Below are 115,343 nucleotides of genomic sequence, written 5' to 3'. Positions count from 1 at the left end.
CTCAAGGCCGATGAAACCGGTAAAGTGACCTTCCCGGTGGAGTGGGGCTCGTACCGTCTGGAGGTCAAAGCGCCGGACGACATGGTCAGCAGCGTGCGCTTCTGGGCCGGCTACAGCTGGCAGGATAATAGCGACGGCACCGGTGCCGCTCGCCCTGACCGTGTGACCATGAAACTGGACAAGCCTTCCTATCAGCCGGGAGATACCATCCAGCTGCATATCGCTGCTCCGGCGGCGGGTAAAGGCTATGCGATGATCGAGTCCAGCGAAGGGCCGCTGTGGTGGAAAGAGATCGACGTACCGGCCAACGGACTCGATCTCTCAATCCCGGTGGATAAGGCCTGGAAACGTCACGATCTCTATCTCAGCACGCTGGTGGTACGCCCTGGCGATAAATCCAAATCAGCGACGCCGAAACGTGCCGTCGGGTTACTGCATCTGCCGATGGGCGATGAGAATCGCCGCCTGAATGTCGCGCTGGAAAATCCGCAGAAAATGCGGCCAAACCAGACGCTGTCCGTGAAGGTGAAGGCCAGCGTCAAAGAAGGCGCCGTTCCGCAAAAAGTGAATGTGCTGATCTCGGCAGTGGACAGCGGCGTGTTGAACATCACCGATTACGTTACCCCGGATCCGTGGGAAGCGTTCTTCGGTCAGAAGCGCTACGGCGCGGATATCTACGATATTTACGGTCAGGTCATTGAAGGGCAGGGCCGCATGGCTGCGCTGCGCTTTGGTGGTGACGGCGATGAGCTTAAGCGCGGCGGTAAACCACCGGTGAACCACGTGACTATCATTGCCCAGCAGGCGCAGCCGGTCGAGCTCGATGCTAACGGTGAAGGGACCGTGACGCTGCCCATTGGAGACTTCAACGGCGAGCTGCGTCTGATGGCGCAGGCCTGGACGGAAGATGATTTCGGCAGCAGCGAAGGTAAAGTGATTGTCGCCGCCCCAATCATTACCGAACTGAACACGCCGCGCTTCCTGGCAAGTGGCGATACCTCACGCCTGACGCTGGATGTGACCAACCTGACGGACCAGCCGCAAACGCTGAACGTTGCCTTTACCGCTACCGGCAAGCTGTCGCTTGAGGGCGCACAGCCGCAGCCCGTGAAGTTACCGCCGGGCGCGCGCAGCACCCTGTTTATCCCGGTACGTGCACTGGATGGTTACGGTGACGGTGAAGTGACCGCTCAGGTGACCGGCCTGCAGCTGCCGGGCGAGACTTTCGCTGCACAACAGAAGAGCTGGAAAATCGGCGTTCGTCCGGCATTCCCGGCGCAGACCGTTAACACCGGTGCCATGCTGAATCCTGGTGAGTCGTGGAGTGCACCGGCGCAGCACCTTAATGGCTTCTCTCCTGCCACGCTACAGGGACAATTGCTGCTGAGCGGGAAACCGCCTCTGAATCTGGCGCGCTATATTCGTGAGCTGCAGGCATACCCGTATGGCTGTCTGGAGCAAACCACCAGTGGTCTGTTCCCGTCGCTCTACACCAACGCGGCGCAGTTGACCGCGCTTGGCATCAAAGGGGATACGGATGACAAGCGCCGTGCGGCCATTGATATCGGGATCTCCCGTCTGCTGCAGATGCAGCGTGATGACGGAGGTTTCGCGCTTTGGGATAAAAACGGTCCGGAGGAGTACTGGCTCACCGCCTATGTCACTGACTTCCTGGTTCGCGCAGGCGAGCAGGGCTACAGCGTGCCTGCTGAGGCGGTTAACAACGCCAACAGCCGCTTGCTGCGTTACCTGCAGGACCCGGGCATGATGTCCATCCGCTACAGCGATGATACCCAGGCCAGTAAATTTGCGGTGCAGGCCTATGCCGCGCTGGTGCTGGCTCGCCAGCAAAAAGCTCCGCTTGGTGCGTTGCGTGAAATCTGGGAACGTCACGGACAGGCCGCTTCCGGGCTGCCGCTGATGCAGCTGGGGATGGCGCTTAAATTGATGGGTGACGCACCGCGCAGCCAGCAGGCGCTGGGTCTGGCCATCAAAACGCCGCGTAACGACAGCAAAAACTGGATGGCCGATTATGGCAGTGCGCTTCGTGATAATGCGCTGATGCTCTCTCTGCTTGAGGAGTACAAGCTTCTGCCGGATGCGCAAAATACGCTGCTGAACGCCTTGTCGGAACAAGCTTTCAGCCAGCGCTGGCTCTCGACCCAGGAGAGTAACGCCCTGTTCCTGGCCGGACGCTCGCTGCAAACTTTGTCCGGCGCATGGCAGGCGCAAACGTCTCTGGCGAATACCGCATCAGGCGGTGATAAAGCCCAGGTACAGAACGTGAACGGCGACCAGCTTGGCGCGCTGCAGGTGACCAATACCGGTAGCACACCGCTGTGGGTACGACTTGATAGCACCGGTTATCCGGCATCTGCACCTCAGCCATCGTCTAACGTGCTGCAGATTGAGCGCCATATTCTGGCAACCGACGGCAGTACAAAGTCGCTCACGTCACTGAAGAGCGGCGAGCTGGTGCTGGTATGGCTTGAAGTGAAGGCCAGCCAGAACGTGCCGGATGCGCTGGTTGTCGATCTCCTCCCGGCGGGACTGGAACTGGAAAACCAGAACCTGGCGAGCAGCAGCGCCAGCCTGCAGGACAGCGGCAGCGAAGTGCAGAACCTGCTCAGTCAGATGCAGCAGGCGGATATTCAGCATATGGAATTCCGCGACGATCGCTTTGTGGCGGCGGTGCCGGTTAACGAAGGGCAGCCGGTCACGCTGGTTTATCTGGCGCGCGCCGTGACGCCGGGAACCTATGAGGTGCCGGTCCCGTTGGTGGAGTCCATGTATGTGCCGCAGTGGCGGGCAACAGGTGCGGCCAGTGGCCCGCTGATTGTTGTACCGTAATATGCGGCTTGTACGTCTGATACGCTCCCGCTGGCTGTGGCTGGCGGGAGCGCTTCTCGTTTTATGGGGGCTGATCCTGGCCGCTGATCGCCTGTGGCCGTTGCCTCTGAAAGAGGTCAACCCCGCACGGGTGGTGGTGGACGAAAAAGGCACACCGCTCTGGCGTTTTGCCGACAGCGAAGGGATCTGGCGCTATCCGGTCACTCTCGAAGAGGTTTCTCCCCGCTATCTTGAAGCCTTGATCCAGTATGAAGATCGCTGGTTCTGGGACCATCCAGGCGTGAATCCGTTCTCTGTGCTGCGCGCCGCCTGGCAGGATCTTACCTCCGGGAGGGTTGTCTCAGGCGGCAGCACGCTCACCATGCAGGTGGCGCGCCTGCTGGATCCGCATCCGCGTACTTTTGGTGGCAAAATTCGTCAGCTCTGGCGAGCCATGCAGCTTGAGTGGCACCTCTCTAAGCGCGACATCCTCACGCTTTATCTTAACCGCGCCCCGTTTGGCGGTACGCTGCAGGGGATTGGTGCGGCAAGCTGGACCTACCTCGGCAAACCACCTTCGCAGCTCAGCTATTCCGAAGCGGCGCTGCTCGCCGTATTGCCGCAGGCGCCAAGCCGGTTGCGTCCAGACCGCTGGCCGGAACGTGCAGAAGCGGCACGCAACAAAGTGCTCGATCGGATGGTGACGCAGGGCGTCTGGTCGGCAAGCCAGGTTAAGGAGTCCCGTGAAGAAGCGGTATGGCTGGCGCCCCGGCAAATGCCGCAGCTGGCACCGCTCTTTTCGCGCATGATGCTCAGCAAAAGTCGCGATACTAAAATTGTGACTACCCTGGATGCGTCGCTGCAGCGGCAGCTTGAAGAACTGGCGATGAACTGGAAATCCCGCCTGCCAGCACGCAGTTCGCTGGCAATGATCGTCGTCGATCATACGGATATGAAAGTGCGTGGCTGGGTGGGATCGGTCGACATTAACGATGACACCCGGTTTAGCCATGTGGATATGGTGAATGCGATCCGATCGCCGGGATCGGTGCTCAAGCCCTTTATCTACGGTATGGCGCTGGACGACGGTTTGATCCACCCGGCATCGCTGCTCCAGGATGTTCCAAGAAAAACGGGGGATTATCGCCCGGGTAATTTCGACAGTGGGTTTCATGGGCCGGTGAGTATGAGTGAAGCGCTGGTACGTTCCCTTAATCTGCCCGCCGTGCAGGTGCTCGAGGCATACGGACCAAAACGTTTTGCTGCGATGTTGAGTAATGCAGGTTTGCCGCTGATTTTACCTGCTGGCGCACAGCCGAATTTATCGCTGATCCTGGGCGGGGCAGGGGCGCGGCTGGCCGATATCACCGCAGCCTACAGCGCGTTCGCCCGACACGGTAAAGCGGGCCGGCTGCGCTTACAGCCAGGCGATCCCCTGTCAGAGCGGCCGTTGTTATCCCAGGGGTCGGCGTGGATCATTCGCCGTATTCTGGCCAATGAGGCGCAGCCGCTGCCGGACAATGCGCTGCCGCAGGTGGTACCTCTGGCATGGAAAACGGGAACCAGCTATGGCTACCGTGACGCATGGGCGGTAGGGCTGAATGCCCGTTACGTTATTGGGATCTGGACCGGACGACCGGACGGCACGCCTGTGGCGGGTCAGTTTGGGTTTGCGAGCGCGGTACCTCTGCTTAACCAGGTGAATAATGTTCTGCAGTCTGGTTCAACGCTCGATCAGGCGCGTCTGCCACGCGACCCGCGTCCTGACGGTGTGGGGCGCGGCGTCATCTGTTGGCCGGGCGGCCAGTCGCTGCCGGAAGGGAGCGAAAATTGCCGTCGTCGCCTGGCGACCTGGCTGCTGGACGGCAGCGAGCCGCCGACATTGCTCCTACCGGAACAGGAAGGTATTCGCGGGATCCGTTTCCCGGTCTGGCTGGATAAAGAGGGCAAACGCGTGGCGGCAGACTGCCCGGATGCGACCGAGAAGGACCTGGATGTCTGGCCGCTGCCGCTGGAACCCTGGCTGCCTGCAGCCGAGCGGCGCTCAGCACGGATCCCTTCGCCATCGGCTACCTGTCCGCCCTTGTCGCAGGACTCACCTGCACCGCTGATGTTGACTGGCGTGCGTGAAGGCGCGGTTATCAAGCGTCTGCCGGGGGAATCCCGCGTCTCGTTACCGCTACAGGCCACCGGCAATAGCGGTGAACGCTGGTGGTTTTTGAATGGCGAACCGCTGGCGGTGAAGAGCCGGGTTTACACCTTGCAGCTTGATAAATCAGGTGATTATCAGGTGCTGGTGATGGATGAAGCGGGGCAGGTGGCGACGGTGAATTTCACGCTGCAGTAGCGTTAAACGTCTCTTCTGCTGTGAGCTGTTGCTAATCTTCGTCTCATTTTAAAAAAATGTTACCTGAATCCATAGGCAATGGCGCTATTGCTCATTATAATCCGCGCCACACCATACTCAGGTATGAAAAACAACAGAACATTTACAGAGGTTATCATGGCTATTGAACGTACTTTTTCCATCATCAAACCAAACGCGGTGGCAAAAAACGTTATTGGCAGCATCTTTGCTCGCTTTGAATCAGCAGGGTTCAAAATCGTTGGCACCAAAATGCTGCACCTGACCGTTGAGCAGGCTCGCGGTTTCTACGCTGAGCACGAAGGTCGTCCATTCTTCGACGGCCTGGTTGAGTTCATGACTTCTGGCCCGATCGTTGTATCCGTACTGGAAGGCGAAAACGCAGTACAGCGTCACCGTGACCTGCTGGGTGCGACCAACCCGGATAACGCACTGGCTGGTACCCTGCGCGCTGACTATGCAGACAGCTTCACCGAGAACGGCACCCACGGTTCCGATTCTGTTGAATCTGCCGCTCGTGAAATCGCGTTCTTCTTCGCTGAAGGCGAAGTGTGTCCACGTACCCGTTAATTTAACGGTTTCGTTTACACATTATTTTCGTAAATGCCGCGTGCAGACGTGGCATCCCTGCGCCAGACTTTGTACAATGCAACGCCCCGGACGAGCAGACTGCTTTCCGGGGCGTTTCTTTTCAACCCTCCATGGGCCATAACGTGTAACAACGAGGCCGGAAAAAATTATGTCTGAATTAGTGAATACCTCCGAAGTCGCCATTCCTGCGGTTCCAAATAAAAATGGAAAAATTAACCTGCTGGATCTGAACCGTCAGCAGATGCGCGAGTTCTTTAAAGAGATGGGCGAGAAGCCGTTTCGTGCCGATCAGGTCATGAAATGGATGTACCACTATTGCAGCGACAACTTTGATGACATGACTGACATCAACAAAGTGCTGCGCAATAAGCTCAAAGAAGTGGCTGAAATCCGTGCACCAGAAGTGGTGGAGGAGCAGCGCTCTGCCGATGGCACCATCAAGTGGGCGATTGCCGTTGGCGATCAGCGCGTTGAAACCGTCTACATCCCGGAAGAAGACCGCGCCACGCTGTGCGTCTCCTCTCAGGTGGGCTGTGCGCTGGAGTGCAAGTTCTGCTCAACCGCTCAACAGGGATTCAACCGTAACCTGCGCGTGTCTGAAATTATCGGCCAGGTGTGGCGTGCGGCGAAAATCGTCGGTGCGGCGAAAGTGACCGGGACCCGTCCAATCACCAACGTAGTGATGATGGGCATGGGCGAGCCACTGCTGAACCTGACCAACGTCGTTCCGGCGATGGAAATCATGCTGGATGACTTCGGCTTTGGTCTGTCCAAGCGTCGCGTAACGCTGTCGACATCAGGCGTAGTGCCTGCACTGGACAAGCTGGGCGACATGATTGATGTTGCGCTGGCGATCTCCCTGCATGCACCGAACGACGAAATCCGTGACGAAATTGTACCCATCAACAAAAAGTACAATATCGAAACTTTCCTCGCCGCCGTGCGTCGCTACCTGGAGAAATCCAACGCGAACCAGGGCCGCGTGACGATCGAGTATGTCATGCTCGATCACGTAAACGACGGTACCGAGCATGCGCATCAGCTGGCTGAACTGCTGAAAGATACGCCGTGCAAAATCAACCTGATCCCATGGAACCCGTTCCCGGGCGCGCCTTATGGTCGTAGCTCGAACAGCCGTATCGACCGTTTCTCCAAGGTGCTGATGGAGTATGGTTTCACCACTATCGTGCGTAAAACCCGTGGTGATGATATCGATGCTGCATGCGGACAGCTGGCAGGTGATGTGATTGACCGTACCAAACGTACCCTGCGTAAACGTATGCAGGGCGAGACGATTGCGGTCAAAGCTGTTTGATTCTTATGCACTCACGGCGCATTATTTGCGCCGTGAAGCATAATCTTACTGAATAATCAGTCAGATTCGTGATGACTGATCAATAATTACGGTGCGTTTCATCCGACTTTCGGGCAGTATGTAACGACGTAACAACAGTTTATCCTGACGGGCAGGGCTGTGCTGTCATCTCCGGGCTGACAGTCTTATACTGTCTGTTCAAGGTTAACTGATCAGAACTTTCGCGGTGCGGGTGGCATTGTGACTTACCGGCACCTGAACCCTTTTTTTTCACGTACCAGTAGTTGTAGCGAATGAATACTGAAGCCACTCACGACCAACATGAAGCACTCTCCACTGGCGTTCGTCTTCGCAACGCCCGTGAACAACTCGGACTCAGCCAGCAAGCCGTTGCAGAACGCTTATGTCTGAAGGTTTCCACGGTTCGCGATATTGAAGAAGATAAGGCTCCGGCCGATCTGGCTTCAACATTTCTGCGTGGTTACATCCGCTCTTATGCAAAACTGGTGCATATCCCTGAAGAAGAATTACTGCCAATGATGGAGAAGCAGGCACCGGTCCGCGCAGCAAAAGTTGCGCCGATGCAGACCTTCTCCCTGGGAAAACGTCGTAAAAAACGTGATGGCTGGCTGATGAGCTTTACCTGGCTGGTGCTGTTTGTGGTGATCGGCCTGACGGGCGCATGGTGGTGGCAAAACCACAAGGCGCAGCAGGAAGAGATCACCACCATGGCCGATCAATCCTCCGCCGAGCTCAATCAGTCCGGCAATGACAACGCTCAGAGCGTGCCGCTGAATACCGAAGGTGCTGCCACCTCCAGCGAGCCGCAGACTGCCGCGACCGATGCGCCTGCAACCGATGCCGGGCAGGCACCCGCCGCAACGGCTAATACCCCTGCGCCTCAGGCTCAGGATCCAAACGCGGTGGTTGCCCCTTCTCAGGCAAATGTGGATACCGCGACCAACGCGCCAGCGGCCACTCAGCCTGCGGACAACGGTGCTGCGTCACTGCCAACCAACCCGGCCGGAACGGCTGCGCCGGCGGCGGACCCAAATGCGCTGGTGATGAACTTCTCTGCTGACTGCTGGCTGGAAGTGACCGATGCAACAGGTAAAAAACTGTTCAGCGGTCTGCAGCGTAAAGATGGCACGTTAAACCTAACCGGCCAGGCACCGTATAAACTTAAAATCGGCGCTCCGGCAGCAGTACAGATCCAGTATCAAGGAAAACCTGTCGACCTGAGCCGCTTTATCAGAACTAACCAGGTTGCGCGTCTTACCGTTAATGCCGAACAATCAGCAGCACAGTAACAGACGGGCAACGCGGGAGATTTTTCATGCATAACCAGGCTCCGATTCAACGTAGAAAATCGAAACGGATTTACGTTGGTAATGTGCCAATCGGCGATGGGGCTCCTATCGCCGTCCAGTCGATGACCAACACGCGTACCACAGACGTGGAAGCGACGGTCAATCAGATCAAAGCGTTAGAACGTGTAGGCGCGGACATTGTTCGCGTCTCCGTGCCGACAATGGATGCCGCAGAGGCGTTCAAACTGATCAAACAGCAGGTCAGCGTTCCGCTGGTTGCTGATATCCACTTCGATTACCGCATTGCGCTGAAAGTTGCTGAATATGGCGTCGACTGCCTGCGTATTAACCCGGGCAACATCGGTAACGAAGAGCGTATCCGCATGGTGGTGGATTGCGCCCGCGATAAAAATATTCCTATCCGTATCGGCGTCAACGCCGGTTCCCTGGAAAAAGATCTGCAGGAAAAATACGGTGAGCCAACGCCGCAGGCGCTGCTTGAATCCGCGATGCGTCACGTTGATCATCTTGATCGTCTGAACTTCGATCAGTTCAAAGTCAGCGTAAAAGCCTCAGATGTGTTCCTGGCAGTAGAGTCTTATCGCCTGCTGGCAAAACAGATCGATCAGCCTTTGCACCTCGGGATTACGGAAGCCGGTGGCCTTCGTAGCGGTTCCGTTAAATCGGCGATCGGCCTGGGGCTGCTGCTCTCGGAAGGGATCGGTGACACCCTGCGTGTTTCGCTGGCGGCCGATCCGGTAGAAGAGATCAAAGTCGGTTTCGATATCCTCAAATCACTGCGTATCCGCGCACGTGGGATCAACTTCATTGCCTGCCCAACCTGTTCACGTCAGGAATTTGACGTGATTGGCACGGTGAATGCGCTTGAGCAACGTCTGGAAGATATCATCACCCCGATGGACGTCTCCATCATCGGGTGCGTGGTGAACGGCCCGGGTGAAGCCCTGGTGTCAACGCTCGGCGTCACCGGCGGTAACAAGAAAAGTGGTCTCTATGAAGATGGCGTGCGTAAAGATCGTCTGGATAATAGTGATATGATCGACCAGCTTGAAGCCCGCATCCGTGCCAAAGCAACAATGATGGATGAAGCGCAGCGCATCAGCATTCAGCAGGTTGAAAAATAACGTGATGGGAAGCGTGGCGCTTCCCATGTATGATTGAACCCATTCTTTGGGTTCTTTTTTGTATATAGAAAGAGAATAAACGTGGCAAAAAACATTCAAGCCATCCGCGGCATGAACGATTATCTGCCTGGCGAAACCGCCATCTGGCAGCGCATTGAAGGCACACTCAAACAGGTGCTCGGCAGCTACGGTTACAGCGAAATCCGTTTGCCGATTGTAGAGCAGACCCCGTTATTCAAACGCGCGATCGGCGAAGTGACCGACGTGGTTGAAAAAGAGATGTACACCTTTGAGGACCGCAACGGCGACAGCCTGACACTGCGTCCGGAAGGTACGGCGGGCTGCGTACGCGCCGGCATCGAACATGGTCTCCTGTACAATCAGGAGCAGCGCCTGTGGTATATCGGCCCGATGTTCCGCCACGAACGTCCACAGAAAGGTCGTTATCGCCAGTTCAACCAACTGGGTGTGGAAGTCTTTGGCCTGCAGGGCCCGGACATTGACGCCGAACTGATTATGCTGACTGCCCGCTGGTGGCGTGCGCTCGGCATTGCTGAGCACGTCTCACTGGAACTGAACTCCATCGGTTCTCTGGAAGCACGTGCGAACTACCGTGACGCACTGGTTGCGTTCCTGGAGCAGCACAAAGAGAAGCTGGACGAAGACTGCAAACGTCGTATGTACAGCAACCCACTGCGTGTGCTGGATTCCAAAAACCCTGACGTACAGGCGCTGTTGAACGATGCACCTGCATTGGGCGACTACCTGGACGAAGCGTCACGTGAGCACTTTGCGGGTCTGTGCAAACTGCTGGAAGCCGCGGGCATTGCTTATACCGTGAACCAGCGTCTGGTGCGCGGTCTGGACTACTACAACCGCACCGTGTTCGAGTGGGTGACATCCAGCCTCGGTTCCCAGGGCACCGTGTGTGCCGGCGGTCGTTATGACGGTCTGGTTGAGCAGCTTGGTGGTCGTCCAGCCCCTGGCGTTGGCTTCGCCATGGGTCTTGAGCGACTTGTTTTGCTGGTTCAGGCAGTTAATCCGGAATTTAAAGCAGATTCCGTTGTCGATATATACCTGGTAGCCTCAGGCGCGGAAACGCAGCCTGCGGCAATGCAGCTTGCGGAACGTGTGCGTGATGCACTGCCGGACGTGAAGCTGATGACCAACCATGGCGGCGGCAACTTCAAAAAACAGTTTGCTCGTGCCGATAAATGGGGCGCAAGTATTGCACTGGTGCTGGGCGAGTCCGAAGTGGCTAACGGCGAAGTGGTTGTGAAAGACCTGCGCTCGGGTGAGCAGACAACGGTAACGCAGGACGGCGTTGCGGCGCACTTGCGCACTCTATTGGGCTAAGGAGAAGGACTGCGTGGAAATTTACGAGAACGAACACGATCAGGTCGACGCGATTAAACGCTTCTTTGTCGAAAACGGCAAGGCGCTGGTTGTTGGGGTTATTTTAGGTGTCGGTGCGCTGGTAGGCTGGCGTTACTGGAACAGTCATCAGGCGGACTCCGCGCGTGACGCGTCGCTGTCGTATGAAAATACCGTTAGCGCAATCCGTGCCGATCAGCCGCAAACGCTGACGGCGGCTGAGAAATTTGCCGCTGACAACAAAAACACCTACGGTGCGCTGGCCGCACTGGAAGTGGCGCAGCAGTACGTTGATAAGAACGAGCTGGATAAAGCCGCTAGCCTGCTGTCACAAGGGCTAACCGCCGCCAGTGATGAAAATCTGAAAGCGGTAATCAATCTGCGCCTGGCTCGTATTCAGGTTCAGCAGAAAAAAGCTGACGATGCGCTGAAAACGCTCGATACCATCAAAGGCGAAGGTTTTGCTGCCATTGTTGCCGATCTGCGCGGTGAAGCACTGCTGAGCAAAGGTGACAAAGCGGGCGCGCGTAAAGCGTGGCAAGCTGGCGTAGAGAGCAAAGCTTCACCTGCGCTGAGCGAAATGATGCAGATGAAAATAAATAATTTGTCCGTCTGAGAGGGACCCGATGCAATTGCGTAAATTACTTCTGCCAGGACTGCTTTCTGTTACGTTATTGAGTGGCTGTTCACTGTTCAGTGGCGAAGAAGACGTTGTGAAAATGTCCCCACTGCCGACTGTTGAAAACCAGTTTACCCCGTCCACCGCGTGGAGCACCTCCGTGGGCGATGGTATTGGTGATTTTTATTCCAACCTGCACCCGGCTTTTGCCGACAGCGTTATCTATGCGGCTGACCGCAAAGGTACCGTGAAGGCGGTTAATGCCGATGACGGGAAAGAAGTGTGGTCGGTTAACCTGGCGGAAAAAGACGGCTGGTTCTCTCGTAAACCGGCACTGCTTTCTGGCGGTCTGACCGTTGCCGGTGGGCATGTGTACGTGGGTAGCGAAAAAGCCCAGGTCTATGCTCTCAACACCAGCGATGGTTCTGTTGCATGGCAAACCTCCGTGGCCGGTGAGTCACTGTCTCGTCCGGTCGTGAGCGACGGCATGGTACTGATCCACACCAGCAACGGCCAGCTGCAGGCGCTGAACGAAGCCGATGGTCTGGTGAAATGGACCGTGAACCTGGATATGCCTTCCTTGTCCCTGCGCGGTGAATCTGCGCCGGCTACCGCCTTTGGTGCCGCCATTGTTGGCGGTGACAACGGTCGTGTAAGCGCGGTACTGATGCAGCAAGGCCAGATGATCTGGCAGCAGCGTATTTCTCAGGCGACAGGCTCAACGGAAATCGATCGTCTGAGCGATGTCGACACGACCCCGGTTATCGTTGACGGTGTGGTTTACGCACTGGCCTATAACGGTAACCTGACCGCGCTGGATCTGCGCAGCGGCCAGGTCATGTGGAAACGTGAACTGGGCTCGGTAAATGATTTCGTGGTTGATGGCAACCGTATCTATATGGTCGATCAGAACGACCGTCTGCTGGCGCTCAGCACCGAAGGTGGTGTTACGCTGTGGACGCAAAGCGATCTGCTGCACCGTCTGCTGACCGCACCAGCACTGTATAACGGTAGCTTGGTGGTGGGTGATAGCGAAGGGTATATGCACTGGATTGACCCGGACAACGGTCGTTTTGTTGCTCAGCAAAAAGTCGACAGCTCAGGTTTCCTGACGGAACCGGTCGTGGCTGACGGCAAACTGCTGATTCAGGCAAAAGACGGCACGCTGTACGCGATCACGCGTTAATTACCCAGCGGTTGTAGTATACTAAACGGCTCCTGTTCACTCAGGAGCCGTTTTGACATTTTTAAAAACGCCGCAAATGCGACGTTTATTTGAATTTTATGAGGCTTCAAACATGGTACCTGTGGTCGCGCTTGTCGGGCGCCCTAACGTTGGAAAATCCACTCTTTTTAACCGTTTAACACGCACCCGTGATGCGCTGGTTGCGGATTTCCCGGGGCTGACGCGTGACCGTAAGTACGGTCGTGCAGAAGTAGAAGGACGCGAGTTCATCTGTATTGATACCGGTGGTATTGACGGGACAGAAGATGGTGTTGAAACCCGTATGGCGGAACAGTCGCTGCTGGCGATTGAAGAAGCTGACGTGGTTCTGTTTATGGTGGACGCTCGCGCAGGCCTGATGCCGGCGGACTCCGCTATTGCGAAACATCTGCGCTCGCGTGAAAAACCCACTTTCCTGGTGGCGAACAAAACTGACGGTATTGATGCAGACCAGGCGGTTGCGGATTTCTGGTCCTTAGGTCTGGGCGAAATCTACCCGATCGCGGCATCTCATGGCCGTGGCGTGACCAGCCTGCTGGAAACTGTTCTGCTGCCGTGGGTTGATGAAGTTAACCCGCCGGAAGAGATCGATGAAGACGCCGAATATTGGGCGCAGTTCGAAGACGGCGAAGCGGGCGAGGAAGAGCCTGAAGACGACTTCAACCCGCAGGATCTGCCGATCAAACTGGCTATCGTGGGCCGTCCAAACGTAGGTAAGTCTACACTTACTAACCGTATCCTCGGCGAAGAGCGTGTGGTCGTTTACGACATGCCGGGCACCACCCGCGACAGTATTTATATCCCGATGCAGCGCGATGAGCGTGAGTATGTGCTCATTGACACCGCAGGCGTACGTAAGCGCGGGAAAATCACCGATGTGGTGGAAAAATTCTCCGTTATCAAGACCCTGCAGGCGATTGAAGATGCCAACGTGGTCATGCTGGTCATCGATGCGCGTGAAGGTATCTCCGATCAGGACCTTTCTCTGCTCGGCTTCATTCTGAATAGTGGGCGCTCACTCGTTATCGTGGTCAACAAATGGGATGGCCTGAGTAATGAGGTGAGAGAGCAGGTGAAAGAGACGCTCGACTTCCGTCTGGGCTTTATCGACTTTGCTCGCGTGCACTTTATCTCTGCGTTACACGGCAGCGGTGTAGGTAATCTGTTTGAGTCCGTGCGTGAAGCGTACGACAGCTCCACCCGTCGTCAGAGCACCGCCATGCTGACCCGTATCATGAACATGGCAGCAGAAGACCATCAGCCGCCGCTGGTGCGTGGTCGTCGCGTGAAGCTGAAATATGCTCACGCCGGGGGTTATAACCCACCAATCGTGGTGATTCACGGTAACCAGGTTAAAGACCTGCCGGATTCCTACAAGCGCTATCTGATGAACTACTTCCGTAAATCACTGGACGTCATGGGCACGCCAATCCGCATCCAGTTCAAGGAAGGGGAGAACCCGTTCGCCAACAAGCGCAATACCCTGACGCCAAACCAGATGCGTAAGCGTAAGCGTTTGATTAAGCACATTAAGAAAAGCAAATAAGCGTTGCCGTTCTTTCTGAAGCCCGCGTTGATCGCGGGCTTTTTTTCGCCCGCTCACACCGCCAGTCCTCTCTGTGTGATGTCAATCACTATTCACTTTTAACCAAGTTTAAATCTAAGAAAGTAGACAATCATCGAATTTTCATCTTAAAGTCCAGGGTCCGGTACTAGACAAAACTAGCGACTGGTTATCAAATGGTTAACTAACTTTTCGCCGCATGTAAAAAATCGGTCAGATACGTAACTGGCCGGCGTACATGCTGGTGTTTACAAGCACGACACATACCTTCCCGGGAGAATTATGCAATCCTCTGTTAATCAAAAAGAAAGCCGAACGTTCTTCGGCCACCCTTATCCGCTCGGTTCGCTGTTCTTTACCGAGATGTGGGAACGTTTCTCGTTTTACGGCATTCGCCCATTACTGATCCTGTTTATGGCCGCCACCGTGTATGACGGCGGGATGGGGCTGGCACGTGAAAACGCGTCGGCAATTGTGGGCATCTTTGCCGGCACCATGTACCTGGCCGCACTGCCGGGTGGCTGGCTGGCGGATAACTGGCTCGGCCAGCAGAAAGCCGTCTGGTACGGATCCCTCCTGATTGCGCTCGGCCACCTGTCGATTGCGCTCTCGGCCATCATGGGCGATAACCTGTTCTTTATCGGCCTGATGTTCATCGTGCTTGGTTCTGGTCTGTTTAAGACCTGTATCTCGGTCATGGTGGGGACGCTGTACAAAAAAGGCGATGCGCGTCGTGACGGTGGTTTCTCGCTGTTCTACATGGGCATCAACATGGGCTCGTTTATCGCGCCGTTGATTTCCGGCTGGCTGATTAAATCTCACGGCTGGCACTGGGGCTTCGGCATTGGTGGCATCGGGATGCTGGTTGCCCTGATCATCTTCCGCGTGTTTGCCGTTCCGGCAATGAAACGCTATGACAGCGAAGTGGGGCTGGACTCTACCTGGAATAGCCCGGTGGTGAAAAGAAACGGCGTGGGCGCATGGTTGCTGGCGCTGGCTGTGGGTGTGGCGGTTATCGTTACGCTGATCGCGCAGGGTGTGATTGTGATTAACCCGGTTGCGGTAGCCAGCGTGCTGGTTTACGTGATTGCGGCGTCCGTTGCCCTCTACTTTATCTACCTGTTCCTTTTTGCGGGCCTGAATCGTAAAGAGCGTGCCAGACTTCTGGTCTGTTTTATTCTGCTGGTCTCCGCTGCGTTCTTCTGGTCCGCCTTCGAGCAGAAGCCAACGTCATTCAACCTCTTTGCCAACGACTACACTAACCGCATGATCGGTGATTTCGAAATCCCGGCGGTATGGTTCCAGTCGATTAACGCCCTGTTCATCATCCTGCTGGCACCGGTATTCAGCTGGACCTGGCCGAAACTTGCCAGCATGAACATTCGTCCGAGCAGTATCACCAAGTTTGTTATTGGTATTTTGTGTGCCGCCGCAGGCTTTGGTCTGATGATGCTGGCTGCGCAGAACGTACTGAATAACGGTGGCGCGGGCGTGTCGCCATTCTGGCTGGTGGGCAGCATCCTGATGCTGACGCTGGGGGAACTGTGCCTGAGCCCGATTGGTCTGGCGACCATGACGCTGCTGGCACCGGAAAGAATGCGTGGGCAGATGATGGGCCTGTGGTTCTGCGCAAGTGCGCTGGGCAACCTGGCGGCAGGTCTGATTGGCGGTCACGTGAAGGCCGACCAGCTGGATATGTTGCCGGATCTCTTCGCACGTTGCTCCATCGCGCTGCTGATTTGTGCCGCGGTGCTGATCGTCCTCATTGTTCCGGTACGTCGCATGCTGGAAAATGCGCAGACTAAACCGGCCACTAACGCCTGATAACGCCTCGTTCGTCAATACCGGGGCAGGCGTTTGCCCCGGTAATTTACTCGACGAGGTAGAACATGCTGTTAGGGTTTGTTGGGCTTGGCGCGGTGGTGGAAACCGCTTATTTACCTGCATTACACAATCTGTATGGCGATTCACTGCACTGCCTGGGGTTTGATGTTCAGCCTGGCAGGCACCCTGAAGGCGTAACGCGCTGCGCCTCTCTCACCGAACTTCTCTCGCATCCTCTTGATACCCTGTTTATTACCACGGTTTCTCTGCAGCATCTTGAGGTGCTGGAGCACGCCCTGGCGTCTCCTGTGGCGCGGATCGTGGTTGAAAAACCCATCGTCGCCACGCTCTCGCAGCTCGAAAAACTGAACAGACTGCTGGCGTTGCCCGGTGCGGCGTCCCGTGTGCTCGCACTTGACCACTGGATGGCGCGCCTCGCAACGGTTCAGCTTGGGCTGATCGGGACTTTTGCTGATATCGCCAGAATTGACGGTTTTTTGCAGGAACCGAGCGGGTTTAACGCAAAAGGAGAACCTGTCGCGCTTAACTTCGCGACGGGTGAAGTGGACACCCGCACGCTTCGCCATCCTGACGGCGTTATCCTGGACATCGGCACGCATGTGCTGGCGATGCTGCGTGAAACGGTGCGTTATCTGGGGGGCGGGGATGATATGACGCTGCAGGTGGTGGCCGCTACTGACCGGCTTGGGCGTGAGATCAAACAGGGCGATCTCACCACGGCAGAGGGCAGCGCTCATCTTCGCGGGCAGCTTAGTGGCATTCCGGTGGAGATTTGGCTCAACAAATATGCGGGACCGTCAGGCGGGCAAAAAGGGTTACGGCTGTATCTGCATGACGGGCGCGTCATAAGCCACGATCGTCACGGAGCAGAAGATGTGCTCGTGCTGACGGACGGCGATCGGGTTCAGCGCTGGCATATTCCAGGCACGATTTATATGCACTGCCTGGCAGAGCGCATTCTGGGGCAGAAAAGTCTGTTCGAATGTGACCCGGAAGAAGTGAGCCGGACGACACGCCGTCGAATGGCGGAAGTAGAACTGCTGCTGACCTTACAGCAACAGCTGCGTGGCCCGCACTGAGTGCTGCGTGTTAATATCAACGTATTACAGAATGCCCAGCAAAGGAGTCATCATGTCGATTACCTGCCCGGATTGCCACGCAGAGCTTGAAGCGCAAAATGGCGTCGCCCACTGTGAGCACTGCGATAAGGATATCGCGCTCGAAGCCCGCTGCCCGGAGTGTCATCAGCCACTCCAGGTCTTAAAAGCCTGCGGTGCGGTGGATTATTTCTGCCAGAACGGCCACGGCCTGATTTCGAAAAAGCGCGTGGAGTTTGTCCCGGCTGAAGCTTAATCACACACGCAGCCTTCGCCTTTCTGCCACAGCTCGACCAGCGACTCAGGGGCTTCCTGCTCAGGCACCAGCACAATCATATCGGTGTACTGGGCCTGATTATGCTGAGTCCAGATTATCTGGATGCGAAAATAACGCTGATCGCCACTCCCCGGCGAGGTGGGTTCACCCGGCGGCTGGCCGCGTGGAAATGCCTGCTCCAGGATGTTTACCACGCGCTGACGCTGGGCCTCATTGAGTGACGAAAGCGTAATGGTGCGTTGGCCGCTTAGCTTAGGGATAAAAGCGACGCCGCCTTCCCGGGCCAGCTCAACGACGGCGTCATCTGTGAGTTCCGGAACCTGCATTTACAGCACTCCCACCTGTTCCCAGGCTTGTTTTATCGCAGCCGCCACGTCGCCACCGGACCGTTTCTCGCCGTGGGCAACCGTCAGTTTTGCGAAGGCCTCAAAATCGGCATCTTGCGCCAGGTGACGGTCGCAAACTGTGTCGTACCAGGCATATCCCGCTTTTTCCCAGGCATGACCCCCAATCGTCTTCGCGGCCAGATAAAACGCCCGGTTGGGAATACCTGAATTCAGGTGTACGCCGCCGTTGTCTTCGCGCGTTTTGATAAAGTCTTTCATGTGCCCAGGCTGCGGGTCTTTACCGAGCAGAGGATCGTCATAGGCGGTGCCGGGCGCTGACATGGAGCGTAGCCCTTTGCCGTTAATACCGTCTGCCAGCAGCCCCTCACCAATCAGCCAGTCGGCTTCATCGGCGGTCTGTTTGAGGTGGTACTGTTTGACCAGCGAGCCAAACACATCTGACAATGATTCATTCAGCGCGCCAGACTGCTCAAAATAGATAAGCCCGGCTTCGGTCTCGGTGACACCGTGGCTTAGCTCGTGGGCCACGACGTCAATGGCAATGGTAAAGCGGTTAAATATTTCGCCGTCGCCATCGCCAAAGACCATCTGCTGACCATTCCAGAAGGCGTTCTGATATTCCCGGCCATAGTGCACGGTACCGGTCAGGATCAGGCCTTTATTATCAAGCGAATCGCGCTGATACATTTTCCAGAAGAAATCATGGGTGACCCCCAAATAATTGTAGGCTTCATCAACCGCCACATCGCCATTTGACGGCTGGCCCTCATAACGCACCTGAGTACCCGGCAGCTCCTGCGTCTGTCTGGCATCGTAAATATCACGCTCCAGTTGACCGGCTTTATTGACGTGCGGCGCGGCGGGTTTGCCCGGCATATGCGCCATGAGCGTTTGCACATGCGTTAACGTCTGACGGGCGCAGCGCTGCTGCGGCTCAGAGCCACTTTCGATAATGCGACGAAGAATATAGGGGGGAATGACGCTGTGAAGATAAGACATGCTGCTCTCCTTAGTTCGGGCAAGGCCAGATAAAAGGGAATAGCAGCAGTATAGTTTGTAACCGACGAAGAATTATCCGGTTTTTCGCTGGCGCGTTTTTTTCACCGGTTTAATCTCTTTCACTTCGCTCTCCACCCAGCCGTCTGACAGACGGGTGGTGAGAACATCTCCGGCTTTCACCTGCTTCGTTTGCTTCAGCACTTTACCGTCGGTGGCGGTCGTTACGCTATAGCCTCGTGCCAGCGTCGAGAGCGGGCTGACCGCCTCGAGGTGGGTCACGGCGTTGCCAAAGCGTTCACGTGTGGTGCTAAGACGTGCACGGATAGTGTCTGCCAGTCGATATTCAAGCTGTTGGATACGCGTTTGCGCGCGATAAATCTTCGGCTGTGGGTTCTGCTGGTTCAGGCGCTGAGTAATACGCTGCTGGCGCGAGACCGCGCGCTTGAGCTGAATATCCAGCGCGACGTTCATTCGCTGACGCAGACGCTCCAGCACGGTTTGCTGACGGGCCAGCCGCAATTGCGGGTGCTGCTGTTGCAGGCGATGATGAAGCTGGGTAAACCGGCGCGTCCGGTTGGCCAGGAAATAGTCCATCGCCATTTCCAGACGCTGCTGACCATTCTGCAGCTGGCGCAGCAGCTCCAGCTGATTGCGGCTCACCACTTCCGCGGCTGCGGAGGGCGTTGGCGCGCGTAAATCCGCCACAAAATCAGCTATCGTTACGTCCGTTTCGTGGCCGACGGCGCTGACGACCGGGATCTGGCTTGCGAAAATGGCCCGTGCCACGCGTTCGTCGTTAAAGCTCCACAGGTCTTCCAGCGAACCGCCGCCACGCCCGACAATCAGCACGTCGCACTCCTGACGTGCGTTTGCAAGTTCAATGGCGCGGACAATCTGACCCGGTGCGTCATCACCCTGAACAGCGGTCGGGTAGATGATAACGGGCAGGGACGGGTCGCGGCGTTTGAGGACATGAAGAATGTCGTGCAGTGCCGCCCCGGTTTTTGACGTAATCACCCCAACGCAGTGGGCAGGTGAGGGGAGCGGTTTTTTGAACTGCTGATCGAACAGACCCTCTTGCGAGAGTTTGTCTTTTAGCTGCTCGTACTTCTGCTGCAACACACCTTCGCCCGCAGGCTGCATACTTTCGACGATAATTTGATAATCGCCGCGCGGCTCATACAGGGTGATATTGGCGCGAACCAGAACCTGCTGACCATGCTGAGGGCGAAACGTCACGCGGCGGTTGCTGTTGCGGAACATTGCACAGCGCACCTGAGCGGTGTCGTCTTTTAATGTGAAGTACCAGTGACCAGATGAAGGCTGCGTGAAGTTAGAAATTTCACCGCTGATCCAGACCTGCCCCATTTCCTGCTCAAGCAGCAAACGAACCGTCTGATTAAGGCGGCTGACAGTAAAAATTGAGGGGGATTGAGTGGATAACATGTGAGCGGGATCAAATTCTAAATCAGCAAGTTATTCAGTCGATAGTAACCTGCTGAGAGGGGAGTGCAAGGTTTTTTTATAAAAAAGTGTGGATGCAATCGGTTACGCTCTGTATAATGCCACGGCAATATTTAACCACCCACCAGGTCAGAGATATTGCCCATGCTACGTATCGCTAAAGAAGCACTGACGTTTGACGACGTCCTCCTCGTTCCCGCTCATTCCACCGTTCTGCCGAATACTGCCGATCTCAGCACGCAGTTGACGAAAACGATTCGCCTGAACATTCCTATGCTCTCTGCGGCAATGGACACCGTGACTGAAGCGCGCCTGGCTATCGCCCTGGCACAGGAAGGTGGCATCGGCTTTATTCATAAAAACATGTCTATCGAGCGTCAGGCTGAAGAAGTTCGCCGCGTGAAGAAACATGAATCCGGCATCGTGTCTGACCCACAGACCGTTCTGCCAACCACCACCCTGCACGAAGTGAAAGCCCTGACCGAACGTAACGGTTTCGCCGGTTACCCGGTTGTCACCGAAGATAACGAACTGGTGGGCATCATCACCGGCCGTGACGTGCGTTTCGTGACTGACCTGAACCAGCCTGTCAGCGTATACATGACCCCGAAAGAGCGTCTGGTAACCGTCCGTGAAGGCGAAACCCGTGACGTCGTGCTGGCTAAAATGCACGAGAAGCGCGTTGAGAAAGCACTGGTTGTGGACGCGAACTTCCACCTGCTGGGCATGATCACCGTTAAAGATTTCCAGAAAGCCGAACGTAAGCCTAACGCCTGTAAAGACGAGCATGGCCGTCTGCGCGTAGGTGCTGCCGTTGGCGCGGGTGCAGGTAACGAAGAGCGTGTTGACGCGCTGGTGGCTGCGGGCGTTGACGTACTGCTGATTGACTCCTCTCACGGTCATTCCGAAGGCGTTCTGCAACGTATTCGTGAAACCCGTGCGAAATACCCAGACCTGCAGATCATTGGCGGTAACGTTGCAACGGGCGCAGGCGCTCGCGCACTGGCTGAAGCAGGCTGCAGCGCGGTGAAAGTCGGTATCGGTCCTGGCTCTATTTGTACCACCCGTATCGTGACTGGCGTAGGCGTTCCGCAGATCACCGCGGTATCCGACGCGGTGGAAGCGCTGGAAGGCACCGGTATTCCGGTTATCGCTGACGGCGGTATCCGCTTCTCTGGCGACATCGCGAAAGCGATCGCTGCAGGTGCTGCAGCCGTCATGGTTGGCTCCATGCTGGCCGGTACTGAAGAATCCCCGGGCGAAATCGAACTCTACCAGGGCCGTTCTTACAAATCATACCGTGGTATGGGCTCCCTGGGGGCGATGTCCAAAGGCTCTTCCGACCGTTACTTCCAGAGCGATAACGCCGCTGACAAACTGGTACCGGAAGGTATCGAAGGCCGCGTTGCCTATAAAGGCCGCCTGAAAGAGATCATTCACCAGCAGATGGGCGGCCTGCGCTCCTGTATGGGTCTGACCGGCTGTGGTACCATCGACCTGCTGCGTACTAAAGCGGAATTCGTACGCATCAGCGGTGCGGGTATCCAGGAGAGCCACGTTCACGACGTGACGATCACCAAAGAGTCCCCGAACTACCGTCTGGGCTCCTGATAAATTTCCGCGCCCGGCTCATGCCGGGCGCTCTGTATTTGTTTCACTTGCCTCGGAATTAGCGTCAATGACGGAAAACATTCATAAACATCGCATTCTCATCCTGGACTTTGGTTCTCAGTACACTCAACTGGTGGCGCGTCGCGTACGTGAACTGGGCGTTTACTGTGAACTGTGGGCATGGGATGTCACGGAAGCACAGATTCGCGAATTCAATCCAAGCGGCATCATCCTGTCCGGCGGCCCGGAAAGCACCACCGAAGAGAACAGCCCACGCGCACCGCAGTACGTGTTTGAAGCGGGCGTGCCGGTATTCGGCGTTTGCTACGGTATGCAGACCATGGCCATGCAGCTGGGCGGCCACGTAGAAGGGTCTAACGAGCGTGAGTTTGGCTACGCGCAGGTTGAAGTCGTCACCGACAGCGCGCTGGTTCGCGGTATCGAAGACTCCCTGACCGCAGACGGCAAACCGCTGCTGGACGTGTGGATGAGCCACGGCGACAAAGTCACCGCCATCCCGTCTGACTTTGTGACCGTTGCCAGCACTGATAACTGCCCGTTTGCGATTATGGCGAACGAAGAAAAACGCTTCTACGGTGTGCAGTTCCACCCGGAAGTGACCCACACCCGTCAGGGTATGCGCATGCTGGAACGCTTCGTGCGTGATATCTGCCAGTGTGAAGCACTGTGGACGCCAGCAAAAATCATCGACGACGCCGTTGAGCGTATCCGCCAGCAGGTTGGCAATGACAAAGTGATCCTCGGCCTGTCCGGCGGTGTTGACTCCTCTGTCACCGCGATGCTGCTGCACCGCGCAATCGGCAAAAACCTGACCTGTGTATTCGTGGACAACGGTCTGCTGCGTCTGAACGAAGCGCAGCAGGTTATGGATATGTTCGGCGACCACTTCGGTCTGAACATCATTCACGTGGAAGGCGAGAAGCGCTTCCTCGACGCGCTGGCCGGCGAGAACGATCCGGAAGCGAAACGTAAAATCATCGGTCGCGTCTTCGTTGAAGTGTTCGATGAAGAAGCGCTGAAGCTGGAAGACGTTAAATGGCTGGCGCAGGGCACCATCTACCCTGACGTGATTGAATCCGCGGCTTCCGCAACCGGTAAAGCACACGTCATCAAATCTCACCACAACGTGGGCGGCCTGCCGAAAGAGATGAAGATGGGCCTGGTTGAACCGCTGCGTGAGCTGTTCAAAGATGAAGTACGTAAGATCGGCCTGGAACTGGGTCTGCCATACGACATGCTCTATCGTCACCCGTTCCCGGGGCCAGGTCTGGGCGTGCGTGTACTGGGCGAAGTGAAGAAAGAGTACTGCGACCTGCTGCGTCGCGCGGACGCTATCTTCATTGAAGAGCTGCACAAAGCTGACCTGTACAACAAAGTGAGCCAGGCGTTCACCGTGTTCCTGCCGGTGCGCTCTGTCGGCGTGATGGGCGATGGCCGTAAGTACGACTGGGTTGTTTCCCTGCGTGCGGTAGAAACCATCGACTTCATGACCGCGCACTGGGCGCACCTGCCGTACGACTTCCTGGGCCGCGTCTCTAACCGCATTATCAACGAAGTGAACGGTATCTCCCGCGTGGTGTATGACATCAGCGGTAAGCCACCGGCTACGATTGAGTGGGAATGATTTTCCCCTGATATCACCCCAAACCCTCTGCTTGCGCAGGGGGTTTTTTTATTCTCCGTTACTTCCCTTCGCCCAGCCGATATGCCAGCGCTACCACCAGCGACTGTACGAGGCACAGCGTCGCCGACTGCGAGCGAAACGCGTCAACCTGCGCCTCTTTCACCACAAAACAGAGATCGCTGAAGGTGGCCAGCGGGCTTATCTGGCTGTCGGTGATCACAATCTGCCGTGCGCCGACGCTGGCGGCGGTTTCGCTGACCATCACCGTCTCTTCCGCATACGGCGAGAAGCTGATCGATACCACGATGTCCTGCGCCTTGATGCGGTTGATCTGCTCACGCAGCATCCCCCCCATTCCGTCGAGCAGAATAGGGCGGCACTCCAGGTGGCTCAGGGCGTAGGTCAGATAGGCGGCGACGCTAAACGAGCGGCGTAACCCGGCGATATAGATTGTGTCGGCTTCGGCCAGCAACTGCACGGCGCGCTCCAGCATCTCCGGCTCGGCGCGGGCGGCCAGCTGCTGGAGGGCCTGCGCATTTGAACGGGCGAACTCCTGAAGGATATCGAGCGGGGTTTCCGGGACGGCCTGACTTTCCATTTCGCGAAACAGCCGGGCGCGGTCACTGTAGCTGGCGGTCTCTTCCACCAGGTTCATGCGAAACAGCTGTTTCATCTCGTTGAAACCGGTGAAGTCAAAAGCATTGGCAAAACGGATCAGCGTTGACGGCGGCACATCGGCACGCTCGGCAATGACGGCGACCGTATCAAAGGCCACGCTGTTGGTATTATCCAGCACATAGCGGGAGACCTGCTGCAGCCTCTTGCTCAGGCTATCGTAGCGATCGCGGATTTGCTGCTGCAGCTCATTCAGGCTGGTTGCTGTGGTCATTTTACCCCCTATGCATAGTTTTATGATTCTAAACGCAAAACCGCGTCTTTTAAATGCCGGCCGTCCATCTGGCCTCAAAAATGAAACAGAAGCTTCACGCTTTTCAACGCATGAAATGCCTTAATAGCGCAGGCTGCACCGGCGATGGTGGCTGTTAACATAAAAATCCATCCTTGATCACAATAATCATCATTTATTTTATTTCAACTTAAAATGGAATATTTGTTTCATATATAGTGTTCAGGTAACAGTCACGTATCAACAGCGAGAGGTTAAGGATGGAGACGGTAGCGAATTTTATTCACGGCGAGTGTGTCACCGGTTCAGGCCAGCGCGTTCAGGCAATCTTCAACCCGGCCACCGGAGAGCAGATCCGCCAGGTGGTGATGAGTACGGCACAGGAAACCGAACAGGCGATTGCCGCAGCACAGCAGGCTTTTTCTGGCTGGGCGCGTCATTCTCCACTTAAACGCGCACGCGTGATGTTCCGCTTCAAAGCGCTGCTGGAAGAGAACATGGAGCGCCTGGCCCGCATCATCAGCGAAGAGCATGGCAAAGTCTTCTCCGACGCGGTGGGCGAGCTGACCCGCGGCCTGGAAGTGGTGGAGTTTGCCTGTGGCATCCCGCATCTGCAAAAAGGTGAGCACTCCGCTAACGTCGGCACCGGTGTCGACAGCCACTCGTTGATGCAGCCGCTCGGCGTATGTGCCGGGATCACGCCGTTTAATTTCCCGGCAATGGTGCCGATGTGGATGTTCCCGATTGCGCTGGCCACCGGCAACACGTTCGTGCTGAAACCGTCGGAAAAAGATCCCTCTCTGGCGCTCGCGCTGGCAAAACTGCTGAAAGACGCCGGCCTGCCTGACGGCGTGTTTAACGTGGTGCAGGGTGATAAAGAGTCGGTTGACGTGCTGCTGACTGACCCACGCGTGCAGGCTGTGAGCTTTGTCGGTTCAACGCCGATCGCCCAATACATTTACGAGACCGCCTCCGCCCACGGTAAACGCTGTCAGGCACTGGGCGGGGCAAAAAACCACTGCATCTTAATGCCGGATGCCGATATGGATATGGCGACGAACGCGATTATGGGCGCTGCCTTCGGCGCGGCGGGAGAACGTTGCATGGCGCTGTCGGTGGTGCTGGCGGTGGGGGATAACACCGCTGATGAACTCTGTTCCCGGCTGGAAAAACAGATTGCCGCGCTGCGCGTCGGACCGGGTCTGGACCAGACGCCAGAGAATGAAATGGGGCCGCTTATCTCCTCGGCACACCGTAACAAAGTGCTGGGCTATATCGACAGCGGGGAAACTCAGGGAGCCCGCCTGCGCGTGGATGGCCGTGGGTTCAGCGTGAAAGGCCACGAGCAGGGCTATTTTGTCGGACCAACGCTGTTCGATAACGTCACGCCGGAGATGACCATCTATAAAGAAGAGATTTTCGGGCCGGTACTTTCTGTGGTGCGTGTTGCAGATTACAGCAGCGCGGTGGACCTGATTAACCGGCATGAATATGGTAATGGCTCGGCAATATTTACCCGTGACGGTGGCTGCGCGCGCCGCTTCTGCGAAGAGGTGCAGGCAGGGATGGTTGGGGTGAACGTGCCGATCCCGGTGCCGATGGCGTTCCACAGTTTTGGTGGCTGGAAGCGTTCGATCTTTGGTGCGCTGAATGTCCACGGCAACGACGGCGTGCGTTTCTACACCCGAATGAAAACCATCACCGCACGCTGGCCGGAAATGCAGCAGGAGACTGGCGCTGCGTTCTCCATGCCGACGCTGGGCTGACAGGAGGTTTTATGCAAACCGAACGTATGACCATGGCTCAGGCCCTGGTCAGATTCCTTAATCAACAGTATGTCTCCATTGATGGACACGAAACGCCCTTCGTGGAGGGCGTGGCGACCATTTTTGGTCACGGCAACGTGCTGGGTATCGGCCAGGCACTGGAGCAGGATCCTGGCCACCTGCAGGTGATGCAGGGGTGTAACGAACAGGGCATCGCCCATATGGCGACCGGATTCGCCAAACAGCATCGCCGTCGGCGCATTTTTGCCGTCACCTCATCCGTCGGGCCCGGCGCGGCGAATATGGTGACGGCCGCGGCGACCGCCACCGCGAACCGCATTCCGCTCCTGCTGTTACCGGGGGATATCTATGCCAGCCGCCAGCCCGATCCGGTTTTGCAGCAAATCGAGCAGTACCACGATCTCAGTATCAGCACCAACGACTGCTTCCGTCCCGTTTCACGCTACTGGGACCGCATTAACCGTCCGGAACAGTTAATGAGCGCGATGTTAAATGCGATGCGAACGCTTACTGACCCTGCAGCGACGGGAGCAGTGACCATTTGCCTGCCGCAGGACGTACAGGGCGAAGCCTGGGATTATCCCCTGAGCTTCTTTGCGCGTCGCGTGCATCACATTGAACGCCGTCCGCCTGACCCCCAGCGTCTGGCCCAGGCACAGGCGTTGATTGCCCGTAAACACCGTCCGCTGGTGGTGTGTGGCGGGGGCGTGCGTTATTCCGGCGCGCATGAGGCATTTCGGGAATTTGTCGAGACGCTGCAGCTGCCGTTTGCCGAAACCCAGGCCGGAAAGGGGGCGCTGGTAAGCGATCACCCCCTTAATCTGGGGGGGATCGGTGTGACGGGCGGAATGGCCGCTAACCAGCTTGCACCCAGGGCGGATTTGGTGATTGGCATCGGCACGCGCCTGACGGACTTTACCACCGGCTCCAAAGCGCTCTTTTCCCATCCGGACGTCGAGTTCCTGCTTTTGAACGTCGCCGAGTTTGATGCTCTGAAACTGGATGCCACGGCGCTGATTGCCGATGCGCAAACCGGGCTGCACGCTTTAACGCAGGCGCTCCCGGCGTACCGAAGCCACTGGGGAGAGGAGATCGCTGAGGCGAAATCTGCCTGGCATGCGGAGTGCCAGCGCTTATGGGGCCGTCAGTGGCATCCCGACGATGCGCCTGAAGTGGCAGGGCACCTTGATGCGCAGCTGGTGGAATACGGTGAGGCGCTCAACACCCGTCTGACCCAGACGCGGGTGCTGGGGCTTATCAATCAACATATCGAAGATAACGCCATCGTTGTGGGCGCGGCCGGATCGCTGCCCGGGGATTTACAGCGCCTCTGGCAGGTGAAGACGCCGGACAGTTATCACCTGGAGTACGGCTACTCCTGCATGGGGTATGAGATTGCGGCGGCGATAGGCGCGAAGCTTGCCAGCCCGCATCAGCCGGTTTACGCCATGGTGGGGGATGGCTCCTACATGATGCTGCACTCCGAGCTACAAACCGCGGTGCAGGAGGGGATCAACGTCACCGTTTTGCTGTTTGATAATGCCAGCTTCGGCTGCATTAATAACCTGCAGATGGGGCACGGGATGGGGAGCTTCGGTACGGAAAACCGTCATCGAAATCCAGATTCAGGCCGGCTTGACGGGCCGCTGGTGAAAGTCGATTTCGCCCAGAACGCGGAAAGCTACGGCTGTCGCGCGTGGCGGGTCCACGACGAGCAGAGTCTGCTGGCGGCGCTGGAGGCGTCGCGGGCGCATCTTGGCCCAACGCTGCTGGATATCAAAGTGCTGCCAAAAACCATGACCCATGATTACGCGTCATGGTGGCGAACCGGTGATGCGCAGGTCGCGGGATCGTCTGCGGTGCGCAAAGCCGCCGAGCAAACCCAGGCGCAGGTGAAAAAAGCACGCCAGTATTAAGTATTTCCCGCCATAACGAAATTTTCATTTCATTTTTCACTGCCTTCATTCTCACCCTCTCCCGCCACGGGAGAGGGCACACCTGTCGCCATTTTGTCTCCTGTGTTTCTGTGGCAAGTACATCGCGGCGCGGCTGCAATGTTGTGATATTGATAACAAAATTTATCTCAATCATCTCAAAAGTGTTAACCCACACTCAAAAATATAATTTTCACTATTTATAAAAATGAAATAAATGTTTTATTTAAGGGGTCGTTAGTTCACAGCATTCACCAACACCGGGAGCCGTTATGTTTAACATTGCTTTACTGGGCGCTGGCCGAATTGGCCAGGTACATGCAGCTAACATCGCCAGCCACAGTGAGACCACGCTCTGGTCTGTGGTCGACCCGAATCAGGAATTTGCCACCCGCCTCGCCACGCAATATCAGGCTCGTTTGCAGAGCCTGGAGGACGCGATGAGCGACCCAAACGTTCATGCCGTGCTGATCGCGTCTGCGACGGACACCCACGCGGATCTGATTGAGATGGCCGCCCGCCACGGCAAAGCGATCTTCTGTGAAAAGCCGGTACACCTGGATCTTGCCCGCGTGCGCGACTGCCTGAAAGTGGTTAACGAGTACAACGTACCGCTGTTTATCGGTTTTAACCGCCGCTTTGACCCGCAGTTTCGTCGGGTCAAAACCGAGGTGCAGGCCGGGCGGATCGGTAAGCCCGAATCGCTGCTGATTATCTCCCGCGACCCGTCCCCGCCACCGGCGCAATATGTGCGCGTTTCCGGCGGTATGTTCCGCGACATGACCATTCACGATTTTGATATGGCGCGCTTCATCATGGGCGAAGAGCCGGTTTCGGTATATGCCCAGGGCAGCAATCTGGTGGATCCGGCGATTGGCGAGGCGGGGGATATCGATACCGCGTTTATCGTACTGAAGTATGCCTCCGGCGCGATGGCGACCATCGTCAACAGCCGCCGCTCTTCTTACGGCTACGACCAGCGTCTGGAGCTGCACGGCTCAGAGGGCCTGCTGTGCGCGGGCAATATTCTTGAAAATCAGGTGCAGCACTACGGCAAACAGGGCTGCACCGGCGCGCTGCCGGAACACTTCTTCCTGCAGCGCTACAAATCCGCTTACGCCGCGGAATGGGAACACTTTGTTGCGGTGCTGCGCGGCGAAGCGACGCCTGACTGTAGCGGCAATGATGGTGAACGTGCGCTGTACCTGGCGGATAAAGCGCTGGAATCCCTGCGTAGCCAGCGTGAGATCGTCCTCTAAACACAACAACCCTACACAGAGAGACATAATAATGAAAAAACTGATCTTAGCCGCCCTCATCGCCATGACCGCCGGGGCAGCAATGGCCGAAAACGAGCAAATTGTTTTCAGTACACCAAACCTGGCGATGCCGTTTGAAGTTCACATGCAGCGTACCGCGGTAAAAGCCGCAAAAGAGATGGGCGTAAAGCTTCAGGTACTGGACGGGCAGGGCAGCTCGCCGAAACAGGTCGCTGACCTGGAAAACGCCATCACCCGTGGTGCGCAGGGGTTCATCGTCTCCCCGAATGACGTCAATGCCGTCTCCAGCGCGGTGGATGAAATTCAGGATGCGAATCTGCCCGTTGTGACGCTTGACCGCTCCGTCGACAGCCAGAAGAAGGTGCCGCATTTTGGTGCCAACAACTACAAAGGCGGTCAGGCGATTGGCGACTTCGTTAAAAGCAAATTCCCCAACGGGGCAGACATTATTCTGCTCACCGGCCAGCCAGGTTCCTCCTCCAACATTGAACGTACCAAAGGGATCCGCGACAGCCTGAAGGCGGGCGGGGACAAGTACAAGATCGTTGCCGATCAGACCGGCAACTGGATGCGCTCTGAAGGGATGCGCATTGTGGAAAGCGTTCTGCCGTCACTGCCGAAACGCCCACAGGTGATCCTCTCCGCCAATGACGACATGGCACTCGGCGCAATTGAAGCGCTGCAGGGCCAGGGCGTGAAGCCAGGTGAAATTCTGGTGACCGGATTTGACGCGGTCCCTGAGGCGCTGGCGCGCGTGCGCGACGGCTGGCTGGCGGTCACGGCGGATCAACGCCCGGGCTTCGCGGTACAAACGGCGATGAGCCAGCTGGTGGCCAACGTGCGTGAGAAGAAAGCCATCACCGGCGCGGACTACCCGCCAACGCTTATCACCAAAGAAAATCTGCAGCAGGCTGAGCGCATCAGTGAGGCCGGTAACTGATTTATCCGGAGCCGCCGCACAGGTGGCGGCTCACTATTAAGGAGGAGCAGACCGATGTCGCAACCCTTACTGAAAGTGACCGACCTGGCAAAAAGCTTTTCTGGTGTCTGGGCGCTGAGCAGCGCACAGCTCACCGTCGGTGCCGGGGAGATCCACGCGCTGCTGGGTGAGAACGGAGCGGGGAAATCCACGCTGCTGAAAGCCCTGGCGGGCGCACAGCCGCAAACGCGCGGGGATATCTGGTTCAACGGCGACACGCTGCCGGTGGACGATTCACCGGTTGAGCGGCAGAACAAGGGCATTATCACTATCTATCAGGAATTTAACCTGCTGCCCAATATGACCGTCGCGGAAAACATGTTTCTCGGGCGTGAGCCGCGTAAACGTAACCTGATTGTCGACGAAAAAGCGGTGAACCAGGAGGCGCAGGTGATCCTCGATTATCTGCAGCTGAACGTTGCGCCAACCACGCCTGTCGCCCGTCTGAGCGTAGCCCAGCAGCAGATGGTCGAGATTGCCCGGGCGCTAACGCTGAACGCCAGGCTGATCATCATGGATGAACCCTCCGCGGCGCTGAGCGACAGCGAGGTGGAAAGCCTGCACCGCGTGGTGCGCGAGCTGAAAAACCGGGGGGTGAGCATTATTTACGTTACCCACCGACTGCACGAAGTTTTCCAGCTTTGCGATCGCTTTACCGTTTTCCAGGACGGCCGTTTCACCGGCAGTGGCGCCGTGGCGCAAACCAATGTCGAGCAGCTGATCCGTCTGATGGTGGGGCGTGACGTGGCCTTTAATCGTCGTCCCGCCAGCGAAACCCATCATGAAAACAAGCCGGTTCGTCTGGCAGTAAAAGGGCTGAGCCGCGAAAAACCGCCGCTGGATCCGCACGGCATTGCCCTGCATGACATTAGCTTCCATGTCCACGCCGGAGAAGTACTGGGCATTGCCGGCCTGGTGGGGGCAGGGCGCACCGAAGTGGCGCGCTGCCTGTTCGGGGCGGATGCCTTTACCTCGGGCAGCTTTGAACTGGACGGCGTCCCGTATCAACCGAGCGACCCGATGTACGCCCTTGAGCAGGGCATCGCGCTGGTCCCGGAAGATCGCAAGAAAGAGGGGGCGGTGCTGGGGTTATCGATTCGCGACAACCTGTCGCTCTCCAGTCTCTCTTCTCTGATGCAGTGGCGCTGGTTTGTGAATACCCGCAAAGAGGACGATCTGATTGAGTCCTACCGCAAGGCGCTGCAGATCAAAATGGTCAACAGCGCGCAGGAGGTGCGCAAGCTCTCCGGCGGTAACCAGCAGAAAGTTATCCTGGCGCGCTGCATGGCGCTGAACCCTCGGGTGCTGATTGTCGATGAGCCGACGCGCGGTATCGACGTGGGCACCAAGTCGGAAGTGCACCAGGTGCTGTTTGATATGGCCAAACAGGGCGTGGCGGTGATCGTGATCTCCTCCGATCTGCCTGAAGTGATGGCGGTATCCGATCGGATCATCACGCTCAGTGAAGGCCGGGTGACCGGTGAGATCCACGGCGACGACGCTAACGAAGAGCGGCTGATGACGATGATGGCCATCAACCACAACGCCCTCAACGCGGCATAACGGAGTTTTCCATGACGCAGATGATTTCTAAAACGCAGGTTCCGGTGAAACGCAGCGGACGCCTCGATCCCATCGCCTTCTTCGAGCGCTTCGGGGTACTGATTTTCATGATCCTGCTGCTGATTTTCTTTCAGTCGCAGAACAGCAATTTTTTCTCTGAACGCAATATTTTCAACATCCTGACCGAGGTGTCCATCTACGGGATCATGGCCGTGGGGATGACCTTCGTCATTCTGACTGCCGGTATCGATCTTTCTGTCGGCTCCATTCTGGCGGTCTGCGCCATGACCGCTGCATACGTGATTAAGGGCGACAACTTCACCACCGTTGATCCGAACGCCTGGGGCGGCATGAGCTGGCTGATTGGGCTGGGGATTTGTCTGGCGATGGGCACGGCGATTGGCTTCCTGCACGGCCTGGGCGTAACCCGCCTGCGCCTGCCGCCGTTTATCGTCACGCTCGGCGGGATGACCATCTGGCGTGGCCTGACGCTGGTGATCAACGACGGCGCGCCCATTGCAGGTTTCGACCCGGGTTACCGCTGGTGGGGACGCGGGGAGCTGCTTGGCATCTCCATTCCAATCTGGATTTTCGCCATCGTGGCGCTTGGCGGGTATCTGGCGCTGCATAAAACCCGCTGGGGACGCTTCGTCTATGCCATCGGCGGTAACCCGGAGGCAGCGCGCCTGGCGGGGGTCAACGTGAAGCGCGTGCTGGTGAGTGTCTATGTGCTGATTGGCTGTCTGGCGGGACTGGCGGGCTTTATTCTCAGCGCTCGTCTTGGCAGTGCGGAAGCGGTCGCCGGGATCTCCTTTGAACTGCGCGTTATCGCCTCGGTGGTCATCGGCGGCACCTCGCTGATGGGCGGCTATGGACGCATCGGCGGCACCATCATCGGCTCCATCATTATGGGGATCCTGATTAACGGTCTGGTGCTGATGAACGTTTCGGCCTATTACCAGCAAATAATCACCGGATTAATTATCGTTCTGGCGGTGGCATTCGACACCTATGCCAAGAGCCGTCGCGGCGCATTGTGAGGATCAGGATGAAAGAGGTTCGTATTGGATTGATTGGCACCGGGTATATCGGCAAGGCGCATGCCATCGCCTATGCCCAGGCGCCGACGGTATTTACCCTGCGCGGCAAACTGGTGCGCGAGATGGTGGCGGAAGTGACGCCCGCGCTGGCGGCAGAGCGGGCGCAGGCCTTTGGCTTCAACCGCTCAACCGGCGACTGGCGGGCACTGGTGGCTGACCCGGCGATTGATGTCGTGGATATATGCTCGCCCAACCATCTGCATAAAGAGATGGCGCTGGAGGCCATTCGCCACGGTAAGCATGTCTACTCGGAAAAGCCGCTGGCGCTGAATGCCCATGACGCACGTGAAATGGTGGACGCCGCGAAGCGGGCAGGGGTGAAAACGCTGGTGGGTTTTAACTACATGAAAAACCCGACGGCACAGCTGGCGAAAGAGATCATCGCCCGCGGCGAGATTGGCGAGGTGATCCACTTCTACGGTACCCACAACGAAGATTATATGGCCGACCCGCTTTCTCCCATTCACTGGCACTGTTTTAAAGAGACCGCCGGGCTGGGTGCACTGGGGGACCTGGCGGCGCATATCGTCAACATGGCGCAGTATCTGGTCGGGGACATTCAGCAGGTCTGCGGTGATTTAAAAATTGTTGTGCCTGAGCGCCCGGCGCAGGCCGGTTCGTCGCAAAACGTTGCGGTTGAAAACGAAGATCAGGCACACGCGATGGTCCGTTTCGCCGGCGGAGCACAAGGGGTGATTGAAACGTCCCGCGTCGCCTGCGGGCGCAAGATGGGACTGTCATACGTGATAACCGGCACCAAAGGGGCCATCAGTTTTACCCAGGAGCGGATGGCGGAACTGAAGCTCTATCTGCATGACGACCCGGTAAACCGCCAGGGATTCCGCACGCTGCTTGTGGGTCCGTCACATCCGGACTATGGCGCGTTTTGCATGGGGGCGGGCCATGGTATCGGCTTTAACGATCAAAAAACGGTGGAAGTACGCGACCTGGTCGACGGTATTGCCGCTGATGTGCCGATGTGGCCGGACTTTGAAGAGGGCTGGAAGGTTTCGCGGGTGCTGGACGCCATCGCACTCTCGCACCAGGAAGGCCGCTGGCTGAACGTGAACGACATTGTCTGATGAGGTATCAACGTGGAAAAGCAGTTTGATGTGATATGCATGGGCCGCGTGGCGGTAGACCTCTACAGTCAGCAAATTGGTGCCCGTCTTGAAGATGTGTCGAGCTTCGCGAAATATCTCGGCGGCTCGTCTGGCAACGTAGCCTACGGGACGGCGCGTCAGGGGCTGCGCTCATCGATGCTGGCACGCGTCGGTGATGAACATATGGGACGCTTCCTGCGAGAAGAATTACACCAGGTGGGCTGCGATACCAGCCATCTGATCACCGACAAAGAACGCCTGACGGCGCTGGTGCTCCTCGGCATTAAAGACCGGGACACCTTTCCACTGATTTTTTATCGCGATAACTGCGCGGATATGGCCATCACGGCCAGCGATGTGGATGAACGCTACATTGCCTCCGCACGGTGCCTTGCCATCACCGGGACCCATCTCTCGCACCCTCAGACCCGTGACGCGGTGCTGACGGCGCTTAACTATGCCCGCCGTCACGGTGTTCGTACGGTGCTGGATATCGACTACCGGCCGGTACTGTGGGGGCTGACCTCATTAGGGGACGGGGAGACGCGCTTTATTGCCGCAGAAAACGTGACCCGTGAACTGCAGGAGGTGCTGCACCTTTTCGACGTCATTGTCGGCACCGAAGAAGAGTTCCACATTGCAGGTGGCAGTACCGATACCCTGCAGGCGCTGGGTCGCGTGCGCGCCGTGAGTAACGCTACGCTGGTTTGCAAGCGTGGAGCGCTTGGCTGTTCAGTGTACACCGACGCTATTCCGCCCCGGCTGGATGAGGGGCTGACGGTGACCGGCGTGCGCGTTGAGGTGCTGAACGTGCTCGGTGCGGGCGACGCGTTTATGTCCGGCCTGCTGCGCGGCTACCTTAACGACGAAGGCTGGGAGCAGGCCTGCCGCTATGCCAACGCGTGTGGCGCGCTGGTGGTTTCCCGCCACGGCTGTGCCCCGGCGATGCCGAGCAAGGCTGAGCTGGACGACTACCTGTCGCGTGCGGCGTCGGTGCCGCGTCCCGATCTTGACGCGCGCCTGAACCATCTGCACCGCGTCACCACCCGCCGCCGTGAGTGGCCGGAGCTGTGCGTGATGGCCTTCGATCATCGCAGCCAACTGGAAGAGATGGCGTTGCAGTGCGGGGCATCCCTGAAGCGCATCCCGGCGCTGAAGCAGCTTATTCTGCAGGCCAGCCGTGAGGCGGCCAGCAGCGCAGGGCTTGAGGGCAAAGCCGGTCTGCTGTGTGACGGTACTTTTGGTCAGGACGCCCTGAACGTGATTACCGGCGAAGGGTGGTGGATAGGCCGCCCTATTGAGCTGCCGGGCTCCCGGCCGCTGGAGATGGAGCACGGTAACATCGGCACGCAGCTCATCAGCTGGCCGCAGGAGCATGTGGTGAAATGCCTGGTCTTTTTCCATCCGGAAGATGCGCACGGCCTGCGTCTGGAGCAGGAGCAGAAAATCGCTGAGGTCTACCACGCCTGCTGCCAGTCCGGTCATGAACTGCTGCTGGAGGTGATCCTGCCTGCGAGCATGCCGCGCAGCGATGAGCTTTACCTGCGCGCCATCTCGCGTTTTTACAATCTCGGGATCTCTCCCGACTGGTGGAAACTGCCGCCGCTCTCTGCCGATGGCTGGACGGCGCTGAGCGAGATTATTGAACGTCGGGATCCACACTGTCGTGGCGTGGTGATCCTCGGGCTGGACGCCCCGGCTGAGCAGCTTCGCGCTGATTTTAAAGCCGCCTCGGGACACGCGCTGGTGAAGGGCTTTGCCGTAGGACGCACGCTGTTTGGCGATGCGTCCCGTGCATGGCTGAAACACGATATTGACGATGCGCAGCTGGTGGCTCGCATCCGGGACAATTACCTGCAGCTTATCGCCTGGTGGCGCGAGCGCGGACACGCATAATTCAGGAGACGACAATGAGTGTGCAATTAGGCATTAACCCGCTGACATGGACGAACGACGATCTGCCTTCACTCGGCGCGGAGACGCCGCTGGATACCTGTCTGAGCGAAGGGAAAGAGGCCGGTTTTGCCGGTTTCGAACTGGGCAATAAATTCCCGCGTGAGGCGCGCCTGCTTGGCCCCATTTTGCAGCGCCACGATCTGCAGCTGGTCTCCGGCTGGTATTCAGGGCGTCTGCTGGAGCGTAGCGTGGAGGAGGAGATTGCCGCCGTGCAGTCCCACCTGACGCTGCTGCGCGAACTGGGGGCAAAGGTGCTGGTATTCGCCGAAGTGAGCGGCTGTATTCACGGCGAGCAACAGACGCCGGTTCATCTTCGCCCGCGCTTCCCGCACGGGCGCTGGCAAGAGTACGGTGAGAAGCTGACCGCTTTTGCCCGCTACACGCAGCAGCAGGGGGTGCAGATTGCCTACCATCACCATATGGGAACGGTCATTGAGTCCGCTGAAGATGTCGATAACCTGATGACCCATACCGGTGAAGAGGTGGGCCTGCTGCTGGACACGGGCCATCTGACCTTTGCCGGGGCTGATCCGCTGGCGGTGGCCCAGCGCTGGGCATCGCGCATTAACCATGTTCACTGCAAAGACGTGCGCGCCGACGTGCTGGCGGACGTCAAAAACCGTAAAACCAGCTTCCTTGATGCGGTGCTGAGTGGGGTCTTCACCGTACCGGGTGACGGCTGCGTGGACTATCCGCCCATCATGCGGCTGCTGAAGGCGCAGGATTATCACGGCTGGCTGGTGGTGGAGGCGGAGCAGGATCCTGCTATCGCTCACCCGCTGACCTACGCCCGTCTGGGGTATAACAACCTGAGCCGTCTGGCGCGCGACGCCGGGCTTATCTGAGGAGGTGACATGTCACGTCTGTTATCACGCTGGCAACCGCCGAGTGCGGAGGGCCGCACCCAGTCCGTCACGCCGGAACGCGCGGGCTGGGGATACGTTGGCTTTGAAGCATATGAACTGCAGGAGGGGCAGACGCTGACGCTGCCCGCCGTCAGCGAAGAGCGCTGTCTGGTGCTGGTGGCCGGACGGGCCTCTATCAGCACACCTACCGCGCAGTTTACTGACATCGGCGAGCGGATGAGCCCGTTTGAGCGCATAAAGCCCTGGGCGGTCTACGTCACGCCGCAGGAGACGGTGCAGATTAAGGCGCTGACGACGCTGGAGCTGGCGGTCTGCGCCGCACCCGGCAAAGGGACCTTTCCGACACGGCTTATCGCTCCGCAGAATATCGACGCGCAGGCGCGTGGCAAAGGCCATAACCAGCGCTACGTGCACAACATTCTGCCGGAAGATCAACCCGCCGACAGCCTGCTGGTGGTTGAGGTCTGGACCCACGAAGGCTGCACCAGTTCATACCCGAGCCATAAGCACGATACGGATAATCCACCGCAGGAAACCTACCTGGAGGAGACCTACTATCATCGCCTCAACCCCGGGCAGGGGTTCTGCATGCAGCGGGTCTATACCGACGACAGGTCGCTGGATGAGTGTATGGCCGTTTATAACCGTGACGTGGTGATGGTGCCGAAGGGGTACCATCCGGTGGCGACGCTGGCTGGTTATGACAGCTACTATCTCAACGTGATGGCCGGTCCGGTGCGAAAATGGATGTTCACCTGGGAAGACGATCACGCGTGGATCAACCGCGACTATCCACGTTGACGTTGCAGAAGCCCGCACCCCGCGGGCTTTTTTTATCACCCTTATCCTGTCTTGCGCGTTACCCACCAGAACACCAGCGCCACCAGGCTCACCGCTGCGCCAGTCAGGCAGACGCCCTGCCAGCCCGCGATGGCATACGTCATCGTGGTGCTCAGCGCGCCCAGACCGCTGCCGACGGCATAAAACAGCATGTAAAGCCCGACCAGCCGGCTATGTGCCTCGGGGCGGGCGCGAAAGATCAGGCTCTGGTTGGTGACATGCAGCGCCTGCCCACCCAAATCGAGCAGCACGATGCCAATGAGCAAAATGCCGAGCGAACGATCCATCAGTGAAATCGGCCACCAGGCCAGGAGTAACAAGACCAGTGCAGCCGCGCTGGTGCGCCGGGCATATCCTCGATCGGCCCACTCTCCGGCCCGGGTTGCCGCTAACGCGCCTGCCATTCCGGCCAGGCCAAAAGCACCAATGGCGGTATGCGATAAGTTATAGGGTGGGGCACTTAACGGCAGCACCAGGGCGCTCCAGAAAATATTGAACGCAGCGAACATCAGTAAAGCCAGTACGCCGCGCACCTGCAGGACTTTTTCTTCCCGCAGCAGGGTCAGCATTGAGTGAATCAGGCGCGGGTAACTCATCGTTTCAGGCACCGCAGGCAAGCGGGGCAGCCTCCACCACAGCGGAAACGCAATAATGACCATCAGCCCGGCGGCAGAGAGATACACGCCACGCCAGCCCGCGATATCACTGATGCCTCCGGAGACGACGCGGGCCACTAACAGGCCCATAAATACCCCGCCTTGTGCCGCACCAATAACGCGGCCTTGCTCATGCGGCGACGCGGCGTTGGCGGCATAGGCGATAAGCCCTTGCGTCATGGCCGTTCCTGCCATGCCGGTGGCGAGCATACCCGCCAGCAGCATCGTTGACGTCTGCGCCATGCCGACCGCGACCAGAGCGGCGACCAGTACGACAAGCTGTAGAGCCATCAGGCGCCGGCGATCCACTTTATCCCCGAGAGGAACCACGAACAGCAGAGCCAGAGCACAGCCAATCTGCGTGGCGGTGACCACGCCGCCAATGGCACCATGGCTGATGCCAAAGTCTCTGGACAATGCGTCAAGCAACGGCTGTGCGTAATAGACGTTGGCCACGCTTAAGCCGCTGGCGAGGGCGAACAGCCACACCAGGCTACGCGGCATGTCGCCTGAGCGGACGTGCCCGGTTTTTCGATCTGACGGTAGTGGTGACGCGTGTGACATGTTCAAATCCTCGCCCTGGGTAAAGTGGTTTTAAAAAGAAACCAGTTGAAGGCTAGGCTATGCAGTTTTAAAATGCAACTATTTATTGTTGACTGACCTACCGGGGTAACGCTGTGCCGTCTCGTAAACCGATTGAACAGGAATTTTGTCCCGTTGCCCGCAGCGTCGATCTGATTGGCGATCGCTGGTCGCTTCTGATTGTGCGTAATGCTTTTGACGGCATGCGCCGTTTCGGGGATTTTCAGCGGGATCTCGGGGTTGCGCGTAACATTCTGGCTGACCGGCTGCGCAAGCTGGTCGACGCGGGCATTCTCGCGATGCAAGGGGCATCGGACGGTACGTCGTATCAGGAATACGTCCTGACGGACAAAGGCGAAAGCCTGTTTCCCATCGTCGTTGCGCTTCGCCAGTGGGGAGAGCAGCATCTGTTTGAGAGCGGGGAGCGCCACTCGCTGTTGATCGACAGGCGTACCGGCAAGCCGGTTCCCCTGATGGCGCCAGCAGCGCAGGATGGAACGGCGCTGAAGGCGCAAGATACTGACGTGCAGAAAGTGACGTAACCCGACGCTCTGCAAGCCCGCGCTACGCGGACTGTTGTGTCATTCTTAATGGTTTGTTATTGCCTGCTCAATCGTGCGGGCAATATCATCCGGCTGACTCACCATCGACACGTGGCTTGCTGCCACTTCCGTGGTTTTAGCGTGGATCGTTTTCGCCATCGCACGTTCAAGCTCCGGGTTAATCATCCGGTCATTTTTGCTGACCACAAACCAGCTTGGCTTTTCATGCCAGGCCGCATGACTCACTTTTTCCGCAAACGCGTCGGCCTTGATCGGCCCCTGAGTGGCCGCAATCGTCTGCTGTTCAACGGCGCCAGCATCCGGTGCGAAGTCTTTCATCACGGCTTCTGGCGGGAGATACAAATACCCGTCTGCCGTTTTTGCGATATCCGCGCTCCCCGCTGGCGGTGGGTAACTTCCCGCCAGGTCCGCCGTCGACTGGCCGGAATCAGGCGCAAAGGCCGCTACGTACACCAGGGATTTTACCCGTGCATCGTTGCCCGCTTCGCTGATCACCGTTCCGCCCCAGGAATGACCTACCAGCACCACATCGCCATGCGCCCGTGCAATGGCGCGCCGGGTGGCGGCAACGTCATCTTTAAGCGACGTGAGCGGCAGCTGGACGGCGATCACCTCGGTATGCTGTTTTTGCAGCCGGGTAATGACCTTGTTCCAGCTGCTGCCATCGGCAAACGCGCCATGGACCAGCACCACGCTGGTTTTGCTCTCAGCAAAGACGCTGGCTGAAAGCGCCAGCAGACCCGCCGTCAGTACAGAGCGTGCTTTCATCGTCTGGCTCCTTAAAAATGATGGACCGTTGCGTGAGGCGGTACGGTGAATTCAATGGTTTTATGGTCGATGGGTTTATGCGTGGGGTCGGCCAGAATTATGGTCACTTTATGCTTCCCGGCGGGTAACCCAACCAGAATGATTGGCTCTCCGCTGGTATCGGCCCAGTGCCAGGGGGCGTCATCCACCACGACATGGATATGGCCGATACGTGGTGTGACCTTCAGCGCATCGGGCCCGAATACCGGCTCGATGCGCAGGTTTTCAGCCCGGTATTGAATAAAGACCGCCCCCTTGCTCAGCGGGCCGGCAAGCGGTGGATCGACAATCAGCTTAGCGGCCGGCTGTGGACGTTCCAGCGGGGCAACCGCGGCAGGGCCGTTGACGTCGGCAGCGCTGAGGTTATCCAGCGGTGCGGCCCAGGAGCAGGTTGCTGACGCCATAACAAGTGCAGGGAGCAGTAAATAACGACGGATCATCTGAGTCTCTCCTCAATCGGTTTCAAATTCGGTTTCAAACAATGACAGACACAGAAAACCATTTTTATGTATCCGGGATGTTTGCGGGGAACGGCGTTTTGTACCGGCTTGTCAGCGTGGCGCTCCGGATACAGTGGGATACATTTCATCATTCCGCGCGGGGTCGGCACTGCGCACAATCGCTATCGCCAGCCCGGCAATCACCAGCGTCAGCGCGGTGGAAACCCACATTGCGCCGGCGATCCCCAGCGTTTTGTTTAGCCACGCATAGGCAAACGGCGATGCCGCGGCCATAAGCTGTGCGGGAATGAGCAGCATGCCGGTGCGGCGGGCATAGCTTTCGGCGCTGAAAAGCGTCAGCGGCAGGGTGGCTTTTACTATCGTCATCAGCCCGTTGATGGCGCCATAGCCCAGCACAAAACCGGCGGCACACCCGACAAACAGCGAGCTGCTTAACCCGATCACAAAGCAGAGCGGCATGGCGAGGGCGGTCAGGAGCGTGAGGTTGAGCGGGGTTAAGCGTGCACCCGCCAGCACCTCCGTGGCGCGTGCGCCCGTCTGGCCAACTCCCCACAGCATGCCGATGGCGACCGGCAGGCCAAAACTGGCAATAAACTCTGGCAGATGGGTGGACGTGCCGTTAGAGACAAAGGTCATGAGGGCAATAAACGTGGCATACCGCCAGCCGTTACGCCGTTCCTCGCGCACGGGCGGCGCGGTAACGTGCGGGGGGGCCGCCAGCCGCTGGTGGGGAAGCGTGCGAATCAGCACCGCACTCAGCAGGCCAAAGAGGGCGTAGATCTGCAATGCGTGTTGCCAGCTCATCACTTTCAGCAGCCCATCACCCAGCGGCCAAAAAACCGCTGAGGCCAGACCGCCAGCGAGCGTGATGCGCGAGATCGTTCTGCGTGCCTGCTGGCCGTACAGGTTCACCAGCGCGGCGAACAGCGCATCATACAGCGACAGCCGCATCCCGATACCGGCAACCAGCCAGGCACCGTACCAGCCGAACAGCGTCTGCGTATATGCCATGCCCGCGCAGCTTGCGGCAATCAGTAACGTTCCGCTCATCACCACGTTCTGCCCGCCAGCGTACGCCAACAGTCGGGCGACAAAAGGGGAGACCATCGCCATTACCAGCATCGCCAGCGTCAGGCCGAGGTAGAGCTGCGGTGATGACCACCCCCGGTCGGCCACAATCGCCTGGGCAAAGGTCCCGGGCATATAAAACGAGATCCCCCAGTTGATAAGCTGATGACAACCTGCCCGGAGGGCGAGGTGACGGGGAAGGACAGGTGTTTTCATTGTTTTTCATTCCGTTATGCAGTTGTCCTGAGCATAGCGAGCGCGCTATTGTGCTGGCAGGTCAGCCACCTTATGCGCTGTATAAGAGAAACTTTGAATGACAACGCTCAACCTGGGCTATCTCGCGACGTTCCGTCTGGTTATCCAGCGCGGCAGTTTTTCCGCGGCGGCGGACCTGCTGGGCATTTCCCAGCCGGCCGTCAGCCTGCAAATCCGCCAGCTGGAGCAGTTTCTGCAAACCCGGCTGGTAGAGCGTACCGGGCGGGGTATCAAACCCACGGCTGCCGGGCAGGCGTTGCTGGTGCACGGGGAGCGTATTCAGCAGGCGGTGGATGAAGCCATTCGGTCCGTGAGTGAGTTCAGCCACGACGTGAGTGGCACCATTACGCTTGGTACGGGCGCAACGGCCTGCATTCATCTTCTGCCGCCGCTGTTACAGCAGCTCGGACGTGACTATCCGCTTCTCAGAGTGGGCGTGACGACCGGCAATACGCTCGACATCGTCCGGGCAATTGAAGAAAACCGACTTGATATGGGGCTGGTGACGCTACCGGTGAGCGGAAGAGCGCTCGACGTTACGCCGGTGATGGACGAAGAGTTTGTTTTTATCGCGTCGCTGGACCAGCAGGACGGTTTTCAGTCGTTGACGCCGGCTGCGTTGCACGCGCAGCCATTCATTGCTTTTGAATCAGGCAGCGGCACCCGGGCGCTGATCGACGGCTGGTTTGCGGCCGAGGGGCGAATCCTCACGCCGGTGATGCAGCTGGGCAGCATCGAGGCGATCAAGCGGATGGTACGTGCGGGGCTTGGCTACAGTATCGTGCCGCGTATGGCCGTAGACCTGGCGGCTGACCGCGAAGGGCTATGCGTGATGTCGCTCACGCCCGTGCTGCAGCGACAGCTGGCTGTGGTGATGCGCCAGGATAAAATCCTGAGCAAAGGAATAGCAGGGATAATTCGGATATTACAAAATCCTTCGACGCGTTAGCGATCGGCTGAATCAACGGTCAGGCTGGATTGCTGTGACTGGGCCTTGTCCTGATGGTGATACCAGGCGCCAATAGAGGAGTAAACGAAGCGGCCGAAGAAAAACAGGAAGCTGATAAGCAGTATGATGCGGGTCATCCGGGTGTTGAACTGATGTCGTTTTCGCATACGCGTGGCCTGACTCACTGTGTTTTTCCTGGGCATGCCCTTTTGGGCGACAGGGATATTAAGGCACAGCGGGAAGAGAGGGTCAATTCGCAAATGTGTAAATAACCGTCAATAGTTACATTAATTAATGTTATTGAAATTAATAATTGCATTTACCATATTGATAATATGAAGAAAACTATTTCAAAAAAAATGTAAGAAAGGATCGTTTGAGTAAATTAGTTTGATTTAAGTCAACGGTTTCCCTGGCCTGGTATTTAAAATCCCACCTCCATACTGTTCGCCCCGCACGTTGTCGGGCGGCAGGTACGTCAGGTTGGATGCCTGTCTTCATTTCCCTCTGGAGCGAAAGGGGTTTAAACGGGCATCTATGAACATTATTTCTTTCCTGAAAAACAATAAAGACCGCTGGTGGGCTTTACCGCTTATTTTACCGGTGGGTTTACTGCCTGTATTAAGCGTTGCCAATACCTTTACCCGATTGGGCGATGGTCTGGTGGCACTCTATTATTTACCTCTCTCCTTTCTGCTTTCGGTGATGATGTTTTTTGGTCTGGAAGCGCTGCCCGGCATCGTATTGTCACTGTTCATCCGCTACTACCCGTCGGTTGGGTTGTTCGAAACCATCGCCGGCATTTTTCATTTTATTGTCCCTGTTGTGCTCAGCTGGGGGGGTTATCGGGTGTTTGCGCCCAGACGCAGCATGACGGCTTACGGGGATGTCAGACTGATGGCGCAGCGTATCTTCTGGCAGGCCTTTTGCCCCGCGACGCTGTTTCTGGTGCTGTTTCAGTTTGCCCTCTATCTGGGCGTGTATGAGAGTCGTCAGAGCCTGGAGGGGTTAACCCCGCTTAATATTCGCACGCTGATTAACTATCAGGCGCTGCTGGTCAGCGGGCTGACGGGCGTGCCGTTAAGCTATTTACTGATCCGTCTGATTCGCCATCCGCGGTATATCAGAAGTCTTGTCTCACAGGTGCGAATGCAGATAGACAAAAAGGTGACGGTCATTGAATTTCTGCTGTGGGCCATTGCGCTTGGCGGGCTGCTTACCCTCCTGCTGCTCCCGATGAATGAAAACAGCTCGATTTTCACCACCAACTACACCCTGTCGTTGCTGATGCCGGTGATGCTCTGGGGAGCGATGCGGTTTGGCTATAAGCTGATGTCGCTCATCTGGACCCCGGTGCTGCTGGTGTCCATCCACTATTTTTACCGTTATATCCCTCAACAGTCCGGATATGACATTCAGCTGGCAATTACCTCTTCCAGCTATCTGGTCTTTTCGTTTGTGGTGATTTACATGTCGATGCTGGCTACCTGCCAGCGCGCCGCGAATAAACGTTCCCGCAGGCTGGCGCTACTCGACCCGGTTGTCCATATGCCGAACCTGCGGGCCTTGTCGCGCGATCTTGCCAAAAACCCGTGGTCGGCGCTCTGTCTGCTGCGCATTCCGGAGCTGGAGGTGCTGGGCCGAAATTACGGAGTGTTGTTGCGGATCCTGTATAAACAGCAGCTGGCGCTGTGGGTCAATGGCACCTTGCAGCCCAGTGAGCGGGTCTATCACCTCACCGGCTGTGACCTGGCGGTTCGCCTTAACGCGGAATCGCACCAGCAACGCATCGAGGCGCTGGACGAGCATATTAAACAGTTCCGCTTTGTCTGGGATGGGATGCCGCTGCAGCCTCAGGTGGGCGTGAGCTACTGCTATGTGCGCTCACCGGTGACCCACCTCTATCTGGTCCTCGGTGAACTGGGGGTGATTGCCGATCTGTCGATTTCGACCAACCATCCGGAAAATCTGCAGCAGCGCGGTGCTGTCCATCTCCAGCGTAGCCTGAAGGACAAGGTTGCGATGATGAGCCGTCTGCAAAGTGCGCTCGACAGTAACGCGTTTACTCTGCTGGTCCAGCCGGTTTGCGGCGTGCGGGGCGATTGCTACCACGAAGTGTTGCTGCGGATGTCGGATGCAAACGGGGCGTTGCTCTCTCCCTTGCAATTCCTGCCCGTCGCCCAGGAGTTTGGCCTGTCGTCGCGGGTTGATTTGTGGGTTCTGGAGAACACGCTACGCTTCCTGGCAGAGCATCGGGTACATCTGCCCGGCCAGCGTTTTGCCATTAATCTGGGCCCTTCCACCGTGTGCCGTGCGCAGTTCCCGGCTGAGGTGAGTCGTCTGCTGGCGAAATACGCCGTGGAACCCTGGCAGCTGATATTTGAAGTGACCGAGTGCAGCACCTTCGGCAGTGGTGAGCAGGCGTTACATACCCTCAGGCAGTTGCAAAAAATGGGGGTACGCATTGCGATTGATGATTTCGGTACCGGCTATGCGAGCTACGCGCGGCTGAAAAGCGTGGACGCCGATATCCTTAAGATAGACGGAAGCTTTATCCGCAATATCGTCAACAACAGTCTGGACTATCAGATAGTGGCCTCGATTTGCCATCTGGCGCGAATGAAGAAAATGCTGGTGGTCGCGGAGTATGTCGAAACAGAAGAGATACGTAGCGCGGTTCACGCGCTAGGTATCGATTATGTGCAGGGTTATCTGATTGGCAGACCGGTGGCGCTTGAGTCACTGCTGGAAGCAGAGGCGTCGCCGGTCGAGACCTGAGCCGTTACGCCGCGACGTCTGAGCTCTCTTCTTCGATTTTGAGTAGCCAGCCGGTGACCGCTTCCCAGTACTGCTGCTCTTTTTCCAGATCCAGCAGCACCAGCGCATTCTGGCTAAACCAGTCTGGCGGGAAGCTCAGGGTCCAGTGGTTGTCATCCGTTTTGAGCTTCAGCGTGGGCGGGGTGGTCGTGGCCTGACGCTGGTTATTGAGCAGCACGCCGAGACGCAGCAGCTGGATAAGCGGCAGGAATTGCTTCTTCTTAAACAGCGTGAAGCGCGGCAGATCGTCAAGCTTGATGGCTTTACGATGGTAGCGCACCAGGGTCGCCATCATGGTTTGCTGCTCCTGGTTGAAGCCAGGCAGATCGCTGTTTTGCAGGATATAGGCTGAGTGGCGGTGCATTCCGCTGTGGTTAATATTCAGTCCCACTTCGTGCAGCATCGCTGCCCATTTCAGCAGGGCGGCAAGCTGCGGATGCGCCAGCTTAGGGTTCTGCTCCTGCCACTGGTCGTATATCTGAACGGTTGTTTCCAGCACGCGCTTCGCCTGTTCGCGGTCGATATTGTACTGGTTTGCCAGGCTTTGCGCGGTGCGGCTACGAATATCCTGATGGCGGAAACGGCCTTCCATTTCATACAGCACACCTTCACGCAGCGCGCCGTCGGAAAGACGCAGCTCTTTAATTGCCAGCGCATCAAATACGCCGCACAGGATGGCCAGCCCCGGTACGAATACCGCTTTGCGCTCGTCGGAAAGACCCGGCAGGCTTAAGGCGTCAAAGCTTTTATGTTTCAGCACCTCTTCGGTCAGCAAGGCCAGGCGCTCAGGGGTGATAAACCCATCTTTTTCACCCATCGCCAACAGCACTTCATGTGCCGCTTTGATGGTGCCCGATGCGCCCAGCGCTACGTTCCAGCCCTGAATACGGTACTGCCAGGCCAGGTTCTCGAGTTTCTGGATAGCGGCCATGCGCGCGCGCTGGAAGTTTTCGCGGCTGATTGCGCCACCCGGGAAATACATCTGCGCAAAGCTGACGCAGCCCATACGACGGCTTTCGACCAGACGCGGCTCAAAATCTTCGCCGATCACCAGTTCCGTAGAGCCGCCGCCGATGTCGATGACCAGCTTGCGTCCTTTTTCCGGCTGAGTGTGTTCAACACCCATGAAAATCAGACGGGCTTCCTCGTTACCGGAGATGATCTCAATGGGGTAGGGGATCACTTTTTCGGCCCGCTTGAGGAATTCAGGCGCGTTCAACGCCTGGCGCAACGTGTGGGTGCCCACAATGCATACGCTGGAAGGCGAGAAGCCCTGCAGGCGTTCAGCAAACAGCGACAGGCAATTTAAGCCTCGCTCCATTGCCTCTTCGCTGAGCATGCTGCGTTCATCAAGACCATCCGCCAGGTGTACACGCTGCTTCAGACGACCGATGATCTGCAACGCGCCATCCACCTCACGGGCGATGACCATGTGGAAACTGTTAGAACCAAGATCGACCGCGGCGAATTCCTGCGGGCGTGGGGTCTTATCATTTATCGGCATAGGTTAATCGGGTTGCTCGAGTGATTTGATATAGTCGTAAATCGCCAGTTGCGACCGCACTTTACGGCGATTGCCGCGCGGTACATAGCGGTTACTGAGTTCTTTGTCGATATAGCGTGCTTTCACCGTATCGCTGAACAGAATCTCGATGATATCGAGGATCTGCTGCTTCAGCCGCGGATCCAGGAGCGGTGTCGCGACTTCAATTCGGTAGTCAATATTGCGCGTCATCCAGTCTGCAGAAGAGAGATAGACCTGTTTATCACCCGCATTATCGAAAATATAGACCCGATCGTGTTCCAGGTAGCGGTCAACAATGCTGATCACGCGAATATTGTCGCTAATGCCTTCGAGTTCAGGGATCAGTGAGCACATACCGCGTATCAGCAGATTGACCGGAACGCCGGAGCTGGACGCCGCATACAGACGATCCACCAGCCCTTTGTCGACCAGGTTGTTGAGTTTCAGCGTAATGCCCGACGACAGCCCTTTCTGGGCATTGGCGATCTCTTTATCGATCATGTCGTACAGCAGGCGGCGTGAGTTCTGCGGCGAGACCAGCAGATAATCGAAGCTGACCGGGCGGTACGGGTTCTCAATAAAGTTGAACACCCGGCGAACCTCGTTAGTGATGCGCGCATCGGCAGTCAGCAGCGAGTAGTCGGTATAAATTCGCGCGGTTTTTTCGTTAAAGTTCCCGGTCCCGATGTGGGCATAACGCACCACGTCCTCCCCCTCTTTACGGGAGATGAGGAACAGCTTGGCGTGAATTTTCAGCCCGGGCGCTGAGAAGATAACGTGGACACCGGCTTCCGTCAGACGGCGCGCCCAGTGAATGTTTGCCTCTTCGTCGAAGCGCGCCTGCAGCTCAACCACCACGGTCACTTTTTTGCCATTGTGCGCCGCATGGATCATCGCGTCGATGATGCGGGAATCTTTTGCTACACGGTAGATGTTGATTTTGATCGCCAGTACGTTCGGGTCGAACGAAGCCTGACGCAGCAGTTCCAGCACGTGTTCAAACGTATGGTACGGATAGTAGAGCAGGACATCGCGCTCGCGAATGGCGTCGAAACCGTTGCGGAATTTATCGAACCAGAGATGGCGCAGTCGCGGCAGCGGTTTGTTCACCAGATTGGCCTTGCCGACGTTCGGGAAGCCAATAAAGTCTTTAAAGTTATGGTAACGACCGCCCGGCACGATGGAGTCATAGCGAGAAATGGTCAGCTTGTCGCGCAGCATTTCCACCATGGCATCTGGCATATCGCGCTGATAAACAAAGCGCACCGGCTCCGCGGTCAGGCGCTGTTTCAGGCTGGATGACATCAGCTCCATCAGGCTGGCTTCCATCTCGTGCACCAGATCGTATTCGGCGTCACGGGTCATCTTCATGGAGTAGGCGTTTAACGCGTCGTAATCGAAGAAGCCCTTGAAGATGTCGTCCAGGCAGTAACGCAGGATGTTATCGAGCAGGATCATTGGCTTGCGTCTGCGCGGGGTTTCCGGCGGCAGGTTCACAAAGCGCGGCACCTTATCGGACGGGATCTCAAGCAATGCGTAACGAATCGTGTCGCCACGAATAATTTCCACCGCGAGGTAGGTGTAGTCATCTTTCAGGAACTGTACCAGATCGGTTTCGCGGTTGATCAGAATAGGGGTAATGTGCTGGCGCAGGTAATGTTTGAAATAGTGGCGCAGCCAGGTTTGTTGGTTAACAGAAAGCTGACGTTCGTTAATCAGGAAGATTTGATTGCGTGCCATTTCCAGCAGCAGTTCGTTATACAGGCCGTCAAACTCCTGATCGGCTTTCAATACGCGCGACTGAATTTTGCCCAGCAGATGGCGCGAGTGAGAGTTTAAGCCCTGTTCTTCGCTGATGATGATTCGCCGTTTCAGTTCGGCAAAGCGAACCTTGTAGAACTCATCCAGGTTGTTGGAATAAATCCCCAGAAAACGCATACGCTCGATAAGCGGGTTACTTTTATCTGCCGCTTCCTGGAGTACACGTTCGTTGAATGCTAACCAGCTTAGCTCTTTCTCGATATATAACTTTTCCTGACCCATTACAGCTCACACTCCAGTTCAATCACAGGACGTGGTAAATCCGTCTCGTCCTTATTATGGCGAGCATTTCCACGATATGTCCAACAGTGCCAGAAAAGTATGACAGTTATTTTTTTTCTGGGAGATTTTAGAGGGTTGGGGGAAGGGCATGTCGGGAAGCGCGGTGCTCACCCGACAGTGAAGACCACAGGCCCGTGCAGGCGTCGCGCCGCCGGGCACATCAAACAAACTACTCGTCAGCGGCATAACCCTGTGCAGGGAGCCTGACGCCGTCCAGCCAGGCGGCACCGTCGCGCATCTGAAGACGCCCGTCAACAAACCAGCTTACCACCAGAGGATAAATGGCGTGTTCCTGCGTCTGCACGCGTTCGGTAACATCGTCTTCGCTGTCACCTTCAAAGACCGGCACTTTTGCCTGCAGGATCACCGGCCCGCCGTCCAGCTCGTCGGTAACGAAATGCACGGAGGTACCGTGCTCTTCATCGCCGTTTTCCAGAACCTGACGATGGGTGTGCAGGCCGGGATACTTCGGCAGGAGAGAAGGGTGGATATTCAGCAGACGACCAGCGTAGTGCCCGACAAAGGCCGGGCTCAGGATACGCATATACCCCGCCAGCACGACAACGTCAGGCGCGTAGGCATCAATCTCCTGAACCAGTTCCCGGTCAAACGCTTCACGTCCGGAGAACTGGCTGGCTTCCAGCGCGTGCGCGGGAATGTTCTCTTCCCGGGCACGTTCAAGGCCGAACGCGTCGGCCTTATTGCTGAATACTGCCCGAATGGTGCCGTTGATTTTCTTCTGTTTGCAGGCGTCAATTATTGCCTGCAAATTGCTTCCGTTACCGGAAATGAGCACCACAATGTTTTTCATTCAATGACCACACGCTGTTCGGAATCGGATGCTTTGATAATACCGATTTTCCACGCGTTTTCACCTTTGTCGGTCAGCAGCGTAATCGCCTTATCCGCTTCGCTTGCTGGCAGCGCGATAACCATGCCCACGCCACAGTTAAAGGTGCGGTACATCTCGTGTGAACTCACGTTGCCTGCAGTTTGCAGCCAGTTAAAGACGGACGGCCACTGCCAGGACGATTCGTCAATCACCGCCTGGGTGTTGTCCGGCAGGACGCGCGGAATGTTTTCCCAGAAGCCGCCACCGGTCAGGTGGGCAATGGCGTGAACGTCAACCTTCTCAATCAGCTCCAGCACGTTTTTCACGTAGATGCGGGTCGGCGCCAGCAGATGGTCAGCCAGTGGCTTGCCATCAAGCTCGGTGGTCAGTGGATCGCTGCCGCTCACGTCGAGGATTTTACGCACCAGAGAGTAGCCGTTCGAGTGCGGGCCGCTGGAGGCCAACGCGATCAGCACATCACCATCAGCTACTTTACTGCCGTCGATAATTTCTGATTTTTCTACTACGCCAACGCAGAAGCCTGCGACGTCATAATCTTCGCCGTGATACATACCGGGCATTTCGGCGGTTTCACCACCGACCAGCGCACAGCCAGACTGCAGACACCCTTCGGCAATGCCATTAATGACGCTTGCTGCGGTATCCACGTCCAGTTTTCCGGTCGCGTAGTAATCCAGGAAGAACAGCGGCTCTGCGCCCTGAACCACCAGGTCATTAACACACATCGCGACCAGATCGATACCGATCGTGTCGTGACGTTTTAAATCCATCGCCAGGCGCAGTTTCGTCCCTACACCATCAGTACCCGAGACCAGAACAGGTTCACGATATTTTTGCGGCAGTGCGCACAGTGCGCCGAATCCACCCAGACCACCCATCACTTCCGGGCGGCGGGTTTTTTTCACCACACCTTTGATTCGGTCAACCAGCGCATTACCTGCGTCAATATCAACACCGGCATCTTTGTAGCTGAGAGAAGTTTTGTTGGTCACGGCTCAAGTCCCCACGCGATTGCATAGCTAGTAAGAAAAATCGGCGCAATTCTAACAGTCCAGGCAAACGTTTGCGAGCCTATTCTCGGCGAGAGGATTTTTTTTTCAGCAGGCCCTGCGAATGCGTCTAAAGTTGAGTCTGTTCACGAAAATGAAACCGGTTTCGGTTTTCTCCTTGCAACAGAAAGCCCCTTTGCACATCATCAGAATGAAACCGGTTTCTGTAATTGTTTTTGCAGAAAATAACGCAGAATGAGGGAAAGTGTATGTCTGGATTCAAAGCAGATTTTCTGTGGGGCGGTGCGGTCGCAGCGCATCAGCTGGAAGGGGGCTGGAATGAGGGCGGTAAGGGGATCAGCGTTGCCGATGTGATGACGGCCGGCGCGCACGGCGTGCCGCGTGAAATCACCAACGGCGTGCTGCCAGGGAAAAATTACCCTAACCATGAAGCCATCGATTTCTACCATCGCTATAAAGAGGACATCAAACTCTTTGCCGAGATGGGCTTCAAATGCTTCCGTACCTCCATCGCCTGGACGCGTATCTTCCCGAAAGGGGACGAGCTGGAGCCTAACGAAGCTGGCCTGAAATTCTATGACGACCTGTTTGACGAGTGTCTGAAGTATGGCATCGAGCCGGTTATTACCCTTTCCCATTTCGAGATGCCGTTCCACCTTGTCACCGAATACGGTGGCTGGCGTAACCGTAAGCTGATCGACTTCTTTGTTCGCTTTGCGGAGGTTGTGTTCAGACGTTACCAGCATAAAGTGAAGTACTGGATGACCTTTAACGAGATCAATAACCAGGCCAACTTCCACGAAGACTTTGCACCGTTTACCAACTCCGGTCTGAAGTACGAGCCGGGCGAAGACCGCGAACCGGTAATGTTCCAGGCGGCACACTATGAGCTGGTGGCCAGCGCCCTGGCGGTGAAGGCCGGGCGCGACATTAACCCGTCGCTGCGGATCGGCTGCATGATTGCCATGTGTCCAATCTATCCGCTGACCTGTGCCCCGGACGATATGATGATGGCGATGAATGCCATGCACCGTCGCTACTGGTTCACCGATGTCCACGTGCGCGGCAAGTACCCACAGCATCTGCTTAACTACTTTGCTCGTCGCGGTTTCACGCTGGATATCACAGAAGAAGATAACGCGGCGCTGATGCAGGGGTGTGTCGATTACATTGGCTTTAGCTATTACATGTCTTTCGCCACCAAAGCGACGGCGGATAACCCGGAGCTGGATTACGACGAAAGCAAGAGCCTGGTCTCCAACCCGTACGTGCAGAAATCTGACTGGGGCTGGCAGATTGATCCGGTGGGCCTGCGTTACTCCCTGAACTGGTTCTGGGATCACTATCAGTTGCCCCTGTTCATCGTGGAGAATGGCTTTGGCGCCATCGACGTGCAGGAGAGCGACGGTTCGGTGAATGACCAGTACCGTATTGATTACCTTGCCGCGCACATCCGCGAAATGAAAAAAGCGGTGGTCGAAGATGGCGTTGATCTGATGGGGTATACCCCGTGGGGCTGTATCGACCTGGTGTCTGCCGGAACGGGTGAAATGAAAAAACGCTACGGCTTTATCTTTGTCGACAAAGACAATGAAGGTAACGGCACCCTGAACCGCAGTAAGAAGAAGTCGTTTGACTGGTATAAGCAGGTGATAGCCAGCAACGGCGACACTCTTTAATTCCAGCAGAGTAAAAACGCAAAAAGCCGGAGCTTGCCCTCCGGCTTTTTTGCCTCTAAAACACTTTGCTTGATGTACGTCAAGCAAGTTGGGTATGGTGCAATCCGAAAAAAGCGGTATAATCCCGCGATTTTTTTGCGGTTGCCCCCTCAGAGGAGAAAGAGAATGAAGATTGTGGAAGTGAAGCACCCACTCGTTAAACACAAGCTGGGCCTGATGCGTGAGCATGACATCAGCACGAAGCGTTTTCGCGAACTGGCTTCTGAAGTCGGCAGCCTGCTGACCTATGAAGCGACCTCTGACCTGGAAACGGAAAAAGTGACCATCGAGGGCTGGAACGGCCCGGTTCAGGTTGAGCAGATCAAAGGTAAGAAAATTACCGTTGTGCCCATCCTGCGTGCCGGCCTCGGCATGATGGAAGGCGTGCTGGAGCACGTGCCAAGCGCGCGCATCAGCGTGGTCGGGGTCTACCGCGACGAAGAGACCCTGGAGCCGGTACCGTACTTCCAGAAGCTGGTGTCTAACATCGACGAGCGTATGGCCCTGGTGGTTGACCCGATGCTGGCGACCGGCGGTTCAATGATTGCCACCATCGACCTGCTGAAAAAAGCCGGTTGCAGCAGCATCAAAGTGCTGGTGCTGGTTGCCGCACCAGAAGGTATCGCGGCGCTGGAAAAAGCGCACCCGGACATCGAACTCTATACCGCGTCTATCGACCAGGGGCTGAATGAGCACGGGTACATCATCCCGGGGCTTGGCGATGCCGGCGATAAGATTTTTGGTACTAAATAATCGAATAACGATAATGAAGCCGACTTTGATAGTCGGCTTTTTTTTGAATAAAACGCCAACAACAATACTACTCAGAGGAAAACACTATGACGCGCCGTGCTATCGGGGTGAGTGAAAGACCGCCGCTTTTACAGACAATCCCGCTTAGTCTGCAGCACCTGTTCGCCATGTTTGGCGCAACCGTGCTGGTGCCAATCCTGTTTCACATTAACCCGGCTACCGTGCTGTTGTTCAACGGTGTGGGTACGCTGCTTTACCTCTTTATCTGTAAAGGCAAAATCCCTGCCTATCTCGGCTCAAGCTTCGCCTTTATTTCACCGGTTCTGCTGTTGCTGCCGCTGGGGTATGAAGTGGCGCTGGGCGGCTTCATTATGTGTGGCGTCCTCTTCTGCCTGGTCTCTTTCATTGTGAAGAAGGCAGGTACCGGCTGGCTGGACGTTATGTTCCCGCCTGCCGCAATGGGGGCCATTGTCGCCGTCATCGGTCTGGAGCTGGCGGGCGTAGCGGCCAATATGGCCGGCCTGCTGCCTGCTGACGGGCAGTCACCGGATTCCAAAACCATCATCATCTCGATGGTGACACTGGGCGTAACGGTGTTTGGTTCCGTGCTGTTCCGCGGTTTTATGGCGATTATCCCGATCCTGATCGGTGTGCTGGCGGGGTACGCGCTCTCCTTCGTGATGGGCGTTGTTGATACCACGCCCATTGCTGAAGCGCACTGGTTCGCACTGCCAACCTTCTATACCCCGCGCTTTGAATGGTTTGCCATTTTCACGATCCTGCCCGCGGCGCTGGTGGTTATCGCTGAGCACGTAGGTCACCTGGTGGTGACGGCAAACATCGTTAAACGTGACCTGATCCGCGACCCGGGTCTGCACCGCTCGATGTTTGCCAACGGCCTCTCTACCATTATCTCCGGTTTCTTTGGTTCTACGCCTAACACCACCTACGGTGAGAACATCGGCGTGATGGCGATTACCCGTGTCTACAGTACCTGGGTCATTGGCGGCGCGGCAATCATCGCCATCCTGCTCTCCTGCGTGGGCAAACTGGCGGCGGCTATCCAGATCATTCCGGTACCGGTAATGGGAGGCGTCTCTCTGCTGCTGTACGGTGTGATCGGCGCGTCCGGTATTCGCGTGCTGATTGAATCGAAAGTGGACTACAGCAAAGCGCAAAACCTGATCCTCACCTCCGTGATCCTGATCATCGGCGTGAGCGGCGCGAAGGTGCACATCGGTGCGGCTGAACTGAAAGGCATGGCGCTGGCGACCATCGTGGGTGTGGGCCTGAGCCTGATCTTCAAACTGATCTCTGTCCTGCGCCCGGAAGAAGTGGTGCTGGATGCTGAAGACAGCGAAAAAGCGTCACATTGATCGTAAAACCGGGCGGACGATCCGCCCGGTTCTCTCCTTGCACGTTCCGTGCTAAACTCACCGCCGATTTTATGTAAGATCTGGTTGAGGTACTTCTGAACGGACCGGCACAGCTCTCTCTGCCACTCTATCTCCCTGACGACGAAACTTTTGCGAGTTTCTGGCCGGGTGATAACCCCTCTTTACTGGCTGCACTGCAAAACGTGCTGCGTCAGGAACACAGCGGATACATCTATATCTGGTCACGCGAAGGCGCGGGGCGCAGCCACCTGTTGCATGCCGCCTGTGCGGAGCTTTCCGCGCGGGGTGATGCGGTAGGCTATGTGCCGCTGGATAAACGTACCTGGTTTGTGCCTGAAGTCATGGAGGGAATGGAACATCTCTCACTGGTCTGCATCGATAATATCGAATGTGTGGCGGGGGATGAGCCATGGGAAATGGCGATCTTTAACCTCTATAACCGCATTCTGGAGTCGGGGAAAACCCGGCTGCTGATCACCGGCGATCGTCCGCCGCGCCAGTTGAATCTGGGGCTGCCGGATCTGGCTTCCCGTCTGGACTGGGGGCAAATCTACAAGCTGCAGCCGCTGTCGGATGAAGACAAACTTCAGGCGTTACAGCTGCGCGCAAGATTGCGCGGCTTTGAACTCCCGGAAGACGTGGGGCGTTTCCTGCTCAAGCGCCTGGACCGGGAAATGCGCACGCTCTTTGATACGCTCGATCAGCTCGATCGCGCTTCGATTACCGCGCAGCGCAAGCTGACCATTCCTTTTGTAAAAGATATTCTGAAGCTGTGATGCGCTTTTCTCCCTCTGCCTGACGCAGAGGGAGAACCAGCGCCACCGGCTAAAAATCACCTGTCTTCCAGCAAATGCTCAACCAGAAGTGGAATGGGTCTGCCCGAGGCCACGCTTTTTCCATTCTCACGCCACAGCGCCGTGCCGCTAATATCCAGATGGGCCCAAGGAATGGTCGGCGGGCAAAAATGGTGTAACAGCCAGGCCGCCGATGCGCTGATCGCCGCATTATTGGGTGGGGTATTGCACAGGTCGGCGATGGCGCTGTCGGTCTGTTTTTTTAACCGTGCATCCAGCGGCAGGGACCACACCTCATCACCGCTCCGTTTCCCCGCGCGGGTGAGCGCCTGACGCAGCGCTTCGTCCTGCGTCATTAACCCACTCAGCTCGTACCCCAGCGCTTTCACGACGGCACCGGTTAAGGTCGCCATATCAATAATATAGCGAGCCTGCGGATGACGCTGGCTGGCCCAGGCGATCGCATCCGCCAGTACCAGCCGGCCTTCGGCATCGGTATTGTTGATTTCAACCGTGATACCGTTGCAGGCGTTGGCCACCGTGCCCGGCTGCATTGCATCCGGTCCTATGGCGTTTTCCGCCAGCGCCAGTACGCCCATAATACGAACCGGCAGGCCGAGTTCTGCCACGCTCAGCATTAACCCGAGCACGTTCGCTGCCCCGCACATGTCATATTTCATGGTGTACATGCCCGCGCCTTCCTTCAGCCACAGGCCACCGGTATCAAACGTTATGCCTTTGCCCACGTAACAGCATACCGGGCCATCAGCGATGCCGTTATAGTGAATGGCCAGCAGCCGCGGTGGACAGGTCGCGCCTTTACCGACGGCATGCAGAAGCCCCAGTCCCTGTTCAATAATTTGCTTCTCATCAAGCACTTCACACCGCAGGGCGGGGAAGGCGGCGCACAGCTTTTGCGCTTCGTCGACGACATACTGCGGCGTACAGCGATCGGACGGCATATCCGCCAGACGTCGCGCGGCGACCATTCCTCGGGCAATGGCCTGCTGTTGCTGGAAGAGAGCGTCCAGCCTTTCACGCTGTTGCGGATGACACAGGGCGGTGACATGGCGAAGGCGAACGCTTTTGCAATCGGTTTTCTTAAGCTGCAGATCGCGAAGGTCATACGCCTGGTTAAAGAGAAAACGCAGAACCTGCGTCAGCACCACCTCGTCAATATCCGTGACATCCAGTACCACATCGGCGCTGACCGGGGCTGCCAGCAGTGGACGGAGGGCGGCGAGTAACCCTTCTGTCAGACTGTCCTGCCAGAGCGCATCCGGCAGCAGCGTGATTCTGGCAAACGGAGCACAGCCAAAGCGGGTATCCGCGACGGCGTTTTGTTCACGCATTTCAGCGATGAGTGCGGTGTCCGGCAGTAACGCGCAGGCAGCCCGGGCAATAAGATGACTCTGGGGCTTTGCGTCTGCAAGGGCGGTGATAAGCGTAAAGGTAATCATTGTGACTCCTCAACTGGCGCGCGGATCCGCGCGGCATAGGCCTGCATCCATTCCTCATCCACGGGCTGATAGTGCGTTTTTTCCCGCAGGCGCTCGGCGCGAAATACGGTGAGAGGCTGGCGGGCCGTTGCCACCACAAATGAGAAGGTTTTGATGTTGGTTGCGGCGCCGAATTCGCCTTTATTATTCATGCACACCACCGAGAGATCGCCCGCGCGGCCAAAGCGCGACATCAGTTTGTCTTCCAGTTCGAAGACCACCGAGTCCGCCGCCTGCTGCGGTGACATGCCCTGTGCCATGCGGCGAACAATTTCGTAGCTGGTGCAGCCTTTCATCAGGTCTTCCCCCACGCCGGTGGCGGTGGCGGCACCGGTTTCACTGTCGCAGTAAAAGCCGGAGCCGATAATCGGCGAGTCGCCAATACGGCCGCGCTTTTTCATAAACAGACCGCTGGTGGAGGTCGCCACGCTCATCGACCCCCTTTTGTCGAGGCCAATAATCCCGACGGTGTCATGCCCATCGTACGGGCTTAAGCCTTTGTCCAGCGTCTCCCGGCAGCGCTTACGATAATGCTGCATCGCGCGGTCGGTAAGCATGGTTTTGTCGGCAAACCCCTGACTCAGCGCCCATTCGCGCGCGCCCTGGCCGACCAGCAGGCTGTTATAGCGCTGGCGGCTTAGCGCATGGGCGACACGCACCGGGTTCGCAATATCAACCAGATCTCCCACGGCCCCAAACGCAAGCGTATCGCCATCCATATACGCCGCGTCCAGTTCGACTTCGCCATTTTCGGTTGGCAGCCCGCCGTAGCCGACGGATTTATACAACGGGAAGTCCTCGACGGCAGCAACGGCATCGACCACCGCTTCTGCTACCGGTTTCCCCGCAGCCAGCGCAGACGCAGACTCCGTGACCCCTTCAAGCGCCATTCGCCAGGTTGCGATAATTCCCCACATGCTTTACTCCTGTTTTGCAAGGGTTGGGTCGGTTTGCGTCACGGTGGCAATCTCCGCGGCGCGGTATTGTTTATCCACGATACGCATGAAAGGCAGATACAGCATGGCGCCAATCAGCAGGTTGATAAGCTGCATCACGCTGCCGCTGAGATGCCCCGTGACGATAAACCCGCTGATCACCGGCGGTAACGTCCAGGGGATAAACACCCCGGTGGTCACAGCGACGGCACCCATTTTCATCGCGGCATATTGCACGGTAACCAGGACCAGCGGCACCAGATTGAACGGGATCAGCATGATGGGGTTCATGATGACCGGCAGGCCAAACAGAATCGGCTCGTTGATGTTAAACACCGAGGCCCCCGCGCCGAGACGCGCCACCTCGCGCATGTTTTTGCTGCGGGCAAAAATCAGCATCGCAATCACCTGCGAGAGCGTTGCCCCTGCGCCACCCATCCAGATCATGTCAAAAAACTGTTCGGTGATAATGTGCGGCGGCGTCGTACCCGCCTGAATGGCGGCGATGTTATCGGTCTGGTTCTCCATCCACAGCGGGCGAATGATGCCGTTGATCATTGAGCCGGAGTTAATGCCCACAGACCACAGAATAGTGATGCTGAACACCGTCATCAGCGCGCCGAAATAAGAGGTCCCGTAGTGGCGAACCGGCGTGGCGACCACTTCGTAAATAAACTGGTGAATGGTGTTGTAGTGGGTGTTTTCGAAAATGATGCGGATAATAAGCACCAGAATCATTACCAGCAGGGCCGGGATCAGCGCGGCGAACGACTCCTGCACCGCCGGCGGCACGCCATCAGGCATTCTGATGACCAGCTTTTTGCGCTTCAGCCAGCAGAACAGCTCCGTCCACAGCAGAGAGCCAATCATCGCCACGAACAGCCCTTTGCTGCCAATCCACTCCACCGGCATGACCGTGATACCGCCGTTTTCGGCCACTTTGATAAAAGGTGTCAGGATTAAAAAGGCGACCAGAGCCAGAATGCCGCAGGAGATGCGATCTTCGCCGTAGTGTTCAGCCAGGCGAAACGCCACCAGGAAGCTGATAAACAGCGACATGGTTGAGAACACCGCGTTGAACGGAATTTCAATGATGGCACTCCAGCTTTCACCAAATGCCTGAGACATAAACTGCTGATAGGTTTGGTTCGGAAAAGAGGAGATGACCAGCAGAATCGAGCCGACGATGATAAACGGCATGAAGGAAACATAGGCCCCGCGTATGGCGCCCAGATGCCGCTGTTGCGCAGTTTTGGCCGCCAGCGGCATCAGTTTTGCTTCAAGAAATCCCAGAACATTGTTCATTGTGAACTCCGTACAAGATTGAGTGGTGTTGTTATGTTATGTCTGTGGATTATCAGTGAAGCGCGGTGGCTGAAAGGTGAAACAGGTCACAAAGCACTCGCTAAGATATTATAAATCTTATGAGATTGGTTATGGAGTTACAGCGATGGAAATCAAATTGCACGCCAATGCCACCACCACGCCGCGGATTCGTCGCTATCTGCAACAATCCAATAAAAGCGACAGAGAACTGGCTACGGAGCTGGGTATTTCCGTGACGACCGTGCGGCGATGGCGCAATCGCGATCGGGTTTCTGACAATCATACGACCCCAAAAGTGATACACAAAGCGCTGAGACAAGAGCAGGTTGACCTCGTTAATGCGCTGCGTGATATCACGGGCGCACCGCTGGATGAACTGCTGCTGCTGGTTAACGAGGTGCTGGGGATTTCCGTTTCGCGGGCGACACTGAACCGTTATCTCCGTCCCGCTTCTGCGAAACGCAAGGGCGTTGAACTTCAGGGGAAAAAAGCGCTAAAGGCAGGCGTTTTACCCACAAAACTGCTGGTGCATCACCAGCCTTTATCGCTGCATATGGATGATGGCGGGGAGCAGCATCTGCTGTGGGGGCGCGAACCGGTGAGCGGCTGGTGTTATGCCCGGCTCTATGCGGGAATTTCATCACAGCTGCTGAACAACTGGATGTGTGAGTTGCTGAACGCCTGTCCGGCTGATATCCAATCTGTTGAGACTTTCGGTTTTGAACCCGACTTACCCGCGGGTGAACCTGCCGTAAAAGTACAGCCGACCAGGCACAAGGCCGTGCAGGTTGCGGTACCGCTCGGCGACATCATTCCACGAGTGAATGCTGTTCCGTTAGGGCAGGTGTTGATCGAGATGTGCGAGTTTTACAATCGGGGCAAAGCGCAGAAAAAGCTGGGAGAGAGCACGCCGCAGGCCTTTCTGGAAGCGCTGCGGCGTAAGGATTAGAGTATCTCGAGCACCTCTTCCGGCGGGCGTCCAATACGCGCCTGACCGTTTGCGACCACAATGGGGCGCTCAATCAGTTTCGGATTTTCAACCATCGCCTGAATCAGCTCAGCCTCGGTTAGACGACTGTCATTCAGATTGAGCGACGTATACAGGTCCTCTTTCTGGCGCATTAGCTCTCTGGCACTGCCCATTCCCAGCATGTGCAGCAGCTGACGAAGCGTCTGTGCATCTGGCGGTGTCTCCAGATACAGCACCACTTCCGGGTCAATGCCGTTCGACTTCAGCAGGCTAAGGGTGTCGCGGCTCTTCGAGCAGCGTGGGTTGTGGTAGATTTTTACCGCGTCTGTCATGACCTGAATTCTCCTTTATTACATCTTCTCGTACGGCTTAAAGCGCTGCTGCAGACCGCGAAGCTGATCGATACGCGCATCGTAACGGGCCTGCTGCAGACTGCCGAGCTTAACCTGTGAACTGGCACTGCTCAGGAGGGAAATCGCCTGGTCAAGACGTCCCACCAGGGCAAAGCCTTCGGCGCGTGCCGCAAGCTCCTGATCGCGGTTGCCCAGCTGCGCTTCTGCCTGGGCAAGCAGATCCCAGCCGTTCTGATCGTCTTTATTGTTAAAGGTGTAGCGGTTCAGAATGTTCGCCGCTTCAGCAGGCTGACCACCCTGTAAGTAAGCATTCGCCAGGTTAAGCTGAAGCACCGGGTTAGTCCGCACCTCTTTTGCCCCTTTCAGGCGATTAATCGCATCGGTGGCTTTTTTCTGCCCCAGATCGATATCCGTGGCGAGATCGAGATACCACGGGTTATTCGGATCGGCGGCGAGAAGTGGCTGCAGCGTTTTACGCGCTTCGTCATATTTGCTCGCTTCCATCGCCTGTAACGCCTGGCCATACTGAGCCGCGTTTTTCTCACGCACGTTGCCTTTCGCCAGCGCATCCAGCAGGTCGCTGGTCAGCTGGTTACGCCCGGAATTGTACATTCCAAGCGTTCGCACTTTTGCCATGTAGAAATCCTGCGACGACTGAACTACGACCGGGCGCATCTGGTTGGCACGGTTACGCGCATCCGACAGACGGCTTTCCGGTAAGGGGTGCGTCAGCAAAATTTCCGGCGGACGGGAGGAGTAGCGCGCCTGGTCGAGCAGTTTTTCGAGGAAGCTCGGCATGGCCTGCGGGTCAAAGCCCGAACGTTGCAGCACCTGAATGCCAATACGATCCGCTTCCTGTTCGTTTTGCTGGGTGAAACTGATCATTCCCTGACGTGTTCCCGCCAGCGTACCGGTTAACGCCGCCATCCCGGCCTGCGGGCTGGCCATTGCCAGCAGAATGGAACCCAATGCGCCAACCCAGGTCAGCGGAGCGTTACGCTTCTGGTCTTCCATTGCCCGGGCAAGGTGGCGCTGGGTGACGTGAGAGATTTCGTGCGCCATGACCGAGGCCAGCTGACTTTCGTTATCAGAGTAGCGGAATAACGCCGAATGCAGCACCACGTTGCCGCCAAAGAAGGCGAAGGCGTTGATTTCGTCATTATTGATTAAATAGAAGTGGAAGGGGGTTTTTACCGAGTTGGCGTGCGCGACCAGGCGCATGCCCAGCCCGTTAATGTACTGAACCAGCAACGGGTCGTTAATCAGCGGCGCGCTGCCACGCAGCTGACGAACGTAATAATCCCCCATCTGCATTTCCTGCCCAATGGAGAGCGTGCTTCCTGCTGTAGTGCCCATGTCCGGCAATGAATCGGACGAGTCAGCGAAAGCTGGCAACACCTGACCGACCGTCAGTGCGGCAATCAGTGTCGCAACCAGTGTTTTTCTCAACTGCCTGAACATAACCACTGTCCTGTATTTGGGATGTGCTAATTTGACCGATGAACCGGCATATCGTTCATCTCCACTGCCCTGCGAGTGTAGCCGTGTTGAGGCATGAAGAAAATCCCATTCATCAGGGTTTTGCGGATCGTGGCAGGGAGACAAAAAGCGAAAGTCTTTTTTGTGACAGTTAGATACAATTCACGTTCTCACTCCCGCCATCCGATTCAGGGAAGGGTTGTATGCTCGAAATGTTAATGCAGTGGTACCGCCGTCGGTTTAGCGACCCGGAAGCCATTGCTTTGTTGGTTATTCTCGTCGCCGGATTCGGCATTCTGTTCTTCTTCAGCGGTCTTCTCGCCCCCCTGCTGGTCGCGATTGTGCTGGCGTACCTGCTGGAGTGGCCAACGGCGCGTCTGGAAAATATAGGCTGTTCCCGTCGCTGGGCGACCAGTATCGTCCTGGTGCTGTTTGTCGGCATTCTGCTGTTAATGTCGTTTGTCGTTATGCCTGTCGCCTGGCAACAGGGGATTTACCTTATCCGCGATATGCCCGGCATGCTGAATAAGCTTTCTGATTTTGCCGCCACGTTGCCGCGCCGATATCCCGCCCTGATGGATGCCGGGATCATTGATGCGATGGCCGAAAACATGCGCGCCCGCATCATGACAATGGGCGATTCCGTGGTGAAATATTCCCTGGCGTCGCTGGTAGGGTTGCTCACGCTGGCCGTCTACCTTGTCCTCGTTCCGTTAATGGTTTTCTTCCTCGTCAAAGATAAAGAGCAGATGCTGAACGCGGTGCGGCGCATTCTGCCGCGTAATCGCGGGCTGGCCGGGCAGGTGTGGGAAGAGATGAACCAGCAGATCACCAACTACATTCGCGGCAAAGTGCTGGAGATGATTGTGGTGGGTGTGGCTACCTGGATTGGTTTTTTAATTTTCGGGCTTAACTACTCGCTGCTGCTGGCGGTGCTGGTGGGGCTGTCGGTGCTCATTCCCTACATCGGTGCCTTTGTGGTGACCATTCCGGTTGTCGGCGTTGCGCTGTTCCAGTTTGGTCTGGGGACCGAGTTCTGGAGCTGCTTCGCGGTGTACCTGATCATTCAGGGACTGGATGGCAACCTGCTGGTGCCGGTGCTGTTCTCAGAAGCGGTGAACCTGCATCCGCTGGTGATTATCTTATCCGTGGTGATTTTCGGCGGGCTGTGGGGATTCTGGGGCGTGTTCTTTGCCATTCCGCTGGCAACGTTGATCAAAGCAGTGGTTCACGCGTGGCCGGATGTGCCTGCGGTTGAGGATAAGTAGATAGTTGTGCGGCCTGATACCCTCTCCCGTGGGGAGAGGGGCAAATATCAAAAACGGTAACCTGCGTTACCGTATTGCATTTACCGCGTAGGTCGGGTCAGGCGAAGCCGCGGCCCAACGATCAGGCGCTTTGTTTGAGCCAGTTCAGCACCACGTCGTGGTGGTTGCTGGTTTTGAAGTCATCAAACACATGTTCAACTTTACCGTCAGCGTCAATCAGGAAGCTGATACGGTGAATGCCGTCGTAGGTTTTGCCCATAAAGGTCTTCTCGCCCCAGACGCCAAACTGCTCGCATACCTGGTGGTCTTCGTCAGAAAGCAGCGTGAAGTTAAGCAGCTCCTTTTCAGCAAATCGTGACAGCTTTTCTGGCTTATCGGTGCTGATACCCAGCACTTCCACGCCGACTTTTTTCAACTCGTCCATGTTGTCGCGTAAGCCGCAGGCCTGTACGGTGCAGCCCGGGGTCATGGCTTTCGGGTAAAAATAGACCAGAACACGCTGTCCCTGGAAGTCGGTCAAATTTACTTGCTCACCATCCTGGTCAGGTAAGCTAAATTTCGGTGCGATGTCACCGGCTTTCAGTGGGTTCATTACTCAACTCCATCCTGTTCATGCTGCGAATAATTGACGACGCTTATACTGCCTTGCGCGTTTAATTCTGTACAGAGGGCTTTGAACGCTTGCTCGATATTTGACGCATCCTGCGAGGCAGGGCTGTGCGCGGTGATCTGAATAAAAAGGGTGGGAATGGCGCTGCCGTCACCCGGCTGCGTTCGGGAAACGAGTTCGGCAATATTCATCTGATGGCTGTCAAATAACGCGGTGAAGCGCTCAATCAGATGGGGGGAATCGGGGACTTCAACCTGCACCCAGACGGTCGCGGGCAGGGCCGGACGTGGGCGAGCAGTGGTGCGTTTCATCACGATCAGCAAATCCAGCTCCGCACCTTTGAGCGGCAGGGTCGATTCGATAAGGGTAATGGCATTCCATGTCCCGGACAGCAGCATAATAAACGTGAACTCTTCGCCCAGCATAGCCAGACGACTGTCCTCGATATTACAGCCGCAGCTGCTCACATGGCGGGTGATGGTGTTCACGATACCCGGCCTGTCAGCACCCAGCGCAGTGATAACCAGGTAATGTTGTGATGAGGTTGTCAAACCTGTTCTTCCTTTGCATGGTTAAGTCTTCCTAAGGAAAGCATAAAAAAAACATGCATACAACCGCCTGAGGGCCTCAGGTCGCTTGCTTTTATTACAGTTCCAAACGTACCATTGAGGCTCTTGTTCGCACAGAGGATGGCTCATGTTCACGGGAAGTATTGTCGCGCTTGTTACACCGATGGATGAAAAAGGTAATGTCTGCCGGTCAAGCATGAAGAAGCTGATTGATTACCATGTCGCCAATGGAACCTCGGCGATCGTTTCGGTAGGGACTACCGGTGAATCTGCAACGCTAAGCCACGAAGAGCACGGCGATGTGGTGATGCTGACCCTGGAACTGGCTGACGGGCGTATCCCGGTCATCGCAGGGACAGGCGCTAACGCCACGGCAGAAGCTATCAGTTTGACCAAACGTTTTAACGACAGCGGCATCGTGGGCTGTCTGACGGTGACCCCTTATTACAACCGTCCTACTCAGGAAGGTCTGTTCCAGCATTTCAAAGCCATCGCAGAACATACTGACTTGCCACAAATTCTGTATAATGTGCCGTCCCGTACTGGCTGCGATATGCTGCCGGAAACCGTTGGTCGTCTCTCGAAAGTAAAAAATATTATCGGGATTAAAGAGGCGACAGGGAACTTAAGCCGCGTTCATCAGATCAAAGAGCTGGTTTCAGACGACTTTATCCTGTTGAGCGGCGATGATGCGACCGCACTGGACTTTATGCAGCTCGGTGGCCATGGCGTGATCTCCGTAACGGCGAACGTTGCGGCCCGCGATATGGCTGAAATGTGCAAACTGGCGGCTGCCGGTCACTTTGATGAAGCTCGCGTGATTAATCAGCGTCTGATGCCGTTGCATAATAAATTATTTGTCGAACCCAATCCGATCCCCGTGAAATGGGCGTGTAAGGAGTTGGGACTTGTAGCAACCGATACGCTGCGTCTGCCAATGACACCGATTACCGACCACGGTCGTGAAATTGTCACGGCAGCGCTGAAGCATGCCGGTTTGCTGTAGAGTTTAGGGAGATTTGATGGCTTATTCAGTACAGAAGTCGCGCCTGGCGAAGGTTGCGAGTGTTTCGCTTGTTATGCTGCTCGCTGCCTGTAGTTCAGACTCGCGCTACAAGCGCCAGGTGAGCGGTGATGAATCCTATCTGGATGCGACCCCGCTTGCTGAACTTCACGCACCGGCTGGTATGATCCTGCCGATTCAGAACGGCGATTACAATATTCCCGTGACCAACGGCAGCGGCCTGGTCGGTAAAGCGCTCGATATTCGTCCGCCAGCACAGCCTTTGGCGCTGGTGAGCGGGGCGCGTACCCAGTTCACCGGTGATACGGCGTCGCTGCTGGTTGAAAGCGCCCGCGGTACCACCCTGTGGCCGCAGGTTGTGAGCGTCATTCAGGCGAAGAACTACACCATCGATAAACGCGATGATGCCAGCCAGACCTTGACCACCGACTGGATCGAGTGGAACCGTCTGGACGAAGATCAGCAGTACCGTGGGCGTTATCAAGTCTCCGTTAAACCTCAGGGTTATCAGCAGGCGGTTACCGTTAAGCTGTTGAACCTGGAGCAGGCGGGTAAACCGGTTGCGGATGCCGCATCAATGCAGCGTTACAGCACTGAAATGCTGAACGTGATTGCCGCGGGTCTGGATAAGAACGCCAGCGACGCCGCTAACGCAGCGCAGAGCCGCAACGGCGCGACGTTTGACGTTCAGAGCGGTGCGGATGACACCGGTCTGCCAATGCTGGTTGTGCGTGCACCGTTTAACCAGACCTGGCAGCGCCTGCCAGCGACGCTGGAAAAAGTGGGCATGAAAGTGACCGACAGCACCCGTTCAACCGGTAGCATGACGGCAACCTATAAGCCGCTGTCTGACAGTGCATGGCAGGAACTGGGCGCCACCGATCCACAGCTGGCTTCCGGCGACTACAAGATTCAGGTAGGTGACCTCGATAACCGCAGCAGTCTGCAGTTTATCGATCCGAAAGGCCACACGCTGACCCAGTCGCAGAACGATGCGCTGGTGGCCGTCTTCCAGGCTGCATTCAGCAAATAAATACGAGGGCTGGTTAATCCAGCCCTTTTTATTTTCGTGCTACGCAAACGTGTGCGTGGCATAATATCCCCAGTTTTGAACACCAATCATCACACCAGGAGTAATGAAGATGCAGAAGCAAGCTGAGTTGTATCGTGGCAAAGCGAAGACCGTATACAGCACGGAAAACCCGGATCTGTTGGTGCTCGAGTTCCGCAATGATACGTCAGCAGGGGATGGCGCACGCATTGAGCAGTTCGATCGTAAAGGCATGGTGAACAACAAGTTCAACCACTTCATTATGACCAAACTGGCCGAAGCGGGTATCCCGACCCAGATGGAAGCGCTGTTGTCCGATACGGAATGTCTGGTGAAAAAACTGGATATGGTTCCGGTTGAGTGCGTCATTCGTAACCGCGCAGCAGGCTCCCTGGTGAAGCGTCTTGGTATTGAAGAAGGTATTGAGCTGAATCCACCGCTTTTTGACCTGTTCCTGAAAAACGATGCCATGCACGATCCGATGGTCAATGACTCTTACTGCGAAACCTTCGGCTGGGTGAATAAAGAGAACCTGGCGCGCATGAAAGAGCTGACCTACAAAGCCAACGACGTGCTGAAAAAACTGTTTGATGACGCGGGTCTGATCCTCGTGGACTTCAAACTGGAGTTCGGCCTGTTCAAAGGCGAAGTGGTTCTGGGTGATGAGTTCTCTCCGGACGGCAGCCGTCTGTGGGATAAAGAAACGCTGGATAAAATGGACAAAGACCGTTTCCGTCAGAGCCTGGGTGGCCTGATTGAAGCGTATGAAGCGGTTGCTCACCGTTTAGGCGTTAAGCTCGACTAACTCCCTCATCGCCAAAGGATATGTATATCCTTTGGCGTCTTACCCTTGTTTCCTATGGTAATCTTGCCGTTAACCGCCTACGATCATAGCTATTATTAATGGAATAGTTCGAGGTGGTTATGCGCTGGCAAGGGCGTCGTGAAAGTGACAATGTAGAAGACAGGCGCAGCGATAGCGGCGGCGGTCCTTCAATGGGTGGGCCTGGCTTCCGGTTACCCAGCGGAAAGGGCGGTATTATTCTGCTGATTGTGGTGCTGGTCGCGGGGTACTACGGTGTCGATCTGACCGGTTTAATGACCGGCCAGCCTCTGCAGCAACAGCAGCATTCTGAGCGCTCAATCAGCCCGAACGAGGATGAAGCGGCCAAATTTACCTCCGTTATTCTCGCCACCACAGAAGAAACCTGGGGTCAGCTGTTCGAGAAAATGGGGCGTACCTATCAGCAACCCAAGCTGGTGATGTACCGTGGCGCAACCCGTACCGGATGCGGCACCGGACAGTCGGTGATGGGGCCGTTCTACTGTCCGGCAGACAGCACCGTCTATATCGATCTCTCTTTCTATGATGACATGAAACGCAAGCTTGGCGCTGACGGCGATTTTGCCCAGGGCTACGTCATTGCGCATGAAGTCGGGCACCATGTGCAAAAACTGCTGGGGATAGAACCCAAAGTACGCCAGCTTCAGCAAAACGCCTCTCAGGCTGAGGTAAACCGTCTTTCCGTACGCATGGAACTGCAGGCGGACTGCTTCGCGGGCGTCTGGGGGCACAACATGCAGCAGCAGGGCGTACTGGAATCCGGTGACCTGGAAGAGGCGCTCAATGCCGCGCAGGCTATCGGTGACGATCGTCTTCAGCAGCAGAGCCAGGGCCGCGTCGTGCCGGACAGCTTTACTCACGGCACGTCACAACAACGATACAGCTGGTTCAAACGCGGTTTCGACAGCGGTGACCCGGCGCAGTGTAATACCTTCGGCAAAGCCATGTAATGGTGGCGTTTGAACATCTGATTCGCGAGCTTGAGCACAAAGGTCATCGTCGGCTGGTGGTGCTCAGCGGCGATGAGCAGTGGACATTCACGCAGGCATCAGCCCTGCGTGATGCCTTGCCCGGAGACTGGTTGTGGCTGGCGGATAACGCGTCCAGAGCCATCAGCGGGCTGCTGGGACGCGAGTTCCGGCACGCAATTTTTGATGCCCGCGCCGGGTTTGACGTCTCAGCCTTTGCGGCCCTGAGCGGGACGCTGCGTGCCGGTAGCCTTCTGGTGCTGCTGGTACCGCCCCCTGACGTGTGGGCGGAACAACCTGACAGCGATTCCCTGCGCTGGAGTGACAGCGCCGAACCCATCGCCACGCCAAATTTTATTCACCACTTTTGCCGGACGATTGCCGAGGATCCTGAGGCGATAGTCTGGCTTCAGCACCAGCCTTTATCGCTCCCTGCACGATCCGACGCCCCTGACTGGCAGCCTGCCAGCGGTGCGCCGCAGCGCGAGCAGGCTGAGATCCTGGCAGCACTCATGGCCATGAAACGCGGCGTTGTGGCCGTTACGGCCCCGCGCGGACGCGGAAAGTCTGCGCTGGCGGGCATGCTGCTGAGCCACACGCAGGGCAGTGCCATTGTCACCGCGCCATCAAAGGGGGCGACGGAGGTTATCGCCCGTTTTGCCGGCGAACGTTTTCACTTTATGGCCCCGGACGCGCTGTTGGCCTCTGAAGAGCAGGCCGACTGGCTGATTGTCGACGAAGCCGCTGCCATCCCCGGACCGCTGCTTGAAAAGCTGGTCGACCGTTTCCCGCGCGTCCTGCTGACCACAACGGTGCAGGGTTACGAAGGAACAGGAAGAGGCTTTCTGCTTAAATTCTGTAGCCGGTTCAGCGGGTTGCAGCGGTATACCTTATCAACCCCGGTACGCTGGGCTGCAGGATGTCCTCTTGAGCGGGTCGTTGCCAGCGCACTGCTGTTTGACGATACGCTTATCGATCGCAGCCCAACAGGCGCCATACAGTTGACCTCTCTGGCCCCGGAAGCCTGGACGAGCAACCCGGCGCTGGCGGCGAGTGTGTATGAGCTGCTTTGTGCAGCACATTACCGCACCTCACCGCTTGATTTACGCCGCATGATGGACGCGCCCGGCCAGCACTTCGCCGTCGCCCAAACGGACTCGGTCATTGCCGGGGCGCTCTGGCTGGTGGAAGAGGGGGGATTAACGGCGCAGCTCAGCCGTGCCGTCTGGGCGGGGTTCCGCCGTCCTCGCGGGAACCTGGTGGCGCAATCCCTTGCCGCGCATGGCGGCTCCCCGCTGGCGGCAACGCTCAAAGGCCGACGGGTGACCCGAATAGCGGTACATCCTCGTCGTCAACGGGAAGGCATCGGACAGGCGCTGATCCGCAGCGCAAGCGGCGAGGATTACCTGTCGGTGAGCTTTGGCTATACCGAAGAACTGTGGCGTTTCTGGCAGCGATGCGGCTTTGTGCTGGTGCGCATGGGCAGCCATCGCGAAGCCAGCAGCGGCTGTTATACCGCAATGGCCTTGCTGCCGCTCAGCGACGCGGGGCGACAGCTGTGTGAGCAGGCGCATCAGCGACTGCGCCGCGATGCGCGCGTGTTATCGGCCCTGAACGGTGAAAAGATCCCGGTGGACGATGGCTGGGAGGCTACCCTTAATAGTGACGACTGGCTGGAGCTGGCGGGCTTTGCCTTTGCCCATCGCGCATTTTCTACCTCCGTCGCGGCGTTAACGCGGTTGCTGCTAAGCGTGGACATGCCGCTGCCCGCCCTGCGCGGGAAAGTGGAGGCGAGAAGTGATGACGCCCGGCTTAGCGCTGAACTGCTTCTTTCGGGGCGAAAAGCGTTACTGGCCAGGCTTCGCAGTGAAACGGCGCAAGCGCTTGAAAGCCTTGAACCTGCACGCTGTCAGCAGCTGAAAGACGACATTTTGCAATGGCAATTTTTTCAATGACTTCTTCAGTAAAGTGGCATGGTCATTCCTCCTGAGAGGCGTAGAATCCAGGCCATCAAATAAGGAGACCGCCATGAAACACGATCATTTTGTTGTTCAAAGCCCTGATAAACCGGCTAAACAGTTACTGCTTCTGTTTCATGGTGTTGGCGATAATGCCGTCAATATGGGCCAGATTGGCAGCTGGTTTGCCCCGGTATTTCCGCAGGCGCTGATTGTCAGTATTGGCGGGGTGGAGCCGTGTGGTCCGAACGGACGGCAGTGGTTCTCCGTTCAGGGCGTTACGGAAGAGAACCGTCAGGCACGTATTGACGCCGTCATGCCTGTCTTTATCGACACCGTGCGTTACTGGCAGCAGCAGAGCGGCGTTGGTGCCGATGCGACCGCGCTGATTGGCTTTTCGCAGGGGTCTATCATGTCCCTGGAGAGCGTAAAAGCGCAGCCAGGCCTGGTGTCGCGTGTGATTGCTTTTAACGGTCGCCTTGCGACGTTACCGCAACGCGCGACGACGCAGACCACGATCCATCTGATCCACGGTGGTGAAGACCGCGTGATTGAACTTTCGCATGCGGTTGCCGCGCAGGAAGCGCTGATCCGCGAAGGCGGGGATGTGACGCTGGATATTGTAGACGATCTGGGGCACGCGATTGATGACCGCAGCATGCAGTTTGCGCTCGATCATCTGCGTTATACCGTACCGAAGCACTACTTTGATGAAGCGCTCAGCGGTGGCAAGCCAAATGACGATGATATCGTCGAGTTTATGTGATGTAGGCCCCTCTCCCACAGGAGAGGGGACAGAGAATCACTTCTTCTGGTCTTTCTTCGGCCAGTCGTCATCATCGTCCCACTTATCGTTAAAATCACGATGCGGTGGAAGATCCGGTTTGTTGGCGAGAAACTTTTTGTGATCAACGCGCTTAAGATCTTTAATGACGTTAAGTAACACGCCGACCAGAAACACTAACACCAGAATCCACCAGTACTTTGAAAGCCAGTCCATTCGCTATTCCTCTCAGAGCGTTCGTCAGGCGACGAGTTGCTCCATAATTCGTTGATACATACGGGCCAGCAGCTGCAAATCAGCAGCATTCACACATTCATTGATTTTATGAATGGTTGCGTTCACCGGCCCCAGTTCGACAACCTGGGCCCCCATCCGGGCAATAAAACGTCCGTCTGAGGTGCCACCTGTCGTCAGCAGTTGTGGCTTAATTTCATTATAGTGCTCGATGGCGTTCACTACCGCATCCACCAGTTTGCCGCGCTGGGTCAGGAACGGCTGGCCGGAAAGCCACCAGTCCACGGTGTAACGCAGATTATATTTTTCCAGCAGCGCGATAACGCGCGCTTTGATCATCTCATCGGTCAGTTCAGTGCTGAAGCGGAAGTTAAACTGGACAAAGAAATCACCCGGGATCACGTTGTTGCTGCCGGTACCGGCCTTCAGGTTTGCAATCTGCATGCTGGTCGGTGGGAAGAACTCATTGCCTTTATCCCACTCGATGGTCACCAGTTCGTTCAGCATCGGTGCCGCGCGATGGACCGGGTTATCGGCCAGGTGTGGATAGGCAACGTGCCCCTGAACGCCATGAAGGGTCAAATTGCAGGTCAGCGAACCACGGCGACCATTTTTGACGACGTCTCCCACCACTTCCGTACTGGACGGCTCGCCGACCAGGCAGTAGTCGAGACGCTCATTGCGGGCCATCAGCGCCTCAACGACCTTCACGGTGCCGTTGTGGGCGCTGGCTTCTTCGTCAGAGGTGATCAGAAACGCGAGGCGGTTTCTGTGGTTCGGATGTTGGGCAACGAAGCGCTCTGCCGCCACGACCATCGCCGCCAGCGAGCCTTTCATGTCTGCCGCACCGCGCCCGAACAACATGCCATCGCGGATGGTCGGTTCAAACGGCGGGTTGATCCAGCGATCCGCATCACCTGCGGGAACGACGTCGGTATGTCCGGCAAAGGCCAGCGTTTCGCCCTGACCGCGCCACGCCCAGAAGTTCTGGGTGTCGCCAACGTCCATGCGTTCAACGGTGAAACCGATGGCACGCAGGCGCTCAATCATTAATGCCTGACAACCTGCGTCGTCCGGGCTAAGGGAGGGACGGCGAATAAGCTGCTGAGTCAGCTCAATGACCGGGCATGACATAAACTACACCTCAACGAAAAAAGTCGGAATAAAGGGTTTCACTGAAACCCAGCAGCATAGGCTGCCCGGGCGCGCAGAGCAATGGGCGTTTGATGATTGCCGGCATTTCGAGCATCAGTTTGGCGGCACTGTCGGCGTCGTTGATGCCAGCCCGGACGGCTTCATCCAGTTTACGCCAGGTGGTACCACGGGTATTCAGCAGCGCCTCCCAACCCAGTTCCTTGATAGCGGTATGCAGAAATTCTGCATCAAGCCCGTCAACGCGATAGTCATGGAAACGGTACTCCACCTTGTTCGCTTCCAGCCAGCGGCGTGCTTTTTTGATGGTGTCGCAATTTTTAATGCCGTACATCACAACCATGGTGAATCCTTTTGTTCTTATGATGATTAAATGTTCAGTAATTTCGAAGATATATCCTTAAGTGGAATATAACACATTCAGGAATTGTCTTGATTTACACTTCTTCTTAATTCAACTCACAACTGTAAGCTGAATATTCTTTCATCATTTAAGCATAGATGTCCATAAGACCGAAAATGCTAATGAACTCAGGCGGTAATTTAAATCTCACCTGCCTGTATGGTTATTTCAAAATATTGCTGAGCGTCACACAAAATTTAAGGCCCTGCGTTCATATTTATCATAAATCCCTGACAGTAGCGGGGTACAATCACAGCGATAGGTTAGACGGTCTTCACAATGATGATACGTTTTCGTAGAATGCGCATAATAATAAGAGAGGTAGTTATGATTGAACGTGAACTGGGGAACTGGAAAGATTTTATCGAAGGCATGCTTCGTAAATGACATTCAGTAAGAATTGCAAGAGCACTTAAATAAGTAAAATAACCATAGTGTGAATTAATCACACACCCTAAAAGGCGGCCCTGAGAGCCGCCTTTTTTATTACGCACTGTTATTCAGGACGTTCCTTCAGCGGGAAGCGGCGACGCACCAGCACAAAGAACAGGGGCACAAAATAAATGGCCAGGACGGTTGCCGAAATCATGCCCCCCATCACCCCTGTACCTACCGCATGCTGGCTGCTGGAGCCCGCACCGGTGCTGGTTGCCATCGGTAATACCCCAAAGACAAATGCCAGCGACGTCATCAGGATCGGACGCAAGCGCTGACGGCAGGCGTGCAGTGTGGCCGCCATCAGCTCGTGGCCTTTGGCATTCATCTCGTTGGCAAACTCAACAATCAGGATCGCGTTTTTCGCCGACAGGCCGATCACGGTGAGCAGCCCTACCTGGAAGTACACATCATTCTCCAGACCGCGCATCCAGGTCGCCAGCAGCGCACCGATGACGCCAAGCGGCACCACCAGCATGACCGAGAACGGAACGGACCAGCTTTCATACAGCGCGGCAAGACAGAGGAAGACCACCAGCAGGGAAAGCGCGTAAAGCGCAGGCGCCTGTGCCCCGGAGAGCCGCTCCTGATAAGACATCGCCGTCCACTCCAGCCCAAACCCGGCAGGCAGCTGTTGCACCAGTTTCTCCATGGTGTCCATGGCGGTACCGGTACTGACGCCCGGCGCAGCTTCACCGACGATTTCAACCGCCGAATAGCCGTTATAGCGTTCCAGACGCGGCGAACCACTCTCCCAGTGCGACGAGGCGAACGCCGAGAACGGCACCATCCCGCCTGCGTTATTACGAACAAACCAGCGGTTAATATCATTCGGCAACATACGGAACGGCGCGGCGGACTGGACATACACTTTTTTCACACGCCCACGATCCATAAAGTCATTCACATAGCTTGAGCCCCAGGCCGTCTGCAGGGTGTCGTTAATGTCGTCGATGGAAACACCCAGAGCCTGCGCCTTACGCTGATCAATATCCACCTGCAGCTGCGGGCTGTCATCCAGGCCGTTATGACGAACGCGTGTCAGGTCAGCGTCTTTGCCCGCCAGCGCTAACAGCTTATCGCGCGCCGCCATCAGCGCCGTGTGACCTGCACCGGCGTGATCCTGCAGCTCCATGTCAAACCCGGCAGAACTGCCCAGCCCGCTAATGGCCGGTGGGCTGCTGGCAAAGACGCGCGCTTCGTTGATCTGCGTAAACGCGTGGGTTGCGCGTTCAATGATGGCCGACGCGGTCCCCGTTTTTGTGTCGCGCTCGTCCCAGTCCTTCAGGCGTACAAACATACGGGCGACGTTCTGCCCGTTACCGCCCGGGCCAGAGCCCACGGTGGAGAAGACCGACACCACATTATCTTTCTCCTGGGTGAAGAAGTACTGTTCGACTTTTTCGACCACTTTCAGCGTCTGCTGCTGCGTCGCGCCGCTCGGAAGTTGCACGGAGGTGGTGAACATTCCCCGGTCCTCCATTGGCAGGAACGAGGTAGGCAGATGCAGGAACAGCCAGACCATTCCGCCCAGCAGCACTACGTAAATCAGCATCCAGCGCAGGCTGCGGTGCAGCACTTTTCCGACGGCGGATTCATAACGCGCGGCATTGCGGTTAAACATGCGGTTAAACCAGCCGAAGAACCCTTTCTGACCATGCTGCTCGCCTTTGTGCAAAGGCTTAAGAAGGGTAGAGCAGAGCGCAGGGGTCAGGATCAGCGCCACCAGTACCGAAAGCACCATTGCCGAGACGATGGTTATCGAGAACTGGCGGTAAATGGCGCCGGTTGTGCCGCCAAAGAAGGCCATCGGGATAAAGACCGCCGAAAGCACCATGGCGATGCCGACTAACGCGCCCTGTATTTGCCCCATCGATTTACGCGTGGCCTGGCGCGGGGAAAGGCCTTCCTCGCTCATGATGCGCTCGACGTTTTCAACCACCACGATGGCGTCATCCACCAGAAGGCCAATTGCCAGCACCATTGCAAACATCGTCAGCGTGTTGATGCTGTAGCCAAACGCGTAAAGCACCGCGAAGGTGCCCAGCAGGACCACGGGGACGGCTATGGTCGGGATCAGCGTCGCCCGGAAGTTTTGCAGGAACAGGTACATGACCAGGAAGACCAGCGCGATGGCTTCCAGCAGGGTCTTCACCACATCCTCAATCGACGCTTTAACGAAGGAGGTGGTTTCGTAGGCGACTTTGTATTCAAGGCCGTGAGGGAAATAGTTCGACAGCTCGTCCAGGCGGTCTAACACCAGTTTCGCCGTCGCCATTTCATTTGCGCCGGAGGCCAGTTTAATCCCCAGGCCGGAGGCGGGGTTACCGTTAAAGCGGCTCAGGTAGTCGTACTTTTCCGCACCCATTTCCACCGTGGCGACATCGCCCAGCCGCACTTCTGAACCGTCCTGATTCACGCGCAGGGTGATGTTGCGGAACTGCTCCGGAGTCTGAAGCAGCGATTGCGAGTTAATGGTGGCATTCAGGGCTTGTTTTTCGACGGAAGGCGTTCCTCCCAACTGCCCTACGGCAATCTGGGCGTTCTGCGACTTGATGGCGTCCGTCACGTCAGTCGCCGTCATCTGGAAGCTGTTCAGCTTGTCAGGATCGAGCCAGATGCGCATTGAATATTGTGACCCGTAGGCGTCGATATCCCCTACGCCGTTAATACGGCTGAGCGGGTCCTGAATGTTACTGGCAACGTAGTCCGCAATATCCTGCTTATCCATGGAACCATCGGTGGAGACAAACGCGATGGTCAAAATATTGGTATCCCCCGTTTTACGTACGGTAACGCCCTGATTTTGCACTGCCTGCGGCAGTTTTCGCATGGCTGACTGCAGCTGGTTTTGTACCTGCTGCACCGCTTTGTCCGGGTCAGTCCCGGCCGTAAAGCTCAGGGTCACCGTGGCCTGGCCCGTGGCGCTGCTTTGTGAGGACATGTACATCAGGTTATCCAGACCCGTCATGTTCTGCTCGATAACCTGCGTCACGGTATTTTCCAGCGTCTGTGCCGAGGCGCCGGGGTAGTTTGCTGTGACACGCACGTTAGGAGGTGCCAGATCGGGGTATTGCTCAACGGGAAGTGAAGTAATGGCCAGGACACCTGTCAGACACAACAGAATGGCAAGTACCCAGGCAAAAATGGGGCGATCGATGAAAAAATTCGCCATGAAAAATTGACCTCGTTTTGCTGCACGTCATTATTGTTTATTGCCCGCACCACTTTAGCGGCAAGACGAAGACCAAACGTGGAGAAATAAAGGAGATAATGTAAATTATCATGCGCGTTTCTCTGCGCTGCCCCCTTTACGGTTATTTACCTGTTAACGCCAGCGACGAAGGGAATGTCACGCTCACCTGTGTTCCCCCATTTTGTGGCTGCGAAAAGTGCAGGGTACCGCCGAGCCGTTCCGCGCGTTCACGCATAATATTCAGCCCGTAATGCCCCGGCGGCTCGCTGGCTTCGCCAATCCCGATGCCATTGTCGCGAATGCTCACGCTGTGCGTGCCGTCCACGGCGGTGATACAGCTTACGGTGATCTCGCTGGCCTGCGCGTGCTTGATTGCGTTCAACACCGCTTCACGCACGATCTGCAGCAGATGCACCTGCTTTTGTGCGTCAAGGGCCAGCGAGGAGAGGCGACAGTCAAGATGCAGCTTTGCCTGCGTCTGGCTCTGCAGGCCGTCGAGTGACTCCTGAAGGGCCGCCGGCAGGTTAGCGTGGTTGAGCGTCAGGCGGAAGGTGGTGAGCAGCTCGCGAAGCTGATGCCAGGCATTGTTAAGCTCGCGGGAGAAGTCGGTGAGGATGGTCTGCGCCGGGGTATTCTCTTGCGGTACGGCACGCTTAAGCAGCGTAAGCTGGATCCGCAGATACGACAACACCTGCGCGAGGGAATCATGCAGTTCGCGGGCAATCGTCGCGCGCTCTTCCATCAGCAGCAACTGCTGGTAATGCTTTTGCGCCTGGTTGAAGTAAAGCCCGCGCCCGAGCATTGTCGCCACGCTTCTCATCAGCGGAAGCGGGACGCTGTCCGTCTCGTTCTGCCAGCGCAGCTCGCCGTAGAGCGTGTCCTGCATCAGCACCGGCAGGTTTTGCAGCGGCATGTCGGCTGCCTCACTCCCTTCACACAGACGCCAGTCGTCGCTGGTCCGTAACTCCAGATAATTCATCCGGGTGTATTCATGGACGATTTGCAATATATGGCGGAAACAGTGGCTGTCTATCTGTCCGGTGTTGAGCGCCTGCGAACATTTGAACAGCATTTCGAGCTGCTGATGCGCCTCGTTCAGGTGCCGGGTCTTTTCCGCAACCGAATCTTCAAGCGAGCGATAGAGGGTGTGTAACTCCGCCGACATATGGTTAAAGGCGCGGGACAGCTGACCGAGTTCATTCGGCAAAGCGGTATCCGGTGCCGGGGTATCAAATTGTCCCCGTTCAACGCGTTCGCTTGCGGCGACCAGATTGTTGAGCGGCAAGACCACCTGACGACGGATGCCTCGCAGGGTAAACACCGTCAGCAGCAGGATCCCCAGCGCACCGGCCAGCGAGAGCAGGGTCACCGTCTGAATTTTATGTTCGGTATAGTGCTGAAGGGCGAGCACAAAGGCATCAATACGGCCAACAAAATCTTCGATATGGGTTTGATACCACGCGAGATCGCCGCGGGCGATGTGCGTATCCATCTCCTGCCAGGCCAGATGCAGCTGCTGGTAGCGCTGTTTGACATCGTCCGGCACGTACCAGCGGTTCAGCTTTTGTAGTGCAGGTGCGCTCAGGGTGTGTTGCCAGTGTTGGCGATGCTGTGTCAGGGAAGGGCTATTGCGCTGCATCTCATAGCCCAGCCGGTAACTCTGCATACGCAGTGAACCCGCAATATTGATGGCTTCGGCGTCACGCTGGCTGCTGGCAAGCGTCAGCAGCGCGACGGTGCTGGTCAGAACGGATAACACAATCATCGAAAAGAAAGCCCAGGCCAGGCTTGCGGAAACAGGGCGTTTAACGGTCACAGAACGGCTTCCTGAATAAAATTGATCTGCCACAGGTTCACTGGAAATAGTTTGGCATTCCGGGCAATTGAACATTGCCTGACGACGCTGTGATGAGTAAATACCATATTCATACAAAGAATAAGGTTATTGAACCAAAAACAGGTGTCGTTATGAATCGTTTTATTATGGCTAATAGCCAGCAATGTATTGGGTGCCACGCCTGCGAAGTTGCCTGCGTAATGGCGCATAATGATGAGCAACATGTCCTGAGCAAGCGCCATTTCCATCCCCGTATTACGGTCCTTAACTCTGGCGCGCAGAACAGCCCCGTCACCTGTCACCACTGTGAAAATGCCCCGTGTGCACTCAGTTGCCCGAACGGCGCCATCAGCAAACGCGATGACAGCGTACAGGTGAATCAACAAAAATGCATCGGTTGTAAAGCCTGCGTGGTTGCCTGTCCCTTCGGCACGATGGAGATTATCGTTACGCCACTCGACAGCGGCAGTGCAAAAGCCTCGGCGTATAAATGCGATCTCTGCCTGACCCGCCCGCAGGGCCCGGCCTGTATTGAAAATTGCCCGGCAGATGTGCTGACGCTGGCGACGCCTGACGTGCTGGATAACCTGGCAAAATCGCGCCGTCAGCGCACCGCCAGGCTGGAGGCGCAGCCCTGGCACAGTGAGGCAGTCAGCGAGGAGACGGCACCCACCAAACTGCAGCAGATGCAAAACACACCGCCACGCGGCGAGCCCGACAAACTGGCTGCCGAAGAGCGGGTTGGCCATTTCAATGAAATATACCTGCCGTTTCGGACCGAACAGGCCAGACGCGAGGCATCGCGCTGCCTGAAATGCGGGGAACACAGCATATGTGAATGGACCTGCCCGCTGCACAACCACATTCCGCAGTGGATTGAACGGATTAACGCCGGTGACATCCTCGGCGCGGTCGAACTTTCTCATCAGACCAACTGTTTACCTGAAATTACCGGCCGGGTCTGCCCGCAGGACAGGTTATGTGAAGGTGCCTGCACCGTGCGCGATGCGTCAGGGTCGGTGACCATTGGCAACCTCGAGCGCTACATCTCTGACCAGGCGCTGGCGCTGGGCTGGCGACCGGATATGTCTGGCGTTTCTTCGGTGGGAAAACGCGTCGCGATTATCGGCGCGGGGCCTGCCGGGCTGGCATGCGCGGATGTGCTGGTGCGCAGCGGGGTGAGCGTGACGGTCTATGACAGGCATCCCGAAATCGGCGGCTTGCTGACCTTCGGCATTCCGGCCTTTAAGCTGGATAAATCCCTGCTCGCACGACGCAGAGAGATTTTTACTGCGATGGGGGTTCACTTCGAGCTGAACTGCGATGTGGGCAGCGATGTGTCGTTGTCTCAGTTGCAAACAGATTACGACGCCCTGTTTATTGGCGTGGGAACCTATCGTTCGATGAAAGCGGGCATCCCCCATGAGGATGCGCCGGGTGTCTACGATGCGCTGCCGTTCCTGGTGGGGAACACGCGCCACGTCATGGGGCTGGACGCGACGGCCAACGAACCGTTTATCGACACCCGTGGACTCAATGTGGTGGTGCTGGGCGGGGGCGATACCGCAATGGACTGCGTGCGCACCGCGTTACGTCACGGCGCGGCAAAAGTCACCTGCGCCTATCGCCGGGATGAAGCCAATATGCCGGGCTCGAAAAAAGAGGTGAAGAATGCGAAAGAAGAGGGAGCCGCATTTGAATTTAACGTCCAGCCCGTTGAATTGACCCTTGCTGCTGACGGCAAGGTTAACGGCATCCGGATGCTGCGCACCCGGATGGGAGAGCCGGATGCGCAGGGACGTCGTCGACCCGTCCCGGTGGAGGGCAGCGAGTTTGTCATGCCGGCCGATGCGGTGATTATGGCTTTTGGTTTTAACCCACATGCCATGCCCTGGCTGGAGAGTCAGGGCGTCAACACCGATGACTGGGGGCGAATCATTGCCTCGGTGGAAAGTCGCTATCGTTACCAGACGTCTAACCCGCAAATTTTCGCCGGCGGTGATGCGGTGCGCGGTGCTGATCTGGTGGTGACGGCGATGGCGGAAGGGCGTCATGCGGGGCGGGGGATCCTCGACTGGCTTGAGGTCAGTGTGCCGAAAACGCACTAAACCAGGCGGGCGACAAAGCGGGTTTCACGGCGTACTATAGGAAGACTCATTGTGTCGTGGAGCCCGTATGACCCTGAAAATTGACGTTATCAAAGACAAAATCCTTTCTGAAAACTACTTTGTCCTGCGTAACATCACTTACGATTTAACCCGTAATAACGGTGAAGTGATCCGCCATAAACGCGAGGTCTATGACCGCGGCAATGGCGCCACCATTTTGCTCTATAACCGTGAAAAGCAGAGTGTGGTGCTGATCCGTCAGTTCAGGGTAGCAACATGGGTCAATGGCAACCCTGACGGAAGGTTGATTGAAACCTGTGCGGGCCTGCTTGATGACGACGAGCCGGAAGTGTGCATCCGCAAAGAGGCCGTCGAAGAGACTGGCTTTGAAGTGGGAGAGGTCAAAAAGGTCTTCGAGCTGTTTATGTCTCCTGGCGGCGTGACGGAAATCGTCCACTTCTTCATCGCGGAATACAGCGATGCGCAGCGTACTCACCGCGGCGGTGGCGTGGAAGATGAAGATATTGAAGTGCTGGAGTTGCCGTTTTCCCGGGCGCTGGAGATGATGCATGCCGGGGAAATCAGGGATGGTAAAGCTGTGATATTACTACAGTATCTTCAAACGACCGGGCTGATGAACGCCTCTTTCGAACGGTGATAGATTGTATTTCGGATAAATCTATCCGATAAATCCGATTGAGCAACCCGGGCGGGAACACGAAGATACAGCCCAGTTAAGCGTTTTCGTTCCGGGATTGTGCCATTCATGCGCTATTGCGTCTCTCTTCTCTGCCTGTTTTGCGTGCTCACCTCCTCGCAGGTGTGGGCTGCGCCTGCCCAGCAATTATTTTCTGACTGGCAGGTGACCTGCAATAACCAGAATTTTTGCCTCGCACGCAATACCGGTGAACACCGGGGGCTGGTCATGACGCTCAGCCGCAGTGCCGGCGCGAAAACCGACGCTACGCTGCGTATCGATCTCGGCGGCCTTGCTGACCCTGCCGTGAAAGAAGCGGATATTGCGCCGCGGTTGTTGCTGGATAAGGTTCCTCTCAAGCTGGATCGGCAGCACTGGCAGTTAACCCCGTGGCATCTGAAAAGTGATGATGCCACCACCATCACGGCGTTTCTGAAAAATATCCAGGAAGGAAAAGCCCTGACCTTGCGCGGCGGTGACCAGGTTATCTCTCTGAACGGCCTGAAAGCCGCACTGTTGTTTATTGACGCGCAGCAGAAACGTGTCGGGAGTGAAACGGCCTGGATTAAAAAAGGTGACGATCCGCCGTTAAGCGTGCCGCCTGCACCCGCCTTAAAAAAGGTGGCGGTAGTCAATCCGACGCCGACGCCGCTCTCCCACGCCGAATTGAACGACCTGCTGGATTATGGCACCTGGCGGATGAACAACAGCCAGTGCTCGCTCGATCCTAACCGCCGTGAAGTGCGCGTCACCGCGTTAACCGATGAAAAAGCATTGCTGATTATTAGCTGTGAGGCGGGGGCGTATAACACGGTCGATCTGGCCTGGCTGGTATCGCGCAAAAAGCCGTTTTCTTCCCGCAGCGTAAGGCTGCGTCTGCCTTTCACCCCTGCAGACGATAGCAGTGAAATCGAATTGATGAATGCCCGCTTTGATGAGAAAACGCGCGAGCTGACTACGCTCGCGCTGGGGCGCGGTATTGGCGATTGTGGGGTCCAGACGCGCTGGCGTTTTGACGGCCAGCGTTTCCGCCTGGTGCGTTATGCAGAAGAGCCCAGCTGCGATAACTGGAATGGGCCAGATGCCTGGCCCACGTTGTGGATCACGCGCTAAATTACGCTCAGCGCCTTCTCAACCACATTCTCAACGGTAAAGCCAAAATACGGGAACAGCTTGTCGGCAGGCGCCGACTCGCCGTACCCACGCATCCCGACGATGGCACCCTTGAGCCCGACATATTTGTACCAGTAGTCGGCGATACCCGCCTCGACGGCCACACGGGCTGCGACGTTAGAGGGCAGGACCGATTCACGGTAGGCCTCATCCTGAGCATCAAAAATGTCGGTGGACGGCAGGGATACCACGCGTACCGCATGACCTTCGGCGGTCAGTTTTTCCGCGGCCTTCACGGTAATTTCCACCTCAGAACCGGTAGCAATCAGGATGACATCCGGTTTGCCGCCGCTGTCTTTCAGGATGTACCCGCCGCGGGCGATATTTTTTACCTGCTCCGGCGTGCGTTCAATCTGGGCCAGGTTTTGCCGCGACAGAATTAATGCCGTTGGCCCCGTGTGGCGCTCAACCGCCAGCTTCCAGCCAACCGCCGCTTCGACCTGATCGCACGGACGCCAGGTGCTGAAGTTTGGCGTTAAACGCAGGCTCGCCAGCTGCTCAACGGCCTGGTGCGTGGGACCGTCTTCACCCAGACCAATCGAATCGTGGGTGTAGACCATGATCTGCCGCGCTTTCATTAATGCCGCCATACGCGCCGCGTTACGGGCATACTCAACGAACATCAGGAAGGTAGCAGTGTAGGGCACAAACCCGCCGTGATGGGCGATGCCATTGGCAATGGCGGTCATCCCGAACTCACGCACCCCGTAGTGGATATAGTTTCCGGCAATATCCTCTTTCAGCGATTTTGAGCCAGACCAGATGGTCAGGTTACTTGGAGCCAGATCCGCGGAGCCGCCCAGCAGTTCGGGCAGGAGGGGGCCGATGGCGTTCAGGGTGTTTTGCGAGGCCTTACGGGTGGCAATTTTCGCCGGGTTAGACTGCAGATTTTCAATCAGCGCCTGGGTTTTCGCTTCCCAGTCCTCCGGCAGGCCACCGCTCATGCGGCGCGAGAATTCAGCGGCCAGTTCCGGGTGGGCTTTTTGATAGGCGGCAAATTTTCCATTCCACGCGTGCTGGGCTTTTTCACCCTCTTCGCGGGCGTCCCACTCGCGGTAGATCTCTTTCGGGATCTCAAACGGCGGGTATTTCCAGCCCAGTTTCTGCCGGGTCAGCGCCACTTCTTCTTCACCCAGCGCCGCGCCGTGGGCTTCCTCTTTACCCGCTTTGTTCGGTGAGCCGAAACCGATGGTGGTGCGACAGATGATCAGGGACGGTTTGTCCTTCACGCTTTGCGCTTCCTGAATCGCTTTTTTCACCGCTTCTGGGTCGTGGCCGTCAATTTCATGCACTACGTGCCAGTGGTAGGCCTCAAATCGTTTTGCCGTGTCGTCGGTAAACCAGCCTTTGGTCTCCCCGTCGATGGAGATACCGTTGTGATCGTAAAATCCGATCAGCTTGCCCAGCCCCAGCGTGCCCGCCAGCGAACAGACTTCGTGAGAAATCCCCTCCATCAGACAGCCGTCGCCCATAAACACATAAGTGTAGTGATCGACAATCTCGTGGTCTGGCTGGTTAAACTGCGCCGCCAGCGTGCGTTCGGCAATCGCCAGCCCGACCGCGTTGGCTAACCCCTGGCCGAGCGGCCCGGTGGTGGTCTCCACACCCGGCGTATAGCCTATCTCCGGGTGGCCCGGCGTTTTTGAGTGCAGCTGGCGGAAGTTTTTTAACTCGGATAGCGGCAGGTCGTAGCCGGAAAGGTGCAGCAGGCTGTAGAGCAGCATGGAGGCGTGGCCGTTAGAGAGAATAAAACGGTCGCGATCGTACCAACTGGGGTCGTTCGGGTTGTGCTTCAGGAAATCATTCCACAGCACTTCGGCAATGTCAGCCATGCCCATGGGGGCGCCAGGGTGGCCGGAATTTGCTTTCTGCACGGCATCCATGCTGAGGGCGCGAATGGCATTGGCTAGCTCTTTACGGGACATAATTCACTCCATGGCAAGGTTAAAGTTTGGCGGCAAGAAGATCTTCAAGTTTGCGCTGGTCGACGGCGAACAGGCGGATGCCTTCCGCCAGTTTTTCGACGGCCATTGCGTCCTGATTGTGCTCCCAGCGGAATTCCGCTTCGGTCATGGCTTTAGGTTTGGGGAGAACGGTTGATGTGGGCACCAGTTTGCGGATAACCGTCTCCTCTTTGTCCTGCAGCTCTTTAAGCAGGTTAGGGGAGATGGTCAGGCGGTCACAGCCTGCCAGGGCGAGGATCTGCTCGGTACGGCGGAAGCTGGCGCCCATCACGATGGTTTCGTAGCGGTGCTGTTTGTAATAGTCGTAGATATTACGCACCGATTTCACGCCCGGGTCCTCATCCACCACGTACGGATCCATCGGCTGTTTAGCCTGATACCAGTCATAGATTCGCCCGACGAACGGAGACACCAGGAAGACGCCGGCTTCGGCACAGGCGCGCGCCTGCGCAAAGGAGAACAGCAGCGTCAGGTTGCAATGGATCCCCTCTTTTTCCAGAACTTCCGCCGCACGGATCCCTTCCCAGGTTGAGGCCAGCTTAATCAGAATGCGCGATTTATCGATGCCCTGCTCCTGGTAGAGCTCAACCAGGCGGCGGGCTTTCGTGATGCTCTTCTCCTGGTCGAAGGAGAGACGGGCGTCAACTTCGGTAGAGACGCGTCCCGGGATACTTTTCAGAATTTCCGCACCGAAATTAACGGCCAGCTTGTCGCTCGCTTCGGCGACCTGCTGCTCCTGTGTTTTACCGCGCTGTTTACCGTAGTCGATAGCGTCATCAATCAGATGACTAAAATGAGCAAGACCGGCCGCTTTGAGCAGCAGCGAAGGGTTAGTGGTCGCATCTTCGGGCTGATAGTGGCGAATCGACTCGATATCACCGCTGTCGGCGACCACGGTAGTGAATTGTTTGATGCCGTCTAGTTGGTTCATAAATAATTACTCCTTGGAAATAAAAGAGTTACTCGAGTGCGTTAGTTCACACTTCTGCAAAAATCATGATGGACTTAACAAAAAAGCATAGCAGACGGGGGAGGCATTGCTTTCTGAGACGGGTAACATGGCTGTTATAAATTGATAACAATTTTTATTCTGCAATGGTGAGAGTTTGGCAGCCTTCAAAGTTTATGTGGCTGCCTGCGGCGATACTAGGCGGCACACCAGGGTGTGCTTCAGGATCGCAAACGTCACCCTTTTGACCGATACGAGAAAGGAAAAATAAGATGGATGATCAGTTAAAACAGAGTGCTCTCGATTTCCACGAGTTCCCTGTCCCAGGTAAAATTCAGGTCTCCCCGACAAAACCGCTGGCGACTCAGCGCGATCTGGCGCTGGCCTACTCGCCCGGCGTCGCGGCGCCGTGCCTCGAAATCGAAAAAGATCCGCTGGCAGCCTATAAATACACCGCGCGTGGCAACCTGGTCGCCGTGATCTCTAACGGGACGGCGGTGCTGGGATTAGGCAATATTGGTGCGCTGGCCGGTAAGCCCGTGATGGAAGGCAAGGGCGTTCTGTTCAAGAAATTTGCCGGTATTGACGTGTTCGATATCGAAGTGGATGAGCTCGATCCTGATAAATTCATCAACGTGGTTGCCGCGCTGGAACCGACCTTCGGTGGGATCAACCTCGAAGACATCAAAGCGCCGGAATGTTTCTATATCGAGCAGAAACTGCGCGAGCGTATGAACATTCCCGTGTTCCATGATGACCAGCACGGTACCGCGATTATCAGCACTGCGGCTATTCTGAACGGTCTGCGTGTGGTCGAGAAAAATCTCTCTGACGTCCGTATGGTGGTCTCCGGCGCAGGCGCGGCGGCAATCGCCTGTATGAACCTGCTGGTGGCGCTGGGTATGCAGAAGCACAACATTGTGGTCTGCGACTCCAAAGGCGTTATTTACAAGGACCGTGAGCCGAACATGGCGGAAACCAAAGCGGCCTACGCGGTAGAAGATGACGGTAAACGCACGCTGGAGGACGTGATTGACGGCGCGGATATCTTCCTTGGCTGTTCAGGCCCGAAAGTGCTGACCCAGGAGATGGTGAAGAAAATGGCGCGTGCGCCAATGATTCTGGCGCTGGCAAACCCGGAACCGGAAATTCTGCCGCCGCTGGCAAAAGCCGTGCGTGAAGATGCCATTATCTGTACCGGTCGTTCCGATTACCCGAACCAGGTGAACAACGTTCTCTGCTTCCCGTTCATCTTCCGCGGGGCGCTGGACGTGGGCGCGACGGCGATCAACGAAGAGATGAAGCTCGCGGCCGTTCATGCCATTGCGGAACTGGCGCACGCCGAGCAGAGCGAAGTGGTCGCCTCGGCGTATGGTGACCAGGATCTGAGCTTTGGCCCGGACTACATCATTCCAAAACCATTCGACCCGCGTCTGATTGTCAAAATCGCCCCGGCGGTTGCTAAGGCGGCAATGGACTCCGGCGTGGCGACGCGCCCCATCAAAGATTTCGATGCTTACGTCGATAAGCTCACCGAGTTTGTCTACAAAACCAACCTGTTTATGAAGCCCATTTTCTCCCAGGCGCGTGCCGACGCGAAACGCGTGGTGCTGGCGGAAGGGGAAGAGGCGCGCGTTCTGCATGCCACGCAGGAGCTGATCACCTTAGGTCTGGCGAAGCCAATCCTGATCGGTCGTCCGAGCGTTATCGAGATGCGTATTCAGAAGCTGGGGCTGCAGATCAAAGCGGGTGTGGATTTTGAGATCGTTAATAACGAATCCGATCCGCGCTTTAAAGAGTACTGGAACGAATACTACGCGATCATGAAACGTCGCGGGATCACCCAGGAGCAGGCGCAAAAGGCCGTGATCAGCAACACCACGGTGATCGGGGCGATCATGGTCCACCGCGGTGAAGCGGATGCGTTGATCTGCGGCACGATCGGTGATTACCACGAGCACTTCAGCGTGGTGCAGGAGATCTTCGGCTATCGCGAAGGGGTCCACACCGCCGGGGCGATGAACGCGCTGCTGCTGCCAAGCGGCAACACCTTTATTGCCGACACCTACGTTAACGACGATCCGAGCCCGGAAGAGCTGGCGGAGATCACCGTGATGGCGGCAGAAACCGTGCGTCGCTTTGGTATTGAACCGAAGGTAGCGCTGCTGTCGCACTCCAACTTCGGTTCGTCGAAATCAGCGGCGGCGTGCAAAATGCGCCAGACGCTGGAGCTGGTTCGCCAGCGTGCGCCGGAACTGATGATTGACGGCGAGATGCACGGTGATGCTGCGCTGGTGGAGAGCATTCGTAACGAACGCATGCCGGACAGCCCGCTGAAAGGTTCTGCAAACGTGCTGATTATGCCGAACGTGGAAGCGGCCCGCATCAGCTACAACCTGCTGCGTGTCTCCAGCTCTGAAGGGGTCACCGTAGGACCGGTACTGATGGGCGTGGCGAAGCCAGTGCACGTGTTGACGCCGATTGCTTCGGTGCGTCGTATCGTGAATATGGTGGCACTGGCGGTGGTTGAAGCGCAGACGCAGCCGCTGTAAGCGCTGCGCCTGCCGGTATTACACCCAGTCCCGAATCGTAATAAAGTCTTTCAGGGCAGCCTCCGGGCTGCCTTCTTTTGGTTCGTAGCTGTACTCCCAGCGAACCAGCGGCGGCATCGACATCAAAATGGACTCCGTGCGCCCGCCGGTCTGCAGGCCAAACAGCGTACCGCGATCCCATACCAGGTTGAACTCTACGTAGCGCCCACGGCGGTAAAGCTGGAACTCGCGCTCGCGCACGCCGTAGTCGGTATCTTTACGCCGCGCCACGATCGGCAGATAGGCCCCGGTATACCCTTCACCTACCGCCCGCATAAAGCTGAATGCGGTATCAAAATCTGGCGTGTTGAGATCGTCAAAGAACAGCCCGCCAATGCCGCGCTGCTCATCACGGTGCTTCAGATAAAAATAGTCATCGCACCATTTTTTAAATTTCGGGTAGATGTCGTCCCCAAACGGCTGACAGAGATCGCGTGCGGTGGTGTGCCAGTGCACGGCATCTTCTTCAAACCCGTAGTAGGGCGTTAAGTCAAAACCGCCGCCAAACCACCAGACCGGATCGGCCCCGGGTTTTTCAGCAATGAAAAAGCGCACGTTGGCATGGCTGGTCGGCACATACGGGTTGTGCGGATGAACCACCAGCGATACGCCCATTGCTTCGAAGCTGCGGCCTGCCAGTTCTGGTCGATGAGCCGTGGCGGAAGCGGGCATCGCGTCTCCGTGGACGTGGGAAAAATTGACGCCAGCCTGCTCAAAGATGCCGCCGTTACGCAGCACGCGGCTGCGTCCGCCGCCACCGGCTTCGCGCTGCCAGCTATCTTCCTGAAATTCACCGCCATCTGCGGCGGCCAGTTTCTGGCAAATCTCATCCTGCAGCTGCAGCAGGAATGTTTTTACCAGCTGTGCATTGGGTTTCATCAACGTTTCCTGGAGTGCGCTTTCTGGTTATCGAACCAGTTGAAGTAACTGATTATGCCTGAGGCGATGGCGTTGGCGATCTTCTGGCGAAACGCGGTGGTGCCGAGCAGGCGTTCCTCCTCCGGGTTGGTGATGAACGACGTCTCCACCAGCACGGACGGAATTGACGGCGACTTAAGCACCACGAACGCCGCCTGTTCGGTGCTCCTGCTGTGCAGGCGATGCACCGGTTTAATCTTCTTCAGAATATGCGAGCCGAGCGTCAGGCTGTTTTTAATGGTGTCCGTCTGAACGAGGTCAAACAGCACCTGCTGTAACAGATGATCTTTGTCGGTGGCTTTTTTCCCCGCAACCTCATCCGCCCGGTTTTCACGATCGGAGAGATATTTCGCCATGGCGCTACTCGCCCCACGGTTGGAGAGGGCGAACACCGAAGCCCCCGCCGCCGACGGGTTGGTAAAACCGTCCGCGTGAATCGACATAAACAGATCGGCACCGTGCTGGTGGGCGATCTCTACGCGGTCGTACAGCGGAATAAACGTGTCGCCAGAACGCGTCAGGCGGGCGTCAATGCCATTGCTGCGTAAAATTGCGCGCACATTTTTTGCAATCGCTAACACGACATGCTTTTCTTTCGCACCGTTTTTACCAATAGCGCCGGTATCAATTCCGCCGTGACCGGGGTCCAGCATGACCAGACGCTTCGCGCCCGGCTTTTTCGATTTCGGTTTACTGTGTCCGTTACTGGTTTTGAGCGTGCTCTCTTCTTTTGCCTGAGCCTGCTGTGCGATGCCCGTTAACGTTAAGGCCGCCAGCCCCGCTTTGAGAACCTGACGACGCGATGTGAGTGCTTTTAATGGTTTGAATGTGCTCATGCGGCCTGAATTGTAAAAATTGGGGTCCTGGTGTTATATCGTATCGTGATTAGCGTTACGACAGTCCTTATTGAGAATTGTTTTACTTTTCATTTCAATACGTGACAAAGTGACATTATGCCAAATTTTGGCGAGTTTTTCCCCGGTTATTGGCTAAACGCGATGTTCACGCCATAATCACTGTTTTTAAACCCGAAAAGGCGGTTAATACCATGGAGATACGCGTTTTTCGCCAGGAAGATTTCGAAGAGGTGATCACCCTTTGGGAGCGCTGCGATCTGCTGCGTCCGTGGAACGATCCGGAAATGGATATTGAACGTAAGTTGAATCACGACGTCAGTCTGTTTCTGGTGGCAGAAGTCAACGGCGAGGTGGTGGGAACAGTGATGGGCGGGTACGACGGCCATCGCGGCTCGGCCTATTATCTGGGTGTGCACCCGGAATTTCGTGCGCGCGGCATCGCCAATGCGCTGCTCAATCGGCTGGAAAAGAAACTCATTGCCCGCGGCTGCCCGAAGATTCAGATCATGGTGCGGGAAGATAACGACGTGGTGCTGGGCATGTATGAACGCCTGGGTTATGAACACGCGGACGTACTGAGCTTAGGTAAGCGCCTGATAGAAGATGAAGAGTACTGAGATCCATCCGGCAGATTATGATGCGCAAGGGCGTGTCAGGCTGCCCTTTTTGTTCTGGTGCGTTCTGCTGCTGCAGGCCCGTACCTGGGTGCTGTTTGTGATGGCCGCCGCGTCGCGCGGGCAGGGCGATACGCTTCTGACGTTCTTTTATCCCGATCACGATGCCTTCTGGCTCGGCTTGCTGCCGGGCGTGCCGGCAGTGATGGCGTTTTTATGCAGCGGGCGACGGCATACGATCCCGCGCCTGTGGGGTGCGCTTCGCTGGCTGCTGATCCTCGCTCAGCTTGCGCTGCTCGTCTGGCAACCGGTGCTCTGGTGGAGCGGTGAACCGCTTACGGGGATCGGTATTGCGCTGGTCGTAGCGGATATCGTGGCGCTGCTGTGGCTGCTGACGAATCCCCGCCTTCGCGCCTGTTTTACGCATCAGGAAGATTAACCTGGCACTTTTTGCCGATACCGCACTCCAACAAGCGTTGATTTAACATGTAAGGACGTTTCAATGAAATCGCTGCGTTTACTTTTATGCGCTCTCCCGCTGGCGTTAACCGGCTGTTCAACGCTCTCATCAATTAACTGGTCTGCGGCCTATCCGTGGAACTGGTTTGGCTCTTCAACGGAAGTGACCGAGCAGGGCGTGGGTAAAATTACCGCCGCGACGGCGCTGGATCAGGACGCCCTTCAGGATGCACTGGGTGGCGGTTATCGCCTGCGCAGCGGCATGAAAACAGAAAACGGCAATATCGTGCGTTATTTCGAAGCGCTGAAGGGTGACACGCTGGCGCTGGTGATTAACGGTGATAAAGGCACGGTAAACCGCATTGCTGTGATGGACGACGACATCCCAACCGAAAGCGGTGTGAAAGTGGGAACCCCGTTTAGCGAACTCTATAAACAGGCCTTCGGCAACTGCACCAGTGCCCCGTCTGACGACGGCGTGGCGGTGGAATGTAAAGCGCAGGGCAGCCAGCACATCAGCTATCTCTTCACCGGTACCTGGAGTGGTCCGGAAGGTTTAATGCCGTCTGACGACACGCTGAAGAGCTGGAAAGTGAGCAAAATTATCTGGAAGCAGTAATTTGCGCCTGAACAAACCGTCTCGCTGAAATACGGGTATAATAGCCGCCATCAATGCCACGCTGACGTGGCATCTTTATTTCAGGAGGAGCGATGTCTCAGGTTCAGAGTGGCATTTTGCCAGAACATTGCCGCGCGGCGATTTGGATTGAAGCCAATGTTAAAGGGGATGTGGATGCCCTGCGTGCGGCCAGTAAAGCGTTCGTTGATAAGCTGGCCACCTTCCAGGCCAAATTCCCGGACGCCCATCTGGGCGCGGTCGTTGCCTTTGGTCATAACGTCTGGCGTCAACTGAGCGGCGGCGAAGGCGCCGAAGAGCTGAAGGATTTTATCCCTTACGGTAAAGGCCTGGCACCCGCAACGCAGTTCGACGTGCTGATCCACATTCTCTCGCTGCGTCATGATGTGAACTTCTCCGTTGCCCAGGCGGCGGTTGCGGCTTTTGGTGACAGCATTGACGTTCAGGAAGAGATCCACGGTTTCCGTTGGGTGGAAGAACGCGACCTGAGCGGCTTCGTTGACGGAACTGAAAACCCGGCGGGTGAAGAGACGCGTCGTGAAGTGGCGGTGATCAAAGACGGTGTCGACGCGGGCGGCAGCTATGTGTTCGTCCAGCGCTGGGAGCACAACCTCAAGCAGCTGAACCGCATGAGCGTGCATGACCAGGAGATGATGATTGGCCGTACGAAAGAGGCCAACGAAGAGATCGACGGCGATGCCCGTCCTGTCACCTCTCACCTGAGCCGCGTTGACCTCAAGGAAGACGGGAAAGGTCTGAAGATTGTTCGCCAGAGCCTGCCATACGGCACAGCAAGCGGTACCCACGGTCTTTACTTCTGTGCGTACTGCGCGCGCCTGCATAACATCGAACAGCAGTTGCTGAGCATGTTTGGCGATACCGACGGCAAGCGTGACGCCATGCTGCGCTTCACCAAACCGGTGACCGGCGGCTACTACTTCGCCCCGTCCGTCGAGCGTCTGCTGGCGCTGTAAGTGTTTTCCACCCTCTCCCGCACGGAGAGGGCTGGGGTGCGGACCACGACGGGCTGCACCCTTATTCTCTTTTCTGCTTGTAAATCACCAAACGGTATATAAAACCGTTACTCCTTTCGTCCTCGTTATAAATATTATGACTATAAGATAGTCATCACATTTATAAGGGTGCGCAATGGCCGTTACTGTACTGAAAAAAGGATCGCTGGCACTGGCAGGTTTGCTGCTGGTGGCACAGGCGCAGGCTACTGAGCTGCTGAACAGTTCGTATGATGTTTCCCGCGAGCTGTTTGCCGCCCTTAACCCACCGTTTGAACAGCAGTGGGCGAAAGACAACAACGGCGACAAGCTGACCATTAAACAGTCACACGCAGGGTCGTCCAAGCAGGCGCTGGCCATTCTCCAGGGGCTGAAAGCGGATGTGGTGACCTATAACCAGGTCACTGACGTGCAGATCCTGCACGACAAAGGCAAGCTGATCGCCGCTGACTGGCAGAGTCGTTTGCCGAACAACAGCTCACCGTTCTACTCCACCATGGGTTTCCTGGTGCGTAAGGGCAACCCGAAAAATATCCACGACTGGAATGACCTGGTGCGTTCCGACGTGAAGCTGATTTTCCCGAATCCAAAAACCTCCGGTAACGCGCGCTATACCTATCTGGCAGCGTGGGGCGCGGCGGACAAAGCTGACGGTAACGATAAAGCGAAAACCGAGCAGTTCATGACCCAGTTCCTGAAAAACGTCGAGGTGTTTGATACCGGCGGTCGCGGCGCGACCACGACCTTTGCAGAGCGCGGCCTGGGCGATGTGCTGATCAGCTTTGAGTCGGAAGTGAATAATATCCGCAAACAGTACGAGGCGCAGGGTTTCGAGGTCGTTATCCCGAAAACCAATATCCTCGCCGAGTTCCCGGTAGCGTGGGTAGATAAAAACGTGCAGTCCAACGGCACAGAGAAAGCGGCAAAAGCTTACCTCAACTACCTGTACAGCCCACAGGCGCAGACGATCATTACCGATTACTACTACCGCGTGAATAACCCGGATGTGATGAACAAACTGAAGGATAAATTCCCGCAGACCGAGCTGTTCCGCGTGGAAGACCATTTCGGCTCCTGGCCTGATGTCATGAAAACGCATTTTGCCAGCGGCGGTGAGTTAGACAAATTGCTGGCGGCGGGGCGTAAGTAATGTTTGCAGTCTCTACCAGACGCGTGCTGCCGGGCTTTACCTTAAGCCTCGGGACCAGCCTGCTGTTCGTCTGCCTGATCTTATTGTTACCGCTCAGCGCGCTGGTGATGCAGCTTGCGCAAATGAGCTGGGCGCAGTACTGGGAAGTGATAACCAACCCGCAGGTCGTCGCAGCCTATAAGGTGACGCTGCTGTCGGCGTTTGTGGCGTCCATTTTTAACGGGGCCTTTGGCCTGCTGATGGCGTGGATCTTAACCCGCTACCGTTTCCCGGGCCGTACGCTGCTCGACGCGTTAATGGACCTGCCGTTTGCGCTGCCGACGGCAGTGGCGGGGTTAACCCTCGCCTCGCTCTTTTCCGTGAACGGGTTTTACGGTGAGTGGCTGGCGAAGCTTGATATCAAAGTGACCTATACCTGGCTCGGTATCGCGGTCGCGATGGCGTTTACCAGCATTCCTTTTGTTGTACGCACCGTGCAGCCAGTGCTCGAAGAATTAGGCCCTGAATACGAAGAAGCGGCGGAAACGCTGGGTGCCACGCGCTGGCAGAGCTTCCGCAAGGTCGTCCTGCCTGAGCTTTCTCCAGCGCTGCTGGCCGGTATCGCGCTGTCGTTTACCCGTAGCCTCGGTGAGTTCGGCGCGGTTATTTTCATTGCCGGGAACATTGCGTGGAAAACCGAAGTCACCTCGCTGATGATTTTTATCCGCTTGCAGGAGTTTGATTACCCGGCGGCGAGCGCGATTGCCTCGGTCATTCTTGCCGCATCGCTGCTGCTGCTCTACTCAATTAACACTCTGCAAAGTCGCTTTGGTCGACGCGTGGTAGGTCACTGATGGCGGAAGTTACTCAATTGAAGCGATACGATGCTCCCCGTATCAACTGGGGAAAATGGTTTCTGATTGGTACGGGCGTGCTGGTGTCCGCCTTCATTCTCGTCGTGCCGACGATTTATATTTTTGTTCAGGCGTTCAGCAAGGGGTTGATGCCCGCGCTGGAAAACCTGGCGAACCCGGATATGCTGCACGCCATCTGGCTGACCGTCCTGATTGCGCTTATCACGGTGCCGGTCAACCTGGTGTTCGGTACGCTGCTGGCCTGGCTGGTAACGCGCTTTAACTTCCCGGGACGTCAGCTGCTGCTGACCCTGCTGGATATCCCGTTTGCCGTGTCGCCGGTAGTGGCCGGTCTGGTTTATCTGCTCTTCTACGGCTCTAACGGCCCGCTGGGCGGCTGGCTGGATGAGCATAACCTGCAGGTCATGTTTGCCTGGCCGGGCATGGTGCTGGTCACGGTGTTTGTAACCTGTCCATTTGTGGTGCGCGAACTGGTCCCGGTGATGTTAAGCCAGGGCAGCAACGAAGACGAAGCGGCAATTCTGCTGGGCGCATCCGGCTGGCAGATGTTCCGCCGCGTGACGCTGCCGAATATTCGCTGGGCGCTGCTCTACGGCGTCGTGCTGACCAATGCCCGCGCCATTGGCGAGTTCGGTGCAGTTTCGGTCGTCTCGGGCTCCATCCGCGGCGAAACGCTGTCGTTACCGTTACAGATTGAATTACTGGAACAGGACTACAACACCGTCGGTTCCTTTACTGCCGCAGCGTTACTGACGCTGATGGCGATTTTGACCCTGTTTTTGAAGAGTGTGGTGCAGTGGCGTTTAGAGAACCAGGAAAAACGTCAGCACCAGGAGGGAAATCATGAGCATTGAGATTGCCAATATTAAGAAGTCTTTTGGTCGCACCCAGGTGCTGAATGATATCTCGCTGGATATCCCTTCCGGACAAATGGTGGCACTGCTCGGGCCGTCTGGCTCGGGTAAAACCACGCTGCTGCGCATTATCGCCGGGCTTGAGCATCAGACCAGCGGACATATTCGTTTTCACGGTACCGACGTAAGCCGTTTGCACGCCCGCGACCGAAAAGTGGGCTTTGTGTTCCAGCATTACGCGCTGTTCCGCCATATGACCGTGTTCGATAACATCGCTTTCGGTCTGACCGTGCTGCCTCGCCGCGAGCGTCCGGATGCGGCCACCATCAAAGCGAAAGTGACCAAACTGCTGGAGATGGTACAGCTTGCGCATCTGGCTGACCGCTTCCCGGCGCAGCTTTCCGGCGGCCAGAAGCAGCGCGTCGCGCTGGCGCGGGCCCTGGCCGTTGAGCCGCAAATTCTGCTGCTGGATGAGCCGTTTGGCGCGCTGGATGCGCAGGTGCGTAAAGAGTTACGCCGCTGGCTGCGTCAGCTGCATGAAGAGCTGAAGTTCACCAGCGTCTTCGTCACCCACGATCAGGAAGAGGCGATGGAAGTCGCAGACCGCGTGGTGGTGATGAGCCAGGGGAACATCGAGCAGGTTGATGAACCAGAGCAGCTCTGGCGTGAACCGGCGACCCGATTTGTCCTCGAGTTTATGGGCGAAGTTAACCGGCTGCAGGGCACCATCCGCGGTGGGCAATTCCACGTGGGTGCACACCGCTGGCCGCTGGGATACACCTCCGCACATCAGGGGCCGGTCGATCTGTTCCTGCGTCCCTGGGAAGTGGACGTGAGCCGCCGGACGAGTCTGGATTCACCGCTGCCGGTGCAGGTGCTGGAAGCTAGCCCTAAAGGGCACTACACCCAATTGGTGGTACAACCGCTGGGCTGGTATACCGAGCCGCTGACGGTGGTGATGCGTGATGACGAGCCGCCGTACCGGGGCGAACGCCTGTTTGTTGGGCTGCAGCATGCCCGTATTTATCATGGCAATGAGCGCATAGAGACGCGCGAGGATATTGCTCTGGCGGAGTCAGCCTGATAGGTTAATGACACGTAGTTTGACCGGAGGCGCTGCGCTTAGCCGGTCTGGAATATGATCTCCGTATGCCCGGAGCGCTGCGCGCCACCGGGCTTTTTATTGGACAGCGATCTTGAACACATTAGAACACACCATCGGCAACACCCCTCTGGTCAAACTTCAGCGCATGGGGCCGGACAACGGCAGCGAAATCTGGGTCAAACTCGAAGGCAATAACCCTGCCGGTTCGGTGAAGGACCGGGCTGCATTGTCCATGATTGTGCAGGCCGAGAAACGCGGTGAAATTCAGCCCGGCGACGTGCTGATTGAAGCCACCAGCGGTAACACCGGTATTGCGCTGGCAATGATTGCCGCGCTGAAAGGCTATCGCATGACGTTGCTGATGCCCGATAACATGAGCCAGGAGCGCCGTGCGGCGATGCGCGCCTATGGTGCTGAACTGATTCTGGTCTCTAAAGAAGAGGGGATGGAAGGGGCGCGCGACCTGGCGCTAGCCATGGCCGAACGCGGTGAAGGCAAACTGCTCGATCAGTTTAATAACCCGGATAACCCGTACGCTCACTACACCACTACCGGTCCGGAAATCTGGCAGCAGACCAACGGGCGCATCACTCACTTCGTCTCCAGCATGGGCACGACAGGGACCATTACCGGCGTATCCCGTTTTCTGCGCGAGCAGGAAAAGGCGGTAACGATTGTGGGTCTGCAGCCGGAAGAGGGGAGCAGCATACCGGGTATTCGCCGCTGGCCGGCGGAATACATGCCGGGTATTTATAACGCCCAGTTGGTGGATCAGGTGCTGGATATTCATCAACGCGAGGCGGAGAATACGATGCGTGAACTGGCCGTGCGTGAAGGTATCTTCTGCGGGGTCAGCTCGGGTGGCGCGGTAGCGGGAGCATTGCGTGTTGCGCAGGCACATCCCGGGGCTGTCGTGGTGGCGATTATCTGCGACCGCGGCGATCGCTATCTTTCTACCGGCGTCTTTGGTGAAGAGAGTTATACGCAGGGGGCGGGGATTTAAGCGTCATGGAGATGATTTTATTCCGGGATAACACCCGGGCGCAGCAAACCGATATTGTCGCGGTACAGTCGCAGGTGGTTTACGGCAGCGTGGGGAACAGCATTGCGGTGCCGAACATTCGTACCCACCGGCTGACCGTCACCGCCGTGCCGACCGTGCTGTTCAGCAACACGCCGCACTACGATACCTTTTACGGCGGCGTGATCCCCGATGAATGGTTCAGCGGGTATCTTAAGGCGCTGGAAGAGCGCGAAATCCTGCGCGAGCTTAAAGCTGTTACCACGGGCTACATGGGCAGCGCCAGCCAGATAAAATGCCTGGCGCAGTGGCTCACCACGATCAAAGCGCAGCATCCTGACCTGCTGGTGTTGGTTGACCCCGTTATTGGCGATATTGACAGTGGGATGTATGTGAAACCTGATATCCCTGAGGCGTATCGGGAGTACCTGCTGCCACTGGCGCAGGGGATCACGCCTAACGTCTTTGAGCTGGAAGTGTTAAGCGGTAAACCGTGTCGTACGCCTGAAAGTGCTATAGCGGCAGCGCAGGGGTTACTTTCCGACACGCTGAAATGGGTGGCCATCACCAGTGCGCCGGTGGCGGACTATCCGGAGAATATTCACGTGGTGCTGGTTACCCGAGACGGTGTGACCGTCAGTGCGCATCCGCGTGTTGAAACGGACCTGAAAGGCACGGGCGACCTCTTCTGTTCAGAGCTGGTGAGCGGGATCGTTGAGGGCAAAACCGTTGCCGATGCGATTCGCATGGCAGGAGACCGCGTCACAGATGTGATGATTTATACGCAGTCGAAAGGCTACGACGAGCTTATCCTGCCCGCATAAACAAAAATGGCGCCCGAAGGCGCCATTTTTCTGTGCGGCAAGAATTACTTCTTGATGCGGATAACCGGGGTTTCACCCACGGTGACGCTGCCAGACAGTTTGATCAGTTCTTTGATTTCGTCCATGTTGGAGATAACAACCGGCGTCAGGGTAGACTTGGCTTTTTCTTCCAGCAGTGGCAGATCGAATTCAATGACCGGGTCGCCAACTTTAACACGCTGGCCTTCTTCCGCGATACGTTTGAAGCCTTCGCCTTTCAGTTCAACGGTGTCGATACCGAAGTGAACGAACAGTTCTATACCGCTATCAGATTCGATAGAGAACGCATGGTTGGTTTCAAAAATTTTACCGATGGTGCCGTCAACTGGAGCAACCATTTTGTTGCCAGTTGGTTTGATAGCAATGCCATCACCAACGATTTTCTCAGCAAACACTACATCCGGCACGTCTTCGATGTTGACGATCTCGCCGGAGAGCGGAGCAACAATCTCAATAGTTCCGGAGTCTTTCTTATCATCAGAAACCAGAGATTTCAGTTTATCGAACAAACCCATGATCTTCTCCTAAGCAGTAATTTGGGCCGCATCTCGTGGATTAGCAGATTGTTTTTTCTTCAATGAACTTGTTAACCAGCGTCATTAACTCGTCCGTTGTCGGTTGAGCAAGAGCCTGCTCTGCTAACACCTTCGCATCTTCGAAGTTCGTGTTACGGATAATCTTCTTAATGCGCGGGATGGAAATGGCGCTCATAGAGAATTCGTCCAGACCCATACCCAGCAACAGAAGTGTAGCACGTTCGTCGCCTGCAAGCTCACCACACATGCCAGTCCATTTACCTTCTGCATGAGAAGCATCAATAACTTGCTTGATCAAGTTCAGTACGGACGGTGACATTGGCTGGTAGAGATGTGAAATCATATCATTACCACGGTCAACTGCCAGGGTGTACTGCGTTAAATCATTGGTACCGATACTAAAGAAATCAACTTCTTTGGCTAAATGACGCGCAATGGTCGCCGCCGCAGGTGTTTCCACCATCACGCCGATCTCAATTGACTCGTCTAATGCTTTACCTTCGTCGCGCAGTTCCTGTTTGTAGATTTCGATCTCTTTCTTCAGTGCACGCACTTCTTCAACAGAGATGATCATCGGGAACATGATGCGCAGTTTACCGAAAGCAGACGCACGCAGGATAGCGCGAACCTGATCGCGCAGGATCTCTTTACGATCCATCGCGATACGAATCGCACGCCAGCCCAGGAACGGGTTCTCTTCTTTCGGGAAGTTCATGTACGGCAGCTCTTTGTCGCCACCGATATCCATGGTACGGACGATAACCGCCTGAGAGCCACACGCTTCAGCCACAGCTTTGTACGCAGCAAACTGTTCTTCTTCAGTTGGCAGCGCGTCACGGTCCATGAACAGGAATTCAGTACGATAGAGACCCACACCTTCCGCGCCGTTGCGCTCAGCGCCATCGACGTCACGTACGGTACCGATGTTTGCGCACACTTCAACCTGATGACCGTCCAGAGTGATGGCTGGCAGGTCTTTCAGCTTAGCGAGTTCCGCTTTCTCAGTCGCAACCTGCTCCTGAACCGCGCGCAGTTTTTCGATCTCTTCGTTAGTTGGGTTGACGTAAACCACGTTGTTTACGGCATCCAGAATCAGATAATCGTCGTTTTTAACCTGAGAGGTGACGCTACCGGTACCCACAATGGCAGGCAGTTCCAGAGAACGCGCCATGATAGAGGTGTGGGAGGTACGGCCGCCCGCGTCAGTGATGAAACCGAGGACCTTTTTCAGGTTCAACTGTGCGGTTTCAGACGGGGTCAGATCGGCGGCAACCAGGATGACTTCATCCTGAATAGCGCTCAGGTCGATAATGGCCAGACCCAGGATGTTGCGCAGCAGGCGCTTACCGATGTCACGTACGTCAGCCGCACGCTCTTTCAGGTATTCATCATCCAGTTCTTCCAGGGCAGTTGCCTGACCTTCGATAACTTCATGCGCAGCAGCGTCTGCCGTCATGCTTTTATCTTTAATCAGGGCTATGATTTCCTGCTCCAGCTCCTCATCTTCGAGCAGCATGATGTGCCCTTCGAAGATGGCTTCTTTTTCTTCACCGAAAGTTTCGCCAGCTTTAGTCTTGATTGCTTCCAGTTGCGCAGATGCCTTGGCACGACCGCTCAGAAAACGTTCAACTTCCTGATCAACCTTGTCGGCAGAAATTTTTTTCCGGTCGATGACGATCTCGTCTTCTTTCAGCAGCAGTGCTTTGCCGAAAGCGATACCCGGGGATGCTAAAATGCCTGAAATCATAACCCTACCTTACTTGTGACTGATATTTAAAAGAACCCGGAAACTTACTCGAGCTCAGCCATCAGTTTTACCAGATGCTCAACTGCTTTCTGCTCGTCTTCACCTTCAGCAGAGATGGTGACAACGGTACCCTGAGTCAGACCCAGAGTCTGCAGTTTGAACAGGCTTTTTGCGCTGGCGCTTTTGCCGTTGGAAGTCACAGTGATTTCAGAAGTGAAGCCTTTCGCTTCTTTAACAAACTGAGCAGCAGGGCGGGTGTGCAGACCGTTCGGAGCGGTAATGGTAACTTCTTGCTGGAACATTGTATTTCCCCAACTTATAGGTTTAGTGTTGTGGAACTAAAGTCTAGCCTGGCGACTTAACTTTAGCCTGTATTGTTAGCGCTGACGTTTCGATCGTCATTAAACATTATGCAGCGAAAGCAAGACTTGAACCAAATCATAAAATCGATTCAGCAAGGCTATTTCGTTCACTGATTAATTTCACGCATCAAAATAATTGCTGGTTTAAATACCAGACCCAACGGGGTGAATCAATGCCAGGAGGGGTAAAACTTTGAAGCAGGCCACAAAAAAGCACCCAAAAAGGTGCTTTTTTACGCGTTATTAACATGCTGGCATTACTGTTGCAGTTCTTTTTCAGTGAACAGATCGGCAAACAGTGCGGTGCTCAAGTAACGCTCACCCGATGAAGGCAGGATAACCACAATATTCTTATTGGTAAAGGCCTCATCTTCCTGAAGTTTGAGCGCTGCCGCAACAGCAGCACCGGAAGAGATGCCCGCCAGAATACCTTCCTCGTCCATCAGACGACGTGCGGTAGAGATAGCTTCTTCGTTGGTGATGGTCACCACTTTATCAATATGCTTCAGATCCAGGTTGCCCGGAATGAAGCCGGCACCGATACCCTGAATTTTATGTGGGCCGGGTTTAATCTCTTCGCCCGCCAGCGCCTGGGTGATCACCGGCGAGTCGGTTGGTTCCACGGCAACGGTAATCAGGTCTTTTTTACCTTTTGTGCCTTTTATATAGCGCGACACGCCAGTCAGGGTTCCGCCGGTGCCTACACCGGAGATAAATACATCAACCTGACCGTCGGTATCTTCCCAAATTTCCGGGCCGGTGGTCTTTTCGTGAATTTCCGGGTTCGCCGGGTTGCTGAACTGCTGCAGCAGCAGATATTTCGCCGGATCGCTGGCAACAATCTCTTCTGCTTTCTGAATCGCACCCTTCATGCCTTTGGCACCTTCGGTCAGCACCAGATTCGCGCCCAGCGCTTTCAGCAGTTTGCGACGTTCGATGCTCATGGTTTCAGGCATGGTCAGCGTCAGTTTATAACCGCGCGCCGCCGCAACATAGGCCAGTGCGATACCGGTGTTACCGCTGGTCGGTTCAACCAGCTCAACGCCTGGCTTCAGCACGCCACGTTTTTCAGCATCCCAAATCATATTTGCACCGATACGGCACTTTACGCTGAAGCTCGGGTTACGTGATTCGACCTTCGCCAGAATGCGTCCATTACCGATACGGTTCAGTCGAACCAGGGGCGTATGACCGATAGTCAGCGAGTTGTCTTCATAAATCTTACTCATGGCCTGTCCTTAACTGTATGAAATTGGGATACCGTCCCAGCATACCTGTTGAACAGGTATGGGGAAGTAAGGAATTCGCATATCTATATACTGCAAGGAAATAATGGGGATCAGTATGGAATAAGGGGCGGCATAAGCCACCCCCTTTTTACACATTTTTGCATTACTTCCATAACGCGTGCTTAGCACGGTAGCAGTCAACCCACATCGCCGTTGCGCCGCAAACGGCGACCGGCATGATGAACAGGTTGAGCACCGGGATCATGGTGAACAGACTGGTCAGCGCCCCGAACTGCATATTCGCGACTTTTTGCGTGCGCAGGGCGCTGCGCATCGTTTTGAACGGCACCTTGTGGTTATCGAACGGATAATCGCAGTACTGGATTGCCAGCATCCAGGCGCTGAACAGGAACCACAGCACCGGGGCCACCGTCTGACCGACGCCAGGGACAAAATAAAGGATAAGCAGCACAATGGCGCGGGGAAGATACCAGGCAAACTTCTGCCATTCGCGCTTCATGATGCGTGGGATATCTTTCATGATCCCCAGCATACCCGTATCCGGCGGCGTTGCGCCGGTAAGACGTGCTTCCAGCTGTTCTGCCAGCAGGCCGTTAAACGGCGCAGCTATCCAGTTTGCAATCGTCGAGAAGAAGTAGCCGAACACCAGCAGCACGGAGATAACCGCTACCGGCCAGAGCAGGTAGTTCAGCCACTGCAGCCAGTCCGGCACATGGCTCATCAGCGAAGGGATCCAGCTCTCCAGTCTGGTGAACAGCCACCAGAACGCGCCGCCCATCAGGATAATGTTAATCAGCAACGGCAGAATGACGTAGCGACGAATCCCCGGCAGTGAGACCAGTTTCCAGCCCTGAGAAAAATACCAGACGCCGCTGCGCGGGGGAGAAGATGATGTTGAAACCATAACCAGGCTGTACTCCTTTTTTCACAACCAGTGGAATTGCCCGCCTATATTATCCACTTACGGACCAATGACCAGTTCGGAAATGTTCGAAAAAACAGCAAAAAGCACGATTTAGTTCATCTTTATGCTGTGAATGCTCTGCACACACTTGCACTTGACGTAAACGGCAAATACTCTTAGTGAGTAAATGTTTGCCGTGGTGGCAAGGTGTTAGAACAACAGAGAATATAATGATGCAGGATTTGCGTCTGATATTAATCATTGTTGGCGCGATCGCCATAATCGCTTTACTGGTACATGGTTTCTGGACCAGCCGTAAAGAGCGTTCCTCTATGTTTCGCGATCGCCCACTGAAGCGCATGAAGTCCAGTCGTGATGACGATGACAGTGAAAATGACATCGACGGAAGCGACGACGACGGCGTGGGTGAAGTTCGTGTTCATCGGGTCAATACTGCGCCCGGCGCGGCTCATGGGGAGCATGAAGCCCCTCGTCAGCCTCCGCAGCACCAGTATCAACCGCCGTATGCTTCTGCACAGCCGCGCCAGCAGGCGCCGCAGCCTGGAGAAGAGCCGGTGCGTCAGCCGCCGCAACAGCCTGTCCATCAGCAGCCTGCTGCGCCACAGCCGGTTCAGCAACAGCCTGTGCAGCAACCCGCGCCACAACAGCCTGCGCAGCCGGTACACCAACCGCAGCAGCCTGTTCACGTGCAGCCTGCACCTCAGCCTGCGCCGGCCCCGCTCGTTGAACCAGAGCCCGTGGTTGAGCCAGAACCGGTTGTTGAAAAACCGCAGCGTAAAGAAGCGGTCATCATCATGAACGTGGCTGCGCATCATGGCACCCACCTGAATGGCGATGTCCTGCTTAACAGCATTCAACAGGCAGGTTTCAAGTTTGGCGACATGAATATTTTCCATCGTCACCTGAGTCCTGACGGTAGCGGTCCGGCGTTGTTTAGCCTGGCCAATATGGTTAACCCTGGCACCTTTGACCCGGAAATGACCGGTGATTTCGTGACGCCGGGTGTCACTATCTTCATGCAGGTGCCGTCCTACGGTGATGAACTGCAAAACTTTAAGCTGATGCTGCAGTCCGCACAGCACATTGCTGACGAAGTCGGTGGTGTGGTGCTCGACGATCAGCGTCGTATGATGACGCCGCAGAAACTGCGCGAGTATCAGGACCGCATCCGCGAAGTTAAGGAAGCCAACGCGTAATCATCGCGTTTACATCGACTCCTCCTCAACCCCCGCATGTCGGGGGTTTTTTCTCATTGATGGTGTGATATGGACTCAATCGAACAACAACTCACTGAACTGCGAACCACGCTTCGCCATCATGAATACCTCTATCATGTTATGGACGCGCCGGAAGTGCCGGATGCGGAGTATGACCGTCTGATGCGCGAGCTGCGCGAGCTAGAGGCGCAGCACCCGGAATTGATTACGCCCGACTCACCCACGCAGCGCGTGGGCGCGGAGCCGCTGGGTGCTTTCAGTCAGGTACGTCATGAAGTCCCAATGTTGTCTCTGGATAACGTCTTTGATGAAGAGAGCTTCCTCGCGTTTAACAAGCGCGTGCAGGATCGCCTCAAAAGCAGCGACTCCCTGACCTGGTGCTGCGAGTTGAAGCTGGATGGTCTGGCGGTCAGCCTTCTCTATGAAAACGGTGTGCTGGTGCGTGCCGCGACGCGGGGTGATGGTACGACGGGTGAAGACATTACCACCAACGTACGCACCATCCGTGCGATCCCGCTGAAGCTGCAAGGGGATAATATTCCAGCCCGTCTGGAAGTGCGCGGTGAAGTATTCCTCCCGCAGGCGGGCTTCGAGAAAATCAACGAAGAGGCGCGCCGTACCGGCGGGAAAGTGTTTGCTAACCCGCGTAATGCGGCGGCAGGCTCCCTGCGCCAGCTTGATCCCCGTATCACCGCGAAGCGACCGCTTACTTTCTTCTGCTATGGTGTCGGGATTCTGGAAGGCGGTGAACTGCCGGATACCCATCTCGGACGTTTATTGCAGTTTAAAGCGTGGGGCCTGCCGGTGAGTAACCGTGTTCAGCTGTGCGACTCCCCGGAAGCCGTGCTGGCGTTCTACCGCAAAGTGGAAGAAGACCGCCCGACGCTTGGTTTTGATATTGATGGCGTGGTTATCAAGGTTAACTCACTTGCGCTGCAGGAGCAGTTAGGCTTTGTGGCGCGCGCGCCACGCTGGGCAGTGGCGTTTAAATTCCCGGCGCAGGAGCAGATGACCTTTGTCCGTGACGTGGAGTTCCAGGTGGGCCGTACGGGCGCGATTACCCCGGTTGCCCGTCTGGAGCCGGTGCAGGTTGCTGGCGTGCTGGTGAGTAACGCCACGCTGCATAACGCCGATGAAATTGAACGTCTCGGCCTGCGCATTGGTGACAAAGTGGTGATTCGTCGCGCGGGCGATGTTATCCCGCAGGTGGTGAACGTGGTTGAGTCAGAGCGTCCTGACGATACGCGCGCCATCGTGTTCCCGACGCATTGCCCGGTATGTGGATCTGACGTTGAGCGCGTTGAAGGTGAAGCGGTGGCTCGCTGTACGGGCGGCTTAATCTGCGGGGCACAACGTAAAGAGTCACTGAAGCACTTCGTTTCCCGTCGGGCGATGGACGTCGACGGAATGGGTGACAAAATTATCGATCAGCTGGTAGAGAAAGAATATGTTCATACGCCTGCAGATCTCTTCAAACTGACCGCGGGTAAACTCACGGGTCTTGATCGCATGGGACCGAAGTCGGCCCAGAATGTGGTTAATGCCCTGGATGCTGCCAAAGAGACAACCTTTGCCCGATTCCTTTATGCGCTCGGTATTCGCGAAGTGGGCGAAGCCACGGCGGCGGGGCTGGCGGCGTATTTCGGTACGCTGGAAGCTCTGGAAAAAGCGAGTATTGACGAGCTGCAGAGAGTCCCGGACGTGGGGATTGTCGTCGCGACGCATGTCTTTAACTTCTTTGCCGAAGAGAGCAACCGCGAGGTGATCGGCAAGCTGCTGGAAGAGGGCATCAGATGGCCGGCTCCGGTCGTGGTCAACGCTGACGAGATCGACAGCCCGTTTGCCGGCAAAACGGTCGTTCTGACCGGCAGCCTGAGCCAGCTTTCACGTGATGATGCTAAAGCGCGACTGGTTGCGCTGGGGGCAAAAGTGGCAGGCAGCGTGTCGAAGAAAACCGACCTGGTTATTGCCGGGGAAGCCGCCGGTTCGAAGCTTGCTAAAGCTCAGGAGCTGGGCATTGAGGTTATCGACGAAGCGGAAATGATGCGCCTGTTAGGAGAGTAACGTGGAGAAAGAGCAGCTCGTTGAGATCGCCAACACGGAGATGCCATTCGGTAAATATAAGGGCCGTAGGCTGATTGATTTACCGGAAGATTATTTGCTGTGGTTTGCCCGCAAAGATGGGTTCCCGGCCGGACGACTGGGTGAGCTGATGGCTATCACGTTACTGATTAAAACCGAGGGGCTGACGCAGTTGGTTCAGCCCCTGAAACGTCCTTAAGCTTTCGCGGCGCGGGTCTCTTCCTGCGCCTGTTTTTCCGTCTGGCGTTTGTAACGACGCGCCAGCACCGCGCAGACCATCAGCTGGATCTGATGGAAAATCATCAGTGGCAGTACCATCATCCCTATCATTGAGGTCGGGAAGAGAATGTTTGCCATAGGAATGCCGTTCGCCAGGCTCTTCTTCGAGCCACAGAAGACAATGGTAATTTCATCGGCTTTGTTGAAGCCGCACTTGCGGGCCACAAAGACGTTTACGCCAATCACAATCGCCAGCAGAACAAGGCTGACCACCACGATAAACAGCAGCGAGCCTGCGCCCACCTTATGCCAGATGCCATTCACAACCGCTTCACTGAAGGCTGAATAGACCACCAGCAGAATCGATGACTGGTCGGTTTTTGAGATCCATTTTTTGTGCTTTGCAACAAACGCGCCCGTCCACGGACGAGAGAGATGACCCAGCACAAACGGCAACAGCAGCTGCAGACAGATTTTACCTACCTGTTCCAGGTTACCTTCCGCGCCGTGCATGTTCATCAGCAGACCCACCAGCAGCGGCGAAACGAAAATCCCTAACAGGCTGGATGCCGACGCTGAACAGACTGCGGCTGCGACGTTACCGCCCGCCAGAGAGGTAAACGCGATAGCGGACTGCACGGTGGCCGGCAGAATGCACAGATACAGGAAGCCGGTATAAAGGGCCGGGTCGACATTCACCGGCGCCCACCATGCGAACAGTACGCCGAGTACAGGGAAGAGGATGAACGTGCTGCACATCACCCACAGGTGCAGTCGCCAGTGGCTCCCCCCCGCAATAATGGCTTCGCGTGAGAGCTTTGCGCCGTGCATAAAGAACAACAGCGCGATGGCCGCGGTCGTCAGTCCTTCAAAAAAAGGAACGAACCCGCCCCGCGCAGGGAAGAAGGAGGCCAGTAATACCGTGACAACCAGAGTAAGCGTAAACGGATCAAGAATACGAAATAGTTTCATAATGACTCCTGAAAACAGATATCGCTATTGTGCTTTTTTCTGTTTGAGAAATAAAATTGATTTATTGCATCCATTCATGAATTAAACAGATGAATTATTCCTTACGCCAGCTTCGCATCTTTGTCACCGTAGCCCATGCCCGCAGCTTCAGTCGGGCAGGGGAGATCATCGGCCTGAGCCAGTCCGCGGTAAGCCACAGCGTGAAAGAGCTGGAGAGCCAGACGGGTGTCCGGCTGCTTGATCGCACCACGCGTGAAGTCGTGCTCACGGAAGCCGGACAGCAGCTGGCTCAGCGCCTTGAACGGCTGCTGGACGAACTCAATAGTACGCTCAGAGATGTAGGTCGACTGGGACAGCAGCTGTCGGGTACCGTGCGGGTTGCGGCCAGCCAGACGATATCCGCGCACCTTATCCCGCAGTGTATTGCAGAGGGTAATCATCGCTATCCGGATATCGATTTTGTTTTGCATGACAGGCCGCAGCAGTGGGTGCTGGAGAGCATCCGTCAGGGCGATGTGGATTTTGGTATTGTTATCGATCCTGGTCAGGTGAGTGACCTGGAGTGTGAAATTGTGCTTTCTGAGCCGTTTCTGTTGCTTTGCCGGGACGACGATCCGCTAGCCGCGCAGCCGTCTGTTCTCTGGCAGGCGTTGCAGGGAGCGAACCTGGTATTACAGGATTATGCCTCAGGCAGCCGTCCGCTGATTGATTCTGCGCTGGTGACGCAGGGCGTTAAGGCGACCATTGTGCAGGAGATTGGACATCCGGCAACGCTGTTTCCCATGGTGGAGGCCGGCATAGGGATCAGTGTATTACCCGCCCTGGCGCTCCCTTTGCCGCAGGGAAGCCGTCTGGTCGTGAAGCGACTGACGCCTGCTATTGAGCGAAAACTGATGCTGGTACGGCGAAAAAACCGTTCGCTCTCCGGGGCTGCGCAGGCTATCTGGGAAGTGGTGCGTATCCAGGCGCAACGATTAACCGAGGCCCGTATACGCGATCCACTGTTTAACTCAACAGAGCGTTAGACGTAGATGTCTATTTGATGATTGTCTGATGCGTTTTTCGGACCTTCCACGTTGACCAGACTTTGCTCTTGTTTCTTCTGGGCTTCTTCCGCCTGCTGGCGCTGCAGCTGCGCGAGCTGTGCCTGCAGCACTTTGATTTGCACCTGGATAAGCTCCTGCTGTTTCTTCTTCTCTTCCGCACTGCCGGAACCGTTCGCAACCTCTTTTAGCTGTTGAGTCAGCTTGGTTATCTTGTCAGTGATGCGGCTGATCTGGGCAGCGATATCGTTGCCGCCGGAAGAACGACTCCCGCCACCGCTGGTTTGAATGGGCTGGGTTGTAGCCTGAATGGTCGTCATACTTTTTCCTCTCGCTGTAAAACAGAGGTATCGGCGCCAACGCAATTAGCTTGAGCAAAACTGCCATATCTGGCAGGGAAAGGTATTGATACCAAATCAGTATTGATGGTGCCGAGAAAGTGTATTGGAGGTAACCCGCAGGCTCCAGATATAAGACTAAGGTCATGCGATCGGTGATATCGCGATCTTAATTCTCAAGGAGCTTTTATGACCCTCTCGAATAATCCCTGGTTCTCTGCCGACATCATTCGTGCCGCTAAACCTGATTTCACTCCGCGGGTTGCGTTTATTCTCGGCTCAGGTCTTGGCGCGCTCGCCGAGCAGATTGTTGACGCTGTGGTACTGAGCTATGAAAAACTGCCGGGCTTCCCGGTGAGCACCGTTCACGGTCACGCCGGTGAGCTGGTGTTGGGGCATCTTGCCGGTGTTCCGGTCGCCTGTATGAAAGGGCGCGGTCACTTCTATGAGGGCCGCGGCATCGCCGTCATGACCGATGCAATCCGCACCTTCAAACTGCTGGGCTGCGAACTGCTGTTCAGTACCAATGCCGCCGGTTCGTTACGTCCGGAGGTTGAACCGGGAAGCCTGGTTGCCCTCTGCGACCACATCAACACCCTGCCGGGTACTCCGATGGTCGGGCTGAACGATGACCGTTTTGGCGACCGTTTTTTCTCGCTGGCCAATGCTTATGATGCAGATTGCCGTGCCCTGCTGCAGACCGTGGCGAGCGAGAAGGGCTTTCCATTGCATGAAGGGGTGTTTGTCTCTTATCCAGGCCCTAACTTCGAAACCGCGGCTGAGATCCGCATGATGCAGATCATCGGCGGAGATGTGGTGGGAATGTCAGTGGTGCCGGAAGTGATCTCGGCGCGCCACTGTGGCCTGAAGGTGGTCGCCGTTTCGGCCATAACCAACCTTGCTGAAGGTCTGAGCGATGTAAAACTGTCGCATGAACAAACGCTTGCTGCCGCCGAACTCTCTCGCCAGAACTTCATCGATCTTATCTGCGGTTTTCTGCGCCAGCTTGCCTGAGCGAAACAACATCGTGGCCCGTGAGGGTCACTCTGCTATAAGGAATCGGGTATGAACATCACGACGCGCTTAAAGATGATGTCCTTTATGCAATATTTTATCTGGGGAAGCTGGCTCGTTACTCTCGGCGCTTACATGATTAACACCCTGGGTTTTTCCGGCTCTGACGTGGGTATGGTCTACAGCTCGAAGGGGCTTGCCGCGATCGTGATGCCCTCGCTGGTGGGCATTATTGCCGATAAGTGGCTGCGGGCAGATCGTGCATACGTGATTTGCCATCTCGTCTGTGCTGTTGCGCTTTGCTATGCCGCGCAGGTCAATGAACCGGGGCTGATGTTCTGGGTCATGCTGGTTAATGCCATGGCCTTTATGCCGACCATTGCGCTATCGAATACCATTTCCTACTCCTGTCTTGAGCAGGCAGGGCTGGACACGGTGACCCATTTTCCAACGGTGCGGGTCTATGGCACGGTAGGCTTCATTGTGGCGATGTGGGCCATAAGCCTGATGGGGGCAGAGTTAACCAACATTCAACTCTACATTGCTGCTGCCGCGTCGCTGGTTCTGGCGCTCTATTCACTGACGTTACCGGCCATTCCGGTGGCGAAGAATAAAACCTCATCGTCGCTGACAAGCAAACTTGGCCTGAATGCGTTCGTCCTGTTTAAACAACCCCGAATGGCGGTGTTCTTTTTGTTTGCGATGCTGCTGGGCGCCGTGCTGCAAATCACCAATACTTTCGGTAGCCCCTTTCTGCATGATTTTGCGCGTAATCCGGCGTATGCGGAAAGCTTTATCGTTAAATATCCTTCTATTTTGCTCTCCGTCTCGCAGATGTCAGAGGTGCTGTTCATCCTGACCATTCCTTTCTTCCTCCGACGTTTTGGCATAAAAACCGTGATGCTGATGAGTATGGTGGCCTGGATGCTGCGGTTTGGACTCTTTGCATATGGCGATCCTTCCGCGACAGGCGTCGGGCTGTTGATGCTGTCAATGCTGGTCTACGGTTGCGCGTTCGACTTCTTCAACATCTCCGGCTCGGTGTTTGTCGAACAGGAGGTAAGCGCTGATATCCGCGCCAGCGCGCAAGGGCTGTTTATGACGACTGTTAACGGTATCGGTGCTTATTTCGGATCGGTATTGAGCGGCGCGGCGGTAGATTATTTCTCCGTGGATGGGGTGAAAGACTGGCAGACCATCTGGCTGGTATTTGCGGCGTATGCGTTGGTGCTCGCCGTGGTGTTTTATTTCAGCTTTAACTATCGCCACACCAGTAAAAACAGCGAGTTGCGCACAGTTGCGCATTAAAGTTTTCCCGGCTGGCGGTGAAAGGCTTTAAGGTGGGAGCATAAGTGTTATCGCCAGGATATGTGTTGATGGAACGCGTCTACCGAACCGACCTTAAGCTGCTGCGCTATTTTCTGGCCGTCGCTGAGGAACTTCATTTTGGACGGGCTGCGGCCCGTCTCAATATGTCGCAGCCGCCGTTGAGCCTGCATATAAAAGAGCTGGAGAGTCAGCTCGGTACCTTACTGTTTATTCGCCACTCACGAAGCGTCGCCTTGACCCATGCGGGTAAAGTATTGATGGAAGAGTCCCGTCGACTGCTTGCCAGCGCAAACCAGGCACTGGCGCGGGTCGAACAAATTGGACGGGGTGAGGCGGGGCGGATTGCGCTGGGCATTGTCGGTACCGCCATGTGGAGCGAAGTGCGCACGGTCATGCGCACATTTTTGAAAGAGCATCCGAACGTTGATGTTGTCTTTCGCGAAAAGTCGCCGGTAATGCAAATGGCGCTGCTGGAGCGTCGGGAGCTGGATGTCGGGATCTGGCGAATGGCAACCGAGCCCACCGCAGGATTTACCAGTATCCGCTTACGGGATGCGGCATTTCTGGTTGCGCTGCCGGAGGATCACCGGCTGGTGGGGGAAAGCGCAATTGCGCTCACCGAACTGCAGAATGAGTACTTTGTAACTATGCCGTCTGCGCATTCTGACTGGTCGTTCTTACAGCGAGTGTGTCAGCAGGCCGGTTTTTCACCGATGATAGTGCGTGAAGCCGATGAACCGCAGACGGTGCTGGCAATGATCAGCATGGGAATGGGGATTACGTTAGCTGCTGACAGCTATGCGCAAATGCAGTGGCCCGGTGTGGTATTTCGTCCATTACAGGTACGTATACCGGTAGATTTGTATGTGGTGTATGACGAGAAGCAGGCGACACCGGCGATTAAGTCGTTGATAGCAACGTTGACGGAAGGGTGATGTTATACCGCAGATAGCAAAAAAGCGCCTTTAGGGCGCTTTTTTACATTGGTGGGTCGTGCAGGATGACTCGCTTCGCTCGCCCTTCGGGCCGTCGCCGTAAACGGCTCTGTTGCCTCACTGCGTTCGGCTCGGACCTGCTGCAGGTTCGAATCATCCATACCGCAGATAGCAAAAAAGCGCCTTTAGGGCGCTTTTTAACATTGGTGGGTCGTGCAGGATTCGAACCTGCGACCAATTGATTAAAAGTCAACTGCTCTACCAACTGAGCTAACGACCCGAAATGGTGGGCGATGACGGGCTCGAACCGCCGACCCCCTCCGTGTAAAGGAGATGCTCTACCAACTGAGCTAATCGCCCATTTCGGAACTGCTGCGATAAGGTGAGAATGGTGGGCGATGACGGGCTCGAACCGCCGACCCCCTCCGTGTAAAGGAGATGCTCTACCAACTGAGCTAATCGCCCAATCTCAATACTTATCTACACTGCGAGTCTACTTAAGTAGATGGTGGGTGATGACGGGCTCGAACCGCCGACCCCCTCCGTGTAAAGGAGATGCTCTACCAACTGAGCTAATCACCCCCGCTGTGTGGAGTCGCATTATAGGGAGAGTTGAAAATGAGTCAACGCATTTTCTAAAGTTTTTATTCGTTCGTCGTAAAATTAAACAAAACGATCGCGAAACGGGCGATGACGCATGATTTCTAAACAAAAATCGCAAACTCCCTCACGATAAAGGGATCAACATTGAGGAATCCCCCCACAGTGATAGAATATTGCCCATTGTTTTTTTCCCAGGATTTGCCGATTGCCGGCATCTTTATAACGTAAGGCCATTTCATGAAAATCAAAACTCGCTTCGCGCCGAGCCCGACAGGCTATCTTCACGTCGGTGGTGCACGTACCGCTCTCTATTCCTGGCTTTTTGCACGCCACAACAAAGGTGAGTTCGTACTGCGTATTGAAGACACCGATCTCGAGCGCTCCACGCCGGAAGCAATTGAAGCCATTATGGATGGTATGAACTGGCTCAATCTGGAGTGGGACGAAGGCCCGTATTTCCAGACCAAACGTTTTGACCGCTACAACGCCGTGATTGATGAGATGCTGGTCGCGGGTACAGCGTATAAATGCTATTGCTCCAAAGAACGCCTTGATGCGCTGCGTGAAGATCAGATGGCGAAGGGTGAAAAACCGCGTTATGACGGCCGCTGCCGCCATGACCATAGCGAGCATGCTGCTGATGAACCGTGCGTGGTGCGTTTTGCTAACCCGCAGGACGGCTCGGTAATTTTTGACGACCAGATCCGTGGCCCGATCGAATTCAGCAACCAGGAGCTGGACGATCTGATCATCCGCCGCACCGACGGTTCCCCAACCTATAACTTCTGCGTTGTGGTTGACGACTGGGATATGGAAATCACGCATGTTATCCGTGGCGAAGACCATATCAACAACACCCCACGTCAAATCAACATCCTGAAAGCGCTGAACGCCCCTGTTCCGGTCTATGCGCACGTGTCCATGATCAATGGCGACGACGGCAAAAAACTGTCTAAACGCCACGGTGCAGTCAGCGTCATGCAGTATCGCGACGACGGCTATCTGCCGGAAGCGCTTCTGAACTATCTGGTGCGTCTGGGTTGGTCCAGCGGCGATCAGGAGATCTTTAGCCGTGAAGAGATGATCAATCTGTTCTCTCTGGGCGCGGTGAGCAAATCTGCGAGCGCGTTTAACACTGATAAGCTGCTCTGGCTAAACCACCACTACATCAATACCATGCAGCCGGAATATGTGGCGACATACCTGCAGTGGCACATCGAGCAGGCAAATATTGATACTCGTACTGGCCCTGAACTGGCGGAACTGGTGAAACTGCTCGGCGAGCGTTGCAAAACGCTGAAAGAGATCGCTGAAAGCTGCCGCTACTTCTATGAAGAGTTTGACGAGTTCGACGCGGACGCGGCGAAGAAGCACCTGCGTCCGGTTGCGCGTCAGCCACTCGAAGTGGTGCGTGACAAACTGGTGGCGATGACTGACTGGACTGCCGAGAATGTGCATCATGCCATTCAGGCGACGGCAGATGAGCTGGAAGTTGGTATGGGCAAAGTGGGTATGCCACTGCGTGTGGCAGTCACCGGTGCGGGTCAGTCTCCGGCACTCGATGTTACCGTTCATGCCATTGGTAAATCACGCAGCGTAGCGCGCATTAACAAGGCGCTGGATTTTATTACTGAGCGCGAAAATCAGCAGTAATAACGCCTGAACCATGAAAAACGGCAGGGAGACCTGCCGTTTTTTTATGCATTAAATTCAGCAATGCCGAGACGTGCAAGAAAGCCGCATATCCCTTCACGCTTTAGTAAGGCATCCAGACGCTCCTGCTCAAGGTGCGTCATATTCT

The 115,343-nt window shown here is 56.2% G+C and carries 100 protein-coding genes and 4 tRNA genes (2 of these 104 only partly in view); 63 read left to right on the top strand and 41 right to left on the bottom strand.

The window, feature by feature from the left end:
- The 13 genes from ACN9MQ_RS16620 to ACN9MQ_RS16560 form a co-directional block, all read left to right on the top strand.
- Positions 1-2,850, top strand: the 3' portion of a protein-coding gene (locus ACN9MQ_RS16620; protein ID WP_426021520.1) for an alpha-2-macroglobulin family protein. 2,103 nt of this gene lie to the left of the window's left edge; 2,850 of the gene's 4,953 nt are visible here — the last part of the coding sequence; the start codon falls outside the window, past its left edge; its stop codon occupies positions 2,848-2,850.
- Position 2,851: 1 nt separating this feature from the next.
- Positions 2,852-5,176, top strand: coding sequence for a peptidoglycan glycosyltransferase PbpC (pbpC, locus tag ACN9MQ_RS16615; RefSeq protein ID WP_426021521.1), 2,325 nt, complete (start codon positions 2,852-2,854; stop codon positions 5,174-5,176).
- Positions 5,177-5,332: 156 nt separating this feature from the next.
- On the top strand, positions 5,333-5,764 hold the full coding sequence (gene ndk, locus ACN9MQ_RS16610) for a nucleoside-diphosphate kinase (protein ID WP_003860625.1): 432 nt from the start codon (positions 5,333-5,335) through the stop codon (positions 5,762-5,764).
- A gap of 169 nt (positions 5,765-5,933) precedes the next feature.
- Positions 5,934-7,100: a bifunctional tRNA (adenosine(37)-C2)-methyltransferase TrmG/ribosomal RNA large subunit methyltransferase RlmN gene (locus ACN9MQ_RS16605; RefSeq protein WP_014171168.1), complete on the top strand. Its 1,167-nt coding sequence runs from the start codon at positions 5,934-5,936 to the stop codon at positions 7,098-7,100.
- 293 nt (positions 7,101-7,393) lie between these two features.
- Positions 7,394-8,410, top strand: a complete 1,017-nt coding sequence (rodZ, locus tag ACN9MQ_RS16600) for a cytoskeleton protein RodZ (protein ID WP_014171167.1) — start codon at positions 7,394-7,396, stop codon at positions 8,408-8,410.
- Between the two features lie 26 nt (positions 8,411-8,436).
- A complete protein-coding gene (gene ispG / locus ACN9MQ_RS16595; RefSeq protein WP_014171166.1) occupies positions 8,437-9,555 on the top strand; it encodes a flavodoxin-dependent (E)-4-hydroxy-3-methylbut-2-enyl-diphosphate synthase in 1,119 nt (372 codons plus the stop codon).
- Positions 9,556-9,636: 81 nt separating this feature from the next.
- Positions 9,637-10,911 carry a histidine--tRNA ligase gene (gene hisS, locus ACN9MQ_RS16590; RefSeq protein ID WP_020883031.1) on the top strand — a complete coding sequence of 425 codons (1,275 nt, stop codon included), beginning with the start codon at positions 9,637-9,639 and terminating at the stop codon, positions 10,909-10,911.
- A gap of 13 nt (positions 10,912-10,924) precedes the next feature.
- Positions 10,925-11,545 carry a YfgM family protein gene (locus ACN9MQ_RS16585; protein ID WP_020883032.1) on the top strand — a complete coding sequence of 207 codons (621 nt, stop codon included), beginning with the start codon at positions 10,925-10,927 and terminating at the stop codon, positions 11,543-11,545.
- Between the two features lie 10 nt (positions 11,546-11,555).
- On the top strand, positions 11,556-12,734 hold the full coding sequence (gene bamB, locus ACN9MQ_RS16580) for an outer membrane protein assembly factor BamB (protein ID WP_014171163.1): 1,179 nt from the start codon (positions 11,556-11,558) through the stop codon (positions 12,732-12,734).
- Positions 12,735-12,846: 112 nt separating this feature from the next.
- Entirely contained in the window at positions 12,847-14,319 is a 1,473-nt protein-coding gene (der, locus tag ACN9MQ_RS16575) for a ribosome biogenesis GTPase Der (protein WP_020883033.1), read from the top strand.
- Between the two features lie 300 nt (positions 14,320-14,619).
- Positions 14,620-16,161, top strand: a complete 1,542-nt coding sequence (locus ACN9MQ_RS16570; protein ID WP_252068926.1) for a peptide MFS transporter — start codon at positions 14,620-14,622, stop codon at positions 16,159-16,161.
- Between the two features lie 65 nt (positions 16,162-16,226).
- Complete coding sequence (locus ACN9MQ_RS16565; protein WP_126487848.1) at positions 16,227-17,261, top strand: Gfo/Idh/MocA family oxidoreductase; 1,035 nt, start codon at positions 16,227-16,229, stop codon at positions 17,259-17,261.
- 52 nt (positions 17,262-17,313) lie between these two features.
- Complete coding sequence (locus ACN9MQ_RS16560) at positions 17,314-17,535, top strand: zinc ribbon domain-containing protein (protein ID WP_032678684.1); 222 nt, start codon at positions 17,314-17,316, stop codon at positions 17,533-17,535.
- On the opposite strand, the gene ACN9MQ_RS16555 is transcribed toward ACN9MQ_RS16560, so the two are convergent.
- The 3 genes from ACN9MQ_RS16555 to xseA all read right to left on the bottom strand — a co-directional run bounded on the left by ACN9MQ_RS16555 (position 17,532) and on the right by xseA (position 20,348).
- Positions 17,532-17,882, bottom strand: a complete 351-nt coding sequence (locus ACN9MQ_RS16555) for a protealysin inhibitor emfourin (protein ID WP_032678683.1) — start codon at positions 17,880-17,882, stop codon at positions 17,532-17,534. The two genes, ACN9MQ_RS16560 and ACN9MQ_RS16555, sit on opposite strands and share 4 nt — an antisense overlap.
- Positions 17,883-18,902 (bottom strand): M4 family metallopeptidase, encoded by a 1,020-nt coding sequence (locus ACN9MQ_RS16550; protein ID WP_020883038.1) that lies wholly within the window; start codon positions 18,900-18,902, stop codon positions 17,883-17,885.
- Between the two features lie 72 nt (positions 18,903-18,974).
- Positions 18,975-20,348 carry an exodeoxyribonuclease VII large subunit gene (gene xseA, locus ACN9MQ_RS16545; RefSeq protein ID WP_014171156.1) on the bottom strand — a complete coding sequence of 458 codons (1,374 nt, stop codon included), beginning with the start codon at positions 20,346-20,348 and terminating at the stop codon, positions 18,975-18,977.
- A gap of 162 nt (positions 20,349-20,510) precedes the next feature.
- On the opposite strand from xseA, the gene guaB reads away from it, so the two are divergent.
- Complete coding sequence (guaB, locus tag ACN9MQ_RS16540; protein WP_020883040.1) at positions 20,511-21,977, top strand: IMP dehydrogenase; 1,467 nt, start codon at positions 20,511-20,513, stop codon at positions 21,975-21,977.
- Between the two features lie 67 nt (positions 21,978-22,044).
- Entirely contained in the window at positions 22,045-23,622 is a 1,578-nt protein-coding gene (gene guaA / locus ACN9MQ_RS16535) for a glutamine-hydrolyzing GMP synthase (protein ID WP_014171154.1), read from the top strand.
- Positions 23,623-23,680: 58 nt separating this feature from the next.
- Here the strand turns inward: guaA and ACN9MQ_RS16530 are convergent, their stop codons facing one another.
- Positions 23,681-24,511, bottom strand: coding sequence for a MurR/RpiR family transcriptional regulator (locus ACN9MQ_RS16530; RefSeq protein ID WP_160890409.1), 831 nt, complete (start codon positions 24,509-24,511; stop codon positions 23,681-23,683).
- 278 nt (positions 24,512-24,789) lie between these two features.
- On the opposite strand from ACN9MQ_RS16530, the gene ACN9MQ_RS16525 reads away from it, so the two are divergent.
- The 10 genes from ACN9MQ_RS16525 (at position 24,790) to iolB (ending at position 37,898) form a co-directional block, all read left to right on the top strand.
- Positions 24,790-26,295, top strand: coding sequence for a CoA-acylating methylmalonate-semialdehyde dehydrogenase (locus ACN9MQ_RS16525; RefSeq protein WP_262105359.1), 1,506 nt, complete (start codon positions 24,790-24,792; stop codon positions 26,293-26,295).
- 11 nt (positions 26,296-26,306) lie between these two features.
- Positions 26,307-28,232, top strand: a complete 1,926-nt coding sequence (iolD, locus tag ACN9MQ_RS16520; protein ID WP_426021522.1) for a 3D-(3,5/4)-trihydroxycyclohexane-1,2-dione acylhydrolase (decyclizing) — start codon at positions 26,307-26,309, stop codon at positions 28,230-28,232.
- 290 nt (positions 28,233-28,522) lie between these two features.
- On the top strand, positions 28,523-29,509 hold the full coding sequence (gene iolG, locus ACN9MQ_RS16515; protein WP_106503399.1) for an inositol 2-dehydrogenase: 987 nt from the start codon (positions 28,523-28,525) through the stop codon (positions 29,507-29,509).
- 31 nt (positions 29,510-29,540) lie between these two features.
- Positions 29,541-30,470, top strand: coding sequence for a sugar ABC transporter substrate-binding protein (locus tag ACN9MQ_RS16510; RefSeq protein WP_020883045.1), 930 nt, complete (start codon positions 29,541-29,543; stop codon positions 30,468-30,470).
- 54 nt (positions 30,471-30,524) lie between these two features.
- A complete protein-coding gene (locus ACN9MQ_RS16505) occupies positions 30,525-32,072 on the top strand; it encodes a sugar ABC transporter ATP-binding protein (protein WP_214579635.1) in 1,548 nt (515 codons plus the stop codon).
- 11 nt (positions 32,073-32,083) lie between these two features.
- A complete protein-coding gene (locus ACN9MQ_RS16500; RefSeq protein WP_014171147.1) occupies positions 32,084-33,112 on the top strand; it encodes an ABC transporter permease in 1,029 nt (342 codons plus the stop codon).
- An 8-nt stretch (positions 33,113-33,120) separates the two neighbouring features.
- The gene (locus ACN9MQ_RS16495) at positions 33,121-34,254 is read left to right on the top strand and encodes a Gfo/Idh/MocA family protein (protein ID WP_020883047.1); all 1,134 of its coding nucleotides are present in this window, start codon (positions 33,121-33,123) and stop codon (positions 34,252-34,254) included.
- A gap of 12 nt (positions 34,255-34,266) precedes the next feature.
- Positions 34,267-36,171 carry a bifunctional 5-dehydro-2-deoxygluconokinase/5-dehydro-2-deoxyphosphogluconate aldolase gene (locus ACN9MQ_RS16490; RefSeq protein ID WP_426021523.1) on the top strand — a complete coding sequence of 635 codons (1,905 nt, stop codon included), beginning with the start codon at positions 34,267-34,269 and terminating at the stop codon, positions 36,169-36,171.
- Positions 36,172-36,185: 14 nt separating this feature from the next.
- Entirely contained in the window at positions 36,186-37,076 is an 891-nt protein-coding gene (iolE, locus tag ACN9MQ_RS16485; RefSeq protein WP_020883049.1) for a myo-inosose-2 dehydratase, read from the top strand.
- A 9-nt stretch (positions 37,077-37,085) separates the two neighbouring features.
- The gene (iolB, locus tag ACN9MQ_RS16480) at positions 37,086-37,898 is read left to right on the top strand and encodes a 5-deoxy-glucuronate isomerase (RefSeq protein WP_410376377.1); all 813 of its coding nucleotides are present in this window, start codon (positions 37,086-37,088) and stop codon (positions 37,896-37,898) included.
- Positions 37,899-37,939: 41 nt separating this feature from the next.
- On the opposite strand, the gene ACN9MQ_RS16475 is transcribed toward iolB, so the two are convergent.
- Positions 37,940-39,157 carry an MFS transporter gene (locus tag ACN9MQ_RS16475; protein ID WP_163306273.1) on the bottom strand — a complete coding sequence of 406 codons (1,218 nt, stop codon included), beginning with the start codon at positions 39,155-39,157 and terminating at the stop codon, positions 37,940-37,942.
- 113 nt (positions 39,158-39,270) lie between these two features.
- On the opposite strand from ACN9MQ_RS16475, the gene ACN9MQ_RS16470 reads away from it, so the two are divergent.
- Complete coding sequence (locus ACN9MQ_RS16470; protein WP_426021524.1) at positions 39,271-39,717, top strand: winged helix-turn-helix transcriptional regulator; 447 nt, start codon at positions 39,271-39,273, stop codon at positions 39,715-39,717.
- A 45-nt stretch (positions 39,718-39,762) separates the two neighbouring features.
- Here the strand turns inward: ACN9MQ_RS16470 and ACN9MQ_RS16465 are convergent, their stop codons facing one another.
- The 3 genes from ACN9MQ_RS16465 to ACN9MQ_RS16455 form a co-directional block, all read right to left on the bottom strand.
- Positions 39,763-40,506, bottom strand: a complete 744-nt coding sequence (locus tag ACN9MQ_RS16465; RefSeq protein WP_410384438.1) for an alpha/beta fold hydrolase — start codon at positions 40,504-40,506, stop codon at positions 39,763-39,765.
- 11 nt (positions 40,507-40,517) lie between these two features.
- Positions 40,518-40,985, bottom strand: coding sequence for a DUF6130 family protein (locus ACN9MQ_RS16460; RefSeq protein WP_032680501.1), 468 nt, complete (start codon positions 40,983-40,985; stop codon positions 40,518-40,520).
- A 111-nt stretch (positions 40,986-41,096) separates the two neighbouring features.
- On the bottom strand, positions 41,097-42,290 hold the full coding sequence (locus ACN9MQ_RS16455; protein ID WP_410379849.1) for an MFS transporter: 1,194 nt from the start codon (positions 42,288-42,290) through the stop codon (positions 41,097-41,099).
- A 97-nt stretch (positions 42,291-42,387) separates the two neighbouring features.
- Between ACN9MQ_RS16455 and ACN9MQ_RS16450 the strand changes: the two genes are divergently transcribed.
- A complete protein-coding gene (locus tag ACN9MQ_RS16450) occupies positions 42,388-43,278 on the top strand; it encodes a LysR family transcriptional regulator (RefSeq protein ID WP_014171137.1) in 891 nt (296 codons plus the stop codon).
- On the opposite strand, the gene ACN9MQ_RS16445 is transcribed toward ACN9MQ_RS16450, so the two are convergent.
- Positions 43,275-43,445 carry a YfgG family protein gene (locus ACN9MQ_RS16445; RefSeq protein WP_020883056.1) on the bottom strand — a complete coding sequence of 57 codons (171 nt, stop codon included), beginning with the start codon at positions 43,443-43,445 and terminating at the stop codon, positions 43,275-43,277. The genes ACN9MQ_RS16450 and ACN9MQ_RS16445 overlap by 4 nt on opposite strands.
- Before the next feature lie 370 nt (positions 43,446-43,815).
- On the opposite strand from ACN9MQ_RS16445, the gene ACN9MQ_RS16440 reads away from it, so the two are divergent.
- The gene (locus ACN9MQ_RS16440; RefSeq protein ID WP_426021525.1) at positions 43,816-46,056 is read left to right on the top strand and encodes an EAL domain-containing protein; all 2,241 of its coding nucleotides are present in this window, start codon (positions 43,816-43,818) and stop codon (positions 46,054-46,056) included.
- Between the two features lie 4 nt (positions 46,057-46,060).
- Here ACN9MQ_RS16440 and ppx read toward each other — a convergent pair whose 3' ends face one another.
- From ppx to purM, 4 genes are all read right to left on the bottom strand, one after another.
- Positions 46,061-47,599: an exopolyphosphatase gene (ppx, locus tag ACN9MQ_RS16435; RefSeq protein WP_032680504.1), complete on the bottom strand. Its 1,539-nt coding sequence runs from the start codon at positions 47,597-47,599 to the stop codon at positions 46,061-46,063.
- A 3-nt stretch (positions 47,600-47,602) separates the two neighbouring features.
- Positions 47,603-49,663 (bottom strand): polyphosphate kinase 1, encoded by a 2,061-nt coding sequence (gene ppk1 / locus ACN9MQ_RS16430; RefSeq protein WP_014171133.1) that lies wholly within the window; start codon positions 49,661-49,663, stop codon positions 47,603-47,605.
- A gap of 229 nt (positions 49,664-49,892) precedes the next feature.
- Positions 49,893-50,534 carry a phosphoribosylglycinamide formyltransferase gene (gene purN, locus ACN9MQ_RS16425; protein ID WP_014171132.1) on the bottom strand — a complete coding sequence of 214 codons (642 nt, stop codon included), beginning with the start codon at positions 50,532-50,534 and terminating at the stop codon, positions 49,893-49,895.
- Positions 50,531-51,568 carry a phosphoribosylformylglycinamidine cyclo-ligase gene (purM, locus tag ACN9MQ_RS16420; protein WP_014171131.1) on the bottom strand — a complete coding sequence of 346 codons (1,038 nt, stop codon included), beginning with the start codon at positions 51,566-51,568 and terminating at the stop codon, positions 50,531-50,533. Before purM ends, purN begins: the two co-directional genes overlap by 4 nt.
- A 266-nt stretch (positions 51,569-51,834) precedes the next feature.
- On the opposite strand from purM, the gene ACN9MQ_RS16415 reads away from it, so the two are divergent.
- The 4 genes from ACN9MQ_RS16415 to ACN9MQ_RS16400 all read left to right on the top strand — a co-directional run bounded on the left by ACN9MQ_RS16415 (position 51,835) and on the right by ACN9MQ_RS16400 (position 56,230).
- On the top strand, positions 51,835-53,265 hold the full coding sequence (locus ACN9MQ_RS16415) for a 6-phospho-beta-glucosidase (protein WP_025203484.1): 1,431 nt from the start codon (positions 51,835-51,837) through the stop codon (positions 53,263-53,265).
- Positions 53,266-53,430: 165 nt separating this feature from the next.
- A complete protein-coding gene (gene upp / locus ACN9MQ_RS16410) occupies positions 53,431-54,057 on the top strand; it encodes a uracil phosphoribosyltransferase (RefSeq protein WP_020883061.1) in 627 nt (208 codons plus the stop codon).
- An 86-nt stretch (positions 54,058-54,143) separates the two neighbouring features.
- A complete protein-coding gene (gene uraA / locus ACN9MQ_RS16405) occupies positions 54,144-55,433 on the top strand; it encodes a uracil permease (RefSeq protein WP_014171128.1) in 1,290 nt (429 codons plus the stop codon).
- 95 nt (positions 55,434-55,528) lie between these two features.
- Complete coding sequence (locus ACN9MQ_RS16400; RefSeq protein WP_212479862.1) at positions 55,529-56,230, top strand: DnaA inactivator Hda; 702 nt, start codon at positions 55,529-55,531, stop codon at positions 56,228-56,230.
- Between the two features lie 56 nt (positions 56,231-56,286).
- Here ACN9MQ_RS16400 and ACN9MQ_RS16395 read toward each other — a convergent pair whose 3' ends face one another.
- From ACN9MQ_RS16395 to celB, 3 genes are read right to left on the bottom strand one after another with little or no spacing between them, the layout of a single operon-like run.
- The gene (locus ACN9MQ_RS16395) at positions 56,287-57,708 is read right to left on the bottom strand and encodes a leucyl aminopeptidase family protein (protein ID WP_426021527.1); all 1,422 of its coding nucleotides are present in this window, start codon (positions 57,706-57,708) and stop codon (positions 56,287-56,289) included.
- Positions 57,705-58,664: a N(4)-(beta-N-acetylglucosaminyl)-L-asparaginase gene (locus ACN9MQ_RS16390; protein ID WP_049022750.1), complete on the bottom strand. Its 960-nt coding sequence runs from the start codon at positions 58,662-58,664 to the stop codon at positions 57,705-57,707. The genes ACN9MQ_RS16395 and ACN9MQ_RS16390 overlap by 4 nt, the downstream gene beginning before the upstream one ends.
- 3 nt (positions 58,665-58,667) lie before the next feature.
- Positions 58,668-59,987, bottom strand: coding sequence for a PTS cellobiose transporter subunit IIC (celB, locus tag ACN9MQ_RS16385; protein WP_426262656.1), 1,320 nt, complete (start codon positions 59,985-59,987; stop codon positions 58,668-58,670).
- Between the two features lie 145 nt (positions 59,988-60,132).
- On the opposite strand from celB, the gene ACN9MQ_RS16380 reads away from it, so the two are divergent.
- Entirely contained in the window at positions 60,133-60,957 is an 825-nt protein-coding gene (locus tag ACN9MQ_RS16380; RefSeq protein WP_426021528.1) for an XRE family transcriptional regulator, read from the top strand.
- Here the strand turns inward: ACN9MQ_RS16380 and arsC are convergent.
- Both arsC and bepA read right to left on the bottom strand, forming a co-directional pair.
- Positions 60,954-61,310 (bottom strand): arsenate reductase (glutaredoxin), encoded by a 357-nt coding sequence (gene arsC, locus ACN9MQ_RS16375; RefSeq protein WP_014171122.1) that lies wholly within the window; start codon positions 61,308-61,310, stop codon positions 60,954-60,956. The two genes, ACN9MQ_RS16380 and arsC, sit on opposite strands and share 4 nt — an antisense overlap.
- 18 nt (positions 61,311-61,328) lie before the next feature.
- Complete coding sequence (gene bepA, locus ACN9MQ_RS16370; RefSeq protein ID WP_020883065.1) at positions 61,329-62,792, bottom strand: beta-barrel assembly-enhancing protease; 1,464 nt, start codon at positions 62,790-62,792, stop codon at positions 61,329-61,331.
- Between the two features lie 221 nt (positions 62,793-63,013).
- On the opposite strand from bepA, the gene ACN9MQ_RS16365 reads away from it, so the two are divergent.
- Entirely contained in the window at positions 63,014-64,078 is a 1,065-nt protein-coding gene (locus ACN9MQ_RS16365) for an AI-2E family transporter (RefSeq protein WP_014171120.1), read from the top strand.
- A gap of 121 nt (positions 64,079-64,199) precedes the next feature.
- Here the strand turns inward: ACN9MQ_RS16365 and bcp are convergent, their stop codons facing one another.
- A complete protein-coding gene (gene bcp, locus ACN9MQ_RS16360; protein ID WP_014171119.1) occupies positions 64,200-64,670 on the bottom strand; it encodes a thioredoxin-dependent thiol peroxidase in 471 nt (156 codons plus the stop codon).
- Positions 64,670-65,239, bottom strand: a complete 570-nt coding sequence (locus ACN9MQ_RS16355; protein ID WP_014171118.1) for a glycine cleavage system transcriptional repressor — start codon at positions 65,237-65,239, stop codon at positions 64,670-64,672. The genes bcp and ACN9MQ_RS16355 overlap by 1 nt, the downstream gene beginning before the upstream one ends.
- 145 nt (positions 65,240-65,384) lie before the next feature.
- Here ACN9MQ_RS16355 and dapA point away from each other — a divergent pair, with 145 nt between their 5' ends.
- The 6 genes from dapA (at position 65,385) to ypfH (ending at position 71,868) form a co-directional block, all read left to right on the top strand.
- On the top strand, positions 65,385-66,263 hold the full coding sequence (dapA, locus tag ACN9MQ_RS16350; protein WP_014171117.1) for a 4-hydroxy-tetrahydrodipicolinate synthase: 879 nt from the start codon (positions 65,385-65,387) through the stop codon (positions 66,261-66,263).
- Positions 66,264-66,279: 16 nt separating this feature from the next.
- Positions 66,280-67,314: an outer membrane protein assembly factor BamC gene (gene bamC, locus ACN9MQ_RS16345; RefSeq protein WP_020883067.1), complete on the top strand. Its 1,035-nt coding sequence runs from the start codon at positions 66,280-66,282 to the stop codon at positions 67,312-67,314.
- A 109-nt stretch (positions 67,315-67,423) separates the two neighbouring features.
- Complete coding sequence (gene purC / locus ACN9MQ_RS16340) at positions 67,424-68,137, top strand: phosphoribosylaminoimidazolesuccinocarboxamide synthase (RefSeq protein ID WP_008501631.1); 714 nt, start codon at positions 67,424-67,426, stop codon at positions 68,135-68,137.
- Between the two features lie 119 nt (positions 68,138-68,256).
- A complete protein-coding gene (gene ypfJ, locus ACN9MQ_RS16335) occupies positions 68,257-69,126 on the top strand; it encodes a KPN_02809 family neutral zinc metallopeptidase (protein ID WP_020883068.1) in 870 nt (289 codons plus the stop codon).
- Positions 69,126-71,099 carry a tRNA(Met) cytidine acetyltransferase TmcA gene (locus ACN9MQ_RS16330; RefSeq protein WP_426021529.1) on the top strand — a complete coding sequence of 658 codons (1,974 nt, stop codon included), beginning with the start codon at positions 69,126-69,128 and terminating at the stop codon, positions 71,097-71,099. Before ypfJ ends, ACN9MQ_RS16330 begins: the two co-directional genes overlap by 1 nt.
- Before the next feature lie 73 nt (positions 71,100-71,172).
- Positions 71,173-71,868, top strand: coding sequence for an esterase (ypfH, locus tag ACN9MQ_RS16325; RefSeq protein WP_426262655.1), 696 nt, complete (start codon positions 71,173-71,175; stop codon positions 71,866-71,868).
- Positions 71,869-71,904: 36 nt separating this feature from the next.
- On the opposite strand, the gene ACN9MQ_RS16320 is transcribed toward ypfH, so the two are convergent.
- The 3 genes from ACN9MQ_RS16320 to ACN9MQ_RS16310 are packed head-to-tail and all read right to left on the bottom strand — an operon-like array spanning position 71,905 to position 73,615.
- The gene (locus ACN9MQ_RS16320) at positions 71,905-72,102 is read right to left on the bottom strand and encodes a YpfN family protein (protein ID WP_014171111.1); all 198 of its coding nucleotides are present in this window, start codon (positions 72,100-72,102) and stop codon (positions 71,905-71,907) included.
- Between the two features lie 24 nt (positions 72,103-72,126).
- Positions 72,127-73,254 carry a succinyl-diaminopimelate desuccinylase gene (dapE, locus tag ACN9MQ_RS16315; protein ID WP_014171110.1) on the bottom strand — a complete coding sequence of 376 codons (1,128 nt, stop codon included), beginning with the start codon at positions 73,252-73,254 and terminating at the stop codon, positions 72,127-72,129.
- A gap of 10 nt (positions 73,255-73,264) precedes the next feature.
- A complete protein-coding gene (locus ACN9MQ_RS16310) occupies positions 73,265-73,615 on the bottom strand; it encodes an ArsC family reductase (RefSeq protein WP_149376328.1) in 351 nt (116 codons plus the stop codon).
- 387 nt (positions 73,616-74,002) lie between these two features.
- Between ACN9MQ_RS16310 and ypfM the strand changes: the two genes are divergently transcribed.
- A complete protein-coding gene (gene ypfM / locus ACN9MQ_RS16305; protein WP_015572204.1) occupies positions 74,003-74,062 on the top strand; it encodes a protein YpfM in 60 nt (19 codons plus the stop codon).
- Between the two features lie 109 nt (positions 74,063-74,171).
- Here ypfM and acrD read toward each other — a convergent pair whose 3' ends face one another.
- Both acrD and narQ read right to left on the bottom strand, forming a co-directional pair.
- Positions 74,172-77,285, bottom strand: coding sequence for a multidrug efflux RND transporter permease AcrD (gene acrD / locus ACN9MQ_RS16300; protein ID WP_426021530.1), 3,114 nt, complete (start codon positions 77,283-77,285; stop codon positions 74,172-74,174).
- Positions 77,286-77,427: 142 nt separating this feature from the next.
- A complete protein-coding gene (gene narQ / locus ACN9MQ_RS16295; protein ID WP_426021531.1) occupies positions 77,428-79,122 on the bottom strand; it encodes a nitrate/nitrite two-component system sensor histidine kinase NarQ in 1,695 nt (564 codons plus the stop codon).
- A 152-nt stretch (positions 79,123-79,274) separates the two neighbouring features.
- Between narQ and aegA the strand changes: the two genes are divergently transcribed.
- The 3 genes from aegA (at position 79,275) to ACN9MQ_RS16280 (ending at position 83,061) form a co-directional block, all read left to right on the top strand.
- The gene (aegA, locus tag ACN9MQ_RS16290; RefSeq protein ID WP_426021532.1) at positions 79,275-81,251 is read left to right on the top strand and encodes a formate-dependent uric acid utilization protein AegA; all 1,977 of its coding nucleotides are present in this window, start codon (positions 79,275-79,277) and stop codon (positions 81,249-81,251) included.
- Positions 81,252-81,318: 67 nt separating this feature from the next.
- The gene (nudK, locus tag ACN9MQ_RS16285; protein ID WP_020883075.1) at positions 81,319-81,909 is read left to right on the top strand and encodes a GDP-mannose pyrophosphatase NudK; all 591 of its coding nucleotides are present in this window, start codon (positions 81,319-81,321) and stop codon (positions 81,907-81,909) included.
- 108 nt (positions 81,910-82,017) lie between these two features.
- Entirely contained in the window at positions 82,018-83,061 is a 1,044-nt protein-coding gene (locus ACN9MQ_RS16280; protein ID WP_151711844.1) for a DUF1176 domain-containing protein, read from the top strand.
- Here ACN9MQ_RS16280 and tkt read toward each other — a convergent pair.
- Positions 83,058-85,046, bottom strand: a complete 1,989-nt coding sequence (gene tkt / locus ACN9MQ_RS16275; RefSeq protein WP_426021533.1) for a transketolase — start codon at positions 85,044-85,046, stop codon at positions 83,058-83,060. The genes ACN9MQ_RS16280 and tkt overlap by 4 nt on opposite strands.
- A 19-nt stretch (positions 85,047-85,065) precedes the next feature.
- Positions 85,066-86,016, bottom strand: coding sequence for a transaldolase (gene tal / locus ACN9MQ_RS16270; RefSeq protein ID WP_014171101.1), 951 nt, complete (start codon positions 86,014-86,016; stop codon positions 85,066-85,068).
- A gap of 290 nt (positions 86,017-86,306) precedes the next feature.
- Between tal and maeB the strand changes: the two genes are divergently transcribed.
- Positions 86,307-88,586 (top strand): NADP-dependent oxaloacetate-decarboxylating malate dehydrogenase, encoded by a 2,280-nt coding sequence (gene maeB, locus ACN9MQ_RS16265; protein WP_014171100.1) that lies wholly within the window; start codon positions 86,307-86,309, stop codon positions 88,584-88,586.
- A gap of 18 nt (positions 88,587-88,604) precedes the next feature.
- On the opposite strand, the gene hemF is transcribed toward maeB, so the two are convergent.
- Positions 88,605-89,504, bottom strand: a complete 900-nt coding sequence (gene hemF, locus ACN9MQ_RS16260) for an oxygen-dependent coproporphyrinogen oxidase (RefSeq protein WP_025203494.1) — start codon at positions 89,502-89,504, stop codon at positions 88,605-88,607.
- Positions 89,504-90,379 carry an N-acetylmuramoyl-L-alanine amidase AmiA gene (gene amiA, locus ACN9MQ_RS16255; protein ID WP_014171098.1) on the bottom strand — a complete coding sequence of 292 codons (876 nt, stop codon included), beginning with the start codon at positions 90,377-90,379 and terminating at the stop codon, positions 89,504-89,506. Before amiA ends, hemF begins: the two co-directional genes overlap by 1 nt.
- Before the next feature lie 212 nt (positions 90,380-90,591).
- Here amiA and ACN9MQ_RS16250 point away from each other — a divergent pair, with 212 nt between their 5' ends.
- The 10 genes from ACN9MQ_RS16250 (at position 90,592) to pdxK (ending at position 98,931) form a co-directional block, all read left to right on the top strand.
- Positions 90,592-91,017 carry a GNAT family acetyltransferase gene (locus ACN9MQ_RS16250; protein ID WP_020883079.1) on the top strand — a complete coding sequence of 142 codons (426 nt, stop codon included), beginning with the start codon at positions 90,592-90,594 and terminating at the stop codon, positions 91,015-91,017.
- Positions 91,004-91,453 carry a DUF2919 domain-containing protein gene (locus ACN9MQ_RS16245; protein WP_049022757.1) on the top strand — a complete coding sequence of 150 codons (450 nt, stop codon included), beginning with the start codon at positions 91,004-91,006 and terminating at the stop codon, positions 91,451-91,453. Before ACN9MQ_RS16250 ends, ACN9MQ_RS16245 begins: the two co-directional genes overlap by 14 nt.
- A gap of 63 nt (positions 91,454-91,516) precedes the next feature.
- On the top strand, positions 91,517-92,092 hold the full coding sequence (locus ACN9MQ_RS16240; protein WP_020883081.1) for an RpoE-regulated lipoprotein: 576 nt from the start codon (positions 91,517-91,519) through the stop codon (positions 92,090-92,092).
- Between the two features lie 92 nt (positions 92,093-92,184).
- Positions 92,185-93,084: a Dyp-type peroxidase gene (locus ACN9MQ_RS16235; RefSeq protein WP_014171094.1), complete on the top strand. Its 900-nt coding sequence runs from the start codon at positions 92,185-92,187 to the stop codon at positions 93,082-93,084.
- 175 nt (positions 93,085-93,259) lie between these two features.
- The gene (cysP, locus tag ACN9MQ_RS16230; protein WP_014171093.1) at positions 93,260-94,273 is read left to right on the top strand and encodes a thiosulfate/sulfate ABC transporter substrate-binding protein CysP; all 1,014 of its coding nucleotides are present in this window, start codon (positions 93,260-93,262) and stop codon (positions 94,271-94,273) included.
- The gene (cysT, locus tag ACN9MQ_RS16225; RefSeq protein WP_020883084.1) at positions 94,273-95,106 is read left to right on the top strand and encodes a sulfate/thiosulfate ABC transporter permease CysT; all 834 of its coding nucleotides are present in this window, start codon (positions 94,273-94,275) and stop codon (positions 95,104-95,106) included. Before cysP ends, cysT begins: the two co-directional genes overlap by 1 nt.
- Positions 95,106-95,981: a sulfate/thiosulfate ABC transporter permease CysW gene (gene cysW, locus ACN9MQ_RS16220; RefSeq protein WP_020883085.1), complete on the top strand. Its 876-nt coding sequence runs from the start codon at positions 95,106-95,108 to the stop codon at positions 95,979-95,981. Before cysT ends, cysW begins: the two co-directional genes overlap by 1 nt.
- Positions 95,971-97,065, top strand: coding sequence for a sulfate/thiosulfate ABC transporter ATP-binding protein CysA (gene cysA, locus ACN9MQ_RS16215; RefSeq protein ID WP_014171090.1), 1,095 nt, complete (start codon positions 95,971-95,973; stop codon positions 97,063-97,065). Before cysW ends, cysA begins: the two co-directional genes overlap by 11 nt.
- Positions 97,066-97,177: 112 nt before the next feature.
- A complete protein-coding gene (cysM, locus tag ACN9MQ_RS16210) occupies positions 97,178-98,089 on the top strand; it encodes a cysteine synthase CysM (protein ID WP_014171089.1) in 912 nt (303 codons plus the stop codon).
- A gap of 5 nt (positions 98,090-98,094) precedes the next feature.
- Complete coding sequence (gene pdxK / locus ACN9MQ_RS16205) at positions 98,095-98,931, top strand: pyridoxine/pyridoxal/pyridoxamine kinase (protein ID WP_426021534.1); 837 nt, start codon at positions 98,095-98,097, stop codon at positions 98,929-98,931.
- Between the two features lie 44 nt (positions 98,932-98,975).
- On the opposite strand, the gene crr is transcribed toward pdxK, so the two are convergent.
- The 5 genes from crr to cysZ form a co-directional block, all read right to left on the bottom strand.
- Positions 98,976-99,485, bottom strand: coding sequence for a PTS glucose transporter subunit IIA (gene crr, locus ACN9MQ_RS16200; protein WP_003861316.1), 510 nt, complete (start codon positions 99,483-99,485; stop codon positions 98,976-98,978).
- A gap of 40 nt (positions 99,486-99,525) precedes the next feature.
- Positions 99,526-101,253 carry a phosphoenolpyruvate-protein phosphotransferase PtsI gene (gene ptsI / locus ACN9MQ_RS16195; protein WP_284942929.1) on the bottom strand — a complete coding sequence of 576 codons (1,728 nt, stop codon included), beginning with the start codon at positions 101,251-101,253 and terminating at the stop codon, positions 99,526-99,528.
- A gap of 44 nt (positions 101,254-101,297) precedes the next feature.
- The gene (gene ptsH, locus ACN9MQ_RS16190) at positions 101,298-101,555 is read right to left on the bottom strand and encodes a phosphocarrier protein Hpr (protein ID WP_000487600.1); all 258 of its coding nucleotides are present in this window, start codon (positions 101,553-101,555) and stop codon (positions 101,298-101,300) included.
- A 317-nt stretch (positions 101,556-101,872) separates the two neighbouring features.
- Complete coding sequence (gene cysK / locus ACN9MQ_RS16185) at positions 101,873-102,844, bottom strand: cysteine synthase A (RefSeq protein WP_426021535.1); 972 nt, start codon at positions 102,842-102,844, stop codon at positions 101,873-101,875.
- Between the two features lie 163 nt (positions 102,845-103,007).
- The gene (gene cysZ, locus ACN9MQ_RS16180) at positions 103,008-103,769 is read right to left on the bottom strand and encodes a sulfate transporter CysZ (RefSeq protein WP_014171085.1); all 762 of its coding nucleotides are present in this window, start codon (positions 103,767-103,769) and stop codon (positions 103,008-103,010) included.
- 230 nt (positions 103,770-103,999) lie between these two features.
- Here cysZ and zipA point away from each other — a divergent pair, with 230 nt between their 5' ends.
- From zipA to ACN9MQ_RS16165, 3 genes are all read left to right on the top strand, one after another.
- Entirely contained in the window at positions 104,000-104,986 is a 987-nt protein-coding gene (zipA, locus tag ACN9MQ_RS16175; protein WP_020883089.1) for a cell division protein ZipA, read from the top strand.
- 69 nt (positions 104,987-105,055) lie between these two features.
- On the top strand, positions 105,056-107,071 hold the full coding sequence (gene ligA, locus ACN9MQ_RS16170; RefSeq protein WP_121339186.1) for an NAD-dependent DNA ligase LigA: 2,016 nt from the start codon (positions 105,056-105,058) through the stop codon (positions 107,069-107,071).
- Between the two features lies 1 nt (position 107,072).
- Positions 107,073-107,288 carry a DUF3820 family protein gene (locus ACN9MQ_RS16165; protein ID WP_014171082.1) on the top strand — a complete coding sequence of 72 codons (216 nt, stop codon included), beginning with the start codon at positions 107,073-107,075 and terminating at the stop codon, positions 107,286-107,288.
- Here ACN9MQ_RS16165 and ACN9MQ_RS16160 read toward each other — a convergent pair.
- Entirely contained in the window at positions 107,285-108,280 is a 996-nt protein-coding gene (locus ACN9MQ_RS16160; protein ID WP_014171081.1) for a bile acid:sodium symporter family protein, read from the bottom strand. The two genes, ACN9MQ_RS16165 and ACN9MQ_RS16160, sit on opposite strands and share 4 nt — an antisense overlap.
- A gap of 89 nt (positions 108,281-108,369) precedes the next feature.
- Here ACN9MQ_RS16160 and ACN9MQ_RS16155 point away from each other — a divergent pair, with 89 nt between their 5' ends.
- On the top strand, positions 108,370-109,305 hold the full coding sequence (locus ACN9MQ_RS16155; protein ID WP_020883092.1) for a LysR family transcriptional regulator: 936 nt from the start codon (positions 108,370-108,372) through the stop codon (positions 109,303-109,305).
- Here the strand turns inward: ACN9MQ_RS16155 and ACN9MQ_RS16150 are convergent.
- A complete protein-coding gene (locus tag ACN9MQ_RS16150; RefSeq protein WP_020883093.1) occupies positions 109,302-109,643 on the bottom strand; it encodes a FlxA-like family protein in 342 nt (113 codons plus the stop codon). The genes ACN9MQ_RS16155 and ACN9MQ_RS16150 overlap by 4 nt on opposite strands.
- 207 nt (positions 109,644-109,850) lie before the next feature.
- On the opposite strand from ACN9MQ_RS16150, the gene xapA reads away from it, so the two are divergent.
- The 3 genes from xapA to ACN9MQ_RS16135 all read left to right on the top strand — a co-directional run bounded on the left by xapA (position 109,851) and on the right by ACN9MQ_RS16135 (position 112,939).
- Positions 109,851-110,675, top strand: coding sequence for a xanthosine phosphorylase (gene xapA, locus ACN9MQ_RS16145; RefSeq protein ID WP_020883094.1), 825 nt, complete (start codon positions 109,851-109,853; stop codon positions 110,673-110,675).
- Positions 110,676-110,726: 51 nt separating this feature from the next.
- Positions 110,727-111,983: a nucleoside permease gene (locus ACN9MQ_RS16140; RefSeq protein WP_014171077.1), complete on the top strand. Its 1,257-nt coding sequence runs from the start codon at positions 110,727-110,729 to the stop codon at positions 111,981-111,983.
- A gap of 68 nt (positions 111,984-112,051) precedes the next feature.
- Positions 112,052-112,939, top strand: a complete 888-nt coding sequence (locus tag ACN9MQ_RS16135) for a LysR family transcriptional regulator (protein WP_426021536.1) — start codon at positions 112,052-112,054, stop codon at positions 112,937-112,939.
- Between the two features lie 204 nt (positions 112,940-113,143).
- Here ACN9MQ_RS16135 and ACN9MQ_RS16130 read toward each other — a convergent pair.
- The 4 genes from ACN9MQ_RS16130 to ACN9MQ_RS16115 form a co-directional block, all read right to left on the bottom strand.
- Positions 113,144-113,219 (bottom strand) — tRNA-Lys (locus ACN9MQ_RS16130).
- A 4-nt stretch (positions 113,220-113,223) separates the two neighbouring features.
- A tRNA-Val gene (locus ACN9MQ_RS16125) sits at positions 113,224-113,299 on the bottom strand.
- 29 nt (positions 113,300-113,328) lie between these two features.
- Positions 113,329-113,404: transfer RNA gene (locus ACN9MQ_RS16120), tRNA-Val, on the bottom strand.
- Positions 113,405-113,445: 41 nt separating this feature from the next.
- A tRNA-Val gene (locus ACN9MQ_RS16115) sits at positions 113,446-113,521 on the bottom strand.
- A gap of 258 nt (positions 113,522-113,779) precedes the next feature.
- Between ACN9MQ_RS16115 and gltX the strand changes: the two genes are divergently transcribed.
- Positions 113,780-115,195 carry a glutamate--tRNA ligase gene (gene gltX / locus ACN9MQ_RS16110; RefSeq protein WP_426021537.1) on the top strand — a complete coding sequence of 472 codons (1,416 nt, stop codon included), beginning with the start codon at positions 113,780-113,782 and terminating at the stop codon, positions 115,193-115,195.
- Positions 115,196-115,239: 44 nt separating this feature from the next.
- Here gltX and ACN9MQ_RS16105 read toward each other — a convergent pair whose 3' ends face one another.
- Positions 115,240-115,343 carry the 3' end of a YfeC-like transcriptional regulator gene (locus ACN9MQ_RS16105; RefSeq protein WP_032678650.1) on the bottom strand. The gene runs 289 nt beyond the window's last position, so the window shows 104 of its 393 coding nt (coding positions 290-393); its start codon lies off the right edge, out of view; it ends in the stop codon at positions 115,240-115,242.

The sequence above is a fragment of the Enterobacter sp. R-25 genome, assembly GCF_049913205.1.
Taxonomy (GTDB): Bacteria; Pseudomonadota; Gammaproteobacteria; order Enterobacterales; family Enterobacteriaceae; genus Enterobacter; species Enterobacter ludwigii.
This window is presented reverse-complemented; position numbering and strand designations above follow the sequence as displayed.

What these genes read in the sequence shown, in the direction of transcription:
- maeB (WP_014171100.1), top strand. Translation starts at nt 86,307, where the DNA reads ATGGATGATCAGTTAAAACAGAGTGCTCTCGATTTCCACGAGTTCCCT.
- ACN9MQ_RS16235 (WP_014171094.1), top strand. Translation starts at nt 92,185, where the DNA reads ATGTCTCAGGTTCAGAGTGGCATTTTGCCAGAACATTGCCGCGCGGCG.
- tkt (WP_426021533.1), bottom strand. Translation starts at nt 85,046, where the DNA reads ATGTCCCGTAAAGAGCTAGCCAATGCCATTCGCGCCCTCAGCATGGAT.
- rodZ (WP_014171167.1), top strand. Translation starts at nt 7,394, where the DNA reads ATGAATACTGAAGCCACTCACGACCAACATGAAGCACTCTCCACTGGC.
- dapE (WP_014171110.1), bottom strand. Translation starts at nt 73,254, where the DNA reads ATGTCATGCCCGGTCATTGAGCTGACTCAGCAGCTTATTCGCCGTCCC.
- ACN9MQ_RS16570 (WP_252068926.1), top strand. Translation starts at nt 14,620, where the DNA reads ATGCAATCCTCTGTTAATCAAAAAGAAAGCCGAACGTTCTTCGGCCAC.
- ACN9MQ_RS16500 (WP_014171147.1), top strand. Translation starts at nt 32,084, where the DNA reads ATGACGCAGATGATTTCTAAAACGCAGGTTCCGGTGAAACGCAGCGGA.
- aegA (WP_426021532.1), top strand. Translation starts at nt 79,275, where the DNA reads ATGAATCGTTTTATTATGGCTAATAGCCAGCAATGTATTGGGTGCCAC.
- ACN9MQ_RS16475 (WP_163306273.1), bottom strand. Translation starts at nt 39,157, where the DNA reads ATGTCACACGCGTCACCACTACCGTCAGATCGAAAAACCGGGCACGTC.
- ppx (WP_032680504.1), bottom strand. Translation starts at nt 47,599, where the DNA reads ATGCCGATAAATGATAAGACCCCACGCCCGCAGGAATTCGCCGCGGTC.
- uraA (WP_014171128.1), top strand. Translation starts at nt 54,144, where the DNA reads ATGACGCGCCGTGCTATCGGGGTGAGTGAAAGACCGCCGCTTTTACAG.
- ACN9MQ_RS16445 (WP_020883056.1), bottom strand. Translation starts at nt 43,445, where the DNA reads ATGCGAAAACGACATCAGTTCAACACCCGGATGACCCGCATCATACTG.
- zipA (WP_020883089.1), top strand. Translation starts at nt 104,000, where the DNA reads ATGATGCAGGATTTGCGTCTGATATTAATCATTGTTGGCGCGATCGCC.
- crr (WP_003861316.1), bottom strand. Translation starts at nt 99,485, where the DNA reads ATGGGTTTGTTCGATAAACTGAAATCTCTGGTTTCTGATGATAAGAAA.
- ACN9MQ_RS16380 (WP_426021528.1), top strand. Translation starts at nt 60,133, where the DNA reads ATGGAAATCAAATTGCACGCCAATGCCACCACCACGCCGCGGATTCGT.
- der (WP_020883033.1), top strand. Translation starts at nt 12,847, where the DNA reads ATGGTACCTGTGGTCGCGCTTGTCGGGCGCCCTAACGTTGGAAAATCC.
- bcp (WP_014171119.1), bottom strand. Translation starts at nt 64,670, where the DNA reads ATGAACCCACTGAAAGCCGGTGACATCGCACCGAAATTTAGCTTACCT.
- ptsH (WP_000487600.1), bottom strand. Translation starts at nt 101,555, where the DNA reads ATGTTCCAGCAAGAAGTTACCATTACCGCTCCGAACGGTCTGCACACC.
- iolB (WP_410376377.1), top strand. Translation starts at nt 37,086, where the DNA reads ATGTCACGTCTGTTATCACGCTGGCAACCGCCGAGTGCGGAGGGCCGC.
- hemF (WP_025203494.1), bottom strand. Translation starts at nt 89,504, where the DNA reads ATGAAACCCAATGCACAGCTGGTAAAAACATTCCTGCTGCAGCTGCAG.
- cysK (WP_426021535.1), bottom strand. Translation starts at nt 102,844, where the DNA reads ATGAGTAAGATTTATGAAGACAACTCGCTGACTATCGGTCATACGCCC.
- xapA (WP_020883094.1), top strand. Translation starts at nt 109,851, where the DNA reads ATGACCCTCTCGAATAATCCCTGGTTCTCTGCCGACATCATTCGTGCC.
- ACN9MQ_RS16160 (WP_014171081.1), bottom strand. Translation starts at nt 108,280, where the DNA reads ATGAAACTATTTCGTATTCTTGATCCGTTTACGCTTACTCTGGTTGTC.
- iolD (WP_426021522.1), top strand. Translation starts at nt 26,307, where the DNA reads ATGCAAACCGAACGTATGACCATGGCTCAGGCCCTGGTCAGATTCCTT.
- ACN9MQ_RS16155 (WP_020883092.1), top strand. Translation starts at nt 108,370, where the DNA reads ATGAATTATTCCTTACGCCAGCTTCGCATCTTTGTCACCGTAGCCCAT.
- ACN9MQ_RS16140 (WP_014171077.1), top strand. Translation starts at nt 110,727, where the DNA reads ATGAACATCACGACGCGCTTAAAGATGATGTCCTTTATGCAATATTTT.
- purC (WP_008501631.1), top strand. Translation starts at nt 67,424, where the DNA reads ATGCAGAAGCAAGCTGAGTTGTATCGTGGCAAAGCGAAGACCGTATAC.
- guaB (WP_020883040.1), top strand. Translation starts at nt 20,511, where the DNA reads ATGCTACGTATCGCTAAAGAAGCACTGACGTTTGACGACGTCCTCCTC.
- ACN9MQ_RS16560 (WP_032678684.1), top strand. Translation starts at nt 17,314, where the DNA reads ATGTCGATTACCTGCCCGGATTGCCACGCAGAGCTTGAAGCGCAAAAT.
- cysT (WP_020883084.1), top strand. Translation starts at nt 94,273, where the DNA reads ATGTTTGCAGTCTCTACCAGACGCGTGCTGCCGGGCTTTACCTTAAGC.
- ppk1 (WP_014171133.1), bottom strand. Translation starts at nt 49,663, where the DNA reads ATGGGTCAGGAAAAGTTATATATCGAGAAAGAGCTAAGCTGGTTAGCA.
- ypfJ (WP_020883068.1), top strand. Translation starts at nt 68,257, where the DNA reads ATGCGCTGGCAAGGGCGTCGTGAAAGTGACAATGTAGAAGACAGGCGC.
- ACN9MQ_RS16495 (WP_020883047.1), top strand. Translation starts at nt 33,121, where the DNA reads ATGAAAGAGGTTCGTATTGGATTGATTGGCACCGGGTATATCGGCAAG.
- pdxK (WP_426021534.1), top strand. Translation starts at nt 98,095, where the DNA reads ATGGAGATGATTTTATTCCGGGATAACACCCGGGCGCAGCAAACCGAT.
- iolE (WP_020883049.1), top strand. Translation starts at nt 36,186, where the DNA reads ATGAGTGTGCAATTAGGCATTAACCCGCTGACATGGACGAACGACGAT.
- ACN9MQ_RS16555 (WP_032678683.1), bottom strand. Translation starts at nt 17,882, where the DNA reads ATGCAGGTTCCGGAACTCACAGATGACGCCGTCGTTGAGCTGGCCCGG.
- iolG (WP_106503399.1), top strand. Translation starts at nt 28,523, where the DNA reads ATGTTTAACATTGCTTTACTGGGCGCTGGCCGAATTGGCCAGGTACAT.
- gltX (WP_426021537.1), top strand. Translation starts at nt 113,780, where the DNA reads ATGAAAATCAAAACTCGCTTCGCGCCGAGCCCGACAGGCTATCTTCAC.
- acrD (WP_426021530.1), bottom strand. Translation starts at nt 77,285, where the DNA reads ATGGCGAATTTTTTCATCGATCGCCCCATTTTTGCCTGGGTACTTGCC.
- ACN9MQ_RS16240 (WP_020883081.1), top strand. Translation starts at nt 91,517, where the DNA reads ATGAAATCGCTGCGTTTACTTTTATGCGCTCTCCCGCTGGCGTTAACC.
- ACN9MQ_RS16460 (WP_032680501.1), bottom strand. Translation starts at nt 40,985, where the DNA reads ATGATCCGTCGTTATTTACTGCTCCCTGCACTTGTTATGGCGTCAGCA.
- ACN9MQ_RS16245 (WP_049022757.1), top strand. Translation starts at nt 91,004, where the DNA reads ATGAAGAGTACTGAGATCCATCCGGCAGATTATGATGCGCAAGGGCGT.
- dapA (WP_014171117.1), top strand. Translation starts at nt 65,385, where the DNA reads ATGTTCACGGGAAGTATTGTCGCGCTTGTTACACCGATGGATGAAAAA.
- pbpC (WP_426021521.1), top strand. Translation starts at nt 2,852, where the DNA reads ATGCGGCTTGTACGTCTGATACGCTCCCGCTGGCTGTGGCTGGCGGGA.
- bamB (WP_014171163.1), top strand. Translation starts at nt 11,556, where the DNA reads ATGCAATTGCGTAAATTACTTCTGCCAGGACTGCTTTCTGTTACGTTA.
- ACN9MQ_RS16455 (WP_410379849.1), bottom strand. Translation starts at nt 42,290, where the DNA reads ATGAAAACACCTGTCCTTCCCCGTCACCTCGCCCTCCGGGCAGGTTGT.
- bamC (WP_020883067.1), top strand. Translation starts at nt 66,280, where the DNA reads ATGGCTTATTCAGTACAGAAGTCGCGCCTGGCGAAGGTTGCGAGTGTT.
- cysZ (WP_014171085.1), bottom strand. Translation starts at nt 103,769, where the DNA reads ATGGTTTCAACATCATCTTCTCCCCCGCGCAGCGGCGTCTGGTATTTT.
- cysP (WP_014171093.1), top strand. Translation starts at nt 93,260, where the DNA reads ATGGCCGTTACTGTACTGAAAAAAGGATCGCTGGCACTGGCAGGTTTG.
- ACN9MQ_RS16310 (WP_149376328.1), bottom strand. Translation starts at nt 73,615, where the DNA reads ATGGTTGTGATGTACGGCATTAAAAATTGCGACACCATCAAAAAAGCA.
- tal (WP_014171101.1), bottom strand. Translation starts at nt 86,016, where the DNA reads ATGAACCAACTAGACGGCATCAAACAATTCACTACCGTGGTCGCCGAC.
- ACN9MQ_RS16135 (WP_426021536.1), top strand. Translation starts at nt 112,052, where the DNA reads ATGGAACGCGTCTACCGAACCGACCTTAAGCTGCTGCGCTATTTTCTG.
- ACN9MQ_RS16250 (WP_020883079.1), top strand. Translation starts at nt 90,592, where the DNA reads ATGGAGATACGCGTTTTTCGCCAGGAAGATTTCGAAGAGGTGATCACC.
- ACN9MQ_RS16280 (WP_151711844.1), top strand. Translation starts at nt 82,018, where the DNA reads ATGCGCTATTGCGTCTCTCTTCTCTGCCTGTTTTGCGTGCTCACCTCC.
- guaA (WP_014171154.1), top strand. Translation starts at nt 22,045, where the DNA reads ATGACGGAAAACATTCATAAACATCGCATTCTCATCCTGGACTTTGGT.
- cysA (WP_014171090.1), top strand. Translation starts at nt 95,971, where the DNA reads ATGAGCATTGAGATTGCCAATATTAAGAAGTCTTTTGGTCGCACCCAG.
- ACN9MQ_RS16320 (WP_014171111.1), bottom strand. Translation starts at nt 72,102, where the DNA reads ATGGACTGGCTTTCAAAGTACTGGTGGATTCTGGTGTTAGTGTTTCTG.
- ACN9MQ_RS16330 (WP_426021529.1), top strand. Translation starts at nt 69,126, where the DNA reads ATGGTGGCGTTTGAACATCTGATTCGCGAGCTTGAGCACAAAGGTCAT.
- amiA (WP_014171098.1), bottom strand. Translation starts at nt 90,379, where the DNA reads ATGAGCACATTCAAACCATTAAAAGCACTCACATCGCGTCGTCAGGTT.
- ptsI (WP_284942929.1), bottom strand. Translation starts at nt 101,253, where the DNA reads ATGATTTCAGGCATTTTAGCATCCCCGGGTATCGCTTTCGGCAAAGCA.
- cysW (WP_020883085.1), top strand. Translation starts at nt 95,106, where the DNA reads ATGGCGGAAGTTACTCAATTGAAGCGATACGATGCTCCCCGTATCAAC.
- bepA (WP_020883065.1), bottom strand. Translation starts at nt 62,792, where the DNA reads ATGTTCAGGCAGTTGAGAAAAACACTGGTTGCGACACTGATTGCCGCA.
- ypfH (WP_426262655.1), top strand. Translation starts at nt 71,173, where the DNA reads ATGAAACACGATCATTTTGTTGTTCAAAGCCCTGATAAACCGGCTAAA.
- arsC (WP_014171122.1), bottom strand. Translation starts at nt 61,310, where the DNA reads ATGACAGACGCGGTAAAAATCTACCACAACCCACGCTGCTCGAAGAGC.
- ACN9MQ_RS16390 (WP_049022750.1), bottom strand. Translation starts at nt 58,664, where the DNA reads ATGTGGGGAATTATCGCAACCTGGCGAATGGCGCTTGAAGGGGTCACG.
- ACN9MQ_RS16465 (WP_410384438.1), bottom strand. Translation starts at nt 40,506, where the DNA reads ATGAAAGCACGCTCTGTACTGACGGCGGGTCTGCTGGCGCTTTCAGCC.
- ACN9MQ_RS16440 (WP_426021525.1), top strand. Translation starts at nt 43,816, where the DNA reads ATGAACATTATTTCTTTCCTGAAAAACAATAAAGACCGCTGGTGGGCT.
- ligA (WP_121339186.1), top strand. Translation starts at nt 105,056, where the DNA reads ATGGACTCAATCGAACAACAACTCACTGAACTGCGAACCACGCTTCGC.
- ACN9MQ_RS16450 (WP_014171137.1), top strand. Translation starts at nt 42,388, where the DNA reads ATGACAACGCTCAACCTGGGCTATCTCGCGACGTTCCGTCTGGTTATC.
- ACN9MQ_RS16395 (WP_426021527.1), bottom strand. Translation starts at nt 57,708, where the DNA reads ATGATTACCTTTACGCTTATCACCGCCCTTGCAGACGCAAAGCCCCAG.
- ACN9MQ_RS16365 (WP_014171120.1), top strand. Translation starts at nt 63,014, where the DNA reads ATGCTCGAAATGTTAATGCAGTGGTACCGCCGTCGGTTTAGCGACCCG.
- nudK (WP_020883075.1), top strand. Translation starts at nt 81,319, where the DNA reads ATGACCCTGAAAATTGACGTTATCAAAGACAAAATCCTTTCTGAAAAC.
- purN (WP_014171132.1), bottom strand. Translation starts at nt 50,534, where the DNA reads ATGAAAAACATTGTGGTGCTCATTTCCGGTAACGGAAGCAATTTGCAG.
- celB (WP_426262656.1), bottom strand. Translation starts at nt 59,987, where the DNA reads ATGAACAATGTTCTGGGATTTCTTGAAGCAAAACTGATGCCGCTGGCG.
- ACN9MQ_RS16550 (WP_020883038.1), bottom strand. Translation starts at nt 18,902, where the DNA reads ATGTCTTATCTTCACAGCGTCATTCCCCCCTATATTCTTCGTCGCATT.
- ACN9MQ_RS16605 (WP_014171168.1), top strand. Translation starts at nt 5,934, where the DNA reads ATGTCTGAATTAGTGAATACCTCCGAAGTCGCCATTCCTGCGGTTCCA.
- ACN9MQ_RS16565 (WP_126487848.1), top strand. Translation starts at nt 16,227, where the DNA reads ATGCTGTTAGGGTTTGTTGGGCTTGGCGCGGTGGTGGAAACCGCTTAT.
- ndk (WP_003860625.1), top strand. Translation starts at nt 5,333, where the DNA reads ATGGCTATTGAACGTACTTTTTCCATCATCAAACCAAACGCGGTGGCA.
- ispG (WP_014171166.1), top strand. Translation starts at nt 8,437, where the DNA reads ATGCATAACCAGGCTCCGATTCAACGTAGAAAATCGAAACGGATTTAC.
- ACN9MQ_RS16530 (WP_160890409.1), bottom strand. Translation starts at nt 24,511, where the DNA reads ATGACCACAGCAACCAGCCTGAATGAGCTGCAGCAGCAAATCCGCGAT.
- ACN9MQ_RS16415 (WP_025203484.1), top strand. Translation starts at nt 51,835, where the DNA reads ATGTCTGGATTCAAAGCAGATTTTCTGTGGGGCGGTGCGGTCGCAGCG.
- xseA (WP_014171156.1), bottom strand. Translation starts at nt 20,348, where the DNA reads ATGTTATCCACTCAATCCCCCTCAATTTTTACTGTCAGCCGCCTTAAT.
- ACN9MQ_RS16505 (WP_214579635.1), top strand. Translation starts at nt 30,525, where the DNA reads ATGTCGCAACCCTTACTGAAAGTGACCGACCTGGCAAAAAGCTTTTCT.
- upp (WP_020883061.1), top strand. Translation starts at nt 53,431, where the DNA reads ATGAAGATTGTGGAAGTGAAGCACCCACTCGTTAAACACAAGCTGGGC.
- ACN9MQ_RS16510 (WP_020883045.1), top strand. Translation starts at nt 29,541, where the DNA reads ATGAAAAAACTGATCTTAGCCGCCCTCATCGCCATGACCGCCGGGGCA.
- ACN9MQ_RS16525 (WP_262105359.1), top strand. Translation starts at nt 24,790, where the DNA reads ATGGAGACGGTAGCGAATTTTATTCACGGCGAGTGTGTCACCGGTTCA.
- ACN9MQ_RS16150 (WP_020883093.1), bottom strand. Translation starts at nt 109,643, where the DNA reads ATGACGACCATTCAGGCTACAACCCAGCCCATTCAAACCAGCGGTGGC.